This is a genomic window from Cognatitamlana onchidii (assembly GCF_004804355.1).
Taxonomy (GTDB): domain Bacteria; phylum Bacteroidota; class Bacteroidia; order Flavobacteriales; family Flavobacteriaceae; genus Cognatitamlana; species Cognatitamlana onchidii.
Window position 1 is genome coordinate 57672 of sequence record NZ_SRWZ01000001.1, and the last position, 115343, is coordinate 173014.

117 protein-coding genes and 2 tRNA genes (2 of these 119 cut by a window edge) are annotated in these 115343 nt (G+C 34.9%); 58 read left to right on the plus strand and 61 right to left on the minus strand.

What is annotated here, in order from left to right; translation table 11 throughout:
- Together E5D58_RS00255 and uvrB are read left to right on the plus strand one after the other, a co-directional pair.
- A protein-coding gene (locus E5D58_RS00255; RefSeq protein ID WP_136479829.1) for a T9SS type B sorting domain-containing protein crosses the window boundary here: on the plus strand, positions 1-2175 show its 3' end. It extends 2979 nt beyond the left edge of the window; 2175 of the gene's 5154 nt are visible here — the last part of the coding sequence; its start codon lies beyond the left edge, outside the window; the stop codon is at positions 2173-2175.
- A gap of 46 nt (positions 2176-2221) precedes the next feature.
- On the plus strand, positions 2222-4225 hold the full coding sequence (gene uvrB / locus E5D58_RS00260) for an excinuclease ABC subunit UvrB (protein ID WP_136479830.1): 2004 nt from the start codon (positions 2222-2224) through the stop codon (positions 4223-4225).
- 58 nt (positions 4226-4283) lie between these two features.
- Here uvrB and E5D58_RS00265 read toward each other — a convergent pair whose 3' ends face one another.
- Positions 4284-4697: a TerB family tellurite resistance protein gene (locus E5D58_RS00265; protein WP_136479831.1), complete on the minus strand. Its 414-nt coding sequence runs from the start codon at positions 4695-4697 to the stop codon at positions 4284-4286.
- 369 nt (positions 4698-5066) lie between these two features.
- On the opposite strand from E5D58_RS00265, the gene E5D58_RS00270 reads away from it, so the two are divergent.
- Entirely contained in the window at positions 5067-5333 is a 267-nt protein-coding gene (locus E5D58_RS00270) for a DUF1456 family protein (protein ID WP_136479832.1), read from the plus strand.
- A 35-nt stretch (positions 5334-5368) separates the two neighbouring features.
- Here E5D58_RS00270 and sucC read toward each other — a convergent pair whose 3' ends face one another.
- Complete coding sequence (gene sucC, locus E5D58_RS00275) at positions 5369-6559, minus strand: ADP-forming succinate--CoA ligase subunit beta (protein ID WP_136479833.1); 1191 nt, start codon at positions 6557-6559, stop codon at positions 5369-5371.
- A gap of 198 nt (positions 6560-6757) precedes the next feature.
- Between sucC and lysA the strand changes: the two genes are divergently transcribed.
- Positions 6758-7993, plus strand: a complete 1236-nt coding sequence (gene lysA, locus E5D58_RS00280) for a diaminopimelate decarboxylase (RefSeq protein WP_136479834.1) — start codon at positions 6758-6760, stop codon at positions 7991-7993.
- 49 nt (positions 7994-8042) lie between these two features.
- Here the strand turns inward: lysA and E5D58_RS00285 are convergent, their stop codons facing one another.
- A complete protein-coding gene (locus tag E5D58_RS00285) occupies positions 8043-9050 on the minus strand; it encodes a T9SS type A sorting domain-containing protein (protein WP_136479835.1) in 1008 nt (335 codons plus the stop codon).
- Positions 9051-9366: 316 nt separating this feature from the next.
- On the opposite strand from E5D58_RS00285, the gene E5D58_RS00290 reads away from it, so the two are divergent.
- The 8 genes from E5D58_RS00290 (at position 9367) to E5D58_RS00325 (ending at position 18538) form a co-directional block, all read left to right on the plus strand.
- Positions 9367-10092 (plus strand): hypothetical protein, encoded by a 726-nt coding sequence (locus E5D58_RS00290; RefSeq protein ID WP_136479836.1) that lies wholly within the window; start codon positions 9367-9369, stop codon positions 10090-10092.
- A gap of 97 nt (positions 10093-10189) precedes the next feature.
- Positions 10190-11071, plus strand: coding sequence for an ester cyclase (locus E5D58_RS00295; protein WP_136479837.1), 882 nt, complete (start codon positions 10190-10192; stop codon positions 11069-11071).
- 14 nt (positions 11072-11085) lie between these two features.
- Entirely contained in the window at positions 11086-12135 is a 1050-nt protein-coding gene (locus tag E5D58_RS00300) for a hypothetical protein (RefSeq protein WP_136479838.1), read from the plus strand.
- A 19-nt stretch (positions 12136-12154) separates the two neighbouring features.
- Positions 12155-13192, plus strand: coding sequence for a hypothetical protein (locus tag E5D58_RS00305; protein WP_136479839.1), 1038 nt, complete (start codon positions 12155-12157; stop codon positions 13190-13192).
- A 2-nt stretch (positions 13193-13194) separates the two neighbouring features.
- Entirely contained in the window at positions 13195-14610 is a 1416-nt protein-coding gene (locus E5D58_RS00310; protein WP_136479840.1) for an MBOAT family O-acyltransferase, read from the plus strand.
- A 21-nt stretch (positions 14611-14631) separates the two neighbouring features.
- Positions 14632-15915: a metal-dependent hydrolase family protein gene (locus E5D58_RS00315; RefSeq protein ID WP_136479841.1), complete on the plus strand. Its 1284-nt coding sequence runs from the start codon at positions 14632-14634 to the stop codon at positions 15913-15915.
- Between the two features lie 6 nt (positions 15916-15921).
- Positions 15922-17106: a DUF1624 domain-containing protein gene (locus tag E5D58_RS00320; RefSeq protein ID WP_136479842.1), complete on the plus strand. Its 1185-nt coding sequence runs from the start codon at positions 15922-15924 to the stop codon at positions 17104-17106.
- Between the two features lie 13 nt (positions 17107-17119).
- A complete protein-coding gene (locus tag E5D58_RS00325; protein ID WP_136479843.1) occupies positions 17120-18538 on the plus strand; it encodes an amidohydrolase family protein in 1419 nt (472 codons plus the stop codon).
- Here the strand turns inward: E5D58_RS00325 and E5D58_RS00330 are convergent, their stop codons facing one another.
- The 4 genes from E5D58_RS00330 to E5D58_RS00345 form a co-directional block, all read right to left on the minus strand.
- The gene (locus tag E5D58_RS00330) at positions 18539-19090 is read right to left on the minus strand and encodes a hypothetical protein (protein WP_136479844.1); all 552 of its coding nucleotides are present in this window, start codon (positions 19088-19090) and stop codon (positions 18539-18541) included.
- A 36-nt stretch (positions 19091-19126) separates the two neighbouring features.
- Positions 19127-19471, minus strand: a complete 345-nt coding sequence (locus E5D58_RS00335; protein ID WP_235835802.1) for a TfoX/Sxy family protein — start codon at positions 19469-19471, stop codon at positions 19127-19129.
- 4 nt (positions 19472-19475) lie between these two features.
- Entirely contained in the window at positions 19476-20855 is a 1380-nt protein-coding gene (locus E5D58_RS00340; protein ID WP_136479845.1) for a M20/M25/M40 family metallo-hydrolase, read from the minus strand.
- Between the two features lie 157 nt (positions 20856-21012).
- On the minus strand, positions 21013-21864 hold the full coding sequence (locus tag E5D58_RS00345) for a PPK2 family polyphosphate kinase (protein ID WP_136479846.1): 852 nt from the start codon (positions 21862-21864) through the stop codon (positions 21013-21015).
- A 129-nt stretch (positions 21865-21993) separates the two neighbouring features.
- Between E5D58_RS00345 and E5D58_RS00350 the strand changes: the two genes are divergently transcribed.
- Positions 21994-22512, plus strand: coding sequence for a flavodoxin family protein (locus E5D58_RS00350; protein ID WP_136479847.1), 519 nt, complete (start codon positions 21994-21996; stop codon positions 22510-22512).
- Between the two features lie 46 nt (positions 22513-22558).
- Here the strand turns inward: E5D58_RS00350 and E5D58_RS00355 are convergent, their stop codons facing one another.
- From E5D58_RS00355 to E5D58_RS00385, 7 genes are all read right to left on the minus strand, one after another.
- Positions 22559-23722 (minus strand): sigma-54-dependent transcriptional regulator, encoded by a 1164-nt coding sequence (locus E5D58_RS00355; RefSeq protein WP_136480493.1) that lies wholly within the window; start codon positions 23720-23722, stop codon positions 22559-22561.
- Positions 23723-23724: 2 nt separating this feature from the next.
- Positions 23725-24609 carry a DUF6268 family outer membrane beta-barrel protein gene (locus tag E5D58_RS00360; RefSeq protein ID WP_235835803.1) on the minus strand — a complete coding sequence of 295 codons (885 nt, stop codon included), beginning with the start codon at positions 24607-24609 and terminating at the stop codon, positions 23725-23727.
- Between the two features lie 28 nt (positions 24610-24637).
- Positions 24638-25570 (minus strand): mechanosensitive ion channel family protein, encoded by a 933-nt coding sequence (locus E5D58_RS00365; RefSeq protein WP_136479848.1) that lies wholly within the window; start codon positions 25568-25570, stop codon positions 24638-24640.
- A 1-nt stretch (position 25571) separates the two neighbouring features.
- On the minus strand, positions 25572-26885 hold the full coding sequence (locus E5D58_RS00370; RefSeq protein ID WP_136479849.1) for an ABC transporter permease: 1314 nt from the start codon (positions 26883-26885) through the stop codon (positions 25572-25574).
- Between the two features lies 1 nt (position 26886).
- Entirely contained in the window at positions 26887-27813 is a 927-nt protein-coding gene (locus E5D58_RS00375; RefSeq protein WP_136479850.1) for an ABC transporter ATP-binding protein, read from the minus strand.
- A gap of 291 nt (positions 27814-28104) precedes the next feature.
- Positions 28105-29226, minus strand: a complete 1122-nt coding sequence (gene dnaJ, locus E5D58_RS00380) for a molecular chaperone DnaJ (protein ID WP_136479851.1) — start codon at positions 29224-29226, stop codon at positions 28105-28107.
- Positions 29227-29234: 8 nt separating this feature from the next.
- Entirely contained in the window at positions 29235-29771 is a 537-nt protein-coding gene (locus E5D58_RS00385) for a nucleotide exchange factor GrpE (RefSeq protein ID WP_136479852.1), read from the minus strand.
- A gap of 169 nt (positions 29772-29940) precedes the next feature.
- Between E5D58_RS00385 and E5D58_RS00390 the strand changes: the two genes are divergently transcribed.
- Both E5D58_RS00390 and E5D58_RS00395 read left to right on the plus strand, forming a co-directional pair.
- Positions 29941-30603, plus strand: coding sequence for a YceI family protein (locus E5D58_RS00390; RefSeq protein ID WP_136479853.1), 663 nt, complete (start codon positions 29941-29943; stop codon positions 30601-30603).
- A 167-nt stretch (positions 30604-30770) separates the two neighbouring features.
- A complete protein-coding gene (locus tag E5D58_RS00395) occupies positions 30771-31310 on the plus strand; it encodes a hypothetical protein (protein ID WP_136479854.1) in 540 nt (179 codons plus the stop codon).
- A 148-nt stretch (positions 31311-31458) separates the two neighbouring features.
- Here E5D58_RS00395 and E5D58_RS00400 read toward each other — a convergent pair whose 3' ends face one another.
- Together E5D58_RS00400 and mnmD are read right to left on the minus strand one after the other, a co-directional pair.
- Positions 31459-32373, minus strand: a complete 915-nt coding sequence (locus E5D58_RS00400; protein ID WP_136479855.1) for a TIGR01777 family oxidoreductase — start codon at positions 32371-32373, stop codon at positions 31459-31461.
- Between the two features lie 86 nt (positions 32374-32459).
- On the minus strand, positions 32460-33146 hold the full coding sequence (gene mnmD, locus E5D58_RS00405) for a tRNA (5-methylaminomethyl-2-thiouridine)(34)-methyltransferase MnmD (protein ID WP_136479856.1): 687 nt from the start codon (positions 33144-33146) through the stop codon (positions 32460-32462).
- Between the two features lie 125 nt (positions 33147-33271).
- On the opposite strand from mnmD, the gene E5D58_RS00410 reads away from it, so the two are divergent.
- On the plus strand, positions 33272-34339 hold the full coding sequence (locus E5D58_RS00410) for a branched-chain amino acid aminotransferase (protein WP_136479857.1): 1068 nt from the start codon (positions 33272-33274) through the stop codon (positions 34337-34339).
- A 40-nt stretch (positions 34340-34379) separates the two neighbouring features.
- On the opposite strand, the gene E5D58_RS00415 is transcribed toward E5D58_RS00410, so the two are convergent.
- Positions 34380-34766, minus strand: a complete 387-nt coding sequence (locus tag E5D58_RS00415) for a pyrophosphohydrolase domain-containing protein (protein WP_136479858.1) — start codon at positions 34764-34766, stop codon at positions 34380-34382.
- 567 nt (positions 34767-35333) lie between these two features.
- On the opposite strand from E5D58_RS00415, the gene E5D58_RS00425 reads away from it, so the two are divergent.
- Entirely contained in the window at positions 35334-36413 is a 1080-nt protein-coding gene (locus E5D58_RS00425; protein WP_136479860.1) for a hypothetical protein, read from the plus strand.
- A gap of 320 nt (positions 36414-36733) precedes the next feature.
- On the opposite strand, the gene E5D58_RS00430 is transcribed toward E5D58_RS00425, so the two are convergent.
- The gene (locus E5D58_RS00430; protein ID WP_136479861.1) at positions 36734-38773 is read right to left on the minus strand and encodes a dipeptidyl-peptidase 3 family protein; all 2040 of its coding nucleotides are present in this window, start codon (positions 38771-38773) and stop codon (positions 36734-36736) included.
- A gap of 187 nt (positions 38774-38960) precedes the next feature.
- On the opposite strand from E5D58_RS00430, the gene E5D58_RS00435 reads away from it, so the two are divergent.
- Genes E5D58_RS00435 through E5D58_RS00445 form a run of 3 tightly spaced genes read left to right on the plus strand, consistent with a single transcriptional unit; the run spans position 38961 to position 41110 of the window.
- Positions 38961-39983 carry an SRPBCC family protein gene (locus tag E5D58_RS00435; RefSeq protein ID WP_136479862.1) on the plus strand — a complete coding sequence of 341 codons (1023 nt, stop codon included), beginning with the start codon at positions 38961-38963 and terminating at the stop codon, positions 39981-39983.
- 4 nt (positions 39984-39987) lie between these two features.
- A complete protein-coding gene (gene crcB, locus E5D58_RS00440; RefSeq protein ID WP_136479863.1) occupies positions 39988-40353 on the plus strand; it encodes a fluoride efflux transporter CrcB in 366 nt (121 codons plus the stop codon).
- Between the two features lie 13 nt (positions 40354-40366).
- The gene (locus E5D58_RS00445) at positions 40367-41110 is read left to right on the plus strand and encodes a DUF6090 family protein (protein WP_136479864.1); all 744 of its coding nucleotides are present in this window, start codon (positions 40367-40369) and stop codon (positions 41108-41110) included.
- A gap of 80 nt (positions 41111-41190) precedes the next feature.
- Here E5D58_RS00445 and E5D58_RS00450 read toward each other — a convergent pair whose 3' ends face one another.
- Together E5D58_RS00450 and E5D58_RS00455 are read right to left on the minus strand one after the other, a co-directional pair.
- Entirely contained in the window at positions 41191-41811 is a 621-nt protein-coding gene (locus E5D58_RS00450) for a DUF1684 domain-containing protein (RefSeq protein WP_235835804.1), read from the minus strand.
- The gene (locus E5D58_RS00455; RefSeq protein ID WP_136479865.1) at positions 41811-42317 is read right to left on the minus strand and encodes a DUF4252 domain-containing protein; all 507 of its coding nucleotides are present in this window, start codon (positions 42315-42317) and stop codon (positions 41811-41813) included. The genes E5D58_RS00450 and E5D58_RS00455 overlap by 1 nt, the downstream gene beginning before the upstream one ends.
- Positions 42318-42599: 282 nt before the next feature.
- Between E5D58_RS00455 and E5D58_RS00460 the strand changes: the two genes are divergently transcribed.
- The 3 genes from E5D58_RS00460 to E5D58_RS00470 are packed head-to-tail and all read left to right on the plus strand — an operon-like array spanning position 42600 to position 45173.
- The gene (locus E5D58_RS00460; RefSeq protein ID WP_136479866.1) at positions 42600-43823 is read left to right on the plus strand and encodes an MDR family MFS transporter; all 1224 of its coding nucleotides are present in this window, start codon (positions 42600-42602) and stop codon (positions 43821-43823) included.
- Complete coding sequence (locus tag E5D58_RS00465; protein WP_136479867.1) at positions 43820-44788, plus strand: YpdA family putative bacillithiol disulfide reductase; 969 nt, start codon at positions 43820-43822, stop codon at positions 44786-44788. Before E5D58_RS00460 ends, E5D58_RS00465 begins: the two co-directional genes overlap by 4 nt.
- A gap of 1 nt (position 44789) precedes the next feature.
- Positions 44790-45173 carry a VOC family protein gene (locus E5D58_RS00470; protein ID WP_136479868.1) on the plus strand — a complete coding sequence of 128 codons (384 nt, stop codon included), beginning with the start codon at positions 44790-44792 and terminating at the stop codon, positions 45171-45173.
- A 217-nt stretch (positions 45174-45390) separates the two neighbouring features.
- On the opposite strand, the gene E5D58_RS00475 is transcribed toward E5D58_RS00470, so the two are convergent.
- Positions 45391-45834, minus strand: coding sequence for an Lrp/AsnC family transcriptional regulator (locus E5D58_RS00475; RefSeq protein WP_136479869.1), 444 nt, complete (start codon positions 45832-45834; stop codon positions 45391-45393).
- Between the two features lie 124 nt (positions 45835-45958).
- On the opposite strand from E5D58_RS00475, the gene E5D58_RS00480 reads away from it, so the two are divergent.
- Positions 45959-46354, plus strand: a complete 396-nt coding sequence (locus E5D58_RS00480; RefSeq protein WP_136479870.1) for a hypothetical protein — start codon at positions 45959-45961, stop codon at positions 46352-46354.
- 5 nt (positions 46355-46359) lie between these two features.
- Here the strand turns inward: E5D58_RS00480 and E5D58_RS00485 are convergent, their stop codons facing one another.
- From E5D58_RS00485 to E5D58_RS00490, 3 genes are all read right to left on the minus strand, one after another.
- Entirely contained in the window at positions 46360-46791 is a 432-nt protein-coding gene (locus tag E5D58_RS00485; RefSeq protein ID WP_136479871.1) for a hypothetical protein, read from the minus strand.
- Between the two features lie 130 nt (positions 46792-46921).
- Entirely contained in the window at positions 46922-47062 is a 141-nt protein-coding gene (locus E5D58_RS14900; RefSeq protein WP_168796602.1) for a hypothetical protein, read from the minus strand.
- A 181-nt stretch (positions 47063-47243) separates the two neighbouring features.
- Positions 47244-50681, minus strand: coding sequence for a methylmalonyl-CoA mutase family protein (locus E5D58_RS00490; protein ID WP_136479872.1), 3438 nt, complete (start codon positions 50679-50681; stop codon positions 47244-47246).
- A gap of 144 nt (positions 50682-50825) precedes the next feature.
- Between E5D58_RS00490 and purU the strand changes: the two genes are divergently transcribed.
- The 4 genes from purU (at position 50826) to E5D58_RS00510 (ending at position 52963) form a co-directional block, all read left to right on the plus strand.
- Positions 50826-51680 carry a formyltetrahydrofolate deformylase gene (gene purU / locus E5D58_RS00495; RefSeq protein ID WP_136479873.1) on the plus strand — a complete coding sequence of 285 codons (855 nt, stop codon included), beginning with the start codon at positions 50826-50828 and terminating at the stop codon, positions 51678-51680.
- Between the two features lie 43 nt (positions 51681-51723).
- Positions 51724-52431 (plus strand): DUF4197 domain-containing protein, encoded by a 708-nt coding sequence (locus E5D58_RS00500; RefSeq protein WP_136479874.1) that lies wholly within the window; start codon positions 51724-51726, stop codon positions 52429-52431.
- 79 nt (positions 52432-52510) lie between these two features.
- A complete protein-coding gene (locus E5D58_RS00505) occupies positions 52511-52708 on the plus strand; it encodes a Lacal_2735 family protein (protein WP_136479875.1) in 198 nt (65 codons plus the stop codon).
- An 84-nt stretch (positions 52709-52792) separates the two neighbouring features.
- Positions 52793-52963: a Lacal_2735 family protein gene (locus E5D58_RS00510; protein ID WP_235835805.1), complete on the plus strand. Its 171-nt coding sequence runs from the start codon at positions 52793-52795 to the stop codon at positions 52961-52963.
- Positions 52964-53163: 200 nt separating this feature from the next.
- Here E5D58_RS00510 and E5D58_RS00515 read toward each other — a convergent pair whose 3' ends face one another.
- The 7 genes from E5D58_RS00515 to E5D58_RS00545 form a co-directional block, all read right to left on the minus strand.
- The gene (locus E5D58_RS00515) at positions 53164-53976 is read right to left on the minus strand and encodes an ABC transporter substrate-binding protein (protein WP_136479876.1); all 813 of its coding nucleotides are present in this window, start codon (positions 53974-53976) and stop codon (positions 53164-53166) included.
- A gap of 26 nt (positions 53977-54002) precedes the next feature.
- A complete protein-coding gene (pyrF, locus tag E5D58_RS00520; RefSeq protein ID WP_136479877.1) occupies positions 54003-54821 on the minus strand; it encodes an orotidine-5'-phosphate decarboxylase in 819 nt (272 codons plus the stop codon).
- 10 nt (positions 54822-54831) lie between these two features.
- Positions 54832-55908: a peptide chain release factor 1 gene (gene prfA / locus E5D58_RS00525; RefSeq protein ID WP_136479878.1), complete on the minus strand. Its 1077-nt coding sequence runs from the start codon at positions 55906-55908 to the stop codon at positions 54832-54834.
- A gap of 146 nt (positions 55909-56054) precedes the next feature.
- Positions 56055-58610: an adenosylcobalamin-dependent ribonucleoside-diphosphate reductase gene (locus E5D58_RS00530; RefSeq protein WP_136479879.1), complete on the minus strand. Its 2556-nt coding sequence runs from the start codon at positions 58608-58610 to the stop codon at positions 56055-56057.
- A 182-nt stretch (positions 58611-58792) separates the two neighbouring features.
- Positions 58793-59752 (minus strand): DUF3078 domain-containing protein, encoded by a 960-nt coding sequence (locus tag E5D58_RS00535; RefSeq protein WP_136479880.1) that lies wholly within the window; start codon positions 59750-59752, stop codon positions 58793-58795.
- Between the two features lie 73 nt (positions 59753-59825).
- Positions 59826-61004: an AIR synthase related protein gene (locus E5D58_RS00540; RefSeq protein ID WP_136479881.1), complete on the minus strand. Its 1179-nt coding sequence runs from the start codon at positions 61002-61004 to the stop codon at positions 59826-59828.
- 123 nt (positions 61005-61127) lie between these two features.
- On the minus strand, positions 61128-63314 hold the full coding sequence (locus E5D58_RS00545; protein ID WP_136479882.1) for a glutamine synthetase III family protein: 2187 nt from the start codon (positions 63312-63314) through the stop codon (positions 61128-61130).
- 264 nt (positions 63315-63578) lie between these two features.
- On the opposite strand from E5D58_RS00545, the gene E5D58_RS00550 reads away from it, so the two are divergent.
- Entirely contained in the window at positions 63579-64601 is a 1023-nt protein-coding gene (locus E5D58_RS00550) for a glutamine synthetase beta-grasp domain-containing protein (protein WP_136479883.1), read from the plus strand.
- A 112-nt stretch (positions 64602-64713) separates the two neighbouring features.
- Here E5D58_RS00550 and E5D58_RS00555 read toward each other — a convergent pair whose 3' ends face one another.
- Positions 64714-65658: a calcium/sodium antiporter gene (locus tag E5D58_RS00555; RefSeq protein ID WP_136479884.1), complete on the minus strand. Its 945-nt coding sequence runs from the start codon at positions 65656-65658 to the stop codon at positions 64714-64716.
- A gap of 236 nt (positions 65659-65894) precedes the next feature.
- Between E5D58_RS00555 and E5D58_RS00560 the strand changes: the two genes are divergently transcribed.
- From E5D58_RS00560 to E5D58_RS15075, 5 genes are all read left to right on the plus strand, one after another.
- A complete protein-coding gene (locus tag E5D58_RS00560) occupies positions 65895-66266 on the plus strand; it encodes a hypothetical protein (protein WP_136479885.1) in 372 nt (123 codons plus the stop codon).
- A 606-nt stretch (positions 66267-66872) separates the two neighbouring features.
- Positions 66873-67385 carry a hypothetical protein gene (locus E5D58_RS15060; RefSeq protein ID WP_235835806.1) on the plus strand — a complete coding sequence of 171 codons (513 nt, stop codon included), beginning with the start codon at positions 66873-66875 and terminating at the stop codon, positions 67383-67385.
- Positions 67325-67858 (plus strand): hypothetical protein, encoded by a 534-nt coding sequence (locus tag E5D58_RS15065; protein WP_235835807.1) that lies wholly within the window; start codon positions 67325-67327, stop codon positions 67856-67858. The genes E5D58_RS15060 and E5D58_RS15065 overlap by 61 nt, the downstream gene beginning before the upstream one ends.
- The gene (locus E5D58_RS15070) at positions 67813-68214 is read left to right on the plus strand and encodes a hypothetical protein (RefSeq protein ID WP_235835808.1); all 402 of its coding nucleotides are present in this window, start codon (positions 67813-67815) and stop codon (positions 68212-68214) included. The genes E5D58_RS15065 and E5D58_RS15070 overlap by 46 nt, the downstream gene beginning before the upstream one ends.
- A gap of 116 nt (positions 68215-68330) precedes the next feature.
- On the plus strand, positions 68331-68483 hold the full coding sequence (locus tag E5D58_RS15075; protein ID WP_136479886.1) for an SsrA-binding protein: 153 nt from the start codon (positions 68331-68333) through the stop codon (positions 68481-68483).
- A 37-nt stretch (positions 68484-68520) separates the two neighbouring features.
- Here E5D58_RS15075 and E5D58_RS00575 read toward each other — a convergent pair whose 3' ends face one another.
- Positions 68521-69042, minus strand: coding sequence for a hypothetical protein (locus E5D58_RS00575; RefSeq protein ID WP_136479887.1), 522 nt, complete (start codon positions 69040-69042; stop codon positions 68521-68523).
- A gap of 200 nt (positions 69043-69242) precedes the next feature.
- Positions 69243-69316, minus strand: a tRNA-Arg gene (locus E5D58_RS00580).
- Positions 69317-69397: 81 nt separating this feature from the next.
- On the opposite strand from E5D58_RS00580, the gene E5D58_RS00585 reads away from it, so the two are divergent.
- From E5D58_RS00585 to E5D58_RS00610, 6 genes are all read left to right on the plus strand, one after another.
- Positions 69398-70027 (plus strand): Crp/Fnr family transcriptional regulator, encoded by a 630-nt coding sequence (locus E5D58_RS00585; RefSeq protein WP_136479888.1) that lies wholly within the window; start codon positions 69398-69400, stop codon positions 70025-70027.
- 202 nt (positions 70028-70229) lie between these two features.
- Positions 70230-70787 carry a YeeE/YedE family protein gene (locus tag E5D58_RS00590; RefSeq protein WP_136479889.1) on the plus strand — a complete coding sequence of 186 codons (558 nt, stop codon included), beginning with the start codon at positions 70230-70232 and terminating at the stop codon, positions 70785-70787.
- Between the two features lie 2 nt (positions 70788-70789).
- Positions 70790-71203, plus strand: coding sequence for a DUF6691 family protein (locus tag E5D58_RS00595; RefSeq protein ID WP_136479890.1), 414 nt, complete (start codon positions 70790-70792; stop codon positions 71201-71203).
- A gap of 3 nt (positions 71204-71206) precedes the next feature.
- Positions 71207-71998, plus strand: a complete 792-nt coding sequence (locus E5D58_RS00600; protein ID WP_136479891.1) for a sulfite exporter TauE/SafE family protein — start codon at positions 71207-71209, stop codon at positions 71996-71998.
- Between the two features lie 82 nt (positions 71999-72080).
- Positions 72081-73493, plus strand: a complete 1413-nt coding sequence (locus tag E5D58_RS00605; RefSeq protein ID WP_136479892.1) for an MBL fold metallo-hydrolase — start codon at positions 72081-72083, stop codon at positions 73491-73493.
- A 10-nt stretch (positions 73494-73503) separates the two neighbouring features.
- Entirely contained in the window at positions 73504-73776 is a 273-nt protein-coding gene (locus E5D58_RS00610) for a heavy-metal-associated domain-containing protein (protein WP_136479893.1), read from the plus strand.
- A gap of 10 nt (positions 73777-73786) precedes the next feature.
- On the opposite strand, the gene E5D58_RS00615 is transcribed toward E5D58_RS00610, so the two are convergent.
- The 14 genes from E5D58_RS00615 to E5D58_RS00680 all read right to left on the minus strand — a co-directional run bounded on the left by E5D58_RS00615 (position 73787) and on the right by E5D58_RS00680 (position 87950).
- Positions 73787-74062, minus strand: a complete 276-nt coding sequence (locus tag E5D58_RS00615) for an ATP-dependent Clp protease adaptor ClpS (protein ID WP_136479894.1) — start codon at positions 74060-74062, stop codon at positions 73787-73789.
- A 31-nt stretch (positions 74063-74093) separates the two neighbouring features.
- The gene (gene prmA, locus E5D58_RS00620) at positions 74094-74930 is read right to left on the minus strand and encodes a 50S ribosomal protein L11 methyltransferase (protein WP_136479895.1); all 837 of its coding nucleotides are present in this window, start codon (positions 74928-74930) and stop codon (positions 74094-74096) included.
- A 39-nt stretch (positions 74931-74969) separates the two neighbouring features.
- Positions 74970-75605 carry a response regulator gene (locus E5D58_RS00625; RefSeq protein WP_136479896.1) on the minus strand — a complete coding sequence of 212 codons (636 nt, stop codon included), beginning with the start codon at positions 75603-75605 and terminating at the stop codon, positions 74970-74972.
- Positions 75595-77547, minus strand: a complete 1953-nt coding sequence (locus E5D58_RS00630; protein WP_136479897.1) for a tetratricopeptide repeat protein — start codon at positions 77545-77547, stop codon at positions 75595-75597. The genes E5D58_RS00625 and E5D58_RS00630 overlap by 11 nt, the downstream gene beginning before the upstream one ends.
- Before the next feature lie 53 nt (positions 77548-77600).
- Positions 77601-78461: a hypothetical protein gene (locus tag E5D58_RS00635; RefSeq protein WP_136479898.1), complete on the minus strand. Its 861-nt coding sequence runs from the start codon at positions 78459-78461 to the stop codon at positions 77601-77603.
- Positions 78458-79612, minus strand: a complete 1155-nt coding sequence (locus E5D58_RS00640; RefSeq protein WP_136479899.1) for a LamG-like jellyroll fold domain-containing protein — start codon at positions 79610-79612, stop codon at positions 78458-78460. The genes E5D58_RS00635 and E5D58_RS00640 overlap by 4 nt, the downstream gene beginning before the upstream one ends.
- 6 nt (positions 79613-79618) lie before the next feature.
- Positions 79619-81586: a hypothetical protein gene (locus E5D58_RS00645; RefSeq protein ID WP_136479900.1), complete on the minus strand. Its 1968-nt coding sequence runs from the start codon at positions 81584-81586 to the stop codon at positions 79619-79621.
- 16 nt (positions 81587-81602) lie between these two features.
- A complete protein-coding gene (locus E5D58_RS00650) occupies positions 81603-82244 on the minus strand; it encodes a PorT family protein (RefSeq protein ID WP_136479901.1) in 642 nt (213 codons plus the stop codon).
- A gap of 13 nt (positions 82245-82257) precedes the next feature.
- The gene (locus tag E5D58_RS00655; RefSeq protein WP_136479902.1) at positions 82258-83637 is read right to left on the minus strand and encodes an Ig-like domain-containing protein; all 1380 of its coding nucleotides are present in this window, start codon (positions 83635-83637) and stop codon (positions 82258-82260) included.
- 187 nt (positions 83638-83824) lie between these two features.
- Positions 83825-84574 (minus strand): triose-phosphate isomerase, encoded by a 750-nt coding sequence (gene tpiA / locus E5D58_RS00660; RefSeq protein WP_136479903.1) that lies wholly within the window; start codon positions 84572-84574, stop codon positions 83825-83827.
- 73 nt (positions 84575-84647) lie between these two features.
- Positions 84648-85130, minus strand: a complete 483-nt coding sequence (locus tag E5D58_RS00665) for a TlpA family protein disulfide reductase (RefSeq protein WP_235835809.1) — start codon at positions 85128-85130, stop codon at positions 84648-84650.
- 68 nt (positions 85131-85198) lie between these two features.
- Positions 85199-86275 (minus strand): ABC transporter permease, encoded by a 1077-nt coding sequence (locus E5D58_RS00670; protein ID WP_136479905.1) that lies wholly within the window; start codon positions 86273-86275, stop codon positions 85199-85201.
- Positions 86276-86313: 38 nt separating this feature from the next.
- Positions 86314-87408 (minus strand): BT_3928 family protein, encoded by a 1095-nt coding sequence (locus tag E5D58_RS00675; RefSeq protein ID WP_136479906.1) that lies wholly within the window; start codon positions 87406-87408, stop codon positions 86314-86316.
- Positions 87405-87950 (minus strand): DUF1599 domain-containing protein, encoded by a 546-nt coding sequence (locus E5D58_RS00680; protein WP_136479907.1) that lies wholly within the window; start codon positions 87948-87950, stop codon positions 87405-87407. Before E5D58_RS00680 ends, E5D58_RS00675 begins: the two co-directional genes overlap by 4 nt.
- Positions 87951-88054: 104 nt before the next feature.
- Here E5D58_RS00680 and folP point away from each other — a divergent pair, with 104 nt between their 5' ends.
- From folP to E5D58_RS00695, 3 genes are read left to right on the plus strand one after another with little or no spacing between them, the layout of a single operon-like run.
- On the plus strand, positions 88055-88879 hold the full coding sequence (gene folP, locus E5D58_RS00685; RefSeq protein ID WP_136479908.1) for a dihydropteroate synthase: 825 nt from the start codon (positions 88055-88057) through the stop codon (positions 88877-88879).
- A 15-nt stretch (positions 88880-88894) separates the two neighbouring features.
- Positions 88895-89566, plus strand: coding sequence for a hypothetical protein (locus E5D58_RS00690; protein ID WP_136479909.1), 672 nt, complete (start codon positions 88895-88897; stop codon positions 89564-89566).
- Positions 89567-89601: 35 nt separating this feature from the next.
- Complete coding sequence (locus E5D58_RS00695) at positions 89602-90387, plus strand: diadenylate cyclase (protein WP_136479910.1); 786 nt, start codon at positions 89602-89604, stop codon at positions 90385-90387.
- On the opposite strand, the gene E5D58_RS00700 is transcribed toward E5D58_RS00695, so the two are convergent.
- Both E5D58_RS00700 and truA read right to left on the minus strand, forming a co-directional pair.
- The gene (locus tag E5D58_RS00700) at positions 90384-92150 is read right to left on the minus strand and encodes an ABC transporter ATP-binding protein (RefSeq protein WP_136479911.1); all 1767 of its coding nucleotides are present in this window, start codon (positions 92148-92150) and stop codon (positions 90384-90386) included. The genes E5D58_RS00695 and E5D58_RS00700 overlap by 4 nt on opposite strands.
- A complete protein-coding gene (gene truA / locus E5D58_RS00705; RefSeq protein ID WP_136479912.1) occupies positions 92151-92894 on the minus strand; it encodes a tRNA pseudouridine(38-40) synthase TruA in 744 nt (247 codons plus the stop codon).
- Between the two features lie 92 nt (positions 92895-92986).
- Between truA and E5D58_RS00710 the strand changes: the two genes are divergently transcribed.
- A complete protein-coding gene (locus E5D58_RS00710) occupies positions 92987-93481 on the plus strand; it encodes a metallophosphoesterase family protein (RefSeq protein ID WP_136479913.1) in 495 nt (164 codons plus the stop codon).
- 116 nt (positions 93482-93597) lie between these two features.
- Here E5D58_RS00710 and E5D58_RS00715 read toward each other — a convergent pair whose 3' ends face one another.
- Positions 93598-94008 carry a DUF4293 domain-containing protein gene (locus E5D58_RS00715; RefSeq protein WP_136479914.1) on the minus strand — a complete coding sequence of 137 codons (411 nt, stop codon included), beginning with the start codon at positions 94006-94008 and terminating at the stop codon, positions 93598-93600.
- A gap of 185 nt (positions 94009-94193) precedes the next feature.
- On the opposite strand from E5D58_RS00715, the gene rho reads away from it, so the two are divergent.
- Together rho and E5D58_RS00725 are read left to right on the plus strand one after the other, a co-directional pair.
- The gene (gene rho, locus E5D58_RS00720) at positions 94194-95831 is read left to right on the plus strand and encodes a transcription termination factor Rho (RefSeq protein WP_136479915.1); all 1638 of its coding nucleotides are present in this window, start codon (positions 94194-94196) and stop codon (positions 95829-95831) included.
- Between the two features lie 203 nt (positions 95832-96034).
- A complete protein-coding gene (locus E5D58_RS00725; protein ID WP_136479916.1) occupies positions 96035-96544 on the plus strand; it encodes a VOC family protein in 510 nt (169 codons plus the stop codon).
- A gap of 85 nt (positions 96545-96629) precedes the next feature.
- Here the strand turns inward: E5D58_RS00725 and E5D58_RS00730 are convergent, their stop codons facing one another.
- The 4 genes from E5D58_RS00730 to proS all read right to left on the minus strand — a co-directional run bounded on the left by E5D58_RS00730 (position 96630) and on the right by proS (position 99160).
- A complete protein-coding gene (locus E5D58_RS00730; protein ID WP_136479917.1) occupies positions 96630-96992 on the minus strand; it encodes a hypothetical protein in 363 nt (120 codons plus the stop codon).
- A 147-nt stretch (positions 96993-97139) separates the two neighbouring features.
- Positions 97140-97391: a 30S ribosomal protein S20 gene (rpsT, locus tag E5D58_RS00735; protein ID WP_136479918.1), complete on the minus strand. Its 252-nt coding sequence runs from the start codon at positions 97389-97391 to the stop codon at positions 97140-97142.
- A 24-nt stretch (positions 97392-97415) separates the two neighbouring features.
- A tRNA-Glu gene (locus E5D58_RS00740) sits at positions 97416-97487 on the minus strand.
- Positions 97488-97681: 194 nt separating this feature from the next.
- Positions 97682-99160: a proline--tRNA ligase gene (gene proS / locus E5D58_RS00745; RefSeq protein WP_136479919.1), complete on the minus strand. Its 1479-nt coding sequence runs from the start codon at positions 99158-99160 to the stop codon at positions 97682-97684.
- Positions 99161-99258: 98 nt separating this feature from the next.
- Here proS and E5D58_RS00750 point away from each other — a divergent pair, with 98 nt between their 5' ends.
- From E5D58_RS00750 to yidD, 5 genes are all read left to right on the plus strand, one after another.
- On the plus strand, positions 99259-100446 hold the full coding sequence (locus tag E5D58_RS00750; RefSeq protein WP_136479920.1) for a hypothetical protein: 1188 nt from the start codon (positions 99259-99261) through the stop codon (positions 100444-100446).
- 30 nt (positions 100447-100476) lie between these two features.
- Positions 100477-102018: an OmpP1/FadL family transporter gene (locus tag E5D58_RS00755; RefSeq protein ID WP_168796603.1), complete on the plus strand. Its 1542-nt coding sequence runs from the start codon at positions 100477-100479 to the stop codon at positions 102016-102018.
- Positions 102019-102204: 186 nt separating this feature from the next.
- Complete coding sequence (folE, locus tag E5D58_RS00760) at positions 102205-102882, plus strand: GTP cyclohydrolase I FolE (RefSeq protein ID WP_136479921.1); 678 nt, start codon at positions 102205-102207, stop codon at positions 102880-102882.
- Between the two features lie 30 nt (positions 102883-102912).
- The gene (cysS, locus tag E5D58_RS00765) at positions 102913-104394 is read left to right on the plus strand and encodes a cysteine--tRNA ligase (RefSeq protein WP_136479922.1); all 1482 of its coding nucleotides are present in this window, start codon (positions 102913-102915) and stop codon (positions 104392-104394) included.
- 46 nt (positions 104395-104440) lie between these two features.
- Positions 104441-104665 carry a membrane protein insertion efficiency factor YidD gene (gene yidD, locus E5D58_RS00770; protein ID WP_136479923.1) on the plus strand — a complete coding sequence of 75 codons (225 nt, stop codon included), beginning with the start codon at positions 104441-104443 and terminating at the stop codon, positions 104663-104665.
- 14 nt (positions 104666-104679) lie between these two features.
- On the opposite strand, the gene E5D58_RS00775 is transcribed toward yidD, so the two are convergent.
- Entirely contained in the window at positions 104680-106140 is a 1461-nt protein-coding gene (locus tag E5D58_RS00775) for an aminoacyl-histidine dipeptidase (protein WP_136479924.1), read from the minus strand.
- A 92-nt stretch (positions 106141-106232) separates the two neighbouring features.
- Here E5D58_RS00775 and E5D58_RS00780 point away from each other — a divergent pair, with 92 nt between their 5' ends.
- Positions 106233-107282: a DUF3810 domain-containing protein gene (locus tag E5D58_RS00780; protein ID WP_235835810.1), complete on the plus strand. Its 1050-nt coding sequence runs from the start codon at positions 106233-106235 to the stop codon at positions 107280-107282.
- Positions 107283-107326: 44 nt separating this feature from the next.
- Here the strand turns inward: E5D58_RS00780 and E5D58_RS00785 are convergent, their stop codons facing one another.
- Positions 107327-108112, minus strand: coding sequence for a DUF6503 family protein (locus tag E5D58_RS00785; protein ID WP_136479926.1), 786 nt, complete (start codon positions 108110-108112; stop codon positions 107327-107329).
- Positions 108113-108194: 82 nt separating this feature from the next.
- On the opposite strand from E5D58_RS00785, the gene E5D58_RS00790 reads away from it, so the two are divergent.
- On the plus strand, positions 108195-108989 hold the full coding sequence (locus E5D58_RS00790) for a TrmH family RNA methyltransferase (RefSeq protein ID WP_136479927.1): 795 nt from the start codon (positions 108195-108197) through the stop codon (positions 108987-108989).
- 26 nt (positions 108990-109015) lie between these two features.
- Entirely contained in the window at positions 109016-110248 is a 1233-nt protein-coding gene (locus E5D58_RS00795) for a M48 family metallopeptidase (protein ID WP_136479928.1), read from the plus strand.
- Between the two features lies 1 nt (position 110249).
- On the opposite strand, the gene yaaA is transcribed toward E5D58_RS00795, so the two are convergent.
- A complete protein-coding gene (gene yaaA / locus E5D58_RS00800) occupies positions 110250-111008 on the minus strand; it encodes a peroxide stress protein YaaA (protein WP_136479929.1) in 759 nt (252 codons plus the stop codon).
- Between the two features lie 173 nt (positions 111009-111181).
- Here yaaA and E5D58_RS00805 point away from each other — a divergent pair, with 173 nt between their 5' ends.
- Entirely contained in the window at positions 111182-111469 is a 288-nt protein-coding gene (locus E5D58_RS00805) for an antibiotic biosynthesis monooxygenase family protein (protein WP_136479930.1), read from the plus strand.
- Positions 111470-111495: 26 nt separating this feature from the next.
- Here E5D58_RS00805 and E5D58_RS00810 read toward each other — a convergent pair whose 3' ends face one another.
- Entirely contained in the window at positions 111496-112533 is a 1038-nt protein-coding gene (locus E5D58_RS00810; protein WP_136479931.1) for an RluA family pseudouridine synthase, read from the minus strand.
- A 2-nt stretch (positions 112534-112535) separates the two neighbouring features.
- Positions 112536-113093, minus strand: coding sequence for a PASTA domain-containing protein (locus E5D58_RS00815; protein WP_136479932.1), 558 nt, complete (start codon positions 113091-113093; stop codon positions 112536-112538).
- A gap of 183 nt (positions 113094-113276) precedes the next feature.
- On the opposite strand from E5D58_RS00815, the gene E5D58_RS00820 reads away from it, so the two are divergent.
- The 3 genes from E5D58_RS00820 (at position 113277) to E5D58_RS00830 (ending at position 115341) form a co-directional block, all read left to right on the plus strand.
- Complete coding sequence (locus E5D58_RS00820; protein ID WP_136479933.1) at positions 113277-114251, plus strand: D-alanine--D-alanine ligase; 975 nt, start codon at positions 113277-113279, stop codon at positions 114249-114251.
- A gap of 68 nt (positions 114252-114319) precedes the next feature.
- Positions 114320-114775 (plus strand): pantetheine-phosphate adenylyltransferase, encoded by a 456-nt coding sequence (gene coaD / locus E5D58_RS00825; protein ID WP_136479934.1) that lies wholly within the window; start codon positions 114320-114322, stop codon positions 114773-114775.
- Positions 114776-114798: 23 nt separating this feature from the next.
- Positions 114799-115341, plus strand: a complete 543-nt coding sequence (locus E5D58_RS00830; RefSeq protein WP_136479935.1) for an acyl-CoA thioesterase — start codon at positions 114799-114801, stop codon at positions 115339-115341.
- Here E5D58_RS00830 and E5D58_RS00835 read toward each other — a convergent pair.
- Positions 115338-115343, minus strand: partial view of a SulP family inorganic anion transporter gene (locus E5D58_RS00835; protein ID WP_136479936.1) — the 3' portion only. 1608 nt of this gene lie beyond the right edge of the window; the window shows 6 of its 1614 coding nt (coding positions 1609-1614); its start codon lies beyond the right edge, outside the window; it ends in the stop codon at positions 115338-115340. The two genes, E5D58_RS00830 and E5D58_RS00835, sit on opposite strands and share 4 nt — an antisense overlap.

Consider the following 115343-nt stretch of genomic DNA (forward strand, 5'->3'; position numbering starts at 1 on the left):
AGTGTGATAAAAGATAACATGGAATACAATGGCGCCCAAACCGACATTTTAAATCTAAATAGCGCCCCGCTGTCTTTTAACGCTTACAAATATAGAGTTAAACTCGATAGAAATGGTAATACCTGCGGAGGATATAGCGATGCTATCACGTTAACCGTAAACGCCTTACCCATTATTAACACCCCAGTAACTCTTGTACAGTGTGATGATGAAGACTCCTCTACCCTAGGTTTTAGTCCCTTTAATCTTTTGGAAGCCGAATCCAAAATATCTTCTAATGCAGCAAACGAAACCTTTACATATTACCAAACCGAGGCAGGTGCTATTTTAGGGGATATATCAAGCTCAGACTATATCGATAATCCTACAGCCTATGTTAATCAAACCGTAAGTAATGATGCTGTTTGGGCTCGAATAGTATCGGCATTTGGATGCACGGTTGTTTCTCAAATTCAACTACAAGTGTCCACAACGGTTATCCCTCCAACCTTCCTTATTGAGTTCAGCCAATGTGATGATTTTTTAGATACTAACGGAAATAATAATGCTAACAATAACGATAGAGATGGTATTACAACTTTTGATTTTAGTAGTGTGACCCAAACCGTTTTAAGCTTTATTCCGCCTGGTCAAAACCCGCTACCCCCACGCTATTATAGGAATGAACTGGATGCTTTAGCCGAAAAGAATGAGATTCAAGATATTTCTAACTATAGAAACATCGGATATCCGGATGCACAATTTATATATGTTCGAGTAGATAGCGATGTTAGTAACGATTGTTTGGGCTTAGGTGCTCATATTCTATTGAATGTGGAAGCACTCCCTGTCGCAAACTCAGTAGACATAGAACGCGCGTGCGATTTAGATAATGACGGTTTATTTGCATTTGATACATCTCAAATACAAAGTACAATTTTAGGAACTCAAAACACTAGTGATGTTACCATCACATTTTTTGATGAGAACGGCATAGCACTTCCCAGTCCACTACCGAATCCCTTTATAACAGCAACGCAGACCATATCGGTTGTGGTAACGAACAATACCACATTGGCTCCAGATGGACCATGTGTTGATGAAAAGAGCATTGCGTTTATTGTAGATGCTCAACCCATAGCAAACCCTTTGCCTAAAAAAATTGTCTGCGATGGCGATCTTGGGGATATCAACGATGATGGCCTATACCCTTTCAATACAAGTAGTTTCGACAACCTTATTTTAGGCACGCAAAGCAATATGGTAATTAGCTATGACTATCGTGATGAAACCGGAACCTTAATCACTAACAGTCCTTCTTTGCCTACCGAGTTACACTCTGGGAGTCAAACTATAGTCGCTACCGTATTCAATCCATATAATCCTAATTGCTTCGATACAACATCAATAGAACTAATAGTAAATCCAGTTCCTGCATTCTCCGTAGAAACCCCATTAATAGTTTGCACCTCAGACCCTACGTTTACGGTCCTTTTAGACCCTCAAGAATCGAATCCTATTGAGTTATTTGAATACGAATGGTTATGGACCAGCTTAGATGGCACCATCTCAAACCAGTTTATTTCTAGCGATTCTGAAATTACGGTTTCTAACCCAGGCACCTATACAATAACACTCTCTAAAACCGATGGCACCAGTTGTTCTAACAGCAAAACCATTTTTGTGGATGCCTCAGAACTAGCTAACATTACTAAGGAAAATGTTACCATTAAAGATATCTCAGAAAACAATACTGTAACCATTGATACTACCAACTTGGGAAGAGGTGAATACGAGTTTGCTATAAAAGGTGAAAGCTCCAATTTTATTAACTATCAAAAGGAACCTTTTTTTGAAAATATATATCCAGGATTTTATACCATATATGTACAAGATAAAATTTGTGGCGTAGCAACCCTTGATATTTCTGTTGTTGGTCATGCCAAATTTTTTACGCCAAATGGAGATGGCGTTAACGATTTTTGGCAAATAAAAGGTTTAAGCGCAACCGTTCAAGGCAATAGCACGATTTTGATATTTGATAGGTATGGTAAATTAATTAAGCAAATTAGTGCCTCAACAAAGGGATGGGATGGCACGTTCAATGGAACGCCTTTACCTAACGACGATTACTGGTTTAAAGTCGTTCTTGACGATGGTCGTGTATTTTCGGGTCATTTCACCTTAAAACGTTAACGTTTCTTTCTATAAAATCAAATCTTATTTTCCTTAGTTTTGCTAAATGAAATTCAAAATTGATTCAGAATTTAGCCCAACAGGCGACCAACCACAGGCCATAAAACAACTTGCCGAAGGGATTGTAGATAACGAAAAATATCAAACACTACTCGGTGTTACCGGTTCTGGAAAGACCTTTACAGTCGCCAATGTTATTGAACAGGTTCAACGCCCTACCCTTGTTTTGGCACATAACAAAACACTCGCAGCTCAACTGTATTCCGAATTCAAACAGTTTTTTCCTGATAATGCCGTAGAATATTTCGTTTCGTACTATGATTACTATCAACCCGAAGCTTACATTCCTGTATCTGGAGTTTATATAGAAAAGGATTTATCGATTAATGAAGAAATTGAAAAAATGCGACTTAGTACCACCTCTTCCTTACTTTCAGGAAGGCGGGATGTTCTGGTTGTTGCTTCTGTATCTTGCTTATATGGTATAGGAAACCCTATTGAGTTTCAGAAAAATGTGATTTCTCTTGAACGTGATCAAGAAATCTCTAGAACTCAATTATTACATCAGTTAGTTCAAAGCTTATATTCCAGAACCGAGGGGGAATTCAATCATGGTAACTTTAGAATTAAAGGAGATACTCTAGATATCTTTCCGAGTTATGCTGATGATGCTTTTAGGATTCATTTTTTTGGAGATGAAATTGAAGATATTGAGTCTTTTAATATTCAAACAAATCAGATTGTTGAAAAATATGACCGACTCAACATCTACCCTGCCAACATGTTTGTAACCTCTCCTGAGGTACTCCAAAATGCCATAAAAGATATTCAAGATGATCTTGTAGCACAACATGACTATTTTAAAGATATTGGAAAACATCTTGAAGCCAAACGGCTCAAGGAAAGAACAGAGTTTGACCTAGAAATGATTCGTGAGTTAGGCTACTGTTCGGGTATTGAAAATTACTCTAGATATTTAGACGGCAGGCAACCAGGAACGAGACCCTTTTGCTTATTGGATTATTTCCCAGATGATTATTTGATGGTGGTCGATGAGAGTCATGTTACCATTTCCCAAGTACATGCCATGTATGGCGGGGACAGAAGTAGAAAAGAAAATTTGGTAGAATATGGGTTTAGACTGCCAGCGGCCATGGACAATCGACCTCTAAAGTTTGAAGAATTTGAAGCCTTGCAAAACCAAGTTATTTATGTGAGTGCTACACCCGCAGATTACGAATTGGAAAAAACGGATGGCATCTATGTTGAACAAATTATTAGACCTACTGGTCTTTTGGATCCTATTATTGAAGTACGACCGAGTTTAAACCAAATTGACGATCTTATCGAAGAAATCCAGTTAAGAGTTGAAAAAGATGAACGAACTTTAGTAACAACACTAACTAAGCGCATGGCTGAAGAATTAACCAAATACCTGGATCGAATTCAGATTAGATGCCGATATATTCATAGTGACGTAGATACGCTCGAGCGAGTTGAAATTATGCAAGATCTTCGAAAAGGCTTATTTGATGTACTTGTGGGAGTAAACCTTCTCAGAGAGGGTCTGGATTTACCTGAAGTCTCGTTGGTGGCAATTCTTGATGCGGATAAAGAAGGCTTTTTACGCTCCACAAGATCTTTAACTCAAACGGTGGGTCGCGCGGCAAGAAACCTTAATGGAAAAGCCATTATGTATGCCGATAAGATTACAAATAGCATGCAAAAAACTATTGACGAAACTAATTACAGGCGTGAAAAACAAATTAAATACAACACCGATAATAACCTAGTCCCTAAACCGCTTAATAAAAGCTTAGACAACGCTTTATCTAAAAACTCGGTAAGTACCTATAGCTATGAATTAGAAGCTGCTAAAGCTGCCGAACCAGAGAGTGCTTATTTGACCAAGCCTGAACTTGAAAAAAAGATTAAGGAAAAGCGGAAACTTATGGAAGAAGCTGCTAAAGCCCTAGAATTTATTGCTGCCGCTAAGTTAAGAGATGAAATTAAAGCCTATCAAAATAAACTAGAAAAGCTAAAAGTATAAACCTTTAGCTTTTCCGTCCCTCAACATCGGGAGGTATATTTAACCCAAGTTACCCAGGTTAATTATACTGCGTCTTAAATATATCAATCAACACATCGGGTGGTACTATTTTATTCGGAAAACTTTCCATTAAATAAAGTACCTTGGTAATGGACTCATGGCTAAGTCCCATTCTCAAACCAAAATTATATAACTTAACAACGCCTTTTGAATTATTGTTATCTCCATACTCTTGTTCTATATTCATTAATAATACAAGCCTATGGAACTGCACGATTCGTTCGCTATGTGATTTTAAATGTGTGTAGCTAATAGGGTTTTCAAGAAGATATTCAAAATCTTCACGAGAAATGTCTAGCTGTTTAGCCACACCTAATAAAAAATTATACTCAATTCGTTTAATGTCTTTATCATACTTGGCAAAGGCTATCATTTCTGATAAAAGACTTAATTTTTCTACTCTATTAATCATTTCAAGGGGATTAATCAATTACATTATAAAGGTAAGGACAAGAGTTTCATTGTTGTCGTGGATATATTGTAACTTATCGAAAAGTGACTCGTACTTAATCGAAAAAAATATTTATTTCGTCAACACCCGAAATAATTTTAACCAAATAAATTGCATTTTATCAAATCCAAAAGCTGTACGTAATCAAAACAAAAGACATACAATTAATTGATTTACAAATATTTATAAGTGAATTTTATTGATTTAAACAAGCATTAAAAGGTTTTAAAAATTTAAGCTATGACTAAAACTTTAAAAACATCAATAAAGCCCGTACCTTTGTGAGAAATCGATAAAATACATACCTATATCAGTACAAATATTTTATATATGACAAATAATGATATTTTAAAAAAATTACGGGTGGCCTTAAAGCTTAGAGACGATGATATTGTAAAGATTCTCTCGTTAGTAGATTTTAGAATCTCTAAAAGTGAACTAGGAGCCTTTTTTAGAAGAGAAGACCATCCAAAATATATGGAATGTGGGGATCAAATTCTACGAAACTTTTTAAATGGTTTAGTAATTCATTTAAGAGGACCCATGCCAAAAAAGAATGCAACTGCGAACACATCACAAAAAAAGAGCAACACATAGTGTTGCTCTTTTTAGTCTATAAAATCTATTTCCTCTTAAGATAATACCTGCTGTACTTTATCTGCAGCTTCCTGAAATTCCGTAGCGCTTAATACGGCCAAACCAGAATTATCTATCAGTTCTTTTGCTATGTCTGCATTCGTACCTTGTAAGCGAACAATAATTGGAACATTTATGTTCCCCATGTTTTTGTAAGCATCAATAACACCTTGGGCAACGCGATCGCAACGCACGATTCCTCCAAAAATATTAATTAAAATAGCTTTAACTGCCGGATCTTTTAAAATGATTTTGAAGGCAGCCTCAACACGAGCAGCATCCGCCGTTCCTCCAACATCTAAGAAATTTGCAGGTTCGCCACCCGCTTGTTTGATTAAATCCATAGTAGCCATAGCTAGACCTGCTCCATTAACCATACATCCTACATTACCATCTAAATCAACATAATTCAACCCTAATTCACCGGCTTCAACTTCAATAGCACTTTCCTCACGCACATCACGCAGATCCACATAATTTTTGTGTCTATATAAAGCATTGTCATCAATAGTTACCTTGGCATCAACTGCCATAATTTTATCATCGCTGGTTTTTAATACTGGATTAATCTCAAATAACGACGAATCTGACTTCACATAAGCCGTATATAAAGCGGTAACAAACTTTGTCATTTCTTTAAAAGCTAAACCAGAGAGTCCCAAATTAAAAGCTACTCTTCTTGCTTGAAAAGGCATGAGGCCTACCGCTGGATCAACTTCCTCCGTAAATATTAAATGCGGTGTCTCTTCTGCAACGGTTTCGATATCCATACCTCCTTCGGTAGAATACATAATCATATTACGTCCAGTGCCTCTATTCAATAAAACAGACATATAAAACTCACTTGTTTCACTTTCTCCTGGGTAATAAACATCTTCCGCTACAAGAACTTGATGTACACGCTTACCCGTAGCCGATGTTTGTGGAGTTACCAAATCCATTCCTATAATCTGTCCTGCAAGCTCTTCAACTTCTTTTAAATTTTTAGCTAATTTAACACCGCCACCTTTTCCTCGGCCACCTGCATGTACCTGAGCCTTTATAACGTGCCAACTGGTACCAGTTTCACTTGTTAGTTGTTTTGCAGCCGACACAGCTTCCTGAGCATTTTGTGCAACAATACCTCTCTGGATACGCACTCCAAAACTGCTTAATATTTCTTTACCTTGATATTCGTGTAAATTCATAATACGATAAAATAATTTAAGAAGCACAAATGTAAATAATAGGCTTAACTTACCCTAATATTTAATTATGAAAACTTTCTATAATCACACATTCTAACAATTGTTAAATATTTAACATTTTGTTTATTTTGTATAATTTTTTAGCGTTTGCTTTGTAATTTTCGATAAAAAAATATCTTTGACGAAAATTTGAAAATTATGTTAGAAAATCAATTGCTTAAAATAGCACAAGATTTTGGGAGTCCAGTTTATGTGTACGATGCAGAAAAAATTGAATCGCAATACAAACGATTAACAGATGCATTTAAAGGCGTTAAAAAATTAAAATTGAACTATGCTGTTAAAGCATTATCTAACATATCGATATTAAAACTATTTAAATCGCTTGGTTCTGGCATTGATACGGTTTCTATTCAGGAAGTGCAACTCGGCTTAGCTGCTGGTTTTTCTCCTGACCAGATTATATTTACGCCCAATGGTGTTTCTCTAGACGAAATTGAGGAAGCCGCACAGTTAGGTGTAAAAATAAATATTGATAATTTATCTATTCTCGAGCAATTTGGCGCAAAACACCCAAAAGTACCAGTCTGTATTCGTATTAACCCACATGTTATGGCAGGTGGCAATGCCAATATTTCGGTTGGGCATATTGATTCAAAATTTGGAATTTCTATTCATCAAATACCTCATGTATTGCGTATTGTTGAAAATACTAAAATGACCATTAATGGCATACATATGCATACAGGTAGCGATATTCTTGATATTGAGGTTTTCTTATACGCGAGTGAAATTTTATTTGAAACTGCAAAACAATTTAAAAACCTTGATTTTATTGATTTTGGTTCTGGTTTTAAAGTGCCTTACAAGGCTGGTGATATTGAAACAAATATAGAAGAACTTGGAAAAAAACTATCTGTAAGATTCAATCAATTTTGTAATGAATATGGTAAAGACCTAACGCTTGCCTTCGAACCTGGTAAGTTTTTAGTGAGTGAATCTGGTAACTTTTTAGTAAAAGTAAATGCTGTTAAGCAAACTACCTCAACAGTATTTGCACAAGTTGATTCTGGTTTTAATCATCTTATACGCCCCATGTTATATGGCTCGCATCATGATATTGTGAACATTTCTAACCCAGACGGAAAAGAACGCTTCTATACAGTTGTAGGTTATATTTGTGAAACGGATACCTTTGGAAATAACAGGCGTATAAATGAAATTAATGAAGGTAATATTTTATGCTTTAAAAATGCAGGTGCTTACTGTTTCTCAATGGCCAGTAATTATAATTCTAGATACCGACCAGCCGAAGTTTTATGGTATAAAAACAAAGCGCATGTTATTAGAAAAGCAGAAACTCTAGATGATATTTTAAGAAACCAAATTGAGATAGATTTTTCAAAGAAGAAAGCAAAACCAACAACTGTTTAAATAAAAAGCGCTTCTTAAATGAAGCGCTTTTTATTTAGCTGTACAAGATTTATTTCTTTATAAATGTTTTAGACAAAACACCCTGATCTGTTCTTAAAGCGATATGATACCATCCAGATTTTAACTGGTTTACTTGAATGGTATGAGTTGCTGGTCTTTTCAATACTAACCTCCCTTGTATATCATATATTAAAACTTCATGGACCTTAAGGCTCTCATTTAAATAAAAAGATAATTCATTGCCCACTGGGTTCATTTTTAAACGAAATCCTGCAAGAGTTTGGCTATCAAAAGAATCTGTACTTAAAGGAGACATAATCAAGCTTTCCATTATTGTAAACGACTGATTGCCTATAATCCCACTTGTTACCTCAACATTTGTAGTTCTAAAAACCAAATCCCCTGAACTATTATCATAATAATGATAGGAGGTTTGAGTAAGGTCTCCAACTTTTATCCCAACAAACAACTCTACCTGTTGAATTAATTCAAGTCTTGTTACTGTTCCAGAATAGGCCCCTCCACCCACATCATTCATAGATAAAGCTCCATAGGCATCGACTGTTGTTGTCATAGTTCCTGTAAAGGTTCCTGAAACTCCACTATAAGCAAAATTTCCTGAAATACTATTCCCGTTATTACTAGTATTGTAAGCATAAGGAAATGTTCCTACAAAGCCCAAGTCACTATATTGAAGCGTTAAATCCATCTGCTCTAATCCTGTAACATCAACAACATTTGCAGCCTCCAAAGCGTACAATTTGATTTCTTCTGTACTCGTATCTGTGGTTGTTAAAAGTATATTAGTAAAAGGAAAAGCTATGGCTTCTGGGTCGCTAGGGCTAATATCTTTATAGGCATCGGTTGATGTAGTCCCAGAAGCTATTAAATTATTAAAAACCCAGTTAACGTTTTCTCCTTTAGCACTTTGATCTAGAGTCGTACTTGTAGTAACTACAGCGTATTGCGTAGATGGCAAACTAAAAAATTGGTTAATGCTTTGACCTGATAAGCATATTGGCATTAAAAATAAAAGGTGGAGTAATTTTGTTTTCATAAGCAATTAATTTATAACATGTTAGTTAGCAAACAAAGTTATATAAAACGAAAAACTTTATATCAGGTATATGCATCCATACATCGAATTCAGTCGCTAAAAGCATTTAAACACATGATTACCAATAAAATACCAATACATTTTTATTGATTGCTGTCTGTTCTAATTAAAAAATGACTATATTTAACATATAAGTATACTCACTTCTCTCTCTCAAATAGCAACCTGCGATTGATTGCCCTGAATGGATTCCAATGAGGTTAACCTGTTAATATGGTTTGTTACAAAACTTAATATTAATTTAAAACCAACTAAAATGAAAAAACTAGTATTTCTTTTTCTCTGCTTGCCCCTATTTGCTATTTCGCAAAACGAATCGTTCTTGCTAACCCTCTCCGAGGTTACTGTTAAACCTGGCCACGATGCCCAATTTATGGAGGCCTTAAAATCCTATAAAACATGCTATTTGAAAAACGAGGGCGAGGACAAATGGAATACCTGGAAACGCCTTCAAGGCGAGGGCAATGTATACACATTTACTGGTAGAATGGTCAACTGGGCCGAAATGGACGAAGAGGACGACCCAGCTGGAAAGGCCTGTCAAAAGGTAGTCCTCGATGAAATAATGCCCCATGTAAAAAGTTTTCATTTTAATATAGCCCGTTTTATGCCAGACGTGAGCAGAACAGAGCCATTTTCTGGGGACACTGGTCTAGTTTGGGTATATAATGCTAAAACAAAAAACAGCAAGGCTTTTAAAGAATGTGTAAAGGAGGTAGCTACAGCCTTAAAAGATGCTGAAGGTGATGGAAGAGGTTACTGGTATTCCGTTATCGGCGGTGCACCTAATGTAGCGGATTATTTTATCAGTATTCCATTCAAGAATTTTGCAGAAATGGATGTAGACCGTGATGGTGTTTGGAAAGTTTACGAAAACGCCAATGGCAAAGAAAAGACTGATGCGCTAAGGGAAAAGTTCAGAAAGGCGGTATCCAAAGACTGGTCTTTCATCTATACGCTTAAAAAAGAACTATCTAATTAGATTTGAAGATTGTATGCATAAAATCCCGTCAAGTTTGATGGCATTTTATGCATAACTATTTCTTTTCAAAAAAATTCCAACCACTAATCCATTAATTATGAAAACTTACTCTAAACTCTTGTTTTGCCTGTTGCTTTTTTGGGCCATGTCTTGTGAAGACGCACAAGTAAAAAAGAACATTACCACCTACACCAACGTTTGGGACGGCATTATCAATGATGGCAATCTTGATTTGATCAACGACACCCATTTCGACACCAAGATAACTATGGTTTCCAGTCCCAAAAACGTAGTTGGTATTGAAGATTTTAAAGCCTACTATTCCAATTTTATCACTGGTTTTTCTGAAAGGGAATTTACGATTGAAGACATTTTTGGTGATGGTGATCAGCTCGTAAAAAATTGGCGGTTTAAAGGAAATCATACCGGGGAGTTTTTTGGTATGCCGGCCTCAGGGAAAATAGTAGATTTAACAGGTGTGACCATTGCAAAAATGAAGGACGGTAAAATTATTCAGGAACAGGATTTTATGGACAATATGGTGTTTATGAGCCAAATGGGCATTGATCCTTTTTTAAATCCAAATAATGTCAACTTGCTTAGGCAATTGTATAACGATTTTGCCAATGGAAATATTGAAGCTGTTGGTGCCGTTATGGATGAAAACCTGGTTTGGAACGAAGCCGAAAATTTCCCTTTAGCCGATGGCAACCCCTATAAAGGCTTTAAGGCCGTTTTAGATGGTGTATTCTCAAGAATTATGTCAGAATGGGAATACTGGAATCTTACGGATTTGGAGTTTCACGAAATGACCAACAATAAAGTTTTGGTTGAAGGCAGGTATGACGCCAAATACAAAAAGAATGGTGCCAAATTGAATTTGCAAATGGCCCATCTCTGGACACTTAAAGATGGTAAAATTATTTCTTTTCAGCAATATGCAGATACTAAAGGGATTGCTGATGTTATGTCTAAATAATATTTCGCTCCAAAATGAAGTTAAAAATAACGCTCATTCTCGCATTGGTTCTTACCACTATCAGTGTAACCATTTGGGAAGGCTATTGGCGCACTCAAACAGATTATTACATTGCCTTTTTAGAAGACGATAGAAACTTATGGTCTCAAGAAAGAGCAAAGGTTGAGACCGCAACTTCAAAAGATATTATTCTATTAGGCGCCTCCAGAACGGGTTATAACTTTAACACCCATGTTTGGGAAGAAATTCAAGATATAAAACCAATTAACTTAACCGCTAACGGTAAACCTCCAGGCCCATTTTTAGAGGACATTGTGAACAACACTTCCTTTAATGGCACCATCATATTTGGTGTAACACCAATTGCAGTTTTTGTTTTTAATGGAGGAAGACGGTGGCGGGTTGCCGAAAAATGGATTGACCATTATTACAACAGAACTTATGCGCAACGTTTGGGCTTTGAGCTATCCAAACCCTTAAAAAGGAATCTGGTAACACTCAGTGCATCAGAACTTACAGCATATAACGATTTAGATTTAAAATCTCTTATAAATAGAATTTCAATAGATGATGGCAGAATCAAGACCCATAATTCCAATTTAGTAAAAATTGGATACAATGATGAAGATAGAAATTTAATCATGTTTCCACGATTAACAAACAACCCTATTTATCAAAAAGAAATAACGGATCATTGGAATAATGTCCTCACTAATGCCTTTCCTGAATATTCTGAAAAAATCGAAAAAGTGGTTTCAAAGTCCATAAATAATTTGGAAAATTTAGTCCAGACTTTTAAAAACAGAGGGGGTAAAATAATATTTATCCGACATAAAGCAGAAGAAGATTGGAACAAACATACAAAGCGCTCCATGCCTCGGGATAAAGTCTGGGACAGATTCATTGAGACCGTTGATTGTCCTAGTTATCATTTCGAGGACTATGATTTCATGTCTAAACACCACTTACCAGACTGGTCACACATGAATGCTGAAGATGCAAAAACATATACTAGAGATATGGTGAATCAATTAATAAAAGATGGGCATTTAACTAAACACTAACAACCAAAACCAAACAAAAATGAAACTCAAAAAATCACTAGTCTTAGCCATTTCAATAACACTTATTGCCACAGTTGCATGGGAACTCTACTGGAGGTCTCAAGGGTTCCACCCTACCCTAAATGATGAAAAAGCCCTTTGGGCCATGACTAGGGCTAAAGTTGAAACAGCTACAAAAAATGACGTCATCATTTTAGGCTCATCAAGAGCATATTTCGATATTCAAGTAGATCAATGGCAAAAATCAACGGGAAAAGCCCCCCTTCAGCTAGCATCAACAGGCTCCTCTCCCCTTCCAATCTTTAATGACATAGTAAATAATACTAATTTTAACGGAACCGTCATAGTGGGAGTAACTCCAGGCTTGCTATTCTCTACAACCTATCCCAAAGCTTTTCCTTGGGAACGCCCACAATCCAAAGTAGACTTTTATCAGGATAGAACCTATGCCCAACGACTCAATTTTTTGCTATCAGTTCCCTTGCAAAACAATTTAGTATTGATGTCTGCCGATGAAGAAGAATGGGATGACGATATTGACTTAAAATCTTTGTTAAAGCGTGTAAACTTAGGGAAACGTGATACCATACCGCCTCCACCCCCATTCTATAATTTTGGAGATGTATCAATTCCTAGAAATATTAGTATGATGCCTCGAACGGTAACAGATACCGTCTTTGCTAAATCAATTATAGACGTTTGGCACTTTTTTGGAAAAGGTGCTCCTCCTCCTGAAAAAGATGCCACCACAGCATTCTTTATGAAAGATGTAGAAAAATTTAAAGCCAAAGGAGGGAATCTTATCTTGATTCGCCCACCTTCTAGCGGAGGCGTGAGAATGGGAGAAAAAATGGGACTACCCAGAGAACGATTTTGGGATTCACTAGTAAATGTAGCCAATGTTAAAAGCTATCATTTTGAAGACTATGATCAATTCAAAGATCTAACCTGTCCCGAAGAATCACATCTTTCTCTTGCAGACGCCAATTTTTATACTGAAGAGTTAGTGAAAATTTTGAAAGAAGACAATGCATTAACCAACCAAAAACCTAACTAATCATGCTATTTAATTCACTAAGTTTTATACTGTTTTTAATCATCGTTCTTGCCCTATACTATGCTAAAATCCTGAACTGGACCAATAAAAAACGTATGCTTCTGCTTTCTAGTTATGTGTTCTATGGTATGTGGAATCCGCCTTTGGTCATTTTGCTTTGGATATCAACCATGGTAGACTGGACAGCAGGTAAACGTTTGGCTGTTGAAGAAAACCAAAAGAAACGTAAAATGTGGTTGCTACTCAGTATGCTCGTAAACTTGGGGTTTTTGGGTTTCTTCAAATACGGCGATTTTCTACTTGAGAATTTTGTAACCATAGTTAATAGTATCGGTATAGATTTTAAAGCCAAACCCATGGATATCATTCTTCCCATGGGTATTTCCTTCTACACCTTCCAGACCATGTCTTATACAATAGATATGTACAAAAGAAAGACCGAACGTGCCAGAACGTTTTTGGATTTCGCTTTGTATGTTACCTTCTTCCCACAATTAGTGGCTGGACCTATTGTTAGAGCTAAAGAATTAATTACACAGTTTTATGAGCCTAAAAAAGCGACTGCGAATCAATTCATCTGGGGATTATTTTTATTGACCATTGGATTGTTTCAAAAAGTAGTGATGGCAGACACCTTGTTAGCAGGAACATCAGACAAAGTATTCGGTTCTAGCAAACTCTTGCACGGAGTTGACGCTTGGGTTGGTACCATTGCATTTTCTGGACAAATATTTTTTGATTTTGCCGGATATTCCACCTGTGCCATCGGAATTGCCTTAATGTTAGGTATTATTCTACCAGATAACTTTAAATACCCCTATGCATCCCTTGGTTTTTCAGATTTATGGAGACGCTGGCACATTTCGTTATCTAACTGGTTACGCGATTATTTGTACATTCCATTAGGTGGAAATCGCCATGGTATAACTAGAATGTATGCCGCTTTAATGATTACTATGTTGCTTGGCGGTTTATGGCATGGCGCCGCCTGGACTTTTATGGTTTGGGGCGGTTTACACGGAACTTATTTAATATTAGAACGATTACAAAGACGTTACTTACCCTTTGAGATCACTAAATGGAACGGTATGTTTCTAGCCTTTGTAACCTTTAGTTGTGTGAATATTACATGGGTATTCTTTAGAGCCAGAACCTTTGAAAAAGCATGGGACATGATAAAATCCATGTTCTATATGCAAATTGCAGGAGAAAAAATATTGGATACCTTTACAATTGTAAAAATATGTACGGTAATTGGAATCATGTTTTTGTGCCATTGGTATATGAGGAATACCTCCATGAAAGAGGTATCGCTTAAAACATCACCTTATGTTTTGGGTATAGTCTGGGCTATTATGACATTTCTATTAATCATAGCTCAAGGGAGCGGCGAACAGTTTATTTATTTTCAATTCTAAACCGAAATAACCTTCCAACTTATGAAAAAACAAATCCTTGTAATTGCTATAATACTTTCATTATCAAACGTATATAGTCAGACTAAAATTTTAAAAGCAAAAGCTTATTTGAATGTAGAAAGTGGCAAACTGATAAGTCCCGCTTTTTTAGTTGTTGAGAATAATATTATAGCAGCTATAAACCCCAGACGCTTACCTGACGAAGCAGAAATTATTGATTTAGAAGACAAAATTCTGTTACCTGGACTTCTCGATATGCACGTACATTTGGACTTAGATTTTGTGAAAAACTACCAATTTTTACCAGTTACCGAAAATGGTAGTAAAGCGACTTTACGAGCTGCTAAGAATGCCAAGAAAACATTATTAGCAGGGTTCACAACTGTTAGAAATATTGGTCAAACTAACCCTACGAAAGAACTTATAGGTGTCTCATTAGCAGAGGCTTCCGAAGCAAATTGGATTCCATCACCAAGAATTATTCCTTGTGGACATATGATAGGTATAACAGGTGGTCATGCCGATATTGCCATGATGGGTAATTATGCAGAAGGTGTTTTTGATTTAGGCTTTGAAAATGGCATGATTAATGGAAAAGATGAGGCACTAAAGGCGGTACGTTATCAAATAAAATATGGCGCTAAAGCCATCAAAATTATGGCTACAGCGGGAGTTTTATCATTAGAAGAATCTGTTGGAGCACAACAAATGACTGATGATGAAATGAAAAGTGTTATTGGTGAAGCGCACAGGCACAACTTAACTGTCGGTGCTCATGCACACGGAACAGAAGGAATAATTGCAGCCATAAAAGCCGGTGCAAACTCCATTGAACACGGCTCATTACTTAATCAGGAGTCTATAGCTCTCATGAAAGAACATGGAACCTACTTGGTGCCAACCACGGGATTGGTTGATGAAATCATAAAAAATTATGATAAAATGGACAATCGCTTAGTTAAAAAAGCCAATTACATCTTACCTAAAGCCAAAGAAAGCTTAAGATTAGCCATAGAATCGGGTGTTAAAATAGCCCTTGGAACCGATGCTCCTTTAATTCCTCATGGCCAAAACATAAAAGAGCTTTATGCTATGATGGATCGGGGAATGACTGCAAAACAAGCTATTCAATCGGCCACCATAAATGCCGCGGAATTATTAAATTTACAGGATCGCGGCAAAATTAAAACAGGGTATCTAGCTGATATAATAGCCGTAGATAATAATCCATTAGAAAACATACAAACTCTTTCTACGATTAAGTTTGTAATGAAAGATGGTCAAGTATTTAAATTAGAAAAATAATTATACATGACAGCCATAAAGTCTAAAAGAATTGAATCCATTGACATTTTAAGAGGCCTTGTTATGATTATCATGGCTCTGGATCATACGAGAGATTACTTTCATTACGGTGCTTTTTTTTCAGATCCTACAGATTTAGAAACTACGACACCATTTTTATTTTTCACGAGATTTATAACACACTATTGCGCTCCTGTTTTCGTGTTTTTAGCAGGCACTTCAGCTTTTTTATATGGAAGGAATAAAACGAAACCAGAACTTTTTAAGTTTTTATTTACTCGAGGTTTATGGTTAATTGTTCTTGAGGTTGTTGTAAATAACTTTTTCTGGTGGTTTGATATTTCTTATAGCTTTATTGTACTTCAAGTTATATGGGCGATTGGTATTAGTATGATTGCGTTGTCTTTACTTCAATTTCTTCAAAGAAAAGTGCTTCTTGTTGTTGGTTTCGTTATTTTGTTTGGTCATAACATATTAGATTCAATTGTATTAAAAGGGGACAGTCTCGCAGCAATACTATGGTATATCTTACATCAGGGCGGACAGCTTGCTACAGGTCCTAATTCGGTGATTGGTGCTTACTATCCTGTCTTGCCATGGATTGGTATTATTATTTTGGGGTTTTGCCTAGGAACATTATATGACAAAAGTTTTAAATCTAGAACACGACAAAAATGGCTGATTATTCTTGGCTTTGGAGCTGTTATATTATTTTTTATAGTACGAGGACTTAATGTTTATGGAGACTTATCGCCTTGGTCATATCAAAGCACCACAACCAAAACCATAATGTCATTCTTTAAGGTAACAAAATATCCGCCATCCTTAGCTTACTCCCTTATTACATTAGGCCCTGCCCTGTTGTTTCTTTTTGCTATAGAGAACATTAAAAACAAGATTACCGATTTTCTTTTAGTATTTGGCAGAGTGCCACTATTTTACTATTTCCTTCATATCCTAGTTATTCATCTTCTTGCTGTACTTGGCCTTATTATGCTTAACGGTAATTGGAGAGATATGATACTTACAGCAAACACTTTTAAAAATGCGACACTTATAAACTACGGATATTCTATTGCGATTGTATACATGGTATGGTGCTTTGTTATTGCACTCTTGTATTACCCCTGCAAACGTTATATGCTTTACAAAGCTAACAACAAAAATAAATGGTGGTTAAGCTACCTATAAAATTTAGAAAACAATGAAATACATGCTTCAATTAGCTTTAATGATTTTGATGTTTAATCATGTTTTAGCACAAAAATTCACACCACAAGTCCAAAAATTCATTGCCATTGATACTTCCATAGTAGCTATCACAAATACAACACTTATAGACGGTACTGGTGCTCCTATTAAACACAACCAAACTATCATTCTCAAAGACAAACTAATTCTAGAAGTTGGAAACTCAGAGCAGATAGAAATACCTGAGATGGCCTTAATTATTGATGGTACCAACAAAACTGTAATTCCAGGACTAGTTATGATGCATGAGCATTTGTTTTATACCAAATTTTTTGAAGATTGGTTTAGCATAGGACAAATGAGTTTCACTTTCCCTAGGTTATATCTTGCAGGTGGGGTCACCACCATGCGAACCGCAGGCAGTATACAGCCCCAATCTGATTTAAACGTAAAAAAGTGGATTAAAGAGGGCAAAATGACCGGACCTAAAATGGATGTAACCAGTCCATTTATTGAACGCGCAGGATCCCCTATAGCCGAACTTGGTTTTATAGAAAATACGAGTGAGGTTTCAGAAATTGTAAACTTTTGGGCTAAGCGAGGTGTGACATCTTTTAAGTTATATAATCGAATAACGCAAGAAGATATGGTTGTATGTATAGAGGAAGCTCACAAAAGAAATTTAAAAGTGACTGGACATCTGTGTTCCGTTACTTACGAAGAAGCGTCGAACTTAGGTATTGACAATTTAGAACATGGGTTTATGGCTTCCACCGATTTTATGGCTAACAAGGTTGTAAATCAGTGTGATCCGTTTGAAGCCAGACAATCCTTGAATGATGAACCTATTGACAGTCCAAGAGTGAATAAACTCATTGACTTACTAATACAAAATGGCACTACTATTACCACAACACCTAATGTATTTGAACCTTGGACGAATCGAGAATTAATCCCCGGTGGCGGCGAGTTGGCTGTTGCTCCAGATGTTCTTCAAGATGTTAAGAATATTTATGACAGACTATCTGGTAAAGATTCCTTGCATCTAGTTCGTTTCAATAAAAATTTAATTTGGCTAAAACGATTTTATGATCAGGGAGGGAAACTCATGGCTGGAACAGATCCTACCGGAGCAGGAAGGACTGTAGCTGGTTACGCCAACCGACGTACTATTGAAATTTTGGTTGAAGCAGGGTTTCCGCTTCAGGATGTTATAAAAATATGTACTCTTAATGGGGCTATTTATTTGGAACAGGATGAACAGATTGGCACCGTTGAAAAAGGAAAAATTGCCGATCTTATTTTAATTAGTGGTAACCTTGAAGACCATATTAAAAACATAAGAAATATGGAGCTAGTCTTTAAGGAAGGTATTGGTTTCAATTCAAAACTCATGTTTGAATCTGTAAAAGGGAAAGTAGGACTAAATTGATCATTCTCTAAGTTTCCCAGCAAATACAGAAACCTTAGAATTAAAAGGGTTACCAGAAGCTCTTCTTAGCATTACAACTTGCCCGCAATGCCATAAAGCATCGGCTATTGGGCCATTTATTATATTCCAAAATGGTACTTCCGTTTCGGAAAGCTGCAAAGGGTAATCTAAATCTCTTAAAGCGTCTGCAACGGTTTTAAAATTCATTAAGGTGCGTTTACGCGTTTCATCAAAATTCAACGTCGCATTGTTTTCATCTTTACTATCTAAAACACTATTTCTTATAAACTTAGACAACCCATAAATATGGTCTATCGTTTCTCCATTGGTTCTTCCAGAATCGCTCACCTTATAATCTAAATCTTTTGCTGATAAACCTTCTGTAGCCCAATAATATCTAAAACCTAAGCCATCAACCATTCTAGCAGCCACAGTTCCTGCTGAAAAAGATTCAGGATATTCCGGGATTTCATAATAAGGCAAATCTTCTTTGACTTGTCCATAACAAATAGCTGAATATCCTAGTAAAAAAGCAATGATTACATATTTCATTTTTTATACAATTTGGTGTTTCCTGTTTTTCAAGTTCTATTTTGGTTCTAAAGACATAACATAGTCATAGCTTTCATTTAGGTATTTCGCAACTGTATCTAAATCTTCCAACATATGGTCTGGAATGAGAACATACCCCTTCATTACAGCTCCGTACGATTTGTATATAGAAGATTGAAACTCTTTAATGTATTTTTCTTGAACGGCTTTGGGAAAGCGAATACCTATTTCTCCATCCTTGTTCAAAAGAGCAAACATATATCCGTTGGCAGAAGTATAAATCATAGATTTTCCTTTTCTGTCAAACCTTGGGCATTTATCGACCAAAGCATCAAATACTTTTAACCTTTCGTTCCAATCCATACCATCTAAAAAATTCAACTAGTTATAAACCATATTTATCGAATAAATACACTAGGGCTGTCATGGCGGCAGCTCCTAGTTCGAGCTCTCGTTTATTAACCGCATCAAATGTATCGTTACTAGCATGGTGGTAATCAAAATAACGTTGACTATCTGGACGTAAACCTGCCAAGACATTAGTTTCGGTCTTTAAAGGACCAACATCTGCACCACTACTACCTTGTTCAAAATAATGAATTAGGTAGGGCTTAAACAACGTATGCCACTTCCCTATTTTACTAAATGCTGAATCGCTACAATCAAAGCTAAAGCCACGTGGTGTAAATCCGCCGGCATCACTTTCTAAAGCAAAAATATGGCGTTCTCCTTTTCGCTTCGCATCTTCCGCATATTTTTTAGCACCTCGTAACCCATTTTCCTCATTCATAAATAGCACCACCCATATAGTTCTTTTAGGTTTAATCCCTGATGCTTTTAGCAGCCTTAAAACGTCCATAGATTGTACAACTCCTGCGCCATCATCGTGAGCTCCATCCCCTAAGTCCCAAGAGTCTAAGTGGCCTCCTACTACAATAAATTCATTAGGGTATTCACTACCTTTAATTTCTCCAATAACATTATAGGACTGCACGTCCTTTAATTGTTTACAACTCTGCTTGAAGAAAAACTTAATATTACTGTCCAATTTAAGCATTGTACTTAAAAGTTCAGCGTCGTTAGTACTAATGGCGGCAGATGGAATACGATCTTTAATAGAAAGGTTATTATAGGTCATACTTCCCGTGTGTGGCAGATCATCCAAACGCAAATTCATGGAACGTACAATAACACCCACAGCGCCATATTTTGCAGCCTCTACGGCTCCATTATATCTCTGATTAACGCAACCTTTATAGGCCTCGCTTGTATGTATTAAACTTGCTTGCATCGGCCTGTTGTAAAAAACAATGTTGCCTTCAATCTTATCCTTACCAAGGGAATCAAGTTCTTTAAAAGTTTTAACTTCTATTACCTGGGACTTAATCCCTAAAGCAGGTGTTGCTATTGAACCACCTAGGGCACAAATATTAACCGTTGTGGTTTTTCCTGGAGAAGATTCTATGTATGCATACTCTTTAGATCCCCTAACCCATCTTGGTACCATAACTGGCTGTAACCATACCTTATCTAATTCTAGTTTTTCTAATTCTGCCTTGGTATAAATTACCGCTTTTTCTGCCCCTAAAGATCCCGATAACCTGCTACCTATTTGATTAGATAAATGATTTAACCAATCGTAGCTTTTCCCATTAGTTAAGGATTGTGTATAAATTTCTTTAAATACTTGCTCGTCGGTCTGAGCCTGAAAACTCAGCCCAAATAACCCAATGCATAAAAGAATCAAAAACTTTATTTGTTTCATTCGCTTTTTTGATTTAAATATAGAACTTCTCACTAATATAAGAATGAACATTCATGCATAAACTTAAGTTAAAAAATGTTTAACCAGCGTAATGATTGTTAGTTGTTTAAGCCCCTCAAAAAGCGCGTCTTTTAGATGTGTGTATATTATTCAAAATTCATTCATTATTCAACTGCGTCTTATATGATTCTAAATGCGCCATAACTTCTGGGGCTAATTCAGGTTCTTTTATATCCGAATATGTTTTTAGGGTATCATAGATAATTTTAGCAACTATATATCGCGCGCTAGGTTTATCGTCTGCTGGTATGGCGTACCATGGAGCATAGGGTTTTGAGGTTCTATTTAGTGCATCTTCATAACAAACCTGATACTCATCCCAAAGCATTCTTTCTTTTAAATCACTAGGCGAAAATTTCCAATTTTTTTCTTGCTTATTCAAACGTCTTAGGAGTCTACTTTTTTGTTCATCTTTAGAAAGATTTAAAAAGAACTTAAAAATAAGTGTGCCATTTTCTGCAATATGTTTTTCAAAATTATTGATTTGTTCAAAACGCTTATCCCAAAAGGCTTCATCAATATCATTTAAACCTTGAACTGAAGGTATATTTTCTCCTAAAATATATTCTGGGTGCACGCGGGTAACCAATACATTTTCATAATGGGTTCTATTAAATACTCCGAATTTACCTCTTGCTGGAAGTGCAATATAATGCCTCCATAAATAGTCATGCTTTTTTTCTAAGTCTGTAGGAACTTTAAAGCTATGGACGACAACCCCTCTGGCGTTAAAGTCTTTGAACACCTCCCTAATTAAGCTGTCTTTACCGGCTGTATCCATACCTTGTAAACAAATAAGAACAGCATATTTACCATGTGCATATAAGGTATCTTGAAGTTTTCCTAATTCTTTTCGAATGTGCTTTAGTTCTGTTTTAGCATCTTCAATGACAACCTTTGTTTTTAAATCTTTTAACGAAATTTTGGATGTTACTTTGTAGTCTTTCATAGAAATGGATTAATGAAGATTAAATATATAAAATGCTATTGATTTTATCATAATTGATATTGATTGTTTCTATTTTAAATAGCTTTTATCCTGAACAAAAAAGTGTTATTTTGAGTATGATTATTTATTATGAGTAAAACTGTTATTATTCAAGCCAGTTCAAGAAGCAATGGAGACACAGGAAGTATTGTAAAGCACATACAGTCTTATACAAACTATGATATCATTGACTTAAAAACAAAGGACATTGGACACTACGATTATAATTATCAAAATCAACATGACGATTTTCCTGGCCTAATGGCGTTTATTATTAGCCATTATGATACAATCATTTTTGCTACACCTGTTTATTGGTATAGTATGAGTGGTATTTTAAAAGTATTCTTTGATAGGATTTCCGACCTTTTAAGAATTGACAAAGATCTAGGACGAAAGCTGCGCGGTAAAAATATGGCTATGATAAGTATAAGTAATCATGACGATATTATGCCTGGGTTCTCAATGCCGTTTAAAGAATCTGCTAAATATTTAGGCATGCATTATCTCGGCGATATTCATGCCTCTATAGAAAATAATGAAATTAGCGACCAAGTAAAATTGCGATTATTAAATTTTATAAAAGGTCTAAATACTAAGTGTCAGTGATTAAAAAAAGAAAGTCTAATAAAACTACTATTAGACTTTCTTTTTATTATTTACTAGCAAAAAGCTTAACATCTTGTTCGCTTACCTCGGCGCCTCCCAAAATAATTAGACGTTCTATAACATTTCTTAACTCTCTTATGTTTCCAGTCCAATCGTATTCTTGAAGCAGTTGTACAGCTTTCTCTGAAAATTCCTTTTTGGCTGTGCCTTGCTCACTAGCAATTTTATTTGAAAAATGGTTTACTAATAACGGAATATCGTCTCTTCTGTCGTTTAAAGCAGGTACCTTAACCAAAATAACAGCTAGCCTATGGTATAAATCTTCTCTAAACTTGCCATCGGCAATTTCCTTTTTTAAGTTTTTATTGGTAGCAGCAATAACCCTTACATCTACTTTAATGTCTTTATCACTTCCTACACGCTGAATTTTATTTTCCTGCAATGCTCGTAGCACTTTCGCTTGGGCAGACAAACTCATATCGCCAATCTCATCGAGAAAAATAGTCCCCCCATTGGCTGCTTCAAATTTTCCTGCTCGGTCCTTATTGGCGCTTGTAAAGGCCCCTTTAACATGACCAAATAATTCACTTTCTATAAGTTCTGATGGAATGGCAGCACAGTTAACTTCAATAAGGTTTCCTTTAGATCTGGCACTTTTTTCATGCAACCAATGGGCCACAAGTTCCTTTCCCGTTCCATTGGGTCCAGTAATCAATACCCTTGCGTCTGTTGGGGCCACCTTATCAATAATATCTTTGATTTGCGTAATCGCAGCACTCTCGCCAATCATCTCGTATTTTTTGCTAACCTTCTTCTTAAGAATTTTGTTTTCTACAACCAACTCTTTTCTGTCTAAAGCATTTCTAACCGTATTTAAAAGGCGGTTTAAATCTGGTGGTTTTGAGATGTAGTCAAAAGCTCCCAAACGCATTGTGTTTACGGCTGTATCTAAATCTCCATGACCAGAAATCATAACCATTGGAGTTTCTGGTTTAATTTTTTTAACAGCTTCCAACACTTCTACACCATCCATTTTTGGCATTTTAATATCGCAAAGCACTAAGTCAAAATCATCATTTTTTATTTTTTCTATTCCAATCAATCCATCTTCGGCCTCATCAACTTTGTAGGAGTCATTTTCTTCCGATAGAATTTTTACCAGCACCCTTCTTATGGCCGCTTCATCTTCAATTACTAAAATTTTTGACATCATTATAATTTAAATTTAAGTCCTGTTCTTAAATAAAACGCATTAACATCGTTCAATTTATAAACTTCATCTCTATTTTTATTTCTTAATACATTATTGAGCCTAAAGGTATAACCAGTGTACATATAAGCTACTAAGTGTTTAGTAAAGCAATATTCGTACCCAAATCCTCCTACCACTACAGATAATGAAATATACTCAATATTTTGATCTTGTAAATTTGGTGGATCTTGTACATGAGCCATGTACCCATCAAGGCCCACGAAAGCTTGTAAATTGCTTTGTTCGTTAAACGTATATTTAATATTAGCCTTGGGTATTCCGGCATTGTAACTCCAGTGATTATTAATCTCCCTATAATAGCTGATAAAAGGTAATGGAAATGGAATCCCTGTGGTAGCGTTATAAGTAAGTCCTAAAACTAAACGATAAGGATGTTCTAAACTCCTATCGTTTTTTCTATTATTAATAAAAAATATTCCTCCGTTAATAAAATAATCATCGGGTGATAAACTTTGAGTCAATGTTGATGCTATTCGTGGGTTAAACTGAATTCCGGCACGCCATTTCTCATTCCATTTAAAGGTATAGCCTAAGTTTAAATCAAGAACATGAATTCTGTCAATTTTAGATGTATCAAAAGGATAATTATCTTTTAAACTAAGTACAATACTGTTATACTCAACTCCGGTAATAAGATAAGTAGCCTCTTTTATTTTAATGGGGTAGTTAAGAATCCCTCTAAACCTTGAATAACGATCTTCTGATTTACTTTTGGGAATAAAAGAGTATTCAATTCTTGCCAAGTCTGTTACCTGACCCTGAACAAAGTGACTCCCAAAACTCAAAAATAACACGATGGATAGCCTGAATTTTTGATAAATCATATTGCACTACCCTTTAGATTTTTTAAAACTATTCTTTACTTTGAATGATATGCACATCTCTTTGAGGGAATGGAATACTAATATGGTTCTCTCTAAATAGTCTATCAATTTCAAAACGCAAATCACTTTTAGGAAATTGGGACGCAAAACTATCATTAATAGTGAATACGAGTTTAAAATTAAGTGCGCTATCTCCAAAGTCTGTAAATAGTACGACAGGCTCTGGTGAAGTCAATATGGCATCATGTGTAGAAGCTGCCTGAATTAATAGTTTTCTAACCAACTGAACGTCGCTGCCATAAGCAACACCAACTGTTACCGACGCCCTTGTAGTCGTTCCATTTTGCGTCCAATTGAACAGCATGTTTTCTAAATAAAAATGATTGGGAATTACTAATACCTTATTATCAATGGTTACGGCTCTTGTCGTTCTTAATTTAATTTCAACTACTCTACCCACCTTTCCGTCTATTTCAATAATATCTCCTACATGTACAGATTGATCGACCAAAATAAATATCCCAGAAATAATATCCTGAAACAAGGTTTGCAATGCCAAACCAATACCAATTAACAAGGCCGCGGATGCAGCAAATACCGCTGTTACATTAACGCCCGCAGAATCAAGAACTATTAACAGGACGATGAGATAAACTATCCATCTTGCAAAAGAAAAGACGGTATTAAACTTCACCTTATCTTCACCCGGCATTTTTCTAGTTACTAAGCGCTTGGCCCAACGTAATATATAGGTTGTTGCAAACAGCACCAATGCTACTAAAAGCACGGTTTTTACTTTAAGTACAATATCATGGGCGTCTTCACCAATGCCATAGTTAAAATCAATGATTTTAAACTCTAAAAACTCTACAAACCTTTCCCATAACGTGCTCTCGGTAATAGCATCGCCTACTTTATCAATACCTGCCTCAATCTTGTCCGACGTCTTTTGTTTTTGCATTTTAATACTTAATCCATTTTATTAATTCTTTATAACTCGGTTTTTTACCATACATTAGTATACCTACTCGATATATTTTCGCTGCAACCCAAACAGTAAGCATAAAAGTACCAATTAAAACTAATAACGATACCAATTGCTGCCATAAAGGTACTCCAAATGGAATTCTCATAAGCATGACCACTGGGGAAGTGAATGGAATAAAGGAAAAGACAGTAGACACCATGCCATGAGGATCTTCAATAACAGTAAAAACACCAATATAAACAGCTAAGATAAGCGGGATGATAATGGGTAGCATAAACTGTTGCGTATCGGTCTCGTTGTCTACTGCTGCCCCAATAGCTGCATAGAAAGAACTATACAAGAGATACCCCCCAATAAAAAAGAATACAAATGCCACGACTAAATTTACTAAAGGCAAATTGTAAAATGCAGTTAACATATTTTGCGCCTCTATAACCAATTCTGGAGATTCCATAGCTTGTTGTACGATTTGTTGCTGTGGTGTCTTCATTTGACTTGGTTCGATACCAAAAAACAAGGACACCAAAGTCATTAATATACCACCAAAAATAATCCAGATAGTAAACTGCGTTATTCCCGCCAATGAGGTTCCTATAATTTTCCCTAACATGAGCTGAATGGGTTTAACTGAAGAAATTATGACCTCAATAATTCTACTCGTTTTTTCTTCAATAACGCTTCGCATTATCATATTGCCATAAATTATTATGAACATAAATAACAAATACCCTGCTGCACCTCCAAAAATAAGCTTAACAACGCTATCTACTTTTGATGTTTTTTTACCTTCAAAACTCTCTTGAGCAATATCTACCCGAACCCTTGAAGTTTTTATTTTATTTAAATCAACCCCGTTCTTCTCTAAATTTAAATTGGTTAATTTCTTTTCTAGTTTATTTTCAATATTGGTAATAAAACTTAGAGATGGCGCCTCCTCTGAAAAAAACGTAATTCTACTTGAGCTAAACGCCGTATCTTGTAATTTACCGATATGCAGTAATCCACTACCTCGTGTTTCTCTTACTAATGTCTTGGCTTCACTAAGCGACATATTCTCAAGGACATGATAAGTAGTATGCTCGGAATTTATAAAGACATCCTTAACTAAACTAGACTCATCTAAAACTGTTATGACTCTAATTTTATCACTATTCATCTGAGATAAATAAGCAACAACCGCAACAAGCCCAATAAAAATGAGAGGACTAAGAAACGTCATAATAATAAACGCCTTATTCCTTATTTTGGTAAGATATTCTCTCTTTATTATTAATGGTAAATGGTTCATACTAGCTTTTCTTGACGTTCTGAATAAAAATATCATTCACACTTGGAATTAATTCCATGAAATGAGTTAGCTCTCCTTTTGATGTTAAATAATTAAGAAGCGCATTTGGAGATTCTTTATCTCCTAGTTTAATATTAAGCTTTAATTCGTTATCCAAGGTTTTAAAATAAGCATCGGAAACTATAAATTTCTCGGATAAAAGCTGCTTCAGCTCGTGGTTATCTTTAGTCCTTATACCGACTTCAAAGGTATTTATTTTATATTGACGTTTTATATCTACAAGCTTTCCATCAAGTATTTTATTTGACTTATGTAATAACGCAATATCATCACAAAGCTCTTCAACCGATTCCATACGATGCGTTGAAAATATGATGGTAGCACCCTGGTCTCGAAGTCTTAATATTTCGTCCTTTATTAGGTTCGCATTTATAGGGTCAAACCCCGAAAAAGGTTCATCAAAAATGAGCAGTTTAGGCTGATGCAAAACAGTTACCACAAACTGAATTTTTTGCGCCATTCCCTTTGATAACTCTTGAATTCTTTTATTCCACCAATCTCCAATTTCCAGGCGCTCAAACCAATATTTTAAGCGTTTTTTTGCTTCAAATTTCGATAAGCCTTTTAGCTGTGCCAGATATAAAGCCTGCTCACCTACTTTCATAGATTTGTACAAGCCTCGTTCCTCAGGAAGATAACCAATATCTTGAATATGCCTAGGGCTTAGCAAATCACCATCAAGATACACGCTACCACTATCTGGCATTGTTATTTGATTTATGATTCTAATTAAGGTTGTTTTCCCGGCCCCATTTGGTCCTAGCAAGCCAAAAATACCACCATGGGGGACTGCTATTGAAACATTATTTAGGGCTTTATAGCTTCCAAAACTTTTTGAAACTTCATTAACCTCTAGTAAATTATTCATGGTAATAAATTAAAGATAACCAATATCAGTTCACATATATAGTATGAGGACTTATGAACTTGTTACACATATTTAACCTAAAATTCTTCTTAAAAACAAAACCCACCCTTAAAAAATTAAGGATGGGAAAAAAATTGCTATGAAAAAGAAAAATTATCACTAAAAGAATTAGTGATGTTCAAATATAGTTTTTTTTTCTAAACTAATAGCAAAACTATTAGATATCTTTATTATTAAATTCAAAAAAAAATCCGCTGTGAAAGCGGATTCTTCATTTTTTTCGTCTCTTAATTACGAAAACATGTCTTTTACCTTCTCAAAAAATGATTTATCCGAGCTTTCTGGTTTTGGAGAAAAATGGTCATCATCTTTCATAGCTTCAAAAAACTCCTTCTGCTGTTTACTTAAAGTTTTCGGTGTCCAAACATTTACGTGTACCAGTAAATCACCTTTTCCGTAACCATTGATACTGGGGATTCCTTTACCTCTTAAACGTAAAATCTTGCCTGACTGCACGCCCGCTTCAACCTTAATGCGAACCTTACCTGTTACTGTACTTATTTCCTTTGAAGTTCCTAAAACAGCCTCAGGAAAACTTACATACAAATCGTAATGTAAATTATCGCCTTCGCGTTGCAACTTATCATGGTCGGCTTCTTCAATCACAACAATTAAATCTCCAGAAATGCCATTACCAGGAGCCTCATTTCCTTTACCAGACACCTTAAGTTGCATACCATCTACCACACCAGCCGGTATTTTAATAGAAACCGTTTCTTCTGCTACTTTTAAACCTTGAGCATCTGCATCGCTAGGCTTTTTATCAATAGTTTGACCAGCCCCGCCACAGACGTTACAAGGTGCAGAGGTTTGCATTCTACCTAAAATAGTATTGGCAATTCTGGTTACTTGCCCACTACCATTACAAGTAGAACATGTTCTATAAGTAGTTCCAGGTGCTTGAATTTTTCGCTTTACCTTAACCTTTTTCTCAACACCGTTCGCTACTTCTTCTAAAGTTAATTTAACACGAATACGCAAGTTACTTCCTTTAGTTCTTCGCTGGCCACCGCCACCACCAAAACCTGAGAAACCACCGCCAAAGCCCCCACCGCCAAAAATATCTCCAAACTGGCTAAATATGTCGTCCATATTCATGCCACCGCCACCAAAGCCACCGCCACCATTTTCAAAGGCTTGATGACCAAATTGATCATAACGGGCTTTTTTGTTGTCGTCACTCAATACTTCGTAAGCTTCTGCTGCTTCTTTAAATTTAGCTTCAGCTTCCTTATCATCTGGGTTCTTATCTGGGTGAAATTCTATGGCTTTTTTTCTGTAAGCCTTTTTAATCTCTGAAGCACTAGCTCCTTTACTAACTCCCAATACTTCGTAATAATCTCTTTTAGCCATAATATAAATTATTGTCCGATAACAACTTTAGGGAACCTAATTATTTTTTCGCCTAAAACATATCCCTTCTCAACCACATCAATTATTTTTCCCTTTAAGTCGTCACTTGGAGCAGGTATTTGAGTAATGGCTTCATGTTTATCAGCATCAAAATCGCCCCCTTTTTCAACTTCCATGGCTTTTAGGCCTTCTTTTTCCAAGGTACTTACTAATTTTTGATAGATTAGTAACACGCCTTTTCGTAATTCTTCGGCTTCTTTATCATCTTCAATATGGCTTAATGCGCGTTCAAAATCATCTAGAATAGGCAGTAATGTTTTCATCACGCCTTCGCTAGCTGTAGCAAATAGCTCAATTCTTTCTTTCGATGTTCTTCTTTTATAGTTTTCAAATTCTGCAAATAACCGCAAAAACTTGTCTTTTTCTTGCTTTACTTCTTCTTGAAGTTTCTCCTCTGCGGTCTGCTCTTCAACCTCAAGAGTTTCATTTTGAACCTCTTCAACTTGCTCTTTTTCTATAGTACTTTGTTTATCCTTTTTACTCATTGTAAATACAATTTTTGCAATCTTATAATCAGTTGGCAAAAGTACTGCCAATATTGTAAAAATGTCATAATGTCACACTTTTTTTTATACCATTATTTTGTTTAATAAATATTTTATTTTGTAAAACAAAATAGTTATTTTAGGCGTTGAACTTAAAATTTAATTCATAATGACAAAAAACATTGCAACACTTTTGTTTACTTGTTTCATCACGCTCGGCCTATCTGGCTGTAAAAACAACGCAAAAGAGGCCACAACTAACGAGGCAGAAATTATAGAAACGACAAAAAAAGAGATCAAAGCAGACGTGTATAATGCCAATACCGCAGCTTCAATAATAGAATGGAAAGGATCTAAGCCTACAGGTTCACATCACGGAACCATATCTATTAAAAATGGTGCCTTAGAGATTAATGACGACCGAATCGTAGGGGGTGCTTTTAACATAGACATGCATTCAATTATTGTAAAAGACATACCTGTTGAAGATGAAAAAAATGGAAAGCTTTTAGGCCATCTTAAGAGTCCTGACTTTTTTAATGTTAATGAGCATCCTTCTGCAACTTTCATTATTACAGGAAGCCAAGTAATGGAAGGAAAAACCATGTTATCTGGGAACTTGAAAATTAAAGAAATTGAAAATAATATCACCTTTCCTGCCGTTGTTAATGTTTCGGATAATGAAACAACACTCACAAGTGATTCGTTTTCTATTGACAGATCTAAATGGGATATAAAATACGGTTCAAAATCATTTTTTGATAATCTAGGCGACAAGTTTATCAATAATGATATTGAACTTAAAATAGCGGTTATTGCAACAAAGCCCTAAAATATAAAAGATACTTACCTCCAAACCACTTTGCATGAGCAAAGTGGTTTTTTAGCACTAATAAGAATACAAATATTTAAAAAAAGTAATACTTTCGTTTTTAGCTTAAACAAAACATATTTATAAACAGACGTGAGAACCACTTTATAATGACCAATCAAAACCTTTTGATAACATTTATAGCCATTCTAGCTGGTTTAGGGCTTACAGACTTAATTCATAGTTTTCATAGATTATTGCGCAAACGAAAAGTTATAACCTGGCACTGGATTCCTATTGCTCACACTTTTATGGCATTTCAAGCCATGATTATTATCTGGTATAATATACAACCTGAATTAAATTCCCCCTTAATTGAAACTAGCTTAGGTTTCTTCTTTTGGCTTATTCCAATTATTATAATTCTATTAGTTATGCTAGCAGTTTTACCAGACCAAGAGCCAGAAGATGGTTTTAACCTTTTAGAATGGTACTTTGGCCAAAGGCAATACTATTTTACGCTCCTTACTCTTTTTTCAATATCGTACACGTTCAATCGTTTTTTAATGTTTGAACATAAATCTGCTTGGTTTTTGCCACTTGTATTATCTATTGTTTACATTATTTTAGCCCTTGTAAAAAACTATTGGGTACATGTTATTCTAACTTTAGGGCTGCTTTCCTTTTTTATGCTAAATTTCTTTCTTCAAAACATTGGTTATGTTTAGTTGTATAAAAATGAATCCTTAACCATAAATAAAACAATAAAGACCAATTTTAAACTACCCTCCGAACCATTAAACAAAGACCAAACGCTCTTAAGAATAAAACAAATATTAGAAAGCTAGCCCAAGTCTAGTTATTTACAACTTAAATTTAAAGGTCTTCTCTCTGTAAATTTTGTAATGCGAGAGCCAAATGATGATATTCAAAATTAAACCCCTTATTTTCAATTTTTTTCGAGCTAACTCTTTGGCTTTCAAATAAAATAATGTGCATAGCGCCAAGAATAGATTTCATAAAAAACTTAGGAATGTTGGGCATAAAAAAAGGCTTATTTAAAACTTGAGAAACCGTTTTTACTAATTCCTGATTAGAAACGGGATTTGGAGCAACCCCATTAAAAACACCTGTAATCTTCTCCCTTATCAGGTACAAAAACATATCTGCTAAATCTTTAATATGAATCCATGATTGCCACTGTTTACCACTCCCAAAAGCAGCCCCTAACCCAAACTTTACTGGTCTAGAAATTTCATGCAGTGCACCTCCTTTATTAGACAGGACCAAACCGATCCTAATTTTAGAAACCATAATTCCTAACTTTGAAAACTCATCAACTTCATTTTCCCATGTCTTTACGACTTCACCTAAAAAAGTAGTACTTGGCTCTTTCCATGATTCCTCATAGTAATTAGTGTAAGAATCTGGATAAAAACCAATAGCACTAGCCGACACAATTTGTTTTATTGAATGAGATTCCCCTTTTAAAGCGTTAACAAGCAATCTGGTTGATTGTACCCTACTGTTAATAATTTTAGCTTTGTAATTAGGCGTCCATCTTTTTGAAACCGATGCTCCAGCCAAGTGAATAATAGCATCAACATTCTGGAAACAATTAGAATCTAATTCTGCAATATTCGGGTTCCAATAAAAACCTGTATACTTATCATGCCGTTCTATTTTGGATTTACTTGTTGTTAAATAACTAACTGCAATATCTTTCTTATGACAGAGTCTCACAATTTCCTTACCCACTAGTCCCGTAGCCCCAGTAATTAAAACTCTCATTTACTTTTTTCTTTAAATTTACAAAAACAAAAGAGGGCTTTCTAAGGTTTTATATTAGGTTTAACAAAAAACAACCTCGTCAGGTGTCATCTTTTTAAAGCCCTAAGCATTTCTCTTTTTCCTGGAGGTCCAGGTAAACGTTCAACAATAAAACCAACACTTTGCATCGCTCTACGCACACTTCCTTTTGCCGAGTAGGTTACCAAAACTCCATTTACTCTTAGGGCATTATACATCAACTCAAAAATTGCTTCAGTCCATAAACTAGGTTGAACCCTAGCTCCGAAAGCATCAAAATAAATAAGATGATACTTACCTGTGTCGTTTATTTCATTGAAAAACTTCTTTTGCTTTGTTAAGAAAAACTTTTTACCTAGTGGGTGCTTCATTCCCCATGAGCAGTCGTGCATACTTTCAAATACATTGATATGGTCTTCTGCTTCAAGCTGATTCACATAATTTAGTTTAGAAATCTCACGCTTGGGAACAGGATAGGCTTCAACCCCAACATAATCTATGTTGCATACAAGGTTTTCTGATTGCAAAAATGTAATAAAAGCATTTAAACCCGTACCAAAACCAATTTCAAGAATTGATATCTCATGGCTCCTTCTCAACATGGCATTTTCGGCACTCACATAATCCAAGCCGTATTTAATAAACACATGAAAAGCCTCTTGAATAGCTCCATGCTTAGAATGGTATTGCTCATTCCATTCTGGGATATGAATCGTTGTAGACCCATCGGAAGTGATAATAATCTCTCGTTTCAAAATGCGATGACCTTGATAGATATGAAGTTTAAATTCTTCCTTAAAGAAGAATACGTGATTTGTTGTAAATATAGCATTTTTTAAAATCCATTTTACTTAAATTTGTACAATAAAATTACGAGACTATGAGTGCTATAATCAAGGATATCGAGATTATAAAGGCAAAAACTACAAAAATCAATGATGTAGATTTTGACAATTTAAAATTTGGACATGTGTTCTCGGATCACATGTTAGAATGCGATTTTAAAGATGGCGAATGGCAAGCACCAAAAGTGGTCCCTTATCAAGCGATTACTTTGGATCCCTCATCTAAGATTTTCCATTACGGACAGTCTGTATTTGAAGGTATGAAAGCCTATAAAGACGCCCATGATAAAGTCTGGTTATTTCGTCCTTTAGAAAATTTTAAACGACTTAATATTTCATCTAAACGCTTAGCTATTCCAGAACTTCCGGAAGACTATTTTATGGAAGGTTTGAAAGCATTACTTGAAATTGACAAAGATTGGATTCCTACAAATGATGGAAGCTCTCTATACATTAGACCTTTTGTTTTTGCCTCAGGAAATGGATTTCATGCCTCTCCTGCCGACGAATATAAGTTCATTATATGTACCGCACCCTCTGGAGCTTATTTTGCAGGAGAAGTAAGAGTACTTATCGAAGAAAAATATTCAAGATCGGCTAACGGAGGTGTTGGATTCGCTAAAGCCGGAGGTAATTATGCAGGGCAATTTTACCCGACACAATTAGCTATAGAAAAAGGATATCAGCAAGTTATTTGGACAGACGATAATACACATGAGTATATTGAAGAGGCTGGTGCCATGAATATTTTTGTTAGAATTAATGACACCTTAATTACAGGACCAACCAGCGATAGAATTCTTGATGGTATTACCAGAAAAAGTATTATTGAACTTGCTAAGTCTGAAGGTATAAACGTAGAGGTAAGAAAATTAAAGGTTAGCGAGGTTGTTGAAGCAGCAAAAAATGGTTCATTAAAAGAAATGTTTGGAGCTGGTACTGCCGCAGTTATATCTCCTATTTCTGGTTTTGGATACCAAGATAAAGATTACGACTTACCTAAATTGGAAGACACCTACGGACAATTTTTGAAAAAACGAATTACCGATATACAAACAAATAAAACGACCGATCCCTTTGGTTGGAGGTTTGAAGTCAAATAAAAAAAAGGAGCCGAATAGCTCCTTTTTTTATGTTCATTTCTTAATTCTCTAGTATCTTTTGAATGTTGGGTTTAAAATAATTTGGCCCTTTTAACACCTTCCCATCTTCCCTGTAAATAGGTTGTCCATCTTCGCCAAGCTTACTCATATTACTTTGCTGAATTTCTTCAAACACTTCTTCTATTTTATGTTGTAAACCATGTTCAATAATGGTTCCGCATAAAATATATAGCAAGTCACCCAAAGCATCTGCTACTTCTACCAAATCATCGTTATTGGCCGCCTCAAGATATTCTTCATTCTCTTCTCGCATTAGTTTGTATCGCAATAAATTCTTAGCCATCCCTAAATCGGCTTTTGGATTTTCTCTATGCCCAATTTTAAATGCCGTATGAAACGCTTTTACTGCTTCAATCTTATTCTTCATAATGTAGTATTTCATTAAATTTGCATAAAAATAACCATATGTTCAGTAAAGGTCAAATCATTTTCGGCGTTTTATTTTTTATTGTTTTTGCCATTATTATAGGCTTCATGTACAGAAAAGATTTAAAACTGCATAAACAGTTTTATAAGGGAAGTATATGGATGCTTATTGCTTTTATAACTTTTATTTTATGTATTTCGGCTATTAAGTTTTTGTTCAACTAAGCTTTATTACTCTTTATTAATAGTAACGAAAACAATCTTCTATTTTTTTTATTTTTCTCCCAAGACCGTACATAGCGAGCCTACTTGTTCTGGGACTTGCGGCCATTCCATAAAACGAATTTGCATTTTATCGATAAAAAATATACTTTTGTCGATGAATTATTTTTTTTACCATGAAGCATTACCGTCTCTCCCTCATTATTTTGGTAATGCTGTTGTTAGTAGAAAGTATGATCCCTTCTTTGTTAATTGATGGATTTAAAAAGAAGAAATCGCCTAACTAATAATGATGGTGTCTAAAATGTTCTCCCAAATAGCTATTAATCGACTAAACCTAATTTTTATGAAATTCTTTAAACTTTTAGCAATTACTATCGTTTTTTCTATCCTTTCTTACTCATGCAGCAGTGATGATTCTTCAAACAATAATGAAGGTATTGATTTGGCAAATGAACAAAATAAGCAAGAAGCGCTTAGTATTCCTATCTCTAATCTAGAATCGGGCATTATTATAGATGGTGCCTCCACAAACTTAGGAAGCCCTCCTACTCCCAACAGTAATTTAAACTTAAATGTTGCAAGCAATCAATTACCAGCAATTCAAAACGTAGGGTTTAATTTAAGATTTTCAACCACAGAAACCCAAGTAGCCGGAGCCTACTTGCAAATTACTGATACAGAAAATAAAGCAACATCAAGTTATTTTGATATACCTATGTCTAGCTTTGAACAAGCAAGACGCTCTAGAATTAAAAAAACACAGAAAAGCCCGTTTTCAAAAAACGATTTTACTGTTGAAGAAGGAGCCTACCAAATAAATATTGACTTTAATGATGCTTTTCCTCCCGGAAAGTTTTGTGGTGTTCTTTGCATTTATGATAACGAGAACAATATAAGTCAACCCATTACAATATGCGTGGAAGTTGAAGCTTGGGGAGGAAACAATGCGCTTGTAGGAACTTGGATAGAATCAGGGATTTCTGAAGAGGATGACACAACCCAAGTAATATGCAATAATAACTCACAAATTAATGTACCATACGATCAAATAATAAGAGAGGAAATCATTGCTACTTTTTCTGCAGATGGTGGCTTTGAGGTATTCAATGACGAGGAATACAAAATACTTGATTATACTTCCACGGCCGAAACGTGTTCTGCTTCATATTCAAGCGACATCATTCAGGACAAATATAGAGAAACAGGTAAATGGGCCTTTAACGAAACAGAGAATACCTTATCTATAGTAGCTTTTTCATATACTGATCTTATAAATCCTGGAGAGAGCGAAACTATTCCTGAAGGCGAATTGCTGCTCCAAAGTGCTAAAGTTCAAATTAATGGAGACACATTAACCTTAACAGAAACCTATACTCAAGATGGAGAGGATTATATTGAAATTATCACCCTAAAAAGAAAATAGAACGAAATATGGATATTGGTAAAAACATCTCTAAAGACAAACTTTTTTACCAAGATCCATTTTGCCTTTATTTTTCACCCCTTCTTGACTAGGAAAATGCTGAATAAAACTGTTATATAAACAAATATATATTTTTAACGCAACCTTTTTTAAGGTATTGCGTCTTAACTATAACAACAAAAGAAACTAAACATGAAACTATTACTAATTGTAAGCGTGCTTATTATAGTAAATTTATTGCTACTAACTTTTAGCGTAAACAAAAAAACAGAGCCCTGATTAAGCAAAGCCCTGTTTTTTTATTATAAGTTATTCCTTATTTAGTTTACCTCTGGCAAAAAATTATAGTTCTTGCTATAGTCTAACATTTGATTACTAAAGGTTTCTGGCTGATTGATTTTAATAGCGGTTATCTCGCCTTCATCATTTTTTTCTGCGACTAAAACTGGATTCACAAACCCTGAATACGGCGGTGAATTAAACTGCTTGTTTCTTTCTAAGACCTCTGCGTGAATATCTTGGTCTACTTTAACACCGTAATTTTCTACTAACTCCTGTACGGCCTCATAATCGCCCTCAGATTTAATACGCTGTGTTTCCCTTAGAAGTTCACCAAATAATTCACGAAGCTTAGAATAATCGTTAATGTTAAAGTAAGTCTTACCATTTCTAGTTACTTTTTCTATCACATTATCTGTTTGTCCTTTGTCAAAAACCCATGCCGAAATCCATTGTCTATTGCGCATATGGGCCTCTTCAACATCATCTCCAAGGTTCAGTCTAATCAATTGCGTCATTAAACCATTACGAATATAACCGTCGTAAGCTGCCTTGCCAACAGACTCCCAATTGTCAACCAAGCCTAGTTCCTGTAATTTCGTATCATATAAATAATAAAGCGCCACTAAATCGGCTCTACCTTCTTCTAAGGTAGATGCATAATTTTTTAAAGTCTCTTTTGTCTCTCCTACGCCCGGATTTAATTGCCCTGATGCATGACCAATAACCTCATGTAATGCTGTATGCAATTTGTCTGCTAATTGACCATAAGCTTCTTCCAACTCTAACTCTTCGCTGTCATGAACAAACTCTTTTAGTCTACCAGATGCCCCAGAATTATTGTAAGCTTGAACGATATTTCCTAATGAAACCGATTTGCTACCAACAGCCGCCCGTATCCAGTTGGCATTAGGCAAATTTACACCAATAGGCGTGCTGGGCGAGGCATCTCCTGCTTCTCCTGCCACATTAACAACTTTGTAAGTAACCCCAACTACATTTTTCTTTTTATGCGCATCCATTAAAGTAGAATTATCTTCAAACCACTGCGCATTATCAGAGAGCACCTTCATTTTTTTAGACATATCAAAATCATTAATCTGCACAATACTTTCGTAAGAACCTCTATAACCTAAAGGATCATTATATACTTCAATAAAACTATTGATGTAATCAATATTTCCTTTGGTGGCACCCGTCCAAGCAACATTATAATCGTCCCAAGTTTGTAAATCACCTGTTTTATAATAGTCTATTAAAAGCCCCAAAGCATCTCCTTGCTCTTCATTTTCGGCTACGCCTTGAGCTAATTCTAACCAACCTATAATCTTGTCAATAGCAGAACCGTAAAATCCGCCTGACTTATATACACGTTCTTTTAAAACCCCATCCTCCTTGACAAGTTGAGAGTTTAAACCGAACGACAAAGGCTTTTCAGGATTAGGAGATTGTTTTGCCTTGTAAAATGAAATAACATCTTCATTGGTTACATCTGGTCCATAAAAATTAACTGCTGAGTTGCCAACATTATCAATGCCTTTAGACTGATCTACCTTCTTTGAATCTTTCTCATTAAAAATCACATCAAACGCTTCTCCTTCTAAAACAGTATTAGTTTGAGTTAATAAACTGGACAAATAATTAGCTGTAAAGTCCGGTTTTATTTTATCATTTGAGTAGTGATGATGAATACCATTGCTAAACCAAACACGTTTTAAATATGTTTCAAAAGCTTTCCACTCCTCAGAAGTTTTATCCCCTTGGTAATTAGAATAAATGTTTTCAAGCGCTTTTCTAATAGTAAGATTATGCCTGTAATTTTGATCCCACATAATGTCTCTACCAGATAAACCTGCCTGAGTTAAGTAATACACAAGCTTTTGCTCTTTTAACGTTAATTTGTCCCAACCTGGAATTTGATACCTAAGCACCTTTATATCAGCAAATTGCTCAACATTATAATTAAACGCCACCTCCTCTTCTTGAGTAATAGTATCTTTTTTGATAGTTTTCTTAGCGTCGGTGCAAGACCAAAGTAAAGCACCAACTAGTAGTAAATTAAAAATAAATTTTAGTCGCATTTTATTTAAAATATGATTTAGTTACTTATAATATTCAAGCCAAAAAGATAAAATCAATTGTATTTTGTAGCCAAAATTAGATATTTAACTACTAAATAATCGCCATTTTGCATGCAAATGTAATAATTTAATAACAATAAAGTTTTAAAAACCTATATTTGATATGTTAATATTCAATACATATCCAATGAAAGCCTTTAAGTATATTGTTTTTTTATTATTGATCATTATTATTGGTTTAGCTATTTACATTGCCGTTCAACCCAATGAATTTGATTTTTCAAGAAGTAGAGTTATAAAAGCACCAAAGTCTATGCTTTTCAGTAAGGTAAATAACTATAAAAATTGGCCTAGCTTTTCTCCTTGGATTGAAAAAGAGCCTTCAGCGACATTAACCTATGGAGAAACAACATCTGGTGTTGGTGGCAACTATTCTTGGAATGGTGAGATTTTAGGCGAAGGACGCATGACAACGCAGGCTGTAGAAGACAATATATCTATTTCTCAAAACATTCAATTTATAAAACCTTTTGAGTCTGAATCTGATATTAGCTGGACCTTTGAAGATACAAATGAAGGCACTAAAGTAACCTGGGCCATGAACGGCAAGCAAGACTTTATGACCAAAATGTACACTACTTTTGCTGGATCTATTGAAGAGAATACCGCTCCAGATTTTGATAGAGGTCTTTTTAAACTAGATAGTATAGTTCAGGCAGATATGAAAGTATACAGTATTGCAATAAACGGTGGTACCGAACATAGTGGCGGGTTTTATATTTACAACGCGACCTCTTGTAAAATATCTGATCTTGCCTCGAAAATGCAGGAAATGCTTCCAAAAGTTGGCAACTATGCCTTTAGTAACAATTTAAAAACCGCAGGAGCCCCTTTTGTTAATTATCATAAATGGGACGAAGCTAACAATGCTGTTATGTTTTCTTGCTGTGTGCCAACAGTAGAAAAAGTAATTTCGTCTGAACCAGACATTTTAACAGGACAATTAAAACCTTTTAAAGCAATAAAAACTACATTGAAAGGTGATTATAATAACTTAAAAGAAGCTTGGGATTCAACAATGAAGTATATTCCTGAGAACGGTTTTGAAATTGATGAAGATGGACCGATGCTTGAAACTTATCTTACTGACCCCATGAGTACTCCAAACCCTGCAAATTGGATTACCGAAATCTACATTGCTATTAAATAGTTTTATGAAACAACTTATACTGGTTTTTGCGGGTGGAGGACTAGGGAGCGTGCTGCGCTATATTATTGGAAAAGTTCTCAATAATGCTGAAACAGGTATTCCCTATGGAACGTTTTTAGCAAACATTTTAGGAAGCCTGTTTATTGGACTTATATTAGGATTTGCAGCTAAAAATGAAGCGCTCACTCAAAACCACACCTTACTTTTAGCTACCGGGTTTTGCGGTGGTTTCACTACCTTTTCAACCTTTGCTTATGAAAACCATGTGTTTTTAAGATCTGGCGACTTTTTAAGTTTCGCCGTTTATACTATTGCCAGTTTTATTGTAGGTTTTTTAGCTGTTTTTTTAGGAATGTATTTGGTTAAATAAAATTAATCGACCAATGATAAAATTTTTTCGAAAAATTAGGCAAAAGCTACTCGCTCAAAGTAAATTTAAAAGCTATTTATTTTACGCAATTGGCGAGATCGTTCTTGTGGTTATTGGAATATTAATTGCTCTACAAATTAATAATTGGAATGAACACAATAAACTAGAAACAAAAAAACAAGAATACTTCTTTCAACTACTAGAAGACTTAAAAAAGGATAAAGAATTTTGTCATATAACAATTGAGAGGTTTAAAGAAAATAGAAGAGCATACAAAGATTACGTTCAGGAGTTTTACACCACTAAACTATCACCTGAAATGGTTTACAGCAAACTTTTAGCTTTAAGCAGACCATCTACTAATATAGTTTTCAACCAAAGTACTATAGAAACACTTCAAAATAGTGGAGAAATTGCACTTATTCCTTCTAACTTAAGAAATAGATTAATAGATTTAAGACGCTCTCAAAATCGGATTGTAAATAATTCAAGATTCAATAATAACGGAAAAAATAATATTTTACAGAAAACGTCTTTACTGATTGGAAATTTTGAGCTTGAAGGTAGAATTGAAAAGCAGCAAGAATTAAAATCATTTTTCAATTTAGATCATAATCGAAAAGAAATAATTTTGGGAATAGAAGCGATGCATGCCTGGAAAAGTTTTTCGGAAAAAACCACTCTAACACAGTTAGAAGATTTGCTAAAGCAAATAGCCATTATTGAAGACCTAATAAATGAGAGCATAAAAAATTAGCGAAACCAAAACTGCATTATAAACCTATTAAAGTAAATTAGGGGCTAAAACAGTGATTTAAATGAAATAAATAGGAAAAATTAGTGCTTCTTAAAAGCCTTTACCCCCGCCTCAATTCTTAATTTCAGATAATTTTCTCTTGGCACTATAGGACACGAGTACTTATCATTATAGGCGCAATATGGGTTGTAGGCTGAATTAAAATCTATTAACATGGTGTTTCCCTTTGGAATTCTGGCATCAATATAACGTCCACCGCCATAGCTATCCAGACCATTAGTTTCGTCTAAAAAAGGCAGAAACAAATAATCTTCGTAACCTTCTTCATGCATTAAATTCTGATTTTGGTAAATGTTAAGCCGAAACTCCTGCTCCTTTAAGCGAAATGTTAACTCTCCATATTTTAAATACAGGGGTAACCTATCTGTAGTTGTCTTCATTTCAAACGGTTGCTCCTCGGGTGTTCTTTTAAAATGTGCCTTTACAATATAGGTTGAATCAAACCTAAAAAAATCAAGTCCTTCAAAATGCTTCCTATCCTGCTTTTTAAGCGGTGAGGTGGTCACATCTTTATATTCAGCATTTATTTTACGTTGAAATTCTGTCTCGCCTCTTACAGGTCTTTTCTCTTGAGCGCAAGACATTAAAACCCCTAATATAATTATAGGAAGAATATAGGTTTTCTTTAGCATAAGCTTCATTAATTAAGATTCGAATTATAAGATTTGAGGAGTGCATCACCTAAATTCTCCATGTCCCCTTCCTGAGATAAACTCCTTATTTTATTGCCATTAAAATCACCTTTTAAATATAATGCCGAAGTTACCTCTTTATCACTTTTAAAAATTAGAATATCAGATACCACCGTTCCTTTCTCTATAATTGAAATAATTTGAGTATGCTCTAAAGTATGCTTTCTAAAAACATCTGTATATCGGCGGTTAGTAACCCTATTCATTTCTTCTATTAAATCGGCTCGTTTTGATTCATTTGTCTCTTCAAATTTGATATACTTAAAATCTGAAATATTTCCTATGGCCTTATCTATTTCGGGAGATACCGTTCCTATTAAAGTTTTTACAATTCTTGGAACCTGAAATGATGTCGTTCCAAGATCTGATTTGTGATTATTATAAAAACTATTAAAACTTGGTCCGCACGACACCACCGTTAAAAAAAGGATAAAAACATATAAAATTCTCTTCATTATCAAATAAATATCTACTTCAAAAATACAACTTCAAAATATTTTGACTAGCTTTGAACTTTCAAAAAGAAACAAAAATGCGTCATAACGTCACAATTTATAAAAAACAATCGACCTCTTTAATGAGAAAGAGTCGGACTTGTCTTGTATTGTGTTGATGTGAACTATTATATTACAATATCTTAAAGTCCGACCTAACCGTCGGACTTTTTTGTTTTTATCAGCACCTTGTTTTTTTAACTAAATCCCTTTTATGAGCAAAATCTTTTATTAAACAAACCAATGAAAACGCTATTTAACAACTATCTTAACACCTTTAAAGGCCTCTCCAAAGAGGTATGGTGGCTTTCTCTAATTACATTAATTAATAGAGCAGGTACCATGGTCATTCCCTTTCTGTCCTTATATCTAAATAAAAGTTTAAACTTTTCATTTAATGATATAGGCTGGGTAATGAGCGCCTTTGGTTTAGGGTCGGTTTTTGGTTCTTGGCTAGGCGGAAAACTAACGGACATTATTGGCTATTATAAAGTCATGGTTTCTAGTTTATTGATAACAGGTGTACTTTTTATTACGCTTCAATTTTTATCGACATTCGAAACTTTCTGTATTGGTATTTTTCTTGTTATGCTGGTTGCAGACAGTTTTCGTCCTGCCATGTTTGTTGCTTTAAGTGCCTATAGTAGACCAGAAAATAAGACAAGATCTGTTACATTAATAAGACTTGCCATAAATCTTGGGTTTTCAGCTGGTCCTGCTATTGGTGGTTTTATTATTACCATGTTAGGCTATGGCGGTTTGTTTTGGATTGATGGTATTACTTGTATTGCTGCAACTATGGTTTTAATAAAGGTTTTAAACCCTAAAAAAACGAAAACTCTAGATGATGTAACCGTTAATCATCCTAAATCGGCCTATACAGACAAGGCTTTTTTAATATTTTTAGTTGCTATGGTGATATTCGGTATTGTATTTTTACAATACTTTTCGACTATGCCCTTATACTACAAACACGTTCATATGTTAAGTGAATTGAATATTGGTATTCTTATGGGTATGAATGGCTTTATAATCTTTGTTTTTGAAATGCCTTTAATTAAATGGTTAGAAAACACAAATTTTACGAAAACGGGATTGATGCTTTTTGGTGGCATACTAACAGGACTAAGTTTTATCATTTTAAATATCACATCTTGGTCGGGTGTTTTAGTAATAGGTATGCTTCTCATGACTTTTGGAGAAATGATTGCGTTCCCTTTTTCTAATGCTTTTGCCATGGATAGAGCAAAAAAAGGAAATCAAGGTGAATATATGGCTTTGTACTCCATCGCGTTCTCTATGGCCCATATTTTTGGACACAATGCAGGAATGCGAATGGTGGACTCTATTGGTTTTAATAACACTTGGTATATAATTACCCTACTTGCTGGACTTTGCGTATTTTTACTCTTCATTTTGAGTACGTATTTAAACTCAAAAAAGAAATTAAAAATTGCAAAGCTTTGAGTAAAGAATTAGATATTGTTATTGTAGGTGGTGGACCTATTGGCATTGCTTGCGCCTTAGAGTGTAAAAAAAGAAACTGGACATACGTGGTAATTGAAAAAGGAGCGCTAACCAACTCCTTATTCAACTACCCAAAAAACATGACCTTTTTCTCAACATCCGAAAAGCTTGAGATTGATGACATTCCTTTTATTAGTAATAACCCTAAACCAAACCGCGATGAAGCCTTAGAGTATTACAGGAGAGTTACAACAACAAACAACCTAAATATTCATTTGTATGAAGAGGTTACATCTATAAACAAGGAAAAATCCAAGTTTACTACCATTACAAGTAAAACTTCTTACCACTCAAAAAAGGTTATAATTTCTACAGGGTTTTATGACATACCAAAACTATTAGATGTTCCTGGAGAATCATTAGACAAAGTAAGCCATTATTATAAGGAAGCGCACCCATATACCTTACAAGATGTTATTGTGGTAGGAGCCAGTAATTCCGCGGTCGATGCAGCCTTAGAAATTTACAGAAAAGGCGGAAGGGTAACTATGGTAATAAGAGGCGAAGAAATTGGAGATCGCGTAAAATATTGGGTGAGACCAGACATTATTAACCGCATTGAAGAAGGCAGTATAACAGCTTATTATAACGCTAATATAGTGTCTATTTCAGATCATGAGGCGACCATACGAACTCCGAACGGAGAAATTACGATTCCTAATGATTATGTTATTGCTTTAACCGGATATCTCCCGAACTTTAAGCTCTTGACAGATAACCATATTGAGCTTTCTAAAGATGATAAAATGATTCCGAAATACCATTCAGAAACCATGGAATCTAATGTAAAAGGCTTGTATTTAGCAGGTGTTATTTGTGGAGGTAAGGAAACTCATAAATGGTTTATAGAAAATTCGCGAATGCATGCTAAAAAAATAGCATTACATATAGAAAAGTCTTTATGATATGAATTTAAACCAAATTACTGTCCCTTCTTTAAACATTGAAAAGGCTACAGAATTTTACAAAAAATTAGGCCTACTATTAATTGTAGATGCACTGCCTAGATACGTTCGGTTTAAATGCCCAGATGGAGATAGTACGTTCTCGATTCATAAGGTAGATGATTTACAGAGTAATAATAATCTGCAAATCTACTTTGAAGACGATCAACTAGATCAAAAAGTAAAGGCGCTTCAAAAGAAAGGAATTCAGTTTACAGAATTACCTAATGATAAGCCATACTTATGGCGGGAGGCAAGATTAAAAGATCCCGATGGAAACCATTTAGTTTTATACCATGCCGGTGAGAATAGAAAGAACCCGCCTTGGCGCATTAAACAATCATGAAAAAATGAAAGATTATTTGCAACTCTAAATATTAGAAAACACTCTTTTTAGTGTGCAAAACACGTTAGGTCATAGCGAATCCTATAAGTTTACAGCGGCGTTTTACTTTTACAAATATGATTACTAAAATATATCTAGAAAACACTTACTGATGGATTTGGCTATAAATTGTTATCTACATATATCCACTTTTTTATTTATACAACCAAACTAAAATTTACTTCATTGGAATCACTTCTTTTTGTTTAACAACGCGAGACAACACTATTTGTGTTTTTGATTCACCATAAGAAATGAGTTGATCTATAAAGGTTTCCAAATGCTTTTGATTTTTTAAAACCACTTCCATAACAATGTTTTCATCGCCTGTTATTCGGTAACAATTTATAACCTCATCAAATGTTTTTACTTTTTCAAGAAAAGGCTTTAGCTTGCCCATAAAAGCTCTTAATGTAATAATAGCTTTTAATTGGTAGCCTATTTCAAACGGCGATACAATGGTTTTGTAGCCTTCAATAATACCTAAATCCTCCATTTTTTTTATGCGCTCAGAAACTGCCGGCGAACTTATACCTACTTGCCTACCAATTTCGGCATTTGAACTTCGTGCATTCTGTTGAAGACACTTTAAAATCTTGGCATTAATGGCATCGACTGTCATTTTAAATAAATTTAACTATTATTAATTAATATTTAAATCAAAAATACAATTTTACTTTCATAATTAAAGTAAAGTTTCGTGAGTTGTTCCTAATTTTGAGGAAATTGCTTAAAGAAATTAAAAGATGGCTACTAATACCCCACTAAATCTATCGGAATTACCGATTTACCAAAAAGCCTTGGAGATTTTTGCGTTATCTCAAAATATTTCTGTGTATTTGAATCATGATTTATCAAGCCTAAAACCTGATGGTTCAGAAGATAACAATATCTATTTTTCAGGTGATATTGTTCAACAATCCGTTTCTTTAGTTCCAGAAATTGTAAATGCTGAATTAGAAAGGCATTCAGAAAGAAAACATAAACATATTGCCTCACTAAAAAAATTAACCAATCGACTTTATAAGAATTCTTATAGGCTAGAACGATCTAATAGCAATGGTAAAGATTTTTTACCAATTTTAAGAAGTGAGTTAAAAAAGTTTAAAAAGCTTCAGAATACTTGGATGTTGACGTTATAATATTCTTATAGCTTTTCATACTTCTCACCACAAGCTTCTATACAAGTGTACCATAGTATTAACCCGCCATCTAAAGGGAAATCAAAGTAAATATTTCTTGAGCCAAACTCACAAGTATCTGGTTTTATAATACCATCATGATTCGCGTCATTCGAGCTATCACTCACAAGCTCAAATGTACCAGTTTGCTCTGAGTTAGTATTCGTTGTCATATAACACATACTTCCATTAACTTTTACCTCACCATCACTAAAAAACTCGAGAACCTTATCACTTTTAACGGCACTAAACACGCCGCTACCATCACCTGGATCGGTTAATTGTGCCGTAAGCCTCCATCGACCTATTAATTCTCCATTTTTATCTGTTGATAGATTGTTACCTGAAGAACAATTAACCAGTATAAAAGATAAGAAAACGATAATAATACGGTTCATAGTCATGCAAAATTTGTATGCCAATAAGATACTTTATTCTGAGAATGGTTGCGCCAGATATGGACGAAAAACAAAAAAAACCCAAGTAAAGTTAATCTTGAGGTTCGTTTGCTATTAAGTTCTCCAAAGGTTAGTATATATTCATTCTTTGTTTAAAGTTTATGGCACTGCCTTCCGATAAATAATACTTCTCAGACTTTACGGTGTAAACCAACCATTCCAAAAAATTATTGGACTGTCGTTTAAATTTGTATTTTAATGTAGCTTTCATAGGTATAATGTTTTTTGGGTTAAACAATACTTAGTTATTAGCTTGATTAACATCAATTTACACCTATTAATCTCATTTCATAAAAAACAACCTATTTATTGGATTAATTACTTATATCCACCTTTAAGATGAAAAAAAAAGCAAAAAACACGGGTCAAAACACCGCTATTACACAATTCTTTTACATATTTCGCCTGTATTGCCCGCCAACTTCAAATAACGCCTCTGTAATTTGCCCTAAAGAGCATACCTTACAAACCTCCATGAGCGCTTCAAATATATTCTCATTGTTAATAGCCTTAGTTTGAAGTTCTTTTAACAAACCCTCTGTATTATGAGTTTTATGTAAGTTTTGTAAAGTTTTAATCTGAAATTCTTTTTCGGTCTCTGTGGCTCTAATAACCTCCGAAGGAAGCACCGTTGGGGATCCTTTGCTACTCAAAAACGTATTCACCCCAACAATAGGGTATTCACCATTATGTTTTAAAGTTTCATAATATAAACTCTCCTCCTGAATCTTACTTCGTTGATACATGGTTTCCATGGCTCCTAAAACGCCTCCTCTATCGGTTATTCTATCAAACTCTAGTAAAACCGCTTCTTCAACTAAATCTGTTAGTTCCTCAATAATAAAAGAACCTTGAATAGGATTTTCATTTTTAGTTAGCCCTAGCTCTTTATTTATTATAAGTTGAATAGCCATGGCTCGTCGAACAGATTCTTCGGTAGGGGTAGTAATAGCCTCATCGTAAGCATTGGTATGTAAAGAGTTACAATTATCATAAATAGCATAAAGCGCTTGCAACGTGGTTCGAATATCATTAAAGTCAATTTCTTGAGCATGTAAACTACGTCCTGAAGTTTGAATATGATATTTTAACATTTGAGCTCGTGCATTAGCTCCATACTTATGTTTCATTGCTTTGGACCATATTCTTCTTGCTACACGACCTATTACTGCATACTCAGGATCAACCCCATTTGAAAAAAAGAAGGATAGATTAGGACCAAATTTATTAATGTCCATGCCTCTACTTAAATAATATTCTACATAAGTAAACCCATTAGATAAAGTCAATGCCAATTGGGTAATAGGATTTGCGCCAGCTTCTGCAATATGATATCCAGAAATAGAGACAGAATAAAAGTTTCTAATGTTATTGTCTATAAAATAGGACTGTACATCTCCCATTAATCTAAGCGCAAATTCGGTTGAGAAAATACATGTATTCTGTGCCTGATCTTCTTTTAGAATATCAGCTTGAACTGTACCTCTAACCTGAGCTATGGTCTTAATTTTTATATCCTGATAAACAGCCTCCGGCAAAACCTGATCTCCAGTAACACCAAGAAGCATTAACCCTAAACCATCATTCCCCTTAGGTAAATCCCCATGATACCTAGGCCTATCCTTACCTTTATAAACGGACTTTATTTTACCCTCAACAACATCTTCTAACCCATTTTCTTTAATATAGATTTCACACTGCTGATCTATAGCCGCATTCATAAAAAACCCAAGAAGCATGGGTGCTGGCCCATTAATAGTCATACTCACAGAAGTTAAAGGATGTGCCAAATTAAACCCAGAATACAGCTTTTTAGCATCATCCAAACAACATATGGAAACACCTGCATTTCCTATTTTACCGTAAATATCAGGTCTATAATCTGGATCATTTCCATAAAGTGTTACACTATCAAAAGCTGTTGACAATCGCTTAGCTGGCACTCCTTTACTCACATAATGAAACCGTTTATTGGTGCGCTCTGGGCCACCCTCGCCTGCAAACATTCTAGCAGGATCCTCTCCTGTTCTTTTAAAAGGGTATAATCCAGAAGTAAAAGGAAACTCTCCCGGAACATTTTCCTGTAAGCACCATTGCAACACATCTCCCCAAGCTTGATATTTTGGAAGAGCCACCTTAGGAATTAAGGTATGAGAGAGCGACTTCGAATGTGTTTCAACTTTAATTTCTTTCCCTCTAACCTGAAAAGTATAGATTGGATTTTTATAAATACTTACTTTCTCCTGCCAACCCAAAATAATTTCCCAATTGTAGGGGTTTAAATCTAATTTAGCTTTGTCGAACTCAGCAATTAACAAGTTTACAAAATCAAGACTATCGTTTGAAGCCTTGTTAGTAATAGCTTCAGCTTCCAAACCATGCTTTGTTAAAAACAAATTTTTATCTTCATTATTCGACGTGCCAATTACGGCACAAATGGTTGTATAAATACCAAAAAGCTTTTGAGCAATTTCAACTTGCTTTTTGGTATCATTATCATAGGCCCTGTTATTTTCTGCTATTTCGGAAAGGTAACGCGTTCTCGATGGGGGAATGACATGAATCTTTTCGGACATTTCTTTTGAAATAACATAACCAGATGTTAAGTCTCCCATTCCTTTGGCATCAAGCGTATCCATTACTGCTTTGTACAAAGCATTCATACCTGGATCATTAAACTGGGAGGCAATGGTACCAAATACTGGTAATGCTTCTTGAGGGGTATCCCATAACTGATTATTACGCATATACTGTTTCTTCACATCGCGCAAGGCATCTAAAGCCCCTCTTTTATCAAACTTATTTATGGCCACCAAGTCTGCAAAATCCAACATATCTATTTTTTCTAACTGGGTTGCAGCTCCAAACTCTGGTGTCATAACATACAGTGACACATCGGAGTGTTCAATAATCTCAGTATCAGATTGGCCGATACCTGATGTTTCAAGAATAATCAAATCATATTCAGCTGCCTTTAATACCTCAACAGCTTCATTTACATGTTTAGACAGGGCTAAATTAGATTGTCGTGTAGCCAAACTCCGCATGTAAACTCTGCCTGTGTTAATGGCATTCATTCTAATTCTATCGCCTAATAGGGCGCCACCTGTTTTTCTTTTTGATGGATCTACCGAAATAACACCAACAGTTTTATCTGTAAAATCAGATAAAAACCTTCTTATCAACTCATCTACTAAACTAGATTTTCCTGCACCACCTGTTCCTGTAATTCCTAATACAGGTGTTTTAGAAGTCTTGTTATTTTCATGAATCTTGCTCATTATACTTTGAGCTACTTCTGGAAAATTCTCTGCAGAAGAAATTACTCTGGCGATATCGCCTACCGATTTTTGTTTTAAAGTTTCAATTTTAACATCAAGCTCAGCTCCAATGGCAAAATCAGATTGCTTCACCAAATCATTAATCATACCTTGAAGCCCCATTTCCCTTCCATCATCTGGAGAATAAATTCTAGTTATACCATAAGCCATTAACGCCTCAATTTCAGAAGGTAAAATAACGCCACCGCCGCCTCCAAATATTTTTATATGAGATGCGCCTTTTTCTTTTAGCAAATCGTACATATACTTAAAATATTCGTTATGCCCGCCCTGGTACGACGTTAAACAAATCGCATTAACATCTTCTTGAATAGCCGTATTAACAACTTCTTCAACACTCCTATCATGCCCTAAATGAATAACCTCTACGCCAGTCGCTTGAATAATGCGTCTCATAATATTTATGGAGGCATCATGACCGTCAAAAAGTGAGGCTGCAGTTACTATACGCACTTTATGTTTTGGCTTATAGGGTTTCGATTGTATCATTCGTAAAGATTATTGGAATTTCGCAATGCAATTTAAGAAATATTCAAAAAATTCCAGCATTTGCATATGATTATCTAAAACTAAAACAAACCTGCGCTCTTAGTTATTTTTAAGCTAATTTTGAGCGGTTAAATTTAGGCACATATGAATAAAATCACCATCCTTATACATTGTAAAGACAGATCTAATATCATTGCATCTATTACCAACTTTATTGCAAATAAGGGGGGAAATATTGTATATATAGATCAATATGTAGATAGAGAGCAAAATATTTTTTTCATGAGGTTAGAAAGCGAATTCGAATCTGATGAATTTTCTACCGAGGTGTTCAAAGCTGATTTCAAGATAGATTTAGCCACAACATTCCAAATGAAATGGCGAATATATTCTTCTGAAAAAAAACCCAAAATGGCCTTATTCATTTCAAAATATGATCATTGTCTTTATGATTTATTAGGAAGGTACAATTCTGGCGAATTAAATTTAGAGATTCCATTTATTATCAGTAATCATAAAGATTTAAAAGGGATTGCCGACAGTTTTGATATTCCATTTTATCACATCCCTGTTACAAAAAATACTAAACAAGAAGCAGAAGACAAGCAGCTGAAACTATTAAAAGAGCATCGAATAGATTTTATAGTTTTAGCAAGATATATGCAAATTGTATCGGGCAAGTTAATAAGCGAGTATCCCAACAAAATTATTAATATTCACCATTCTTTTTTACCTGCCTTTGTGGGCGCTAAACCCTACCATTCGGCTTACAAACGTGGAGTTAAAATTATTGGAGCAACAAGCCATTATGTAACAGAAGAGCTAGATGCGGGTCCTATTATTGAACAAGATGTTACAAGAGTATCTCACGCCCATGAAATAACAGATTTAATTGCCAAAGGACGAGACTTAGAAAAAGTTGTTCTTGCTAATGCCGTTAAATTGCACGCCGACAGAAAAGTGATGGTTTATAACAATAAAACAGTAATTTTCACCTAAACTTATACTCAAACTTTACCAATATTATCTCAAACCCTAATCTATGTTAAAAAAACTTATTGCTTTAGCTGTTGTATTTAATATATTATCCTGTGCAGAACTACACCAAGTAGTTAATCAATTACCCCAAGATACTGGAGTAATTGGAAATGATCAAATTGCTTCAGCGTTGCGCCAAGCCTTAGATTTAGGTATTGAAAAACAAGTCACTAAACTGACGCAAAAAGATGGATTCTATAAAAATAATTTAGTAAAAATCACGCTACCTGATGAATTGCTAAAAGTTGACAAAACCCTTAGGGACATTGGCTTGGGAAATCTTGCAGATGAAGGACTTAAGGTATTAAACAGAGCTGCTGAAGACGCCGTTAAAGAAGCCACTCCCATTTTTATTAATGCCGTAAAAGAAATCGGCTTTACGGATGCCAGGAATATCCTGATGGGAGCTGATAATGCAGCTACTCAATACTTAACCACAAAAACTCAGAGTGAATTATATAATAAGTTTAGTCCTGTAATTAAATCTTCGTTTAACAATGTAGGAGCCGATAAAATATGGACTAACTTAATAAGCAAATACAACAGTATACCCTTTACCAATAAGGTAAATCCAGATCTTACAGATTATGTTACCCAAGAAGCTCTTAATGGTGTTTATACTATGATTGCCGTTGAAGAAAAAGAAATACGTACCAGAATATCTTCCAGAACAACTACTTTATTACAAGAAGTATTTGCGCTTCAAGATTAGAACATCTCCGAAAGCATGATTTCATTTTTGATATTCAAATAAAAATACTATATTTAAGTTCTTGAATATCAATCAACAAATGAACAGAATTGATTCCATAAAGATTCATCAGGACGAACTCAGCAAAAGATATAAATCCCTTATTGAGCAAGCTTATAATTTTCGACAAACCGATTCTGCTTTGAGTGATATTTCTGAGTATAAAGCCATCAAGCTCCTTAATAAGCTAAACAGATTGAAATACCTTTATAGAGAACAGCAAAAACAGGCTGGTTAAATTTTTATCATTTATTTAACTTTTACAGTGCATCTAAACACTTTAGGTGTTCGTAATTATTATATAATTAATAATATAGAGATTATGAACACGCAGTTAAAAATTCAATTAGATAAACTAAAAAGCAAGTACAAACAACTTATTGAGTTGGCCTATAATTTAAGACAAGCGGATGCATCTTTAAGCGACTCATTAGAATATCAAGCTATTTTATTACACAATAAAATAAACCGTTTAAAATATCTCAACAGGTAGTTATCTAGTCAAACTAACAATAGTAATGTTTTTTTAACCATTTAATTACATCTAAACGAGACGTTTACACGTACTTTATATAAACAAACAGAACGTTATGAATACACATTTTTGCAGAGTTGGAAGAATTAAGCCCAACCTAAGTAAACTTCTTAGTTTAAAAGACATTGAAAAAAGAATTGCCAATTTTGTAGAGGATACTACAAAGATTGATTATTCTGAAGACTTAAACGGAGCGCTTTAAAATATTGAAACGCCTTTGCAAGTCTTGAACCATACCAAGAAAACATTTCTCCATCCACAAGTATAATTGGGGTATTGGGCAGGAATGCTTGCACTTCTTTTATATGCTCGCTTTTAAATGGGTAGGGTTCTGATGACAATAAAACTAAATCAAATTGTCTATTTTTACTTTCAATTTTAAGATCAATTTCTGGATAACGTGTTTTATCTAAAAAAACATTTTCCAACTTATTTAGCTGCAATAAATAATTAACAAACGTATTATTTGCCGAAACCATCCAGGGGTTTTTCCAAATAAAATAAGCTGTTTTAAGTGCAGGTTTATTAGCTATAAATTTATTAAAATCCTGAAACTCCCTCTCAATTAGTAGTATTAGTTTTTCAGCTGTGTGTTGCCTTTCAAATATATCTCCATACTGAGTAATTAGTTCCTTACTGTCTTCAATATCATATATATTTGAAACATGAACATCACAAAACAATGCACAGGCTTCAACCATTTCTTTGGTATTTTCCTCTTTATTACAAAGAATGATATCTGGCTTGAGGGCCTTAATTTTATCAAGATGAACTTGCTTAGTACCTCCAACTACAACAGCCCTATTTCTAATATCAAGAGGATGTATGCAAAACTTTGTAACTCCAACTATTAAAGAAGTTAAACCTAGATCGCATAATAACTCAGTTTGGCTTGGCACCAAAGAAATAATGCGTTTTGGTATTGCACGAAGCATTAAAACTCTACCTAATTGGTCTTTGAGTGATTTCATGAAGTAATCTCCCGGTACAGATTATTCTAAGCGTTCAAAATAACACTCATTTCCTGTTGAAGCTCTAAAGCCTTTGCTTTGGCTGCTTCAGCATAGTCTAATCCCTTAGACGCATAAATTATACCTCTAGAAGAGTTGATTAACAACCCAACAGATTCCTTGGTCATACCATAATTGCAAACCTCTTGCAAATTCCCTCCTTGAGCTCCAACTCCAGGAACCAATAAAAAGTTTTCTGGAATTATCTTTCTTATATCTGCCAAATACTCTGCCTTGGTAGCCCCAACAACATACATCAAATTTTTAGAATTCCTCCATGTTTTTGAAACCTCTAGCACCTTTTTATAAAGTTCTTGTCCGTTTATAGTTTGGGTTTGAAAATCAAAAGCGCCTTGGTTTGAAGTAAGGGCTAACATAATAGTATGCTTATTTTCAAAAGCCAAAAATGGTTCTACAGAATCTTTTCCCATGTAAGGTGCTACGGTTACGGAATCGAAAGCTAAATCCTCAAAAAAAGCCTGAGCATACATGGTGCTTGTATTACCAATATCTCCTCGCTTAGCATCAGCAATCGTGAAAATTTCTGGGTGCTCTTGGTTTAAATAATTAATAGTTTTTTCTAAAGCCTTCCACCCTTTTAGTCCGTAAGCTTCGTAAAATGCGGTATTTGGTTTGTAGGCCACACATAAATGATGCGTCGCATCAATAATGGCTTTATTAAATGCAAATATGGGATCCTCTTCTTTTAAAAGGTGCTCAGGAATTTTGTTTAAATCAACATCTAACCCTATGCAGAGAAAAGATTTCTTTTTCTGAATTTCTTGAATAAGCTGGTTTGTGGTCACTTAATTTATTTTAAATCTCATCGTTACTAGCCTTTAACTTTTCAGTATTTTCAGCTAATTGCAATTCATCAATAATCTTTTGAATATCACCGTTTACTATATTCTGCAAATCATAGAGCGTTAAGCCAATTCTATGGTCTGTAACGCGGCCTTGTGGATAATTATAAGTTCTAATCTTTGCACTTCTATCTCCAGACGACACCATGCTTCCGCGCTTTGCCGCATCTTCTTCTTGTTTTTTAGCTAGCTCTAAATCATATAAGCGAGAACGTAATACTTTAAATGCCTTCTCTTTATTTTTATGCTGAGACTTTTGATCTTGACATTGTGCTACCAAGCCTGTTGGTATATGCGTTAAACGAACCGCAGAATAGGTTGTATTTACAGATTGCCCTCCAGGACCTGAAGAACAGAAAAAATCAATACGAACGTCTTTAGGATTAATCTCAACATCAAATTCTTCAGCTTCAGGAAATACCATTACTGTGGCTGCACTAGTATGTACCCTTCCTTGAGTTTCTGTTTGAGGTACACGCTGTACACGATGTACACCAGCTTCAAACTTAAGCGTTCCATATACATCTTCGCCAGACACTTCAAATTGAATTTCTTTAAATCCTCCGTTGGTGCCTTCGCTAAAATCGACCGTATCTACACGCCATCCTTTACCTTCACAATACTTCGTGTACATTCTAAACAAATCACCTGCGAAGATACTGGCCTCATCACCTCCTGTTCCTGCCCGCAATTCCACTACGGCATTTTTGGCATCCTCCGGATCTTTAGGAATTAACAATACCTTAATTTCTTCTTCTAACTTAGGAATCCCCTCTTTAGCTTCATCATACTGCATTTTTGCCATATCAACCATTTCCGCATCGCTACCATCTGCAATAATTTCTTCCGCTTCATTTAAATTATTGGTAAGCTCGATGTATTGCTCGCGCTTATCCATAAGAATTCGTAAATCTTTATACTCTCTATTGAGCTCAACATATCGCTTTTGATCAGAAATAATATCTGGCTGAATAATTAAATCACTAACCTCATCAAAGCGTTGTTTTACTATCTGTAACTTCTCTAACATCTACCTTTTTTAATTGGGAATCAAAAATACGATAATTTATGAATTTTCAATGATTGACGACTATCCCATTTAAGTCATTATCAAAATAATTTATAAAAAAAAGGAGGTTTAAAACAACCTCCTTTTTTAACATGGTCAATGCTGGCTTAGCCACATTTTGAAGAACCACAATCTTTACAGGTTAAGCATCCTTCTTGGTAAATTAAATTTTTAGACTTACAATTATCACATGCTTGTCCTTTAGCCTTTGTTCCATCTGCCACATAACGTTTTAAAGCACGCCCCACACCATTTTTCCATGTATTAATAGAAGCACTATCTAGTTGTAAACTGTTAATTAAATCGACAATCTTATCAATTGGCATACCATGGCGTAACGTACTTGATATGAGCTTAGCATAATTCCAAAACTCTGGATTAAATTTATGAGATAAGCCTTCAATTGTGGTCTTATAACCTCGTGTGTTTTTGTACTGAAAATCGTATCTTGAAGTACCATCTTCGTTTCGATTTTTTATGATTAACCCTCTATTTACCCATCTTGGAATAAGAATACCATCTTCATCGTCAGCAAGACCTGTGAACACTTCATATGGTTTTTCATCAATAAGACCAATAAAAGCAATCCACTTTTCTTTACTGTTTTGAAAACGCACCACATCGGCCTCTAAAATTTGTGGGCGTTTAATTGGAAATGCCGTAAGCTTATCATCGCTGTTTTCTTCTTTTTTATCATCATTAGAAATTAGTACACCAGATCGTGAGCCGTCTCTATAAACCGTTACTCCTTTACACCCAACTTCCCATGCTTTAAGGTACAATTCACCTACCAAATCTTCAGTAACATTATTAGGCAGGTTTATGGTTACACTTATAGAATGATCTACCCATTTTTGAATGGCGCCTTGCATACTCACTTTACTTAACCAATCTACATCATTCGAGGTGGCCTTATAATAAGGTGAGCGCTCAATAAGCCCATCAATCTCTTCCTGCGTATAGTTTTTATTCGTATCAATTCCATTTACTTGCATCCACTGCTTGAACCTATGATGAAAAACCACATATTCTTCCCAAGAATCGCCAACTTCGTCAACAAAATCGACCCGAACGTTCTTATCATTTGGATTCACTTTTCTTCTACGTTTATATACAGGCATAAAAACAGGCTCAATTCCTGATGTTGTTTGAGTCATTAAACTCGTTGTTCCTGTGGGTGCAATGGTCAATAAGGCAATGTTTCTTCTTCCATACTCAAGCATTTCATAATACAATTTGCTATCGGCTTCTTTTAATCGCAGAATGAACGGATTTTCCTTTTCCCGCTCAGCATCAAAAATGGAAAAAGCACCACGTTCTTTGGCTAAATGTACAGATGCACGATATGCTTCAAGAGCGATTGTTTTATGAACCTGTAAAGAAAAGGCGTTACCTTCAGGACTGCCATATTGAATTCCAAGAGCTGCTAACATATCACCTTCAGCCGTAATACCAACCCCTGTTCTTCGTCCCTCTTGAGCCTTTTTTCTAATGTTTAACCATAAACTACGTTCAACACTTTTAACCTCATCTAGCTCTGGATCGGCTTCAATCTTTTTTAAGATATTGTCAATTTTATTGAGCTCTAAATCAATAATATCATCCATGACTCTTTGAGCTATAGCCACATGCTCTTTGAATAAATCGAAATTAAAATGTGCTTTCTTGGTAAATGGATCCTCCACATAAGAAAATAGGTTGATTGCAAGCAATCTACATGAATCATACGGACAGAGTGGAATTTCGCCACATGGGTTAGTAGATACCGTTTTATAACCTAAATCGGAATAACAATCAGGAACTGATTCATTAATAATCGTATCCCAGAATAAAATACCTGGCTCAGCCGATTTCCATGCATTATGCACAATTTTTTTCCACAATGCGTTCGCATCTATTTCTTTCGTAACCTTTGGGTTCGAACTAAACACTGGATATTTTTGCACATAATTATCTCCATTTTTAACAGCTTTCATAAACGTATCGTCAATTCTAACCGAAACATTTGCTCCTGTAACCTTCCCTTGTTCTAATTTAGCATTAATAAAGTCTTCAGAATCGGGGTGATTAATAGAAACCGATAACATTAAGGCCCCTCGTCTACCATCTTGGGCTACTTCTCTTGTAGAATTTGAATAGCGTTCCATAAATGGCACAATACCGGTAGATGTTAACGCCGAATTCTTAACAGCCGAACCTTTAGGACGTATATGCGACAAATCATGACCAACACCTCCACGCCTTTTCATAAGTTGCACCTGCTCCTGATCAATTTTCATAATACCTCCGTAAGAATCAGAATCTCCGTTGTTACCGATAACAAAACAGTTTGAAAGCGACGCTATCTGAAATGGATTGCCAATACCCGCCATTGGGCTTCCCTGAGGTACAATATATTTAAAGTCTTTTATCAAACTATATATATCCTCTTCGGAAAGTGGGTTTGAATATTTTGCCTCTACACCTGCTAATTCTTTAGCAATTCTTTTATGCATATCATCTGGAGTCAACTCATAAAGGTTTCCATCTGAATCTTTAAGGGCATATTTATTGAGCCACACCGTAGCCGCCAAATCATCATTATTAAAATATTTTAAAGACGCTTCAAAGGCTTCTTCTTGTGAATAGGTTTTAGTTGGAGTTTCAGTTAGTTTCACTTTCATTGATTAATTGAGGTTAAAAAGAATGATTAATTAAAACATAAATAAAGCCTAAATGTACAACTTAAAACATGACAAAAATCATAAAGTTTACAAGCGAAAACACCTAATAATTTAATTATCAGTAACTTAATTTTTTATTAACAATAAAAAGTTAACAAATAATACAAAGAAATTATAGGCAATTAAAAATCGAAAGCAACGCCAATACCAAGAAATTGCTTCCATTGCACTTTAGCACCAGCCTCTTCAAACTCTCCTTCAATATCAGACGGCACTTTGGTTTTAACGTCATCATCATACCTTAAATAAGACCCTAAAGTAGCACGAATAAAGCTGTTGACTTTGAAATCAAAATCTAAACGCCAGTCGACATCAATATTCCCAAATCTGTTTAAATAGTCTGAGTACAAACTCAAAAAATGTTTCGCAGTTATGTTCTTTGCCAACGTAAGCTCATAATTATTTGTAAGCAGAATTCCAAACTCCTTTCTAAACTGTTCGCCCGGGGTTATGAGATTACCGTCATCATCAAAAACAGCTGGCCTTACACCAAAAGCACCAGAATTGGCCAATTCCTGGTCTAATACAAACGTGCCTTTTAACGTTAATGGTGAAAAGTAAAAGGATAATTCTTCAATATTCCGCCCATACTCAATCCCGCCTCCAAAAAAGACGTAACCAGGTGCCATAAACCTTGAAATAGGTTCTTCTGTATTGGGATAATTAAAACCGTTAGTTAATTGAGTTCTAAAATTAAATCGAGCCATATAATACCAATTGGATTTATCATCGGCATGATACCCTAAATTGGAATTTACCTCAAACAAATCATCAGTCTTTCTTGCCTCTCTCTCATCTTGGGCATTTATACCATAACGCAAGTGCGCATTATTTTCCCAAATGAAAAACTTGTCTTTATAATTAAGTTTTGTTTTTAAGTCTAGTAGTCCTGAAATTGAATTGGTACCCCCAGCATTCCAGTTTACAAAAACAGCCTCATTAATATCGATAGCTGCTTTGTTTTCCAAAGTCCACTGAGGTCCTTGATACTTACTTTTGTCTTCTTTAATAAACAACCAATCGGGCTGCGCATAAGAAGTTAAACAAAGAAAAATAAAAAGAAGTAAAACATAGTTTCTCATGGTTAGCTGCGATTAAACTCACAAGTCTCCTTTTCATCAAAAAGCGTTCCATTTGAACAAAAAGTAATGTAAATTAATACTGAAACTCACCAAACTCAGATTTTATTGTAAGCTTCTTGTTCTTAGATGCCTCTACCCTACCAATAATTTGAGCATTAACATTGAAAGATTTCGAAATATTAATAATATCTTCAGCTATTTCAGGAGACACATAGAGCTCCATTCGGTGTCCACAATTAAACACTTGATACATTTCTTTCCAGTCGGTTTTAGATTGCTCCTGAATCAATTTAAACAAGGACGGGACTGGAAACATATTATCTTTTATGATATGAAACTGATCAACAAAATGTAAAATTTTAGTTTGAGCACCTCCAGAACAGTGAACCATACCATGAATAGAATTACTTGTATATTCTGATAAAACCTTTTTAATAATAGGCGCATAGGTTCGTGTTGGCGATAGCACTAGTTTACCAGCATCAAGAGGTGAATCTTCTATGGTGTCGGTTAATTTAACATTACCAGAGTAAACAAGTTCTTCAGGAACTGAAGCATCAAAGCTTTCTGGGTATTTTTCAGCTAAATACTTACTAAAAACATCGTGTCTGGCAGAAGTTAAACCATTACTACCCATACCTCCATTATATTCTTTTTCATAACTAGCCTGACCAAAGCTTTCTAATCCAATAATAACATCTCCAACTTGTATATTGGCGTTATCAATAACGTCTTTACGCTTCATTCTGGCCGTTACCGTAGAATCAACAATAATGGTTCTTACCAAATCTCCAACATCGGCTGTTTCTCCTCCTGTTGAATGAATAGTAACGCCAAAAGACTTTAAGTCTTCCAACAACTCTTCTGTACCATTAATTATAGCTGAAAGGACTTCTCCTGGAATTAAACTTTTATTCCTTCCAATGGTTGAAGAAAGCATAATATTATCTGTTGCTCCTACACATAGTAAATCATCAATATTCATTATTAATGCATCTTGTGCAATACCTTTCCAAACAGAAACATCACCTGTTTCCTTCCAATACATATAAGCCAAAGAAGACTTGGTTCCTGCACCATCGGCATGCATAATTAAACAGTAGTCCTCGTCATTTGTTAAATAATCTGGGACTATTTTACAAAATGCCTTCGGAAACAAGCCTTTATCAATATTCTTAATCGCATTGTGTACATCTTCTTTAGACGCAGAAACGCCGCGCTGCGCATACCGTTTAGAAACTTCTTGACTCATAATATTATTTTGTGCTGCAAAGGTAATTTTTTAAAGCAATAATCCAGAGTTTTTAAACGAGTTTTACCAACAGGTTTTTAACTCTAAAAAAGATCATTTCAACGCATTTAACTATTAAAAAAACTATCTTGTAAATAACAATTCTCGATATTTAGTTAATGGCCAAAGTTCGTCATCAACCAATAACTCTAGCTTATCACAGTGATACCTAATATCCTCAAATAAAGTTTTTACATTTTTACAATAGGCTTCCGCTTTCGCTTCAATATTTTCCATAGTATTTGCCTTTTTTCGCTCCTCAATCATCTTCGTAACATTCTGGTTAATTCCTTCAATATGATTAGAGATTTCTTCTATTAAACTCACCTGCTCTTTAGCCACTCCATGATACTTTTCCTCGAATATCTCTTTTAAACCTCTAACATTCTCAATCAAAATATTTTGATATTTAACCGCCGTTGGCACAATATGATTTCGCGCTATATCCCCTAGTACCCTACTCTCAATTTGAATATGTTTAATATAGGCTTCAATCTCAATTTCATAACGGGCTTTAGTTTCAATAGCACTCATCACCTCCATTTCTTCAAACAGACTAATACTTGCTTTTGATATTCTTGCCTTTAAAGCTTCAGGCGTTGTTTTGTTATTACTTAAACCTCTTTTTTTAGCTTCAATCTCCCAAGCCTCGCTGTAACCATTACCTTCAAAGAGTATGTTTTTTGTTGATTTAATATACTCTCTAAGCACATTAAAAACGGCTTCATCTTTCTTTAGGTCTTTTTTATTGATTAAGGCATCTACTTCCTTCTTAAAATCTTTGAGCTGTTTAGCAACAATGGTATTTAACACTGTCATGGGGTTACCACAATTTGCCGTAGACCCAACTGCTCTAAACTCAAATTTATTACCAGTAAATGCAAAAGGAGATGTTCTATTTCTATCTGTATTATCTAATAATACATCTGGAATTTTACCAACCACATTGAGTTTTAATTCTGTTTTTTCTTTTGGAGACAGCTTTCCTTTAGTAACACCTTCAAGTTCTTCTAAAACCTTAGTCAATTGCTCACCAATAAATACAGAAATTATTGCTGGTGGAGCCTCATTAGCACCCAATCTATGATCATTACTAGCTGAAGCTATCGCTGCTCTTAATAAACCTTCATGCTCATGAACTGCCTTAATTGTGTTTACAAAAAATGTTAAAAATTGTAAGTTACTCATTGGGGTCTTGCCTGGGGCCAATAAATTTACTCCAGTATCTGTAGACAAGGACCAGTTATTATGTTTTCCAGAACCATTAACCCCTGCAAATGGTTTTTCATGCAACAATACTTTAAAATTATGCCGGGAAGCAACACGCCCCATTACATCCATGACCAACGCATTATGATCGACCGCTAAATTGGCTTCTTCGTAAATTGGCGCTAGCTCAAATTGATTAGGAGCTACTTCATTATGCCTCGTTTTTACCGGGATACCCAGCAGCATGCATTCGGTTTCCAGCTCTTTCATAAAATTAAGTGCTCTATTAGGAATAGATCCGAAATAGTGATCATCTAATTGCTGCCCCTTTGCAGAAGAATGCCCTAGCAAGGTTCTTCCTGTAAGGGTAATATCTGGCCTGCTTGAAGCCAACATTTTATCCACGAGAAAATACTCTTGCTCCCAGCCTAATGAAGAAGATACTTTTTTTACATTTTTATCAAAATACCGACATACTGCGGTCGCGGCATCATCGACCGCATGTAGCGCTCGCAATAAAGGTGTTTTGTAATCTAAAGCTTCACCTGTATAAGCCACAAATATAGTAGGTATACATAAAGTCGTTCCATAAATAAAGGCGGGAGACGTAGGGTCCCATGCGGTATAACCCCTGGCTTCAAAAGTATTCCTGATTCCTCCACTTGGAAAACTAGAGGCGTCAGGTTCCTGCTGAACCAACTGAGTGCCACCAAATTTTTCAATGGACATCCCATCTCCTAAAGTCTCAAAAAAAGCATCATGCTTTTCTGCTGTAGACCCTGTAAGCGGCTGAAACCAATGCGTATAATGCGTAACACCTTTCGACAAGGCCCAGTCCTTCATAGATGAAGCAACCTGATCTGCAATGCTTCTATCTATTTTTTTTCCGTACTGAATTGCATTTCTAACCCCAACAAAGGCATCTTTAGTAAGATACTGGCGCATGGTGTTTTCATTAAACACATTCTTCCCATATAAATTAGATCTGCGTTCGACCTCCTCTACCACTAATGGTTTGTATGCTAAAGATTCTTTTATGGCATGAAATCTAAGTGTTGACATTCCCTAAAACGTTTTGATTTTGAATTATTAAGCAAAAATAAACAGGAAAATAAATTAAACCTTACAACCTTAAAATTCTTGTTAACATTTTTTCAGTATTTATATAAAATAATCGTCTTTTTTTAAAATAAACCTTAAATTAATAGGGGATAAATAAAAATAAGTTACTGTTTCGCTAAAACACCCCCTATAAATGTAAAGTAAAAACATAAAAATCTATATTTGTGATATTATTTTCAATATTTCAATAATTATATATTTATTATGGCAAAAATTAAATTAGAATACCTTTGGTTAGACGGGTATTATCCTACTCAAAACTTGAGAAGTAAAACTAAGGTTGAGGAACATGAAAACTTTCAAGGAACATTAGAAGAATTAGGAAACTGGTCTTTTGATGGATCTTCTACAAAACAAGCTGAAGGTGGATCTTCTGACTGTTTATTAGTTCCTGTTGCAATTTACCCAGATCCAGACAGAATTAATGGATACTTAGTTATGACTGAAGTTATGAACGCTGATGGAACGCCTCATGTTTCTAATGGTAGAGCGACTATTGATGATGAAGATGATGATTTCTGGTTTGGTTTTGAACAAGAGTATTTCATTATGGATACTAAAACTGAATTACCTTTAGGATTTCCAGTAGGTGGTTATCCTGCTCCTCAAGGTATGTATTACTGTTCTGTTGGTGGAAAAAACACGCACGGTAGAGATTTAGTGGAGGAACATGCTGATTTGTGTATTGAAGCTGGATTGAACTTTGAAGGTATTAACCAAGAAGTTGCTTGCGGACAATGGGAATTCCAATTATTTGCTAAAGGCGCTAAAAAAGCAGGTGATGAAATTTGGATTGCACGTTATTTACTAGACCGTTTAACTGAAAAGTATGGTTACTATATTGAATACCACCCAAAACCATTAGGTAAAGATATGGATTGGAATGGTTCTGGAATGCACGCAAACTTCTCTAACACTACTTTAAGAACATGTGGAGACAAAGACGTTTATGCTGCTATTTGTGAATCTTTCCGTGATGTAGTTGATGAGCATATAGCTGTTTATGGTGAATTTAACGACCAACGTTTAACTGGTGATCATGAAACTGCTGCTATTACAGATTTCTCTTGGGGAGTTTCAGATAGAGGAGCTTCAATTCGTATTCCTCTTATTGCTGTTGAGAAAGGATATAAAGGATGGTTAGAAGATAGAAGACCTGCTTCTAACGGTGATCCATATAAAATTGCTGCTAGAATTATTAAAACTGTTAAATCTGCAAAGATCTAATAATTTAAGCACACGTTTTGTTCATAATAAAAGGCTAGCATTAAAAACGCTAGCCTTTTATTTTTATAGGCATTTGGCTCTTATCGTAACCTTGCCCTAAATCAATAACCTGTTACTTTGAAATAAAAAGTAAAAACATAAAAACACCATAACCAAGTACCAAAATAAAACCTTTCCATCTACTTATTTCCATGCGTTTAGGCAATAATACAAGAGGAATTAAAACGGCAGCAAACCCTAACATCCAAATAATATCGTTAGACAATATTTCTTGTCCTGTTACTTTCATCGGCTTTACAAGCGCAGTAATACCCAACACAGAGGCTATATTAAAAATATTAGAACCGATTAAATTACCCAAAGATATAGCCTTCTCTTGCTTTGCAGCAGCAATTACAGACGCTGCCAACTCTGGTACACTAGTCCCTATTGCTATTAAAGACACACCAATAACAGCTTCACTAACCCCAATGGCCACAGCAATATCTTTAGCTCCCTGAACAAGCCACTCACTGCCAAAATACAAGGCTAGCGCGCCAATAATTAACCATAAACCAATTTTAAAATTCGAAACTATTGCCAACGAATCATCAACCTCGTCGCCATGCTCCTCTTTTTTAACACGTCTTATCAGGTAAATTAAAAACACTATTAAACCCATAAAAACAGCCCCCCCCTCAAAAGAAGAAAAAAGAAAATCATTTTTTAAAAAATAGTAAAGCGCCAAAGAAAAGACCATCATAACAGGCCAATTCAGTTTATAAAAAGATTTGTCTACCTCAATGTTGCCAACCATGGCCGTAATACCTAAAACCAGACCAATATTAGCTATATTGGAACCAATTACATTATTAATGGCAATTTCTGGGGAACCTGATAATGCCGCCTGAAGACTCACTAATAGTTCTGGTGCAGACGTTGCGAACGACACTACCGTCATTCCAATAATCATTTTGGAAATATTAAACTTAAAGGATAATGCTACTGAAGCCCTCACTAAATATTCTCCACCTATAACAAGCAATATAAAACCAATTATAACTAAAACAACACTCATAAATAATTTTTTGCGAAGATAGCTTTATGATTCTTAGATTTTCATTTTTGATTTATGTTTTTTCCTTGATTCTAAGATTATTCTTGAGTTTCGAGCCTATAAATTTCGACAATTTACCATAAAACCAGACAAAAAGCATTTTAAAGTGGCCAGATATCGAATAAGGAGAATTAGCATATGTTTCCTACGTATCAAAAGATATATTTGAAATACCAATCTATTAAACCTATTCAATTATGAAAACCTTTTCATTTAAGTATTATTTGCTATTATTTACTTTAATAGGATCCATCCTCTCCTGTGACAAAGACGAACCCCAAGTTATTGGAGTAGAAGTTAGTGGCACGAGTAGTCTTAACGGAACCTATATGATTGACCAAAACTATACTAAAGGCACAAGGTTTATTAACAAAGAAAACGACACCGAACGCATTAAAACGTATACCTCTGAAGAAGGTGTAGATATGTGGGGACTAATGAGAAGAAATGTCCTTTACTATAAAATTGAGCGAGATGGATCTAATATCCCTCCAGAGTCACAATGGGAATGTGGTATTGGTGTTGATAAAGACAAATTTAAATGCCTACCCATTTTTGGATCTCTTTAATCCCTGAATATCTAAAAAAGCACTTCGATTTGAGGTGCTTTCTTTTGCCAATATATTTTTTTAAAAAAAGATGAAATAAATCAAAAAACTAGTTTTCAAGGAAAAAAGTGCCTTGACATTGAAAAACAAACTCAAAATAGGCCTTGAATTATTACATTTTAAAACTAAAAACAACAAATTACATACTAATTAAAAACACAAATAAAGAAAGTCACATTATTTTAAAAACCATTTTCATCTTTTTACTTACAAATAAGTATTCAATTTTATAGATTTTAGGCAAAAGGTTTGGTACTCATTAGGTGCAATGTATATCTTCAAAAAACATAGATACAAAACACCTAATTATTAACCTTAAAACCTAAAATATGATAACACTTACTAAACTCATTATTGGTGTAATTCTTCTAATTATATCTCTTATCTAACCTTTTCCAAAACGCAAAGCTTAGTCTAGAATAAGTTTTACGTTTTAAAAAACTTTACTAAGTTTTTCTTTTAAGCACCTAACTGGCATCATTTTTTTAACAAGTCTAACTGAAACTATATCAGATAGTACCTTTGGTATGCCAACCATTAACATTTTAATCTTAAACATTATTCATTATGCTCACAATTCTTGGAATTCTTTTAATAATCATTGGTCTATTATCATTAATCTTAAAACCTTTCACTAAACCGAATAAATTATTAGATTGGTTTACTAAAAAACGTAGCTTACAAATTGTACTCCTCGGGTTAGTTATGAGTGTGCTAACTGGCATGTTCTTTTATGCAGATGCAGGAACCGCCTATGCCGTTCAATTTATTACTGGTGGCGACAAAATGATTACCACACAAGGTATAAAACTAAAATGGTGGGGGCGCATTATTCCGCTATCATACGAAATGTCAATAAAGGACATCATTACAAAATCTGGTGATGAACTACCCAAAAATGCACAAGGCATTTATAATAGAAAAGCTCAAAAATGGGAGTTTAGCGACGCCATTAAGGCAGAAATAAGCACCTCCGTTATTGTGGGAGTAAACATTAATGATAAAGATGTTTTTTTTTTATGGCAGATAGAAACCGAAGTGAATCTAAACTTATCTTTGGTAGAGTTTTACCCAATATAGATGCTGCCATTAAAAATACCTGTAAACTCATGGATGCTCAAGATTACATTTCTGGTCAAGCTTCGGACTTTGATAGATATTTTAGAGACCAATTGGAAAATGGTATGTATCAAGTAGAACTCTATTACGAGTCTGAAAACAATTCAGAAATTGTTGGAGATACCACCACAGTAAGACAAATAAAAATTGGAAAATCTAGTAAGCAAAAAAAGTTTCGTATTAAAAGGGATGCTAATGGTGAAATTATTCGAGACAACTCTAATACTTTAAAGCAATATGGGCTTAAAATTTACCAAGCTCAAGTTACAGGCATTGATTGGGAAGCTTACACTTTGATAAAAGACTTGACCTTCAAAAAAATGAAGTCGCTCAAACTCAACTTGAAAAGCAACAGGCAGAGCGCGAATATTATAGAGCTAAGAAAGAAGTGGCGAAAGGAGAATCTGAAAAAGCCAAAGAACGAGCACGATTAGAAAAAATTCAAATTCAACAAACCATTGAAGCTGAAACCGAAGCCAAAGTAGCCGAATTTAACTTAATTAAGGAGAAAAAACAATTTGAAGTTGAACAGTTCAAAGCCAAAAGCAAAAAAATAGCTGCAGATGCCCAATACTACGAGAATGCCAAACTAGTTAGTGCTGGACTAACTCCACAAGAGCAAGCAGAATGGAATTACAAAACAGCCGTTGGTGTAGCAGGACAACTAAAAGACTTAAATCTACCACAAACTTATATTCAGGGTAGCTCTGGAAACAAAAACGACAATTTGCTACAATCATTAATTGGAGCCGATTTAGCAAAAAAGATGATGGATAACAATAATAAATAAAACTAAAACAAGTCAGAACCTATAGGTTCTGACTTGTTTTTCATGTACAACTTAAAACCACGTGGGTTCATCTAATTTAATAATTTTCAATAAATTTGAACAAGGTTTATGCTTAGGTGAAAAAAAGTCTGTTTAAAATATTAGCAAAGTTGAATAAAGTGATTTTACCCAGTTTCACAAAAAAAGGACTGGATTTAGCTAATGCAAGTAAATTTCAGTTAATAATAATTGGTTGGAGGTGGTACGTCACTAAAAACAGCCTAGACTAACTAAAAACAAATTAAAATAGGCGACCCTAATTTATATTTAAAACCTATATCCCAGACCAACAACCAAAGAGTATGTGGAATACTCTTGTTTGTAATCCCAATAGGTACCTGCCATTAATCCCCAAGGACCATTCAATTCATGTATAAACTCTCCTCCTAATCTCGTTACAAATAAGTTTTCATTTTTTTCAAACTCAACGCCTAAACCTCCTAAAACACGAATAGATTTTAACAACTCATAAGAAGCGCCTCCTAAAACCATAAAGGCATTTTCTCTATTAAGCTCTTTACTCCTAATTAAATATTTACCCAGTTCAACATCTAACATTAAAAGCAATTCCCATCGCTCACTAATTTCTCTACCGTAATCAAAACCTATAGCCGGCACAAAAAAACCGTCTTTAGACTCAGATTCTAGCTCCGTGCCACCAGGTATATGCGTGTAACCAAAATTCAATAAAAATGAATTTTTTGACTTTATGTCTTCATCCTCCTGTTGCGCAAAAAGTGTATTACCGAACAAAAAAACAACCAAGAAAAACCTAAAACAGGAAATCATAATAGCTAAAATTTAAAAGTAACAACTCAAAGTTACATTTTTATCGAAACGTACGGACAATTTTATTTTAAAATACCCTCTAATTAAAACTAATATTATTGATAAATTGCTTCCCTTTTAGTGGAAACAACGTAATGAGTTTAAGCAGTTATTATTGCTAAAAAAAATCCTTAACAAATAAAATGTTAAGGATTTTTTCGTGACCATGGCAGGATTCAAACCTGCAACCTCTTGAGCCGTAATCAAGTGCGCTATTCAGTTGCGCCACATGGCCGTTTTTGTGCGTGCAAATATACATTTTTATTTAAAACTTAGCCAAACAATTAATTCAATTTTTAAATTGTTATTTTTGATTATGACTTATGACTTACTTATACAAAAATTCTCAGCCACTCTCGACAAAGACCTCATCGAGGAGATTTTTAGAATTGGAAAAATTGCCAACTATAAAAAAAACGACATTATTATAGATATTGGTCAGACCTTAAAATTTATCCCATTGCTTCTTAGTGGAGATATTAAAATATTAAGAGAAGATAGCGAGGGCAATGACCTTCTCATTTATTTTCTTGAAGCTGGAGAAACTTGTACCATGTCGCTTACATGCTGTATGGGCACCACCAAAAGTAAAATAAGAGCAGTTGCCGAAAAAGACACGAGTCTTATTATGATTCCAGTACAAAATATGCAATCGTGGTTTCACAATAACGAAAGTTGGAGAAGCTTTATTTTGGAAAGTTATCAAACCCGTTTTGATGAAATGTTAGAGACTATAGATAATCTTGCATTCATGAAAATGGATAAACGCCTGTATAAATACCTTGTTAACAAGACAAATCTTGGCGGTTCTAAAATAATTATTGTAAAGCATCAAGATATCGCAGAAGACTTACACACCTCAAGAGTTGTTATTTCTAGACTATTAAAGCAGTTAGAGAAAGAGAACAAAATTAAACTGAGCAGAAATAAAATAGAAGTGTTGTAATATGGCGGTATTTAGGACATTCCTTTTAGTTTGAAATCTGTTCAACCTAGAAGTCGGGCTATTACAAGTCACTCTCTTTGAGCATCTCCACCAGTTGCTCAATCCCTAACTTATCTTACATAAGGCCTAGCCTATTTTTGCTAGGTAACATTTATTACAAATATAAAATTGTGAGGTTATAAATTTGCACAAAACATTAAACATGGACACTATATTAAATCCTTGGCCGTGGTATATTTCGGGGCCGTTAATTGCCATTGTTATGGCACTGCTGCTTTACTTTGGAAAAACATTTGGCATGTCATCAAACCTACGAACACTATGCGCTATTGGTGGTGCCGGAAAATTTGCTGACTTCTTTAGATTTAACTGGAAGGATCAACTTTGGAATTTAACCGTAGTCGTTGGTGCGGTACTTGGTGGATTTATAGCTACCCATTATTTATCAAATGATACTATTACAGACCTTAACCCAACTACAACTCAAGAGCTACAAGGCATGGGCTTTGATAACCCTGGAGCTACCTTAGTCCCGAATGAAATGTATAGTTTGGATGCATTAACAACTCCCAAAGGGTTACTACTACTAATAATTGGTGGACTGCTAGTAGGTTTTGGAACCCGGTATGCCGGCGGGTGTACCTCAGGCCATGCTATAACAGGCCTAAGTAGCCTACAAAAACCATCACTTATTGCCGTTATTGGCTTTTTTATTGGCGGCCTCATCATGACGAACTTTATTCTTCCATTAATCTTTTAATCATGAAATTTCTTAAATTCTTATTGGTAGGTGTTTTTTTTGGAATTGTTTTAGTAAAGTCCGAAGCGGTTTCCTGGTTTCGCATTTATGAAATGTTCAGATTTCAATCCTTTCATATGTATGGCATCATTGGAACGGCCATTGCGTCAGGTGTACTATTTTTACAGATCTCAAAAAAAGGGATTTTAAAAAGCAGCAAAGGGGCAGATATATTTGTTCCAAAAAAAGATAATGGTTTTATAAGATATATTGTAGGAGGTACCATTTTTGGTTTTGGTTGGGCTCTAATCGGTGCTTGCCCTGGCCCAATGTACATCTTACTAGGAACAGGTGTTTGGAGTATGATTATAGTTATTTCTGCTGCCATTTTAGGCACTTTTATTTATGGTATTTTAAAAAACAAATTACCCCATTAATTTATGGAGAACATCAAAATTTTAGGATATATTGGGGCACTTATTGTTGGGCTAGTCTTAGGGCTTATTGGTGGAGGTGGTTCAATACTTACCGTTCCGTTATTGGTTTACCTTTTAGGGTACAATCCTATTATCGCGACGGCCTATTCTCTTTTTGTGGTAGGAACCTCCTCCATGGTAGGCACTTATCAGAAACACAAAAAAGGACTGGTAGACTTTAAAACAGGGTTAGCCTTTTCGTTCCCTTCCTTTATCGCTGTGTATCTATCAAGACGTTATTTAGTTCCTAACATTCCTGATACACTTTTGGCTATTGGCAATTACAGCTTAACGAAAGAAATGGCTATCATGGTTTTCTTCGCAATTATTATGGTGCTTGCTGCGTTCTCCATGATAAAAAATGGCAAAGAAAATGAGACCATATCTATAAGCCAGCCTTATTATAAAACTTTTATCCAAGGTCTAGTTATTGGAACTATTACTGGTGTTATTGGGGCTGGTGGAGGTTTTTTATATGTGCCTGCGCTTGTTATATGGGCTAATATTCCCATGAAGAAAGCGGTAGGAACTTCATTAATAATAGTAACCATAAATTCGTTAATTGGATTTATCGGCGATGTACAAACCCTAGACATTGAGTGGTCCTTCCTACTTATATTTACAGGTGTATCCATTCTGGGAATTGTGCTGGGGGTATTTCTTTCTAAATTTATCAGCAGTAATAAACTAAAGAAAAGCTTTGGTGTTTTTGTCTTACTTATGGCTGTTTATATCATGTATAAAGAGTTAAAATAAGCTAGTGTAATATAAGTTACAAATTGATTGCTAAGCGTTTAGTAATTTTGATTTAGATAAGCGTAAAATAAAATACAAAAGCATGAAAATAGAACAAATATACACCGGATGTTTAGCGCAAGGGGCTTACTATATCGAGTCGAAAGGAGAGGTCGCTATTATTGATCCTTTGCGTGAAACGCAGCCATATGTTGATAAAGCAAATAAGGAACATGCTAAAATCAAATATATTTTTGAGACCCATTTTCATGCCGATTTTGTCTCAGGCCATGTTGATCTCGCTAAAAAAACAGGAGCAACCATAGTTTTTGGGCCAGGCGCTAAAACAGAATATAATATTCATGAAGCCAAGGATAATGAAACATTTAAGCTTGGTAATGTCACCATTAAAGTCCTTCATACGCCTGGACACACACTGGAATCTTCGACATTTTTATTGATCGATGAACAAGGAAAAGATCATGCTATATTTTCTGGAGACACCTTGTTTTTGGGTGATGTTGGCCGACCAGATTTAGCCATTAAATCGGACTTAACAAAGGAGGATTTGGCAGGGATGCTATACGATTCTTTAAGAAATAAAATCATGCCCTTAGCAGACGATGTGATTGTCTATCCTGCACATGGGGCCGGTTCTGCTTGCGGAAAAAACTTAAGCAAAGATACCGTAGGTGTTTTAGGCGATCAGAAAAAAACTAATTATGCTCTAAGAGCTAATATGACCAAGGAGGAGTTTATAAAAGAGGTACTGGATGGTATCGCACCACCTCCGCAGTATTTTGCTAAAAACGCCATGATGAACAAATTAGGATATGACACCTTTGAAACAGTTTTAGAACAAGGCAACACCCCTTTAGCTCCAGATGCGTTTGAATATATAGCCAATGAAGAAGGTGCTTTGGTATTGGATGTTAGACCCCAACAAGATTTTGCTAAGGGCCATATTCCAAATTCTATATTTATAGGTATAAACGGTGGTTTTGCACCTTGGGTTGGTGCGCTTATAACAGATTTAAAACAGCCCATATTATTGGTAACCCCAAAGGGGAAAGAAGAAGAAACGGTTACAAGATTATCTCGTGTGGGTTACGATAATACCCTAGGCTACCTAGATGGTGGTATTGAGGCTTGGCTTAATTCTGGAAGGGATATTGAAACCGTAACCTCCATTTCTGCCGAGACCTTTAAAACGGACTTTGAAAATAAAACAATTAAGGTTTTGGATGTTAGAAAAGATGGCGAATATAAATCTGAGCATTTGGAGGGTAATAATGTGCAGCATTTAGCATTAGACTATCTTAATGATAATATGAATGCTATTAATAGCGATAACGAATATTACGTGCACTGCGCTGGTGGTTACCGCTCCATGATTGCTGTATCCATTTTAAAAGCCCGCGGGTTTAATAAATTAATTGATATTGCTGGAGGTTTTGCTGCTATTAAAAATACCTCATTAGCAACAACCGATTTCGTTTGTCCATCAACTCTTTAAAAGAAAAATCATGTTTAAAACAACACTAGAAATTCAAAACTTAAAATGTAGCGGATGCGCCAATACTATAAAAACAAAACTTATAGACATTGAAGATATTACTGAATTAAGTATTGATAATAAGCAAAATACAGTAACATTCTCTTACGAAAAAGAAGAAACAGCCCAAGAGGTAAAACAAGTTTTATTAAAACTAGGTTACCCCGTAGTTGGAGACAGTAACACCATCGGCACTAAAGCCAAATCTTTTGTGAGCTGCGCTATTGGCAGAATGAATAACTAATAAGAAGAAATTAAACTATTTCTGCACTTAATCCAGCCTCTAGTAGCATGGTACAGCGTGGTTTTAAATCGTCGTATTCACCTGTTTTTACCGTGCATTTACCTTTATAATGAACTATTAAAGAACATTGTTCGGCCTGTTCTGCGGTATGCTCGCAGGCGTAAATAAGCGTTTCAATAACATGATCAAAGGTGTTAACATCATCATTGAATAGCACTATTTCGTTTTGTGTAACCACCTCTTCTTCAAGAAGTAACTCTTCGGAAACTTTTTCTTTTGAACTCATTCTATTAATTATGTTTTGGGGAAAACTTGTACTAATTTATAAATTTTAAAGACACCCAATTGTTTCTTTCTAATTTTTCTTCAAATTTTAACAAATGACTTTCACATTCTTTCTGAATCATTGGGATGTCATCGTTATAAAAACCACTTAAAAACAGCTGACCTCCTTTATTTAAACAAGACACATAGGTTTTCATATCCTGCATTAAAATATTACGATTTATGTTTGCAATAATAATGTCGTACTTTTTTTCTCCTAAAACCGAAGCATCCCCTTCTATTACATTAATATGCTTACAGTTATTACGTTCTACATTTTCAAGGCTATTTAAGTAACACCAATTATCATAATCAATGGCATCAATAGGTTTGGCTCCTTTTAATTCCGCTAAAATTGCTAGAACCCCTGTACCGCATCCCATATCTAAAACGGTTTTATCTTTAAAATCATTCTTTAGAATGTGTTGAATCATCATGTGTGTGGTTTCATGATGCCCAGTACCAAAACTCATTTTGGGTTCTATAATAATATCGTATGCAGTATCAAACGATTCATGAAATGGCGCTCTTACAGCACATACATCATCAACTACAATAGGATTAAAATTCTTTTCCCATTCAGCATTCCAATTAGTTTGTTCTATTTCATTAAACTCATAAGAAATCTTGAATTCGTCTGATCTTAAAACTTGAATATCCTCTAAAATAGATTCTTCCCAATCGGTTTTTTGAATATAAGCCGTAACACCTGTTTCATTCTCAACAAAACTTTCAAAGCCGGCATAACCTAGTTCTGCAATAAGAATTTCTACACCGGGTTGCAATGGGGTTACCTTAAATTCGTACCCTATATAAATGATATTTGACATAGTCGTTTTTTTGCGACTACAAAGATATAAACTTGTATGCTACAACAACTCCTTCTCAATAGCTATTTTAATAATCCCCACACTATTTTTTGCACCCAATTTGCTCATGATGTTCATGCGATGCGTTTCCACAGTTTTAGGACTAATAAAGAGTTTTTCTGAAATTTCTTGGGTGGTTAATTCTTCTGAAATAGCGATTAAAACATCTTGTTCTCTTCTTGTAAGTTTAGGTTTTAAACCATTATCAGTCTTTTTCTTTGAATCCTGACTCAGTAACCTAGATTGGATGTCTTTTTGCAAAAATAACTCTCCAGACAATACCGTTTTCATAGCTTTTACTAACTCTAATTTATCTGTATTTTTTAATAAGTATCCATGAACACCGTTTTTAAGCATGCGCTTAACAAACGATATGTCTTCAAAATTTGTTAAAGCAATAATTTTTAATTCGGGGGTTATTTTTAAAAGTCTTTTACTTAAATCTATACCGTTAATATCTGGTAAATTAATATCTAAAAATAGGACATCTGGCTCATCTTTTTCAATGTTATCTAGAGTTTGCTGAGCATCTTTATACATGCCTACCACCTGCAATTCTGGTGTACCCTTTAACATGGCGGCAATGCCCTCTAAAACCATCTTATGATCGTCTGTTATAGCTACTTTAATTATCATTAAGTTTTTCTTTATCAATATCTATGGTATAGGATGTTCCTTTTTCATTAGTAACTAAATCTACTTCGGCTTGTAAATAATCAATTCTAGACTGCACGTTACTCAAACCTATACCGCTACTTCCAGGATTATTTTTATCAAAGCCTATACCGTCATCTTCAACAGTAACCTGAATGATGCTATTACGATTACTAATTTGTACATTAATAGTGGATGCTTTTGCATGTTTTACGCTGTTTGTAATTAACTCCTGAATTATTCTAAAAATATTAACCTCTGCCTGTTTGGGTATTTCTATTGTATCGCCTAATTGTTGAAATGTTATTTCTAAGGTTGAATTTAGAGTATTAATATTATTACAGTATGCTTCTGTAGCTTCAACAAGATTAAATTTTTCTAAAGTTGGAGGCACCAAGTTATGCGATATGGCACGTACTTGTTTACATGAGTCGTCAATCATGGTTATAGCTTCCTTGATGACTTTATTATTCATTTCTAGCAAGGATGATAGTTTATATTTTATGGCCGATAAATCGCCATTAACGCCATCATGCAATTCTTTAGCAATCCTAAACCGTTCTTTTTCTTCGCCTTCAATAAGTGATTCAAGCGTTTTTATTTGAAACTCCCGTTTAAGCGTCAATAACTCCTGATTTTTTCTTCTTTGACGCTGTTTTAACAAAAATACCAACAAGATGGTAGATACTACAAGAAATATAATTCCCCCAAGCATATAATTGTTTTGGGCTTTCTTTTTCTGAATTTCTGATTCTTTTTCTTTAAGTTCTAATTGTTGTGTTGCTATTTCCTTGTCTTTTTTCTCGGTTTGGTATTTCGTTTCAATTTCTTCTATATTCTTCAACTTTTCATTATGAAGTATACTGTCTCTAAATTGCGTATGCTTCTCAAAGTTTAACAAAGCAGATTTGAAATTTTGTTGCGATTCATAAGCCTTACTTTTAGCCAAATACACATCCGATAATAAGGTTAAACTTTTCAAATCTTCAGCAATTTTCAAAGCTTTTTTAAAGTGAATATTTGATAATTTAATATTGTTTAACTTACTGTAAACAACCCCTAGTTCGGTATGAGTCTCAGCTAATTCATCTTGATCACTAAATTCTTTTCTTATTTCAAGAGCTTTTTCTAACAATGTTTTTGCTTCTGAATACCTATTAGTTTTTTCATAAATACTGCCGAGGTTATTATAATTTCTAGCGATTTCTTTTTTATTCCCGTTTTCAAGATTAGCCTCTAGTGACTCATTAAAGTAATATATGGCATTATCAAAATCGTGTAACTTACTGTAATATGTACCTATGTTATTTAATAAGGTTCCTAGAAAATATTTGATATTTTCGTCATCAGTACTTTTAGCTACTTCAACCAACTCCACTCCAAAATCAATACTCTTTTGATAATCTTCTACAATGGCATAAATATTAATGAGATTGCATGCTTTTATAAATTTACCGTATTCATAAGCGTTACTTTCATCATATTTTATACCCTCTAAATAGGTTTCAATTGCCTTTTCGTAATTTCCTTGAATTTTGTGGGAAAGACCCAGTGAAGCATATAGAGCAGATTTATTTATACCGTATTTATCATGAAGTTTAAGCGACAAATCGTAATAATAATGCGCCGAATCATACTTATTGGTATATAAAAATGCATTGCCAATGTAAATACAAGCATTAGCTTCAACTTTTGAAAAGTTTATGCTTTTAGCTTTAAGAAGGGCTTTCTTTCCATAAACTAAGCTGCTATCAATATCTTGATATAAATAGTAGTATGCCAAATCGTTCAAAATTTTCACTTTTGAAGTATCTGCCTGCTTTTTTGCAAGCTCTATTTTCAAGCTATCAAGAATTTTATTGGCTTGACCAAATAGACCAAAACTGCATAGATATAAAGCGCTAAAAATTATAAGTTTTTTCAATAGTTTGGTTTTTAAGTATTTAAATGTAAGAAATTTATAAAATACTTTTAGAATTAGTTACACAGGTCACTCCCCCCAATTACCCATTTATCGCCATTAATATAATAGGCACCATCTTCCGTATAACGCTCTATGGGCATATAGCTCACCTCTCCGGCGTTGGATGTAAGACGCAAAACCATATAGCTATTAACATCCATTAAGCTCCAAAGGCCTTCGCCTGCACTGGTACTAGACCAAGTTTCGCCATCCATAGCAGGGCCTCCTGCACTTAAATCGGAATATCCATCTATTACAAACCTGCCGTTTGAACAAAAATGTATAGTAGTCTTACTGCTTGACCCTACACTAACTGTATTATCATAGTCTGATGTGTAATATGAGCTGTACCTAATAAGCTTTCTACCCTTAAACATTCTGGCATTTTGTTGCGCCTGCGAATTCATAAAGCTTTTATATTTTATGGATTTAGAGACAGCAACTGCCAAGTCTTGAAAATCATCTGTAAAATTCGCTTTTGAGGCGATTACAACTGTCATTACACCACCTCTTCCCCAAAGTTTACTTCTTGAAACTACGGTTACTACCACGATTTCCTGACCGCTGCCGCTACCTTGATATAGCGCTATAAAATCGCCGTTTTCAAGTTCCATGATATCGGTGGCTATAGCAGCTTGCCAATCGTCTTCTTGAATAGTTTCTTGCATATTTTGCAGAATCATGTCTTCTGATGTCCATCCATGTTCTATAAATAACAACCCGGCTTGCACATTAGGGTTACTAACCATAATTTGGCCATAGTTTTCTTCTTGTACTTGCCAACCGCTAGGTAAACTAGCTTGCATGGCAATGCCAGTAAAACGTGTTTGTGCAACCGTTGTCATGGTTATAAATAATAAAAATATTAGTTTCATTTTTTTACAATTTTAAACACCTTACTTTGTTGATTTGATTGATTCTGAACCGCTACAAAATATAATCCAGGTGCGTTATTACTCATTTGTATTTGAGCCGTACTAGAAACATTATTCATACTGTTTAAAAGTTTACCATTAACATCATAAAGTACTACATTAAAGTTTCCTGATTTATTAAAGTTAATAGTTAATGCGTCAACAACAGGATTAGGATAGAAATTTATAGTATGCTCTACTAAACTATTGTTATCAATACTAAGTGGTACACTACATTTTCCATTAGATCCTGCATTATAAATACCTTGAATTTCGGTTTCTGATAGGGCTCGATTGTAAACTGAAACCTCATCTACTTGACCACCAAAATAGTTTACATAGTCATTATTTTGGCTATCGTATTGCGCCCCAATAGTTAATGGTAGCCCTGAACTACTTGCAGGAGGATTAGTAAATGAAACCCATCCGAAATTAAATCCATCGGCATAAATAGTATGTTGATTACCTTGACGCACATATACATAATGATGCCATTGAAAATCCTCAAAAGAAGGTCCTCCCAATTCTATATTGGCCCCAGTTGTATCTTGAAAAGCGCAATTTAATGTAGCCCCAGAAAAGCGCATTGAAAAAACAGTAGGCTCGTTTTTAGCACCTTTACAGACTACCATATTTTCTGGGTTAAACCCTGTTTGAAGCACCCAAAGTTCAACCGTAATATCTCCAGTAATATCTAAACTTTCACTAGGTGCCACAATTACAGCATCATCAACACCATCAAACAAAAAGGCTTTATTCACTGCTCCCGAGGTATACGATACACCACCAGACGGCACACCATTATTATTACCTACCAAGTCATTCGTATTATCTTCAGCAGCCCACCAACTTATTAAGTTATTTGGAGCCGTTACACAGTCTGAGTTGTTCGGGGCTTGAATATTTAACTGATGTTTGCCTATAAACCCTTCAGATATTTCCAAGGTATTTGCTGTATACTCATTAATTGAGACTTCTCCTACTGTTGAAACCACAGCCATGTTTCCAGATTGAAAGATGCCTCCACCATTATCTAAACTAGATATTTTTATATTGGCTTGACCATATATTAATTGCCCAATAATTAATGTAAGTGTTGTAATTTTTTTCATAATTGTTTATTTTTTAAAGACCACAAAATTGAATGACTCATCTGAAAGTGATCCAGAAGTATTATATGTATTTACTGCTATATAGCTGGTATTTCTAACCGTTTTAATAAAACCAATGTCTCCATGAAGTGATGACACCACCATATAATCTCTATAATTAGAAGGTGGATTATTAAAAATGACTCTATAACCTCCAGTTCCTGTTTTTGAGATGGTAAAACCTCCTGATGAAGCTGAAGTAACCTCGCCTACACTTGTTATTAAACCATAGATATACGCTTTCATATCGGCATCGCCCGAGTCTTTTCCTTGAACTTCCTCTACGTCCAACGCTCCGTTAATGGTAGTATTTCCATTTTTAAGTACTACCATCGCATCACTAGTATTACCTCCCCCTGTTCCATTTCCAATAACAAATAAGCGATCGGTAGTTACAAATGAAGTTGTTGACCCCCCAGCACTTGTATTAAATTGGCCAATTGTAGTTTGCGCAAAACTTTCTGCGGTTGTTAGGCTTCCCATAGCTGTAGATCTATTTCCTATGGCAGATGTTCCCTGTCCCATTGCTAAAGAATAATCACCCGCAGCCCATGTCCCATCATTAAAAGAAACTGCATAATGACCTGAAGCTAAAGTACCTGTTCCTGTTGCAAAAGCGCCTCTTCCCGTTGCATTAGTACTTTTTCCAATGGCTGTAGAATTCAAACCAGACGCTGTAGTACCTTCTCCCATGGCCGTGGCATATTGACCAGACGCTTTTGTTGTGCTCCCCATGGCTACAGAATAATAACCAGTCGCACCATAATTTCCTGTACCCTTACTAATACTTAAGTCTAATGCATTTATCCCTACATTACCATATTTTTCAGCATCTCTACCCAATAAACGATAGCCAAAATCAAAACCTCTTGGAACACTTTCTAAACTACCAAAGCTATTTGCAGCTTCCCAATGCGTTCCAGAATCATCATCATTCATCACTAAAACGTTACCTGCATTTCCTTTACTTATTGGTAAGGTATATCCTGTATCATCATTTCCTGCATCAATAGTTAAAACCCCATTAATTTCGGTATTGCCATTTTTTAACACTATAAGGGCGTCACTTCTATCATTATCATTGATACCGTTTCCAACAACAAATAAGGGGTCTGTTTCTACAAAAGACTTTGCAGAACTAGAGATGTTTGTGTTATAGCTTCCTACAGTGGTTTGATTATAAGAGTCTGCTAAAGTTTCCCTTCCAAATGATGTACTGTAATAACCTGAAGCTCTTGTGCCACTACCAAAGGCAGATGAGTTATAGCCTAAGGCTTCTGTATAAGCTCCAAAAGACGACGCATAGGTATCAGCAGCTTGCGTATTATAACCAAATGCAACCGAATATTCGGCTGAGGCTTCTGTATTATAACCTGAAGCAAACGCCCCAGCCTGAATAGCGCCTCTGGTTTCGGACTCAGAACTTTGGAAAGATAAATCTATCGCTTCTTCTCCAATATCGCCATGATTACTAACTATTGCATCTGCCAAACGATACCCTTCATTTCCGTTCTCTGTTACTTTTACTAAATTGCCCATGTTGGGAATGGTTCCAGTAAACGTTTCAGCCGTTTTAGCATGGAATGCGTAAGGGACCTGTTTAAAGGCCGCTGTTCCTAAATCTACCAAACCTTTGCCAATATCTATTGCAACATGTAGAAATTGTTCTTTGGTCCAATCTATAGTTTCAAAATTACCCAAAGTTGTAGTACCTTCACCTATGTTTGTAGCTACTATACCGCTGCTATTGGTTGTTATAAGATGCGTTTCTTTATAAATATCTGTAGCCCCGTTTTCTGTTAGAGTAAAATATAGAGTTATTGAGGTATTGGCTACAATTTGATTACCATCTTGAATAACAGCTTTGTAGTTAATGCCTTGTTGACTAAAACTAATACTAGAAAGCAGTAAACATAAAATATAAAACTTTTTCATAATTGGTCTGTTTAAATTAAAGCTTTTTCGCTCCTAGTTTATATGAAACCCCTACCTGTATATTGTTTATCTTTAAATAGTTAGCACTATCTCCTCCTTCTAATAAATTAGTTTGTCCCCAATCATATCGAGCCTCTATAGCCATAGCTTCTGAAATGTTGTATGACAACCCAAAATCTATAGCAAAGTTGGTAGATTTCACACCTTCGCCTGCATCAAAAAGAAACCCTAAACTTGGCCCTGCTTGGGCTTTAAAATGTTCTGTAATACGATATGACACTAAAACAGGGACTTGTATTTGATTAAAATCCTTTACCACTACAAATCTTGCTTCTGGTTGCAACTCAAATTTGTTTGATAAACTAATATCTGCTATTGCTAACCCAAGGTAAAACCCTGTTTTGTTTGAGGAATCACTAAAACGAGATGATTCTAACGATGATTCATTTAAACTAGTGGATGCTTTTGAAGCTGAAAGTTTGGCTGTTACATCGGTATCTGGCATTGGTGTATCATCTGTTGGGAGCTCTATGTTAGGACTGGTAACAGCATAGTTAATATCCATAAAATTAACACCGCCAGTAACCTTTAACGTTTGTCCATAAGTTAATGTGGCTATAAAGCACATTAAAACTGATATTGTGATTTGTCTTTTCATAATTATTTACGTATTAATTTGTTACTATTATTGATTCAGTGTTTATGTAATAATCCTCTATTCTTATATCTTCTACTTCTCCCACACAAACACAAGTTCCTGTTTCCCAAACAGTTTGAACACTTGAATCGTTAAAACTTGCACGTTTTAAAATAGATTTTTGCAAATCTTCACTTTGTGCCAACCAATACACCATTTGGTTTTTTACATCTAGTTTCATTCTATGAGGGAACCTGCTTGAGGTTGTTGGGTGATTACCTGCTATTTCAATAAAATTTAGATTAGTTTCTGTTCCTTCTAAATTACTGGTACCGATTGTATAGTATCTTTGGCTACCTCGGTTATAGGAAAGAATCATATAGATTGTTTTGTTAGGAAGATCTACCGCTATATCATGTATTTCATGACCATCAGTAGTAAAAATGGTACTACTTTGCAAACTAGCCTCGCTATCTGGGTTGTAAGCATATAAGGCATGCCTATCATGCATGATTAAGAACGGGTTTTCAGTTTCCTGCACCCAAATTTTCTTTATAGCATTGGCTCTAGTAGCGTTTTCTATTTGACCCAACAAGACTTGATTGGTTCCATCGGCATTCATTTTATAAAGCCTGTGCCTAGCTACTTTGGTTAAATCGGCACCTTCTAAGAAATAGTAAACTTCTTGTTCTGTTTGGTTTTTCACTAGGGCGCTAAATAAATAATTTGAAATAGATACATTTTTTATGTCACGCCCTCCTGCTGAAGGGTTTACTGAAGTAATATTTACGTCTAAACCAGACTCTGTAGAACCAACAAGTAATTCATTAAACTCTGGGTAAACGACCAACGATTTTCCTTTAGTAACATCTTTGGATAATATAATCTCCTTGGCTGTTCCATCATTATAGATGTCCAATTTATTAATACTTGCATGCTGTCTGTCTGAAAAAAACATTTGAAAAACAATAGCCTGCTCTTCCTCTTCTTCTTCAGATTCACCAACAACACACTGAATGGTTCTTGTAGTCGATGCGTTATTATCATTTGCATCCCTAAAAAGGAAATTAATAGTATAAGAACCAGGTGTATCTATTGAAAAGTTTGCCGTTAAATCTAATACAGTATTATTTTCACTAAAACTACTCTCCACATCGGCATCAACTAAGTTACCATCGGCATCGGTAATTGTAAATATGCCAAAAACAACGGCATTATTATCTGTTGCTCTGGCATGTATTTCTATAGAACTGGGTGAAAAACCACTATCACTTGTATAGAAAATAGCGTTGTCATTTGGTTTAATAATCTCTATTAAAGGTGCTTCTTCATCTCCTTCTAAAGGTTCGGCTTTACAAGCAACAAACAACATGCTTGAAATAGTAAATACAAAAAGGCATTTTAAAATTCTCATAAGGCTAAAATTGTTGATTAATAACTGATTGCAAGTTACTTTGAGGTCTATAAAAAAAAGTAAGGGCATTCCTTGATTTGTAAAAAATCAGGGAATACCCTTAAAAAGTTTAGAACAAAAAAAACCTGTTAAACTAAAAAGTGCTAACAGGTTTTATGCTAGTAGGCTCGCACCTAAAATCTATAATTTAAAATGCATTTACAATAGCGAAAAAATCGTCGGCTTTTAATGATGCTCCACCAATTAAACCGCCATCAACATCTGGTTTAGAGAAAATCTCTTGGGCGTTTGCTGGTTTAACACTACCTCCGTAAAGAACCGATACACTATCTGCTACTGCAGCACCATATTTGTCGTTTAGAGTCTTTCTTATAAAAGCATGCATGTCTTGAGCTTGTTCTGGAGACGCAGTTTCACCCGTACCAATAGCCCAAACAGGTTCATAAGCTAAAACAATACTTTCAAAAGCATCAGCACCTAAATGAAATAGCGCATTTTTAATTTGATTACCTACCACGGTTTCTTCATTTCCAGCTTTTCTGTCGGCCAATTCTTCTCCAAAACAGAAAATAACACGCATATTATTAGCCAAAGCAGCATCAACTTTCTTAGCAAGCATCTCATCGGTCTCGTTGAAATACTCGCGACGCTCGCTATGCCCTAAAATAACGGTATTAACCCCAATACTTTTTAACATACTAGCACTTATTTCTCCCGTGTAAGCCCCGTTCTCTGCAAAATGCATATTTTGTGCAACAACCTCGATACCAGAACCTTCTGTAGCTTTAACAGCCTGAGATAGATTCACTGATGTTGGAGCGATCATAACCTCAGCATTTGTTGTTTTTTCTTGTGATTTTAAACTTGCAATTAATGCTTCCGTTTGTGCCGCATCATTGTTCATTTTCCAGTTTCCTGCTACAATTTGTTTTCTCATTTTGTTATTCAACCTTCAAACATAAGAAGGACTTTGTTTATTAGTATTACGTTTTTATTTCGTGCAAATGTACTTATTTTAATGCTTCGATAATCTGATTATTATCAGCTTCTATAGCCTTAAAGACCTTTATGCTTCCATTAGAATCTACAACCATGTACCTTGGGATCCAGTCAATATCAACAAAATCGCCAAAGGCACTCTTTTTGCCTTTAGGCAAATAATAGTGTTCCCCTTGAACATCATATTTTTTTATACCTCGTTTCCAGGCATCTTCACCTCTATCAAGCGACAAGAATACAAAAACAACATCTGGATTATCTTTTTGCAAATCCTTTACCTTGGGCATGCCTTGAATACAGTCTTTACACCAAGATGCCCAAACATCTATAACAATGGTTTTTCCTTCGTGTGCTTTTAAAACATCACCAAAAGCTACTGAATCGCCATTAATGGAGGTAAAAGTATCCTGTAAAACCGTTTCTGAAAACTTAGTTGGATACTCTGTCTTACAACTAAATAGGCTAACAAATAAAACAACAAATAGGTAGTTCATCTTTTTCATTTTTTATCACTTAATCTTATTTGATTTGTCTGTTTTTTTAATGGACCTAACACAACAAATCATTCTAACTTTACTTTGGGATCCAACCACACGTAAATCAAGTCCACAAAAATATTGATAATTATAAACAATAAAGCTATAATTAAAACAGAACCCATAATTACAGGGAGATCTAATGTATTAAGAGCATTTACAATTTCTTTACCTAAACCATTCCATCCAAAAATATATTCGACAAAAACAGCACCTGCCAACATAGAGGCAAACCAACCTGATATGGCTGTAACCACTGGGTTTAATGCATTTTTCACAGCATGACGTTTTATAATGTTAAACTCGCTTAAACCTTTTGCCCTGGCCGTTCTTATATAATCCTGATTAAATACTTCTAGTAATGAATTGCGCATAAGTTGAATAACCACTGCCAAAGGCCTAATACCTAAAACCACAGCGGGTAATATTAAATTTTTCCATTTAATATGAATAGCTTCTCCAAAATCATCTAATTCAAACAAACTGCCTGTCATCTCTAAATGGGTATACTCATGCAAAATGTAACCAAAAAACCAAGCAAATAAAATGGCACTAAAAAAAGATGGAACACTCATACCAAAAGTGCTTAATATCATAATTAGTTTGTCTAACCAAGTATCTTTGTATAATGCCGATACAATCCCTAAAAGAACACCCAAAACTATGGCAATGGCAATAGCTGAAACTGCTAAAACAAAAGTATTGGGAAGCGTTTCAGATAATACCTCAGACACTTTTTTTCCTTGTTTTGTGAAAGATTCTCTTAAATACGGAAGCTTTAAAACCACCACAGTATTCATAATAGTAACCAGCTTTAAATAGTCATACTTGTCTTGAGATAAAAAGGTATAATCGTCTTGATTCCTTGAATGAAAGGATACGGGTGACAAATCATTTAAATAATAGAAATATTGCGATCCTGTAGATTTATCAAAACCATATTTTTGCTTTACTAATGCTAACTGCTCGCTATCTTCGTTTTGTCCCAACATCATTTGAGCCGGATCACCAGGAAGGACATTAAATAGAAAAAAAATAACAGTAACCACCCCCAAAAGTGTTAGGAAGGCATAAAATATTTTATTTATTAGGTAGCTTATCAATAAGTTTCTCTTAGGGTATCAACATGATTTTTGTATTGCTAAAGCTCTAATTGCTCTATATCGTTCCAGTGTACTTTTTGTTTTATAGTTCCTGTATCTAACTCTAGTACCCCTGGATTGGAGCGCACTACAGTTTTAAGAGCTTTTTCGTCGCACAAATACCATTCAAAATCGATATTATAAGCCTCATTAATACGTTGTTTCGTTTTATGACCCGATGCCGTTAAACCAATAATTTCGTATCCCCGCTTGCGAGCTAAACCTTGTAATGCTTTCAATTTTAAAGCCCCTGATCTTTCAATCTTCTCAAGACTGTAAGAAACCACCACTATCAAGTTTTCTTTACTAAGATAGTATTCCGTTAAATCTTGATCGTCTGTTTCTATTGAAAAATCAACCACCGGAGGACTATACCCTTCTTCTAAAACTTTGGTATCTACCGAAACGAAATCACCTTCAACCGTAGGATAAGAACCTTCCGTGACAATTATTTTTTCTTCTCCATTTATATTGAACTTCCAGCTATATTCCAATACAGGTTTGGGTGCATCTTCCGGGACAGACATCCCTTCTGTAATATTAGATCCAACCTTATATGCTCTAAAATCTATAAATGGTAAGTGCTCCAAAACGTGATAACCAAACCATAAACTTACTATAAAACTTAAAAGTGCTAACGAAGTAGTTTGTAATTTTCCGAATACGGGCTGTATATACTTTAAGCCAATAAATAAAACGATAATAAACAGCAATAAAACAACATCCTTTGTAAAACTTTCCCAAGGTGTTAACTTTAAAGCATCGCCAAAACACCCACAATCTTTAACCTTATCAAAATATGCAGAATAAAAAGTTAGGAAGGTAAAGAACAAAATCATTAAAAGTAGACTCCAAACAGTAAATTTGGGTTTGTAGCATATTAATAAGAATACCCCTAGAACAACCTCAAAAACTACAACTAAAACAGAAATACCTAAAGCATAAGGCTCTAAGAAAGGTATATTTAAAACATCTGGACTAAAATATTCTTCTAGTTTATATGAAAACCCTAAGGGATCATTAAGTTTGATAAACCCAGAAATAATAAACAAAACTCCAACAAATATTCTAGAAATAGCAACTATGGCTTTCATGACCTGTCATTGTTTAAGTGAATCAAAGCAAAAATGGCATAATTAATCATATCTTGATAATTGGCATCAATACCCTCACTAACAAGAGTTTCTCCTTTATTGCTTTCAATAGATTTTACCCGCAATAACTTCTGAAGAATCAAATCGGTTAAACTACTCACTCTCATATCTCGCCAAGCTTCGCCGTAATCATGATTTTTATTCTCCATAAGTTGTTTGGTCAAAGCAGCTTGTTCTGTATAAAGTGCAACCGCTTCTTTAGTAGACATATCTGGCTGTTCAGCTACCCCCTTTTGTAGCTGAATTAAAGCCATAATGCAATAGTTTATAATGCCAATAAATTCGCTTTCTTCTCCTTCATCTACTTTTCTAACATCATTTTCCTGTAAACTTCTAATACGCTGCGCCTTAATAAAAATCTGATCGGTAAGCGAGGGTAACCTCAAGATTCTCCATGCACTTCCGTAATCACTCATTTTCTTTTCAAATAAACTTTTGCAGGTATCTATAACCGCATCATATTGTTTTGAAGTATCTTGCATCTATAAATTCAATTTTGCGTAAATTTCGCATAAATTATTAAAACCTTCAAAGTTTCTGGTTTAAAGTTTTACACCTTATCTAAACAGCTTTCAAAACATATTAAATGACTATAAATTGCAAAGGCGAACTTATTGATTTATCTACTCCAAAAGTGATGGGTATTTTAAACATCACTCCTGATTCTTTCTATGATGGAGGGGCTCATAAAAATGAAAAATCGGTATTAAATCATGTAGAGAACATGCTCAGAGAGGGAGCTACTTTTATAGATGTTGGTGCCTACAGTTCTAGACCTGGTGCAGACCATGTAAGCGAAAGTAGCGAACTTAATCGCATCATTCCTATTATCGAGACATTGTTGAAAGCCTTTCCTAATATTTTGCTTTCCGTCGATACGTTTAGAAGTTCTGTAGCAAAACAATGTATTGCTGCTGGCGCCTGCATCATTAATGACATTTCAGCAGGTCTATTAGATAAAAATATGCTTCCAACTATTGCTAATTTACGAGTACCATATATCATGATGCACATGCGAGGCACCCCACAAACCATGCAAGAACAAACCACCTATAACAACTTAACTAAAGACATACTCTTTTATTTTTCTGAACGAATTTTGGAAGCAAAGGAGCTAGGTATTATTGACATGATAGTAGACCCTGGTTTTGGTTTTTCTAAAACCCTAGAACAAAACTACGAACTACTTAATCACCTCGACCTTTTTAAAATAATTGAAAAGCCAATACTTGCGGGGTTTTCAAGAAAATCAATGATCTATAAAAAATTAAAAACCTCTCCCAAAGAAGCTTTGAATGGGACCACTGTTTTAAATACCATTGCTTTACAAAAAGGAGCCTCTATACTTCGTGTACACGATGTAAGGGAAGCTTTAGAATGTATTAAACTTGTTGAATCTTTGAATCACTAGTAGCTACCTAGAATTATGAAAAAACTTTGTATTGTTGTTATCATTATTGCCTGTATGTCTTGCACACATGATAAAGCCGTTCAATTGCCTGAAATTAGTCATGCTGATATTACTGAGATTAATGATGTGTCTGCTGCCTATTTATTTTACGATGAAACACAATCTGATAGTGTAGAACTTAACAGGAAAAACCTTATTAGCACAACCAATTGGTTGGTTAATGTTGACAAGCGGTTAACGTTAAAACAAGCGATCCCTTATATTCAGTTCTTACAAGAAAAGAAGCAGAATTCTAGCCATAAAAATGAAGCTGCTAAAAACTATTTTACCTGTCATAATACAAGTATTAACAACCTTGGCTTTATTGAGTTTACGCAAGTAGTTTATGAAGAGAACATTAAAGATGATATCTTAAAATTTAAAGATTCTTTCAAGATAAAGTCCATTAATTTTAGTTTAAAAGGAGACATTTTCATTTTGAATCCTGAAGCTGAGCCTTTTGTTAGTAAATCCAGTATTTCAGAATTAAAAAACGATATTTTAGCGCTTGATGTTTCGGGCAATATGTTGTCTTTAGTATTTAACAATACCCTATCCTTTCAGGATTATATAACCTACAAATCGGCTCTCTTAAATATAGAACTTAAACATGCCGAAATATCAAATATTGAGTTCCTAGATAATTAGCCATATTTTCTTAAATTTACCAAAACCCACTATCCTTGGATATTTTTAATGACCTTTTAAAATTTACAATTGTAGACATTATTGATGTCTTTTTGGTTGCTCTTTTACTCTATTATGTTTATCGACTCATAAAGGGTACTGTGGCCATAAATATATTTATCGGCATCATAATAATTTACGGGGCTTGGCGATTAACTGATTTTTTAAACATGGAGCTTCTTACAGGTATCTTTGGAGGCTTTATGAAAGTAGGAATCATTGCTTTAATAGTCGTTTTTCAGCCAGAGATAAGAAAGTTTTTGCTTATGGTAGGTTCCACAAACTTTGGTAGACGACGCAAATTTTTACAACAGATTAAATTTTTGAAAACAGAAACCGCAGACAACACCGATGTGGACGCTGTAATTTCTGCTTGTAACAAAATGTCTATGTCTAAAACAGGAGCTTTAATTGTTTTTGAGCGTAATAATAATTTGGATTTCTTATCGGATTCTGGAGACGAAATGAACATTAAGGTTACCCAACCCATCATTGAAAGTATTTTTTTTAAAAACAGTCCTTTACACGATGGCGCTATTATTGTAAGTAATAATATTGTTAAAGCGACTCGAGTTATATTACCTGTAAATAATGAAAAGGATATTCCGCAGCGCTTTGGTTTAAGGCACAGAGCTGCCATTGGTGTTACTGAAAAAACAGATGCCCTAGCTTTAGTTGTTAGTGAAGAAACAGGGCATATTTCTTATTTTAAAGATGGGGAATTTGTGGTTTTTGAGGATACTAATGAGCTTAACCAGATAATTGAAAAAGACTTAGCTTAAACGACGGCTTCCTGTAAAAACTGAACTTCGTACAAGTTCTTGTAGTAGCCATTCGCCTTTTTAAGCAACTCTTTGTGAGTTCCCTGCTCGACAATTTTACCTGCATCCATCACAATTATTTTGTCGGCTTTTTTTATAGTAGCAAGTCTATGGGCAATAACTATTGATGTTCTTCCTTTGGTTATGCTATCGGTAGCATTCTGAATAAGTTGCTCGGAGTAAGAATCAACCGACGAAGTCGCCTCATCTAACACCAAAATACTAGGGTTGGTAACATAGGCTCTTAAAAATGAAATAAGTTGACGTTGACCAGAAGATAACATAACACCGCGCTCTCTAACATTATAATGGTAACCACCTGGCAAAGTCATAATAAAATCATGAATACCAATATCTATAGCCGCCTGATGCACTTCAGCTTCAGTTATCTCAGGATGATTGAGTGTAATATTATTCAAAATAGTATCGGCAAATAAAAACACATCTTGCAAAACAATGGCTATTTGCGCCCTTAAGGACGACAGGGTTACATCCTTAATATTTATGCCATCAATAACAATTACCCCATCTTTTATTTCGTAAAAACGATTTAATAAATTAATAATGGTTGATTTACCTGCACCAGTTGCACCAACAATTGCAACAGTTTCTCCCGCTCTTACCTCAAACGAAATTCCTTTTAATACCGCTTCATCTTCCACATAATTAAAATGTACATTTTCAAAAGCTATATCACCTTTAAAATGGTTTGCCACATATGTACCGTTATCATCTATTTGAGAAGTTGTATCGATTACCTTAAAAACACGAGTTGCTGCAACCATACCCATTTGCAGAGTATTAAATTTATCGGCTATTTGCCTTAAAGGTCTAAATAACATGGGAATGAACATAATAAATGAGACCAGTACGCCCTGAGTTACATTTCCGTCTAATACCACATTTAAACCACCATACCAAGCCACTAAACCTATAGTTATAGAGCTTGATAAATCGGCCAAAGGAAAGAAAATCGAGTTATACCAAACCGTTTTTAGCCAGCCCTTTTTATGGCGCTCATTAATTGCTTTAAAATTTTCAGATTCTATAGCTTCACGTGTGAATAATTGCAATATTTTCATTCCTGTTAAGCGCTCTTGTACGAAAGAGTTTAGGTTGGAAACCTCCGTACGAACTTCCTCGAATGCTTTCTTCATATACTTTTGAAAGACTCTTGTAGCATAAAGCAGTACCGGAAGCATTAAAAATACGATTATACTTAGCTTTACATTTGTATAAACCATCACACCAAACACGACAGACATGGTAAGTAAATCTCTAACAATCATAAACAAACCTTGACCAAAAATATCGGCGATACGCTCCATATCGGTTACGGCCCTGGTAATTAGTACTCCAACCGAAGAATTATCGAAATACTTCATTTTAAAATTAAGCAAATGATTAAAGAGCTTAACTCTAACATCCATAACCAAATTCTGGCCTAACCATGTGGCATAATAAATAAAAAGTAGTTGAAATATGGTCTGAAATATAAGAACTCCCAGCATCATCATAACATAAAACAAAAAGTTTTGGGCGTCCTGTTTTTCAATACTGTTATCAATAGCATATTGAGTTATTTTAGGTGTAGCTACACTAAAAAAAGCAAGCATAATAACCAGGAATACCAAACTAAAAAATATTAAACGGTATGGTTTTATATACTCAAAAAGCCGTTTGAATAATTTAAAATCGAAAATATGTTCTTTAGTACTACTCATTTATAGTTTAATACCCTTAGGATATTCAATTTTTGTTAAATACAACGCATGGGCTGGAACAGAAAAACCGGCTTTCCCCCTATTTTTAGATTGAATGATATGATGTAATTCTTCAGCCTCCATTTTACCCAAACCAATATTTATCATGGTACCAACAATAGCTCTTACCATGTTTCTCAAAAATCGGTTGGCTTGAATTTCAAAATGAAGTTCATCATCTTTAAAAAACCAATGCGCTTTCATAATTTCACAATAATACGTCTTTACGTCGGTATTACTTTTTGAAAAGCATTGAAAATCTTTATAGTCAAATAAAATTTTTGAAGCAGCGTTCATCTTAGATACATCCAGAGGTTGCTTAACCATATAGGTGTTTTCATAACTAAACACACTTTTCTTTAAAGCTATTCGATACACGTATGTTCTGTTCAAGGCATCAAATCGTGTATGAGCCTCTGGCTTTACTTGAAATACGTCATGAATTGCTATATCCTCGGGTAAAAAGGAATTCAATTTATAAACTAAATTTTCAACTTCTATATTAATTTGGGTATCAAAATGAGCAAACATTTGCGAGGCATGCACCCCAGCATCGGTTCTTCCAGCACCCATAATTGCAATTGATTCACCTAATAATGTAGACAAACCCTTTTCTAAAACCTCTTGAACTGATATAGCATTGGGCTGATTTTGCCAACCATGATAGGATTTTCCGTTATAAGAAAGTTCAATAAAGTACCGCAAAGTGATTTTTATACTTTTTTAAAAGCACAAAGATAGATAGTTTTGTCTAGCAAGAATGAACTCAAGTCTTAATTTAATACTAAAAGATATTAATGACCAAAATATTACTTCTATCTGACACGCATGGCTATATTGATAGCGACATTTTGAAGTATGTAAAACAAACTGATGAAGTATGGCATGCAGGAGATATTGGCAGTTTAAAAGTTACGGATGCCATATCAGACTTAAAACCCCTACGCGCAGTTTATGGTAATATTGACGACTCGAAAATACGTACTGAGTTCCCAGAACACAATCGCTTTATGTGCGAAGATGTTGATGTTTGGATGACCCATATTGGCGGTTACCCACCCAAATACAATCTGCGTGTAACAGACACCTTAAAACAACATCCTCCAAGATTATTCATTTGTGGGCATTCACATATTTTGAAAGTGATGCCTGACAAAAAATTAAATTTAATACATATGAACCCTGGCGCGGTTGGAAAACATGGGTTTCATAAAACGAGAACCATGCTACGCTTTACCATTAATGGTAAAAAGATTGAAAATCTGGAAGTTATCGAGTTTAGTAAACGGTAACCATACACCTCCCTAAACATAGATTAGCAATAATGACCACGTGTTATAGATAGCAATAAAAAGCCCAAGATTTTCACCTTGGGCTTACGCACTAATACTACTAAGATATAAGGTTTTTAACGTAATCTATCTACAGATTTTACAAGATCTTCATCCTTCTTGATGGCCTTATTGGCTAAGGCCAAAAACACGATAGAAACAATAGGGAGAAGCATCCCAATACCTTTCTCTGAAACCGCCGTTTCTCCAGATACATTTAGAGATTGATACACGAAAAATCCTAGTAAAATAAAGTTTAATATGATATTAAGTCGTCCCAATATAAACTGAGACTTCCTGTTTTTGTAACGAAATATAGCTACCAAAGAGAAAAAAGCAGATGTTAAAAACGCTGCAAACACATAACTTTGGTTTGCTGCGAACACTTTTACGCCTTCTTCTGTAACCCATAATTCAAACACATATATGAGTCCAGCAGACACCCCTGCAGCACATAATAAATAGATTGTTTGAATACGTTGTAACATATTATTTTAAAATTCTAGACCGCAAAAATATAAGAATAAATGCAAAAAAATAAAATAAAGTTGTATAATTGCAGTAATAATTCTCAACAATCGCATTAACAAGCGATTAATTCTTCAGAATAATAAATCATTTTTTCAGAATTACTCAAGTTAGTATTCAATACAATATATTCAATTAAACATCAATGTTTGAAATTTCACAATTAAAAGAGAAAAAACTCACTGATTTGCAAGAGATTGCAAAAAAACTAAACGTTCCTAAGTATCGTTCGCTAAAAAAATTGGATTTAGTTTACCAAATACTAGATCAGCAAGCTGCAGATCCTAAGGCTGTAAAAGCGGCTGTAACCCCAGAAAAGTCAGAAGAAAACAAGGACAGTAAAGAAGCTAAACCAACTAGAAAACCTAGACAGCGCGTTCAAAAACCCACTAAAGACAGCCAGCCTAAAGCGGAAGAAAAAACGAAAGCAGCTGAACCTAAGCTTGAAAATGAACCTAAAGTAGAGGCTAGTACAAAACAACAAAAAGAAGAGCCTAAAAAGGATAATAACCCAAGGCAAAGAAATAATCAAAACGATAACCAACACAAGTCAAATCAAAGACATCATAATAACCAGAACAAACATCAGCATAGAAACCAAAAAAATGGTAATGTTGATAAAGGCAATAAAGATAATCGTAATCGCTACCGCGAGCCAGATTTTGAGTTTGATGCGATTATTGAAAGCGAAGGTGTTTTAGACATCATGCAGGACGGCTATGGTTTTTTACGTTCTTCAGATTATAACTACCTGTCATCCCCTGATGATATTTATGTATCGCAATCACAAATTAGATTGTTTGGTTTAAAGACTGGCGATACCGTTTTAGGACATGTGCGTCCGCCTAAAGAAGGTGAAAAATATTTCCCCTTAATTAAGGTGAGTAAAATAAATGGTCAGAATCCAAATGTGGTTAGAGACCGTGTTTCTTTTGAACATTTAACACCATTGTTTCCTCAAGAAAAATTCAATATAGCAGAAAGACAAAGCACCATTTCAACCAGAATTATGGACTTGTTCTCTCCTATAGGAAAAGGACAGCGTGGTATGATTGTATCTCAACCAAAAACTGGTAAAACCATGCTGCTTAAAGATGTAGCCAATGCTATTGCTGCCAATCACCCTGAAGTTTATCAAATGATTTTGTTGATTGATGAACGCCCTGAGGAAGTTACAGATATGCAACGTAATGTGCGTGGTGAAGTTATAGCGTCTACTTTTGACAAAGAAGCCCATGAGCATGTTAAAATTGCTAATATTGTTTTAGAAAAAGCAAAGCGATTAGTAGAATGCGGACATGATGTTGTTATCTTATTAGACTCCATCACACGTTTGGCAAGAGCTTATAATACTGTACAACCAGCTTCAGGAAAAATATTAAGTGGTGGTGTGGATGCCAATGCTTTACATAAACCTAAACGATTCTTTGGAGCGGCTAGAAACATAGAAAACGGTGGTTCATTAACTATTATTGCCACGGCACTTACCGAAACAGGATCTAAAATGGATGAAGTTATTTTCGAGGAATTTAAGGGTACCGGAAATATGGAACTTCAGTTGGATAGAAAAATATCTAACCGTAGAATTTTCCCTGCCATTGATCTCACATCATCAAGTACACGTAGAGATGATATTCTATTAGATGATAACACCATTCAACGCATGTGGGTAATGCGCAAGTACCTAGCAGACATGAACCCTGTTGAAGCCATGGAATTTATTAACGAACGCTTTAAGCAAACAAGAAACAACGAAGAATTTTTAATATCCATGAATGGATAATATTTAAACTTTACCAACTAACCCTTAAAAGCCTTAGCTATATGCTAAGGCTTTTTTTATACGCGCTTAAATATCATTTCTAATGATAAAACTGAGAACAAACCTTTTCTAAGCTAAGCTTTAATAAAATAAGCCTGTTATAAATTCAACGTATAACAATAACAATTTGTACATTTAAATAAAAAACAAATACACTAATTGCTATGAAAACACCGAACTATCCAAAATCATTCTCTCATATTGGTATAACTGTTCCTGATATTCATCAAGCCGTAGCCTTTTATCAAGACGTTATGGGTTGGTATATTATTATGAAACCAGCTGTGGTAAAGAAGGAAAAAGACACGGCTATAGGCCAAATGTGTATTGATGTTTTTGGAAATGATTGGGACATGTTTGAGATTGCACATATGTCAACTTCAGATGGTATTGGTATTGAATTATTTTCATTTCCAAATGGTATAAAACGAGCCCCAAAGTTTAATCCGTTTAATACAGGCTTATTTCACTTTTGCGTTCAGGATCCTGATATAGAAGAACTGACTAACAAAATTGTAGCATATGGCGGAAAACAACGTATGCCTATTCGTGAATACTACCCCAATGAAAAACCTTTTAAAATGGTGTATGTTGAAGATCCATTCGGAATTGTTTTTGAAATTTACACCCATAGTTATGAGCTAACTTATTCGTCTGGGGCGTACCAAGACTAAATATATAGTGAATAAAAATTGGTGTTGAAATAAAAAAGCTTCTTAATTTGTAAGAAGCTTTTTTATTGAGCGATGATTTTATTTCCTAATAAGTATTTAAAAGATCTCTGTACTCTTTTAAATCCATAACATTCATTTTATTATTCAAGTTTTTCATTAGAGATATTAAATACTTGAGGCTTTCTTCTGGAGCAAGCTCATTAGTTCCTGCTGTATTGTCTTCTTCATTTATTGGCTCATCATCTAACACTGGAATTAAAAATGATCCATGAGATTCAATATGCTCATAAGTGAGCCTAAGCACCTTAACTACCAAAGGTATTTGCTCCTCTAGAGCGTAGGCTCTTAATTCTTTAATACTGTTAATAACACTATCACTGCTGACACCGTCCTTGTCTATATTCTTAAGGATTTTATCAATTAATTTAATGGCATTTTTATTTTCCAAGAGATTGAAATTAGATGGATTTATTAAATATTCTTAATGCAAATTTATAGTTTTATTTATTGCTTTAAAACTAAATTCCCAAAAAGAAAAGGCATAAAAAAAGCTTCCCTGTGAAGAGAAGCTCAATAATTTTTTGTTCAAATGGACTTAAAGTGCCGCAACATGAGCAGCTAAACCAGATTTTAAGTTGGCAGCTTTATTAGCATGAATAACATTTTTCTTCGCTAACTTATCCAACATAGAAACTACAGAAGGAAACAATGCTTCAGCCTCTTTCTTGTCTGTTAACTCTCGTAATTTTTTTATAGCATTCCGAGTTGTTTTGTGCTGATACTTATTAGTTAAGCGCTTTGCTTCGTTACTTCTAATTCTTTTTAATGCTGACTTATGATTTGCCATTTTACTTTTCTTATTAAAATATTGTAGCCCGTAGGGGAATCGAACCCCTCTTACCAGGATGAAAACCTGGCGTCCTAGCCGATAGACGAACGGGCCATTTGTTTTTGAGTGCGCAAAGATAAATTTAATTTACAATATTGCAACTTAAAATTTAAAATTTACACCACTGTTTCAAATAACTAACAATGTTTTTCCATTGCGGATGCAAAAATACAACTATTTTTAAATGTTGCAAGAGCAATATAATCTTTTTTTAAAAAAAATTACACCACCCTTTAATACCCTTTGTTTTAGTAGGCTTTTGCAAACAAAACGCGTCGCTTCGAAGGCGCTCCAGAATAAACACATATGCCATCCTCTTCCTCGGCATCTAAAGGTATACAACGTATCGTTGCTTTGGTTAAGGCTTTAATCTTATCTTCCGTTTCATTAGTGCCATCCCAATGCGCCGATATAAAGCCCGTCTTGGTCTCTAAAACCTCCTTAAATTCTTCAAAGGTTTCAACCTTTGTAATATGCTCATTTCTAAATTCAAGTGCTTTATTAAATAATGCATCTTGAATTTCTTTCAATAACCCTTCTACCTTATCATTAATACTATCTAAAGGAATAACTTCTTTAGTCAGTGTATCACGTCTTGCTATTTCAACAGTTCCATTTGCCAAATCTTTGGGACCAATAGCTATTCTTAACGGCACACCTTGTAACTCATGCTGTGCAAATTTAGCACCTGGCCTATGCGTTGTTCTATTATCAAACTTCACACTAATGCCCTTTCCTCTTAAATCACTTAATATACTATTAGCAACCTCAGTTATAGCTTCCAAATCTTGTTCGCTCTTATAAATAGGAACAATAACAACTTGATTAGGCGCTAAACTTGGAGGCAGTACTAAGCCATAATCATCACTATGAGTCATTATTAAAGCCCCCATTAACCGTGTAGACACCCCCCAAGAAGTAGCCCAAACGTAGTCCTGCTTGCCCTCTTTATTAGCAAACTTCACATCAAAAGCTTTAGCAAAATTCTGTCCCAAAAAGTGAGAAGTTCCAGCTTGTAAAGCTTTTCCATCTTGCATTAAGGCTTCTATACAATATGTTTCATCCGCACCAGCAAAGCGCTCACTTTCTGTTTTAAGGCCTTGTATTACTGGAATAGCCATAAAATTTTCTACAAAAGTCGCATAAACATTATTCATTAACTTAGCCTCTGCTAAGGCCTCTTCTTTAGTTTCATGAGCTGTATGCCCTTCTTGCCACAAAAATTCTGCAGTCCTTAGGAATAACCGTGTACGCATTTCCCAGCGTACTACATTTGCCCATTGATTAATAAGTAGCGGCAAATCTCTGTATGATTGAATCCACCCTCTATAGGTATTCCAAATAATAGCCTCACTTGTTGGTCTTACCACTAGCTCTTCTTCTAGTCTAGCTTCTGGGTCTACACGAAGTTTTCCTTCCTTATCAGGATCATTTTGAAGCCTGTAATGCGTAACTACGGCACATTCTTTTGCAAACCCCTCAGCATTTTTTTCTTCAGCTTCAAACAAACTTTTGGGTACAAATAATGGAAAATAAGCGTTTTGATGACCTGTTTCTTTAAACATTCTATCTAACTCCCCTTGCATTTTCTCCCAAATAGCATAACCATAAGGTTTAATTACCATACATCCCCTAACAGCTGAATTCTCCGCAAGGTCTGCCTTAACAACCAATTCGTTATACCACTTTGAATAATCTTCTACTCGACTCGTAAGTTTTTTACCCATATTGTTTTTTTGGCACAAATGTTGTGACCTATGTTAAATGAAAATAGTTTAGCAAAACTAACTATTTTTGTTATGTTCAACAATAAAATTCTAGAGATATGCACATATACAACTACTTAAAAAAGAAAGCTCCTGTAGCTTTTGTGCTTATGATTATTTTGGGTTTCACCTCTTGTGGAACTTATGATTATGTGGGCGTTGACAACGATGGAATTTACGGAGAACCTGTGGTAATGCAGCAGGAGAAGGCTGTTGAATCACCACGAAAAGATGATACGAATTATTATAAAAACTACTTTCAAACCAAAGCTATTGAATCAGAGAACCTAGATAATGACAATGCTATTTTTACAGACATAGAGGAATATGAAAACTCCAGTTTCGTTGAAAACGACACCATACCCAATAACTATCAAGGTTATGCAGGTTGGGGACAGAGCAACAGTAATGTCGTCGTAAATGTAAATGCTGGCTGGGGAGGCTATGGTGGTTGGGGTGTTGGCTTTGGCTGGGGTTGGGGCTATGCTGGCTGGGGCTGGGGCTATCCAGGTTGGGGTTATCCAGGTTGGGGCTGGGGACCAGGTTGGGGTTATCCAGGCTGGGGTTGGGGACCAGGTTGGGGTTATCCAAGTTGGGGTTATTACCGAAGTCCGTATGTATCCTATAGTGCTTCAAGACGAGGAAGTTATTACTCAAGAGGTTATAGCGGTTCGCAAGGAGGAAGACGCGGTGCTTATGCCAGTACGAATTCCAGTGCCAGAAGGAGCTCTTATACCGGAAACAATAAAAGCACAACAAGAAGATCGTCTGTTGGAAACTCAAGTTCAAGGAGAAATTCTGTGGCATCTAACAATAGAGCCGAATCTAAGTATAATGCTACTAGACGAAGTACAAGCGTTAACAGAAGAAGCACAAGTACTAACAGAAATACAAGCACCAATGGTAATGTCTACAGAAGAAGTTATAATAACTCCACCAGTGCTAACCGCACGTACTCGGGTGTAACAAGAAGAGCTTCGGTAACTAGGGCCACCCCCTCTCGAAACTCAACGGCAAGATCATCTTCGTCGTCTGCAAGAAGAAGTTCAAGTACTGTATATAGACAACCAAGTAGAAGTTATAATTCTGGAAACATTAACAGGAATTCGTCTTCAAGAAGTTCAGGATACTCACCTAGCAGAAGTTCTAGTTCTAGATCAAGCGGATCTATGTCGAGGTCTTCTGGAGGAGGAAGAAGTATGGGAGGAGCAAGATCTTCTGGCGGTGGAGGAAGAAGAGGACGCTAAACCCCAATTCATTAATACAACAAAAAACATATGAAAAAGTTAAATTTACTATTCATAGCAATTATGGCTATGTCTGCTTTACATGCTCAAGACATTAGCGATGCCCTCAGGTATTCTCAAAACGAAATTCATGGAACTGCTCGTTTTAGAGCTATGAGCGGTGCATTTGGAGCACTTGGAGGCGATTTAAGCGCAGTTAGTTTAAACCCTGCTGGATCTGTTATTTTTAGCCAAAGTCGTGCTTCTGTAACAGGCTCGGTGCTTGGTGTAGAAAACACTACTGAATACTTTCGTGGTATTACAGCGTCTGACGAATCCAAATTTAACATAAATCAAGGGGGAGCCGCCTTTATTTTTAGGAGTAACACAAGTTCTCCATGGAATAAATTTGCTTTGTCTTTTAATTATGAAAGAACCAATAATCACAATAGCACTTGGATTGCTAGAGGCATAAATGATTCTAACGATCCTGATTTTAGTAATTCTGTTGCTAGTTATTTTTACGACTACGCAGATGGCAAAAGACTAGTGGATATTTCGGCACTTCCTGATGAATCAATATCGCAAGCATACAGAAATATTGGAGACTCTTTTGGTTTTGCGCATCAGCAAGGTTTTTTAGGTTACGAGTCTTACATATTAGATCCCGAATTTGATGATGATGATAATACGACATACTTTGCCAATGTAGCTGCAGGAACTTTTGATCATAACTATACATATATTGCATCAGGCTACAATTCAAAAATGAGTTTTAATCTAGCAACTCAATACCAAAATATACTGTCACTTGGATTAAATTTAAATTCACACTTTATGCGCTACGACAGATCTACCATTCTGCTGGAGGACAATAATAATCAAGGATCGTATATAAACAGTATCGATTTTAGAAATAGTTTATCTTCTCGTGGAGCAGGGTTCTCATTTCAACTTGGAGCCATTGTAAAGATTACCCCAGAATTAAGAGCTGGAGTTGTTTATAATTCTCCTATTTGGTATTCAATAGATGAGGAAACTTCACAATCTGTGTCCACTATTCGCGATGAAAATGGTACACCAACACCTATTTCAATTAACCCAGGCATTTTAAATATTTACCCAAGGTATAATTTACAATCACCAGCTATATTCACAGGAAGTTTAGCTTATGTTTTTGCAAAACGCGGCATTCTAAGCTTTGATTATTCTAATACCAACTATAGCAAAACTAGGTTTACTCCTACTTACGACGAGTTCTTTGCAGACCAAAATGATATTATGCGTAATGTTTTTAGGAGCGCCTCTACTTATCGATTCGGAGCAGAGTACAAAATAAAACAAGTAAGCTTACGAGGTGGCTACAGGTTTGAAGAAAGTCCTTATGTTGATGAAACTACAGTGGGTGATTTAACTGGATACTCTTTCGGTTTAGGTCTTAACTTTGGTAATGTTAGATTAGATTTAGCTTATGATCATGCAGAAAGATCATCTCAAAACAGCTTATATAATTTAAATTTTGGAACACCTCCTTCTGCCAATCTGAATACGAAAAACCAAAATTTCACATTTACGTTAGCCTTTAATATATAAAGCAATTAAATACAATTTAAAATAGTCTGGAAGAGCACAGAGTCTCAGTCTATTTTATTTATCCTAAATGAATTGTAATTTCGATTAATTTGAGGAGACTAACATGTTATATTAATAATTTGCTAAGTCTAAGGGGGTAAAAAGAGAAATGCTTATCTTTGCAAATTAAATTTTGAGCTATTACAGATGAAATTTGATAATAATTTAGAGGATTTTGACGCCTTAGGAAATGATCATGTAGGGACCTCAGAGAATACACCTCTGCGTAACGATGCTTTTAAACTTTCTAATGAAGAAAAAATTGACATCATCAAGGATGATGTAAGGCATATTATGGAGACCTTAGGTCTTGATTTAACAGACGACAGCCTTAATGGAACACCTAATAGAGTTGCGAAAATGTTTGTTAAAGAAATTTTTGGAGGTCTAGATCCGAACAAAAAACCAAGCGCCTCTACTTTTGAAAACAAATACAAGTACGGTGAAATGCTCGTGGAAAAAAACATTACCGTGTACTCTACTTGCGAGCACCATTTACTACCAATCGTTGGACGAGCACATATCGCCTATATTTCAAATGGCACTGTTGTTGGTCTTTCTAAAATGAATAGAATCGTAGATTATTTTGCCAAACGTCCGCAGGTTCAAGAGCGCCTTACTATTCAAGTAGTAAGAGAACTTCAAGAAGTTCTTGGAACTAAAGATGTTGCCTGCGTTATAGATGCTAAGCACCTTTGTGTAAATTCAAGAGGTATTAGAGATATAGAAAGTAGTACCGTTACTTCAGAGTTTGGAGGTAAATTCAAAGACATGGCTACACGCCGGGAATTTCTAGATTATATCAAACTAGACACAACATTTTAAGCCAAATAAATAACTATTTAACATTCCGAAATGCAGCTATACCAATCGCAGCAATTAAAAATATACAATTCCCTTTCTGGAAAAAAAGAAATTTTTAAACCTATAAGCGAAGGCCATATTGGCATGTATGTTTGTGGTCCTACGGTATATAGCAATGTACATTTAGGAAATGTTCGGACCTTTATGTCTTTTGATATGGTTTTTAGGTACCTGAAACATTTGGGTTATAAGGTACGTTATGTTAGAAACATTACCGACGCTGGACATTTAGAAAACGACGCGGACGAAGGGGAAGATAAAATCACAAAAAAAGCGCGATTAGAACAAATTGAACCAATGGAAGTGGTACAACGCTACACTGTTGATTTTCACAATATTCTAAATACTTTCAACTTCCTCCCTCCCAGCATTGAACCTACAGCAACTGGCCATATTATAGAGCAAATAGAATTAATTAGTACGATTATTGAGAATGGCTATGCCTACGAAATCAATGGTTCTGTTTACTTTGATGTTCATAAGTTTAACGAAACCAATGCCTACGGAAAATTGAGTAAACGTAAGCTTGACGACCTTATTCATAACACCAGAGAACTTGATGGCCAAAGCGATAAAAAGAACCCTCAAGATTTTGCACTTTGGAAAAAGGCAGAACCGCAACATATTATGAGATGGCCCTCCCCTTGGAGCGATGGATTCCCTGGTTGGCACCTGGAATGTACCGCAATGAGTACAAAGTACTTGGGTGAACAATTTGATATTCATGGTGGTGGTATGGATTTAAAATTTCCACATCATGAATGTGAAATTGCTCAAAATGAAGCAGCAAAAGGTAAAAGTCCTGTTAATTATTGGATGCATGCCAATATGCTTGAATTGAACGGACAACGTATGTCTAAAACCACAGGAAATACGGTTAACCCCAATGAATTATTATCAGGAAACAACAAATTCTTTAGTAAAGCCTACGCTCCTAGCGTAATCAGGTTCTTTAATGCACAATCATCGTACAGAAGTGTGTTAGATTTAACAGATGATGGTTTGTTAGCAAGTGAGAAAGGGTTTTATAGATTAATGGATGCTGTAAATTTATTGAATAGTCTAAATGCATCGTCTACATCTTCAATTGATATATTAGCGTGGAAACAGAAGTGCTATGATGCGATGAATGATGATTTTAATTCCCCAATATTAATTGCTCATTTATTTGAAGCCGCAAAATTTATTAATCAAATTAAAGAGGGTTCGGAAACTATATCTGCGGATGATTTAGAGTTATTAAAAAAGACCATTTATAACTTTGTTTATGATATTTTAGGCTTGGAAAACACCGTGAATACAGATTCTGGAACAGATAAACTTTCTGGTGCCATAGATGTGTTAATAAAATTAAGACAGGAAGCAAGAGCCAATAAGGATTTTGCATTATCTGATAAAATTAGAGATGAACTTGCCGAGGTTGGTATTCAACTAAAAGATGGTAAAGACGGGACAACCTTTACAGTGAATTAATCATTTAAATTGTTACAGTAACAACCAAGGGTTGGCGATATTTATTATGATAAAAAAGTTAGTAATTGCGCCTTTTTTATTTTTGATAAGGATATACCAAATGTTTATTTCTCCACTCACACCAGCCACGTGCAGATTTCAACCTACCTGTTCGCACTACAGCAAAGAGGCCTTGAAAAAGCACGGTTTGTTAAAAGGGGGCTGGCTGACTATAAAGCGTATTTTTTCATGTCACCCTTGGGGTGGATCAGGTTATGATCCTGTGCCTTAGGGCAAATAGCAGACTTATGTTTTCGGGATATGCTTTAAAATCTCTAAAACAAATTTCCAATATTTTTGAACAGAAGAAATTTGAGCCCGTTCGTCTGGTGAATGCGCACCTTTAATATTTGGTCCAAAACTAATCATATCCATATCGGGGTAATTCTGCCCCAAAATACTGCATTCTAAACCAGCATGACATGCAGCCACATGAGGTTCTTCCTTATTTAATTTTTCATAAATATTGGTCATAATCCTTAGAATGGTCGAGTCCATATTAGGAGTCCACCCTGGATAATCTCCAGAAAACTCCACTTCACAGCCTGTTAGCTCGAACGTTGCACGTAAGGTATTTGCCAAATCCATTTTAGAACTATCCATAGAAGAGCGAGTTAAACAACCCACATGAATAGTCCCATCTTTAACCACTACCCTAGCAATGTTATTGGATGTCTCAACCAATTCTGGAATATCAGCACTCATTCTATACACGCCATTTAAAGCAGCGCACATGGCTCTTGTAAAACCTTCCTGCACTCCAAGATCCATAATATGTTTAGGGGCATCGCATTTAGAAACCTCAATTATTAAATCAGGCTCTCTTGTTTTCAACTCTTTTTTTATTGTGTTAGTTGCCATGGCCATATCAAAAATAAAGGCATCTTCATGAACAGCATCAATAGCTACAATAGCTGTACTTTCCCTAGGAATCGCGTTTCGTAAGCTTCCGCCATCAATTTCAGAAATACGTAATCCATAATTTTCAAAACCATCAAACAACAATCTATTCATAATTTTATTGGCATTTCCAAGTCCTTCGTGAATTTGCATGCCAGAATGCCCACCTTGCAAACCCTTTACTTGAATCTCATAGCCAACCTTAAACTCTGGAGTTTCTTCTTCTTTATAAGTTCGTTTTGCGGTTACATCAATACCTCCAGCACAACCTACCCCAATTTCATCATCTTCTTCAGTGTCTAAATTCAAAAGAATACTTCCTTGAAGTAAACCTCCTTTTAAGCCCATCGCGCCTGTCATTCCAGTTTCCTCATCTATGGTAAACAGTGCTTCAATAGCTGGATGTGGAATATTGGAACTTTCTAAAACAGCCATGATAGTTGCTACGCCCAAGCCATTATCTGCTCCCAATGTTGTCCCTTTCGCTCTTACCCAATCTCCATCGATATACATCTCTATACCTTGAGAATCAAAGTCAAAAACGGTATCATTATTTTTTTGATGCACCATGTCTAAATGCGACTGCATAACGACAGTAGCTCTATTTTCCATTCCAGGAGTTGCTGGTTTTTTAATAATTACATTCCCAACCGAGTCTACTACGGTATCTAAGCCTAAATTTTGGCCAAAAGCCTTCATAAACGCAATAACACGTTCTTCTTTTTTTGATGGCCGTGGTACGGCGTTTAAATCAGCAAATTTATTCCACAGTACTTTTGGTTCTAGTTGTCTTATTTCTGTACTCATAGTTTTAAAATCTTGTTATACAAAGATACGTTTTAGATAGGCTGTTTTTATAATCAATTTTCTATTTTTGATATATGCTGAAAAAGAAAAAAATGCTTTTAGCACTGGCTATAATTCCGCAAATTATTTTAGTGCGGCTACTATCCAATCATCCTGAATTTGTTGAACGCTATTATAGCAACGGTATTTACGAATGGCTAGCAAAACTATTTCGGTTTGTGTTGGGTTGGCTTCCTTTTTCGTTTGGTGATTTTGTATATACCTTTACTCTTATATACGGGCTACGTTGGCTGTATAAAAACCGGAAGCGCTTAAGAAAAGACACCAAACATTGGTTCATCGATGTTGCTGCCGCATTGTCATTTTTCTATTTTGCCTTTCATTTGTTCTGGGGCATGAATTACCATCGTTTACCCTTACATAAAAATCTAGGATTGCAACATGACTATAACACCGAACAGCTATTAAAGGTTACGGAAAATCTGATTAAAAAATCAAATGACTTACACATCGGATTAGTCGATAATGATTCCTTACCTGTTTTAGTACCTTACACAAAAGCCGAGATATTCGATAAAATTCCTGACGGTTATAAAGCTTTAAAAGCTACGTTTCCAAACCTTGATTATTCCCCTGTAAGTATTAAAAAATCGTTATTTAGTTACCCACTAACCTATATGGGGTTTAGTGGTTATTTAAACCCTTTAACAAATGAGGCTCATGTAGATGGACTCGTTCCTATTTACAAATACCCTACCACAGCTGCTCATGAAATAGCCCATCAATTAGGTTATGCTGCCGAAAACGAAGCCAACTTTATTGGTTTTTTGGCCTCCATAAGTCATCATGATGACTATATAAAATATACCGGCTATACCTTTGGGTTACGCTTCTGCCTCAACGAAGTTTACAGACGCAATGAAGCCCTTTATGAGGTCTTGATTAAAACGGTAAACCCTGGCATTTTAAAAAATTATGAGGAAATTAGAATATTTTGGGAGGCGCACCAAAACCCAGCGGAACCTTTCTTTAAAATGTTTTATGGGGGCTATTTAAAAGCCAATAAACAAAGTAAGGGCATGGAAAGCTATAGCTACGTGGTTGCACTACTCGTAAACTATTTAAATGGGAAAACCCTATAAACAAGAAATTTGATATAAATAAAGTTGATTATTATAATTTGTAATTATTCAATTATTTCGGAATCTTGGGGAGGATTAAAAGCGGTTTGATCTGGTTTCTCTTTTGACACTTTAACATCAACAAACTGTAGATCATTTCGTTTTGTTGTAGGCAAATTATTATCATAATTGTACCAACTTATTGTTTCTGGCAACAACATGCCTTCCACGTCTTGCCAATTGCCGTACTTTATAAAATGAAACTCTTTACTTTTCTCTTTAGAGAAGAAAGTTACAGTATAGCCTAACCATGCCATTTTATAAGTTTCTGGATGGTAATACAAAACATACTCATCTTCAGGAGATTCTCCCACTCCTGCATCATAAGAAATTTTTATTCCCGGATATGTGGCACCTTCAAACTCTAATGGCTCAACATTCTCATAGTTAATACCACTATCTGCTAAAATAAAAGGCATAGCATAAAAGTAAAACATCAGATTATAATAAAACTTTGGGTCCCCTTTATAATGCAAAGAATCTTGATTTATCCAAACGTCTGTTCCGTTATAACCAATTTGGAATTTATTTGTAGATATAAGCGATTTTCTATTTCTCAAATCGGTCAATGTCACTTCTTTTCCATTTGGCTTATTCATTGTAAACTGTAAGGTTCTCAAGGCATTCCAACGATCTAGGCCTCCATGAGCTTTAAAAACTCTTGAGACACTTTCTGGATATGTATTAACCTGAGAGCTTTGAACACTATTTACTTGAGTACTATTAATAACCGTTTTATTTTTACACGATAGCAATAAAGTGATTAGTAGAATGTAAATTATATTTTTCATTGAGATCATTGTGTTTATTTGATCGTTTGACGTAAAGCTGCAGCATTAATTACATAAAATCAATTACTTTTGTGTGCGCATTATGAAAGCAATTAGTAGTATACAAAACACATACGTAAAGCACCTTTTTCAGTTAAAAGAAAAATCGCGTGAACGAAAAAAAACAGGAACTTTATTAATTGAGGGTGAACGAGAAATTGCATTGGCAATTAAAGGAGGCTATAATTTAGAGACCGTTTTATTCTGCCCTGAACTATTTCTACAAAGTAAACTAGACGACTTAACAGATAAGCCAATTGATCTTATTAAGATTTCTATTGAAGTGTATCAAAAACTAGCTTACAGGGGTACTACCGAGGGAGTTATGGCGATTGCAAAATCAAAAGTTAATACGCTTGATAAGCTACATCTAAATAATAAAAATCCACTTATTTTAGTAGCGGAAGCCCCTGAAAAACCAGGAAATATTGGTGCCATTTTAAGAACTGCTGACGCCGCAAATGTTGACGCTGTGATCATAGCCAACCCTAAAACAGATTTATACAATCCGAACATTATTCGTTCTAGTGTGGGTTGTGTCTTTACAAATCAAATTGCTACAGGAACCACTACCGAAATTATCGCCTTTTTAAAATTAAAAAACATTAATATCTACTGTGCTATTTTACAAGAATCTGTAAACTACCATACTCAAGACTTTACGCAACCAACAGCCATTGTGGTAGGTACTGAAGCTACAGGTTTAAGCCAAGAATGGCGTGCCCAATCTACTCAAAATATTATTATACCAATGCAGGGAGAAATAGATTCCATGAATGTTTCTGTTGCTGCAGGAATTCTTATTTTTGAAGCCAAAAGGCAACGTCGTTTCCTTTAAAAATTTAATAGAAAAACACCAGATTTATGAGCTCGCAGAGTTTGTTCTACATCATCATCGCCATAATAGTCATCAATTTTATTATTGACAAGATTCTTGATACCTTAAACGCAAAACATTTTAACGATACGCTTCCTAAAGAACTTGAAGATGTTTATGATGAACAAGAATATAAAAAATCACAAAACTATAAGGGGACTACTTATAAGTTTGGTTTATTTAGCTCAACTTTTTCCACAATTCTCACCATAGCTTTTTTAATGTTTGATGGTTTCGAGTTTGTAGATAACATTGCCAGAAACACTAGCAATAACCCTATCATAATAGCACTAGTATTTTTTGGAATTATCATGATTGGAAACGACATTTTAGCAACACCATTCTCGTATTATAGCACCTTTGTTATTGAAGAAAAGTTTGGATTTAACAAGACTACGAAAAAAACATTCTTTTTAGATAAAATTAAGGGTTGGTTGATGATGACTATAATTGGTGGTTGCATTTTAGCTTTAATTATATGGTTCTATCAAGCTACCGGAAATTTATTCTGGCTATATGCTTGGGGCGTCGTTGCTGCTTTTACCCTATTTATGAATATGTTTTATTCCAAATTGATTGTCCCTTTATTTAACAAACAAACTCCTTTAGAAACAGGAACCCTTCGTGATAAGATTTCTGAATACGCTAAAACTGTGGGTTTCAAATTAGATAAAATTTTTGTTATCGATGGTTCTAAACGAAGCACAAAGGCCAATGCTTATTTTTCAGGATTTGGAAGAGAAAAACGAGTGACCCTTTATGATACCTTAATCAATGATTTAGAAGATGAGGAGATTGTTGCTGTTTTGGCTCATGAGGTAGGACATTACAAAAAAAAACACATTATTTTTAATCTCGTTGCCTCTATTTTACTTACAGGCTTAACACTGTATATTTTATCCTTGTTTATTTCAAACCCACTGTTATCTCAGGCATTGGGCGTAAATATTCCCAGCTTTCACATTGGATTAATTGCTTTTGGGCTTCTGTATTCTCCAATCTCTGAAGTTACTGGTTTAATTATGAATATTTTTTCTCGAAAATTTGAGTACCAAGCAGACAATTATGCAAAAAACACCTATAAAGGAGAACCGCTTATCACGTCACTAAAAAAATTATCTAAAAATAGCTTAAGCAATTTAACACCACACCCAGCGTATGTATTTATGCATTATTCGCACCCAACTTTATTAGAACGAATAAAAAATTTAAGACAGTAGGTTATCTAATAAAAACAAGGTCATTTCCTTTGGACATATCCTCGCTATAGCCGTAACCCATATAGTTGAATCCTTTTAAATCATCAACGGTTTGCGCGTTGGTATCAATAACATACCTGGCCATTGAACCTCGAGCTTCTTTGGCAAAAAATGAAATCATTTTATACTGCCCATTCTTAAAATCCTTAAAATTAGCCGTCACTACAGGGGTTTTAAGGTGCTTTTTATCAACTGCCTTAAAATACTCATTACTAGCAAGATTCAAGAAAACTTCGTCATCATCGAGCTCATCATTCAAATATTTTGTAATGTCTTTTTTCCAAAATTCATATAAATTCTTTTTTACTCCCACTGGCATTTTAGTACCCATTTCTAAGCGGTAGGCTTGTATGAGGTCTGTTGGTCTTAGTATGCCATAAAGTCCAGAAAGGATGCGAACCGTATTTTGTAATGTGGTCATTTTTTCTTTAGGGATAGTATAAGCATCTAAACCTCTGTAAACATCACCATTAAACGCATATACAGCGGCTCTAGCATTATCTTTTGTAAAGGGCAAGGACCATACTTGGTTTCGCTCATAATTTAGTTGCCCTAATGCATCAGAGATACTCATAAGTTTGGACAAACTCTTAGCAGATTTCTTTTTAAGGAGCTTATTTAAACGCTCCGCCCGTTTTAAAAAATAAGGCTCTGTGCCCACATCAAAAGGTAGTTCCGATTCAAAATTTAATGACTTAGCAGGAGATATTACGAGTTTCATGGTATTTTACTTTTTCATTTCAAATTTACAATTACTTAATTAGTATTAAAATGGGAGCTAAGAATTATTTTTAATTCGAATATAAATAGAATTGATACTCGAAGTTTAAACAAGCGCTATTGAAAAAAGCTCTAACTTTAAGAATTATAATCAACCATATTAATTGACACATTATGATTTTACAAATTATTCGATTAAAATCTGGCTTACCAGAAGAAGAACTCCTTAAAAGAGCGCATGACCGTAAACCTCAATTCGAGACTATACCCGGTTTGTTGCAAAAGTATTATGTAAAAATAAACAACGATGGCCAGTATGGAGGCATTTATGTTTGGGATTCAAAAGCATCCTTGATGGCTTATAAATCGTCTGATTTAGCCTCTAGTATTCCTGAAGCTTATGAAGTTATTGAAGCCCCGGATATTGAAATTTTAGATATTCTATTTCAATTAAGAAACTAGTCGATGTTTTTATCGTGTTAAAAAAATTACTCAAACTCTTGATGCTTCACATAGCCTCTCCATTTTTCTATACATTGTTGCATATCGTCCGGAATTGATGTATCAAACTTCATAAATTCTCCAGTAGTAGGGTGTGTAAAACCAAGAGTTTTAGCATGAAGTGCTTGCCTAGGCAGCACCTTAAAACAGTTATCTACAAACTGTTTGTACTTTGTAAATGTAGTGCCCTTTAATATTTTATCACCGCCATAGCGCTCATCATTAAATAAGGTATGCCCAATATATTTCATGTGCACGCGTATTTGGTGTGTCCTTCCTGTTTCTAGTTTACAAGAAACCAAAGTCACATAACCTAAGCGCTCTAAAACCTTAAAATGTGTAACAGCAGATTTACCTTTACTTGATTCGTCATCTAAAAAAACGGTATTCTGCAAACGATTTTTAGGATGCCTTCCAATATTACCTTCTATAATTCCCTTATCTTCCTCTATATTTCCCCAAACCAACGCCACATACTCACGCTCGCTAGTTTTTTCGGCAAATTGAAGTGATAAACTAGCCATAGCTTGTTCTGTTTTAGCAATAACCAAAAGACCACTGGTGTCTTTATCAATTCTATGAACCAAGCCAGGGCGTTCGCTTGAGTTATTTGGAAGATTATCAAATCTATAAATCAAGGCATTAATTAGGGTTCCCGAATAATTTCCATGGCCAGGATGCACAACCATACCTGCCGGCTTATTAACCACCAAAAGCGCCTCATCTTCATAAACCACATCAATGTCAATCGCTTCTCCTACCAATAAATTTTCATGAGGCGGGTGCGCAAAAAGCACACGAATTTGATCATCTGGCTTAACCTTATAGTTCGACTTCACAGGGCTTCCATTCACATAAATACTTCCATTTTTAGCAGCTGCTTGAATTTTATTTCTGGTAGCATTTTCTACAAAATTCATTAAGTATTTATCTATTCTTAGCGGTGTTTGTCCCTTATCTACAGTAAATGCATGATGCTCATACAAATCATTGTCGTCGGGCAACTGAGGCGTGTAGTTATCCATTTTTAGGGGCGCTTACCGTTACCAAGTTGAAAATCGATAACCGATGTTTTTTCTAGTTTATCACCAGGCTTTAGGGCTTTACCTTTGTGAGTTAGTTTAAGCACAATATCCTTACCTATATTGTTTACATAGGTAGTTTTTCCAATTTTAAAACCTAAAGCTTCCAACGTTGGCTTTACCTGACGAAATGTTTTATCTATTAAACCTTCGGGAATATTCATCTTTCTATATCCAGAAGGATTTAGTGTAATGTATATTTTTCTGTTTTCCTTTACCTTAGATCCAGCAATAGGCTCCTGTTCAATTACCGAAAACTTTGGGTAATCAGGGTTATAGTTAGCAGAATCTTGAATTTTCATAACCAGATTATTATCTTCTAGTGCCACCTGAGCAACATCAATAGATTTTCCTTTTAAGTCTGGAACCGTTTCAAAATCGCCGTGATTCGTAGATGTATTTAGCCATTTTAATAACACAAAACAAAGCACAAAAACGGCAACTACCGCCAACACTATTTGCTTTAAAAAAGATTTGCTAGTTAGAAATTTTATAAGACTCATTTATGGAATTTTGAATTAAGCAAATATATAAAAACCGAACAGTTTTTTGTTTTGCAATTTATATGATATTTTAGCCTGACTTATAATAAATACGTTTTAATATAAGTTTTAGTTTATTAATTTGAAATGAATTAAAATCTCAATGAGTAGAAATTATTTTAAATACGAAGTAGCTTAGTTCTTATGAAAAAAAATATTGCCATTATAATGGGTGGCTACTCCAGCGAATATAAAATATCGTTAAAAAGCGGAAATGTGGTCTATGAGGCATTAGATCCCGAAAAATATAATGCCTACAGGATTCATATTTTTAAAGACAAATGGGTTTATGTTGACGAAGAAGAAACCGAATTCTCAATTGATAAAAACGACTTTTCAATAAACGTAGGTAGTTTTAAAACCACATTCGATTGTGTTTTTAACGCCATTCACGGGGCGCCTGGTGAAAATGGTTATATGCAAGGTTATTTTGAATTATTAGGCATCCCACACACTAGTTGCAATATGTATCAAGCGGCTATAACCTTTAACAAAAGAGATTTACTAAGTGTTTTAAAGCCATATGGCGTAAAAACTGCCGAATCCTATTACCTAAACTATGGAGATCCCATCGACGAACAAGCTATAATTAACAAAGTAGGGCTTCCTTGTTTTGTAAAAGCCAATAAAGCAGGGAGTAGTTTTGGAGTAAGTAAAGTTCATAAAAAAGAGGCTATTAATGAAGCTATAGAAATTGCTTTTAAAGAAGATGATGAAATTATAATTGAATCCTTTTTGGAGGGTAAGGAAGTTTCTGTTGGGGTAATAACTTATAAGGGTGAAACTAAAGTACTCCCCATAACCGAAATTGTTTCTGAAAACGACTTCTTTGATTATGAAGCCAAATACCAGGGTAAATCTCAAGAAATTACACCAGCGCGATTAAGCCAAGAAGAGGAAAATAAGGTCCATAAACAAGCAAAGAAGATTTATGAAATCTTAAAAATGACAGGTTTTAGTCGAAGTGAATTTATATTTAAAAATGGAGAACCCCATTTATTAGAAATGAATACCATTCCTGGCCTGACCAAAGAAAGCATACTGCCACAGCAGGCTGAAGTAGCGGGTATTTCTTTAGCAGAATTATTTGATAATGCCATAGAAGAAGCCCTAAAATAATTTATAACTATCTTTGAAAAGCTACTTAAGAACGTTTTCTCTTGTTCGAGAACAAAATATTAATTAACATGAAACGTGCTTTATTTCCTGGTTCTTTTGACCCCATTACGCTGGGCCATTATGACATTATTAAACGAGGCGTTACGCTATTTGATGAGATTATTGTAGCCATTGGGGTTAATGCCGATAAGAAATATATGTTCACTTTAGAAGAGCGCATGGCTTTTATTGAAAAAACTTTTGAAAACGAATCAAAAGTAAAGGTTATAACTTATAAAGGACTTACCGTAGATTATTGTAAAGACATTGGTGTTGAATTTATTCTTAGAGGCCTTAGAAATCCAGCAGATTTTGAATTTGAAAAAGCTATTGCTCACACCAATAGAGACCTAGCTCCTATTGAAACTGTTTTCTTGCTTACCTCGGCGGACACCTCTTATATAGCATCAAATATTGTTCGTGATGTTATTAGGAATAATGGTGATTACACGAAATTGGTTCCTAATAGTGTTCGGGTAACATAACACCTATGTAAATAAGAGTTTCTATGATTTATTATTGGTTTACTATCCTAAAAATTTTAATCTTAAGAAACTTTCAGAATAAAGTTGAATATAACCAAACCATCTCCAGAGACTTTAGAGTGGGCTTATTTGATTGCGATGGCCTGCGTGTTATGACAGCCTCAAAATATCCAGTTTATATGGATTTTATTCGTTGGGAGCTTATCGCAAGATCTAAGCTTTTTAAAGCCATAGTGAGACGCGGGTTAGCACCGACTCTGGGTTCTCAAAAGATTATTTACAGAAAACCATTAAAACTATTCACAAAATTTACTTTAACATTAGAAAGTAGTGGCCTTGATGAAAAATGGGTTTATCATCTTCATTATTTCAAACAAAACAATGAGATCAAAGCTGTTGGAATAACAAGATCTCTGGTTTGGAAAAAAGATATTCCAACGGCCTTATCTGATATCATGAAAGAAATTGGTGCTAAAGAACAAAAGCCCCCTCCTCAATGGGTATTAGACTTATTTAATAATGATAAAAATATCATTAATACGGATCCGCAGATACATACAGTTTAAAA

What these genes read in the sequence shown, in the direction of transcription:
- uvrB (WP_136479830.1), top strand. Translation starts at nt 2,222, where the DNA reads ATGAAATTCAAAATTGATTCAGAATTTAGCCCAACAGGCGACCAACCA.
- E5D58_RS00265 (WP_136479831.1), bottom strand. Translation starts at nt 4,697, where the DNA reads ATGATTAATAGAGTAGAAAAATTAAGTCTTTTATCAGAAATGATAGCC.
- E5D58_RS00270 (WP_136479832.1), top strand. Translation starts at nt 5,067, where the DNA reads ATGACAAATAATGATATTTTAAAAAAATTACGGGTGGCCTTAAAGCTT.
- sucC (WP_136479833.1), bottom strand. Translation starts at nt 6,559, where the DNA reads ATGAATTTACACGAATATCAAGGTAAAGAAATATTAAGCAGTTTTGGA.
- lysA (WP_136479834.1), top strand. Translation starts at nt 6,758, where the DNA reads ATGTTAGAAAATCAATTGCTTAAAATAGCACAAGATTTTGGGAGTCCA.
- E5D58_RS00285 (WP_136479835.1), bottom strand. Translation starts at nt 9,050, where the DNA reads ATGAAAACAAAATTACTCCACCTTTTATTTTTAATGCCAATATGCTTA.
- E5D58_RS00290 (WP_136479836.1), top strand. Translation starts at nt 9,367, where the DNA reads ATGAAAAAACTAGTATTTCTTTTTCTCTGCTTGCCCCTATTTGCTATT.
- E5D58_RS00295 (WP_136479837.1), top strand. Translation starts at nt 10,190, where the DNA reads ATGAAAACTTACTCTAAACTCTTGTTTTGCCTGTTGCTTTTTTGGGCC.
- E5D58_RS00300 (WP_136479838.1), top strand. Translation starts at nt 11,086, where the DNA reads ATGAAGTTAAAAATAACGCTCATTCTCGCATTGGTTCTTACCACTATC.
- E5D58_RS00305 (WP_136479839.1), top strand. Translation starts at nt 12,155, where the DNA reads ATGAAACTCAAAAAATCACTAGTCTTAGCCATTTCAATAACACTTATT.
- E5D58_RS00310 (WP_136479840.1), top strand. Translation starts at nt 13,195, where the DNA reads ATGCTATTTAATTCACTAAGTTTTATACTGTTTTTAATCATCGTTCTT.
- E5D58_RS00315 (WP_136479841.1), top strand. Translation starts at nt 14,632, where the DNA reads ATGAAAAAACAAATCCTTGTAATTGCTATAATACTTTCATTATCAAAC.
- E5D58_RS00320 (WP_136479842.1), top strand. Translation starts at nt 15,922, where the DNA reads ATGACAGCCATAAAGTCTAAAAGAATTGAATCCATTGACATTTTAAGA.
- E5D58_RS00325 (WP_136479843.1), top strand. Translation starts at nt 17,120, where the DNA reads ATGAAATACATGCTTCAATTAGCTTTAATGATTTTGATGTTTAATCAT.
- E5D58_RS00330 (WP_136479844.1), bottom strand. Translation starts at nt 19,090, where the DNA reads ATGAAATATGTAATCATTGCTTTTTTACTAGGATATTCAGCTATTTGT.
- E5D58_RS00340 (WP_136479845.1), bottom strand. Translation starts at nt 20,855, where the DNA reads ATGAAACAAATAAAGTTTTTGATTCTTTTATGCATTGGGTTATTTGGG.
- E5D58_RS00345 (WP_136479846.1), bottom strand. Translation starts at nt 21,864, where the DNA reads ATGAAAGACTACAAAGTAACATCCAAAATTTCGTTAAAAGATTTAAAA.
- E5D58_RS00350 (WP_136479847.1), top strand. Translation starts at nt 21,994, where the DNA reads ATGAGTAAAACTGTTATTATTCAAGCCAGTTCAAGAAGCAATGGAGAC.
- E5D58_RS00355 (WP_136480493.1), bottom strand. Translation starts at nt 23,722, where the DNA reads ATGTCAAAAATTTTAGTAATTGAAGATGAAGCGGCCATAAGAAGGGTG.
- E5D58_RS00360 (WP_235835803.1), bottom strand. Translation starts at nt 24,609, where the DNA reads ATGATTTATCAAAAATTCAGGCTATCCATCGTGTTATTTTTGAGTTTT.
- E5D58_RS00365 (WP_136479848.1), bottom strand. Translation starts at nt 25,570, where the DNA reads ATGCAAAAACAAAAGACGTCGGACAAGATTGAGGCAGGTATTGATAAA.
- E5D58_RS00370 (WP_136479849.1), bottom strand. Translation starts at nt 26,885, where the DNA reads ATGAACCATTTACCATTAATAATAAAGAGAGAATATCTTACCAAAATA.
- E5D58_RS00375 (WP_136479850.1), bottom strand. Translation starts at nt 27,813, where the DNA reads ATGAATAATTTACTAGAGGTTAATGAAGTTTCAAAAAGTTTTGGAAGC.
- dnaJ (WP_136479851.1), bottom strand. Translation starts at nt 29,226, where the DNA reads ATGGCTAAAAGAGATTATTACGAAGTATTGGGAGTTAGTAAAGGAGCT.
- E5D58_RS00385 (WP_136479852.1), bottom strand. Translation starts at nt 29,771, where the DNA reads ATGAGTAAAAAGGATAAACAAAGTACTATAGAAAAAGAGCAAGTTGAA.
- E5D58_RS00390 (WP_136479853.1), top strand. Translation starts at nt 29,941, where the DNA reads ATGACAAAAAACATTGCAACACTTTTGTTTACTTGTTTCATCACGCTC.
- E5D58_RS00400 (WP_136479855.1), bottom strand. Translation starts at nt 32,373, where the DNA reads ATGAGAGTTTTAATTACTGGGGCTACGGGACTAGTGGGTAAGGAAATT.
- E5D58_RS00410 (WP_136479857.1), top strand. Translation starts at nt 33,272, where the DNA reads ATGAGTGCTATAATCAAGGATATCGAGATTATAAAGGCAAAAACTACA.
- E5D58_RS00415 (WP_136479858.1), bottom strand. Translation starts at nt 34,766, where the DNA reads ATGAAGAATAAGATTGAAGCAGTAAAAGCGTTTCATACGGCATTTAAA.
- E5D58_RS00425 (WP_136479860.1), top strand. Translation starts at nt 35,334, where the DNA reads ATGAAATTCTTTAAACTTTTAGCAATTACTATCGTTTTTTCTATCCTT.
- E5D58_RS00430 (WP_136479861.1), bottom strand. Translation starts at nt 38,773, where the DNA reads ATGCGACTAAAATTTATTTTTAATTTACTACTAGTTGGTGCTTTACTT.
- E5D58_RS00435 (WP_136479862.1), top strand. Translation starts at nt 38,961, where the DNA reads ATGAAAGCCTTTAAGTATATTGTTTTTTTATTATTGATCATTATTATT.
- crcB (WP_136479863.1), top strand. Translation starts at nt 39,988, where the DNA reads ATGAAACAACTTATACTGGTTTTTGCGGGTGGAGGACTAGGGAGCGTG.
- E5D58_RS00445 (WP_136479864.1), top strand. Translation starts at nt 40,367, where the DNA reads ATGATAAAATTTTTTCGAAAAATTAGGCAAAAGCTACTCGCTCAAAGT.
- E5D58_RS00450 (WP_235835804.1), bottom strand. Translation starts at nt 41,811, where the DNA reads ATGAAGCTTATGCTAAAGAAAACCTATATTCTTCCTATAATTATATTA.
- E5D58_RS00455 (WP_136479865.1), bottom strand. Translation starts at nt 42,317, where the DNA reads ATGAAGAGAATTTTATATGTTTTTATCCTTTTTTTAACGGTGGTGTCG.
- E5D58_RS00460 (WP_136479866.1), top strand. Translation starts at nt 42,600, where the DNA reads ATGAAAACGCTATTTAACAACTATCTTAACACCTTTAAAGGCCTCTCC.
- E5D58_RS00470 (WP_136479868.1), top strand. Translation starts at nt 44,790, where the DNA reads ATGAATTTAAACCAAATTACTGTCCCTTCTTTAAACATTGAAAAGGCT.
- E5D58_RS00475 (WP_136479869.1), bottom strand. Translation starts at nt 45,834, where the DNA reads ATGACAGTCGATGCCATTAATGCCAAGATTTTAAAGTGTCTTCAACAG.
- E5D58_RS00480 (WP_136479870.1), top strand. Translation starts at nt 45,959, where the DNA reads ATGGCTACTAATACCCCACTAAATCTATCGGAATTACCGATTTACCAA.
- E5D58_RS00485 (WP_136479871.1), bottom strand. Translation starts at nt 46,791, where the DNA reads ATGAACCGTATTATTATCGTTTTCTTATCTTTTATACTGGTTAATTGT.
- E5D58_RS14900 (WP_168796602.1), bottom strand. Translation starts at nt 47,062, where the DNA reads ATGAAAGCTACATTAAAATACAAATTTAAACGACAGTCCAATAATTTT.
- E5D58_RS00490 (WP_136479872.1), bottom strand. Translation starts at nt 50,681, where the DNA reads ATGATACAATCGAAACCCTATAAGCCAAAACATAAAGTGCGTATAGTA.
- purU (WP_136479873.1), top strand. Translation starts at nt 50,826, where the DNA reads ATGAATAAAATCACCATCCTTATACATTGTAAAGACAGATCTAATATC.
- E5D58_RS00500 (WP_136479874.1), top strand. Translation starts at nt 51,724, where the DNA reads ATGTTAAAAAAACTTATTGCTTTAGCTGTTGTATTTAATATATTATCC.
- E5D58_RS00505 (WP_136479875.1), top strand. Translation starts at nt 52,511, where the DNA reads ATGAACAGAATTGATTCCATAAAGATTCATCAGGACGAACTCAGCAAA.
- E5D58_RS00510 (WP_235835805.1), top strand. Translation starts at nt 52,793, where the DNA reads ATGAACACGCAGTTAAAAATTCAATTAGATAAACTAAAAAGCAAGTAC.
- E5D58_RS00515 (WP_136479876.1), bottom strand. Translation starts at nt 53,976, where the DNA reads ATGAAATCACTCAAAGACCAATTAGGTAGAGTTTTAATGCTTCGTGCA.
- prfA (WP_136479878.1), bottom strand. Translation starts at nt 55,908, where the DNA reads ATGTTAGAGAAGTTACAGATAGTAAAACAACGCTTTGATGAGGTTAGT.
- E5D58_RS00530 (WP_136479879.1), bottom strand. Translation starts at nt 58,610, where the DNA reads ATGAAAGTGAAACTAACTGAAACTCCAACTAAAACCTATTCACAAGAA.
- E5D58_RS00535 (WP_136479880.1), bottom strand. Translation starts at nt 59,752, where the DNA reads ATGAGAAACTATGTTTTACTTCTTTTTATTTTTCTTTGTTTAACTTCT.
- E5D58_RS00540 (WP_136479881.1), bottom strand. Translation starts at nt 61,004, where the DNA reads ATGAGTCAAGAAGTTTCTAAACGGTATGCGCAGCGCGGCGTTTCTGCG.
- E5D58_RS00545 (WP_136479882.1), bottom strand. Translation starts at nt 63,314, where the DNA reads ATGTCAACACTTAGATTTCATGCCATAAAAGAATCTTTAGCATACAAA.
- E5D58_RS00550 (WP_136479883.1), top strand. Translation starts at nt 63,579, where the DNA reads ATGGCAAAAATTAAATTAGAATACCTTTGGTTAGACGGGTATTATCCT.
- E5D58_RS00555 (WP_136479884.1), bottom strand. Translation starts at nt 65,658, where the DNA reads ATGAGTGTTGTTTTAGTTATAATTGGTTTTATATTGCTTGTTATAGGT.
- E5D58_RS00560 (WP_136479885.1), top strand. Translation starts at nt 65,895, where the DNA reads ATGAAAACCTTTTCATTTAAGTATTATTTGCTATTATTTACTTTAATA.
- E5D58_RS15060 (WP_235835806.1), top strand. Translation starts at nt 66,873, where the DNA reads ATGCTCACAATTCTTGGAATTCTTTTAATAATCATTGGTCTATTATCA.
- E5D58_RS15065 (WP_235835807.1), top strand. Translation starts at nt 67,325, where the DNA reads ATGGCAGATAGAAACCGAAGTGAATCTAAACTTATCTTTGGTAGAGTT.
- E5D58_RS00575 (WP_136479887.1), bottom strand. Translation starts at nt 69,042, where the DNA reads ATGATTTCCTGTTTTAGGTTTTTCTTGGTTGTTTTTTTGTTCGGTAAT.
- E5D58_RS00585 (WP_136479888.1), top strand. Translation starts at nt 69,398, where the DNA reads ATGACTTATGACTTACTTATACAAAAATTCTCAGCCACTCTCGACAAA.
- E5D58_RS00590 (WP_136479889.1), top strand. Translation starts at nt 70,230, where the DNA reads ATGGACACTATATTAAATCCTTGGCCGTGGTATATTTCGGGGCCGTTA.
- E5D58_RS00595 (WP_136479890.1), top strand. Translation starts at nt 70,790, where the DNA reads ATGAAATTTCTTAAATTCTTATTGGTAGGTGTTTTTTTTGGAATTGTT.
- E5D58_RS00600 (WP_136479891.1), top strand. Translation starts at nt 71,207, where the DNA reads ATGGAGAACATCAAAATTTTAGGATATATTGGGGCACTTATTGTTGGG.
- E5D58_RS00605 (WP_136479892.1), top strand. Translation starts at nt 72,081, where the DNA reads ATGAAAATAGAACAAATATACACCGGATGTTTAGCGCAAGGGGCTTAC.
- E5D58_RS00610 (WP_136479893.1), top strand. Translation starts at nt 73,504, where the DNA reads ATGTTTAAAACAACACTAGAAATTCAAAACTTAAAATGTAGCGGATGC.
- E5D58_RS00615 (WP_136479894.1), bottom strand. Translation starts at nt 74,062, where the DNA reads ATGAGTTCAAAAGAAAAAGTTTCCGAAGAGTTACTTCTTGAAGAAGAG.
- prmA (WP_136479895.1), bottom strand. Translation starts at nt 74,930, where the DNA reads ATGTCAAATATCATTTATATAGGGTACGAATTTAAGGTAACCCCATTG.
- E5D58_RS00625 (WP_136479896.1), bottom strand. Translation starts at nt 75,605, where the DNA reads ATGATAATTAAAGTAGCTATAACAGACGATCATAAGATGGTTTTAGAG.
- E5D58_RS00635 (WP_136479898.1), bottom strand. Translation starts at nt 78,461, where the DNA reads ATGAAACTAATATTTTTATTATTTATAACCATGACAACGGTTGCACAA.
- E5D58_RS00640 (WP_136479899.1), bottom strand. Translation starts at nt 79,612, where the DNA reads ATGAAAAAAATTACAACACTTACATTAATTATTGGGCAATTAATATAT.
- E5D58_RS00645 (WP_136479900.1), bottom strand. Translation starts at nt 81,586, where the DNA reads ATGAAAAAGTTTTATATTTTATGTTTACTGCTTTCTAGTATTAGTTTT.
- E5D58_RS00650 (WP_136479901.1), bottom strand. Translation starts at nt 82,244, where the DNA reads ATGAAAAGACAAATCACAATATCAGTTTTAATGTGCTTTATAGCCACA.
- E5D58_RS00655 (WP_136479902.1), bottom strand. Translation starts at nt 83,637, where the DNA reads ATGAGAATTTTAAAATGCCTTTTTGTATTTACTATTTCAAGCATGTTG.
- tpiA (WP_136479903.1), bottom strand. Translation starts at nt 84,574, where the DNA reads ATGAGAAAACAAATTGTAGCAGGAAACTGGAAAATGAACAATGATGCG.
- E5D58_RS00665 (WP_235835809.1), bottom strand. Translation starts at nt 85,130, where the DNA reads ATGAACTACCTATTTGTTGTTTTATTTGTTAGCCTATTTAGTTGTAAG.
- E5D58_RS00675 (WP_136479906.1), bottom strand. Translation starts at nt 87,408, where the DNA reads ATGAAAGCCATAGTTGCTATTTCTAGAATATTTGTTGGAGTTTTGTTT.
- E5D58_RS00680 (WP_136479907.1), bottom strand. Translation starts at nt 87,950, where the DNA reads ATGCAAGATACTTCAAAACAATATGATGCGGTTATAGATACCTGCAAA.
- folP (WP_136479908.1), top strand. Translation starts at nt 88,055, where the DNA reads ATGACTATAAATTGCAAAGGCGAACTTATTGATTTATCTACTCCAAAA.
- E5D58_RS00690 (WP_136479909.1), top strand. Translation starts at nt 88,895, where the DNA reads ATGAAAAAACTTTGTATTGTTGTTATCATTATTGCCTGTATGTCTTGC.
- E5D58_RS00700 (WP_136479911.1), bottom strand. Translation starts at nt 92,150, where the DNA reads ATGAGTAGTACTAAAGAACATATTTTCGATTTTAAATTATTCAAACGG.
- E5D58_RS00710 (WP_136479913.1), top strand. Translation starts at nt 92,987, where the DNA reads ATGACCAAAATATTACTTCTATCTGACACGCATGGCTATATTGATAGC.
- E5D58_RS00715 (WP_136479914.1), bottom strand. Translation starts at nt 94,008, where the DNA reads ATGTTACAACGTATTCAAACAATCTATTTATTATGTGCTGCAGGGGTG.
- rho (WP_136479915.1), top strand. Translation starts at nt 94,194, where the DNA reads ATGTTTGAAATTTCACAATTAAAAGAGAAAAAACTCACTGATTTGCAA.
- E5D58_RS00725 (WP_136479916.1), top strand. Translation starts at nt 96,035, where the DNA reads ATGAAAACACCGAACTATCCAAAATCATTCTCTCATATTGGTATAACT.
- rpsT (WP_136479918.1), bottom strand. Translation starts at nt 97,391, where the DNA reads ATGGCAAATCATAAGTCAGCATTAAAAAGAATTAGAAGTAACGAAGCA.
- proS (WP_136479919.1), bottom strand. Translation starts at nt 99,160, where the DNA reads ATGGGTAAAAAACTTACGAGTCGAGTAGAAGATTATTCAAAGTGGTAT.
- E5D58_RS00750 (WP_136479920.1), top strand. Translation starts at nt 99,259, where the DNA reads ATGCACATATACAACTACTTAAAAAAGAAAGCTCCTGTAGCTTTTGTG.
- E5D58_RS00755 (WP_168796603.1), top strand. Translation starts at nt 100,477, where the DNA reads ATGAAAAAGTTAAATTTACTATTCATAGCAATTATGGCTATGTCTGCT.
- folE (WP_136479921.1), top strand. Translation starts at nt 102,205, where the DNA reads ATGAAATTTGATAATAATTTAGAGGATTTTGACGCCTTAGGAAATGAT.
- cysS (WP_136479922.1), top strand. Translation starts at nt 102,913, where the DNA reads ATGCAGCTATACCAATCGCAGCAATTAAAAATATACAATTCCCTTTCT.
- yidD (WP_136479923.1), top strand. Translation starts at nt 104,441, where the DNA reads ATGATAAAAAAGTTAGTAATTGCGCCTTTTTTATTTTTGATAAGGATA.
- E5D58_RS00775 (WP_136479924.1), bottom strand. Translation starts at nt 106,140, where the DNA reads ATGAGTACAGAAATAAGACAACTAGAACCAAAAGTACTGTGGAATAAA.
- E5D58_RS00780 (WP_235835810.1), top strand. Translation starts at nt 106,233, where the DNA reads ATGCTTTTAGCACTGGCTATAATTCCGCAAATTATTTTAGTGCGGCTA.
- E5D58_RS00785 (WP_136479926.1), bottom strand. Translation starts at nt 108,112, where the DNA reads ATGAAAAATATAATTTACATTCTACTAATCACTTTATTGCTATCGTGT.
- E5D58_RS00790 (WP_136479927.1), top strand. Translation starts at nt 108,195, where the DNA reads ATGAAAGCAATTAGTAGTATACAAAACACATACGTAAAGCACCTTTTT.
- E5D58_RS00795 (WP_136479928.1), top strand. Translation starts at nt 109,016, where the DNA reads ATGAGCTCGCAGAGTTTGTTCTACATCATCATCGCCATAATAGTCATC.
- yaaA (WP_136479929.1), bottom strand. Translation starts at nt 111,008, where the DNA reads ATGAAACTCGTAATATCTCCTGCTAAGTCATTAAATTTTGAATCGGAA.
- E5D58_RS00805 (WP_136479930.1), top strand. Translation starts at nt 111,182, where the DNA reads ATGATTTTACAAATTATTCGATTAAAATCTGGCTTACCAGAAGAAGAA.
- E5D58_RS00810 (WP_136479931.1), bottom strand. Translation starts at nt 112,533, where the DNA reads ATGGATAACTACACGCCTCAGTTGCCCGACGACAATGATTTGTATGAG.
- E5D58_RS00815 (WP_136479932.1), bottom strand. Translation starts at nt 113,093, where the DNA reads ATGAGTCTTATAAAATTTCTAACTAGCAAATCTTTTTTAAAGCAAATA.
- E5D58_RS00820 (WP_136479933.1), top strand. Translation starts at nt 113,277, where the DNA reads ATGAAAAAAAATATTGCCATTATAATGGGTGGCTACTCCAGCGAATAT.
- coaD (WP_136479934.1), top strand. Translation starts at nt 114,320, where the DNA reads ATGAAACGTGCTTTATTTCCTGGTTCTTTTGACCCCATTACGCTGGGC.
- E5D58_RS00830 (WP_136479935.1), top strand. Translation starts at nt 114,799, where the DNA reads ATGATTTATTATTGGTTTACTATCCTAAAAATTTTAATCTTAAGAAAC.